Source organism: Collimonas sp. (genome assembly GCF_035566375.1).
Classification (GTDB): Bacteria; Pseudomonadota; Gammaproteobacteria; order Burkholderiales; family Burkholderiaceae_D; genus Collimonas.
This window is the reverse complement of record NZ_DATMRK010000062.1, coordinates 1-115,343: the sequence shown is the minus strand read 5'-3', so window position 1 is coordinate 115,343 and position 115,343 is coordinate 1. Positions and strand designations below refer to the sequence as shown.

The 115,343-nt window shown below is 58.1% G+C and carries 97 protein-coding genes (1 of these 97 running past the window's edge); 58 read left to right on the top strand and 39 right to left on the bottom strand.

Going from position 1 to position 115,343, the window contains the following annotated elements; all coding sequences use genetic code 11:
• The 3 genes in view from VNZ60_RS20020 to VNZ60_RS20010 are tightly spaced (at most 53 nt apart) and all read right to left on the bottom strand, a layout consistent with a single transcriptional unit that may run on beyond the window.
• On the bottom strand, positions 1–163 hold the start of the coding sequence (locus tag VNZ60_RS20020; RefSeq protein WP_325662279.1) for a helix-turn-helix transcriptional regulator. 575 nt of this gene lie to the left of the window's left edge; only the first 163 of its 738 coding nucleotides appear in the window; its start codon is at positions 161–163; its stop codon lies beyond the left edge, outside the window.
• Positions 164–182: 19 nt separating this feature from the next.
• The gene (locus tag VNZ60_RS20015) at positions 183–1,193 is read right to left on the bottom strand and encodes a response regulator (protein WP_325662277.1); all 1,011 of its coding nucleotides are present in this window, start codon (positions 1,191–1,193) and stop codon (positions 183–185) included.
• Between the two features lie 53 nt (positions 1,194–1,246).
• Positions 1,247–2,572, bottom strand: coding sequence for a sensor histidine kinase (locus VNZ60_RS20010; RefSeq protein ID WP_325662275.1), 1,326 nt, complete (start codon positions 2,570–2,572; stop codon positions 1,247–1,249).
• Positions 2,573–2,744: 172 nt separating this feature from the next.
• Between VNZ60_RS20010 and cqsA the strand changes: the two genes are divergently transcribed.
• Complete coding sequence (cqsA, locus tag VNZ60_RS20005) at positions 2,745–3,992, top strand: alpha-hydroxyketone-type quorum-sensing autoinducer synthase (protein WP_325662273.1); 1,248 nt, start codon at positions 2,745–2,747, stop codon at positions 3,990–3,992.
• A gap of 102 nt (positions 3,993–4,094) precedes the next feature.
• Here the strand turns inward: cqsA and VNZ60_RS20000 are convergent, their stop codons facing one another.
• The gene (locus VNZ60_RS20000; RefSeq protein WP_325394467.1) at positions 4,095–4,520 is read right to left on the bottom strand and encodes a winged helix-turn-helix transcriptional regulator; all 426 of its coding nucleotides are present in this window, start codon (positions 4,518–4,520) and stop codon (positions 4,095–4,097) included.
• Between the two features lie 122 nt (positions 4,521–4,642).
• Between VNZ60_RS20000 and VNZ60_RS19995 the strand changes: the two genes are divergently transcribed.
• Complete coding sequence (locus VNZ60_RS19995; RefSeq protein WP_325662271.1) at positions 4,643–5,251, top strand: NAD(P)-dependent oxidoreductase; 609 nt, start codon at positions 4,643–4,645, stop codon at positions 5,249–5,251.
• A gap of 46 nt (positions 5,252–5,297) precedes the next feature.
• Here the strand turns inward: VNZ60_RS19995 and VNZ60_RS19990 are convergent, their stop codons facing one another.
• Entirely contained in the window at positions 5,298–6,092 is a 795-nt protein-coding gene (locus VNZ60_RS19990) for an IclR family transcriptional regulator domain-containing protein (protein WP_325662269.1), read from the bottom strand.
• Positions 6,093–6,260: 168 nt separating this feature from the next.
• Here VNZ60_RS19990 and VNZ60_RS19985 point away from each other — a divergent pair, with 168 nt between their 5' ends.
• The 5 genes from VNZ60_RS19985 (at position 6,261) to VNZ60_RS19965 (ending at position 10,186) form a co-directional block, all read left to right on the top strand.
• The gene (locus VNZ60_RS19985) at positions 6,261–6,959 is read left to right on the top strand and encodes a 3-oxoacid CoA-transferase subunit A (RefSeq protein ID WP_325662268.1); all 699 of its coding nucleotides are present in this window, start codon (positions 6,261–6,263) and stop codon (positions 6,957–6,959) included.
• 45 nt (positions 6,960–7,004) lie between these two features.
• Positions 7,005–7,646, top strand: a complete 642-nt coding sequence (locus tag VNZ60_RS19980) for a 3-oxoacid CoA-transferase subunit B (RefSeq protein ID WP_325662266.1) — start codon at positions 7,005–7,007, stop codon at positions 7,644–7,646.
• A gap of 37 nt (positions 7,647–7,683) precedes the next feature.
• A complete protein-coding gene (gene pcaF, locus VNZ60_RS19975) occupies positions 7,684–8,916 on the top strand; it encodes a 3-oxoadipyl-CoA thiolase (RefSeq protein ID WP_325662265.1) in 1,233 nt (410 codons plus the stop codon).
• Between the two features lie 91 nt (positions 8,917–9,007).
• On the top strand, positions 9,008–9,547 hold the full coding sequence (locus tag VNZ60_RS19970; protein ID WP_325662264.1) for an isochorismatase family protein: 540 nt from the start codon (positions 9,008–9,010) through the stop codon (positions 9,545–9,547).
• Between the two features lie 183 nt (positions 9,548–9,730).
• A complete protein-coding gene (locus VNZ60_RS19965; RefSeq protein WP_325662262.1) occupies positions 9,731–10,186 on the top strand; it encodes a transposase in 456 nt (151 codons plus the stop codon).
• A 70-nt stretch (positions 10,187–10,256) separates the two neighbouring features.
• On the opposite strand, the gene VNZ60_RS19960 is transcribed toward VNZ60_RS19965, so the two are convergent.
• Positions 10,257–10,706: a ProQ/FinO family protein gene (locus VNZ60_RS19960; protein ID WP_325662260.1), complete on the bottom strand. Its 450-nt coding sequence runs from the start codon at positions 10,704–10,706 to the stop codon at positions 10,257–10,259.
• Between the two features lie 205 nt (positions 10,707–10,911).
• Positions 10,912–11,862, bottom strand: a complete 951-nt coding sequence (locus VNZ60_RS19955; RefSeq protein ID WP_325662258.1) for a helix-turn-helix transcriptional regulator — start codon at positions 11,860–11,862, stop codon at positions 10,912–10,914.
• A gap of 104 nt (positions 11,863–11,966) precedes the next feature.
• Here VNZ60_RS19955 and VNZ60_RS19950 point away from each other — a divergent pair, with 104 nt between their 5' ends.
• From VNZ60_RS19950 to VNZ60_RS19910, 9 genes are all read left to right on the top strand, one after another.
• Complete coding sequence (locus VNZ60_RS19950; RefSeq protein ID WP_325662257.1) at positions 11,967–12,815, top strand: NIPSNAP family protein; 849 nt, start codon at positions 11,967–11,969, stop codon at positions 12,813–12,815.
• A gap of 79 nt (positions 12,816–12,894) precedes the next feature.
• On the top strand, positions 12,895–13,539 hold the full coding sequence (locus VNZ60_RS19945) for a LysE family translocator (protein ID WP_325662255.1): 645 nt from the start codon (positions 12,895–12,897) through the stop codon (positions 13,537–13,539).
• 299 nt (positions 13,540–13,838) lie between these two features.
• The gene (locus VNZ60_RS19940; protein WP_325662253.1) at positions 13,839–15,158 is read left to right on the top strand and encodes an MFS transporter; all 1,320 of its coding nucleotides are present in this window, start codon (positions 13,839–13,841) and stop codon (positions 15,156–15,158) included.
• Positions 15,159–15,169: 11 nt separating this feature from the next.
• Complete coding sequence (nirB, locus tag VNZ60_RS19935) at positions 15,170–17,743, top strand: nitrite reductase large subunit NirB (protein WP_325662251.1); 2,574 nt, start codon at positions 15,170–15,172, stop codon at positions 17,741–17,743.
• A 10-nt stretch (positions 17,744–17,753) separates the two neighbouring features.
• Positions 17,754–18,101 (top strand): nitrite reductase small subunit NirD, encoded by a 348-nt coding sequence (gene nirD / locus VNZ60_RS19930; protein WP_325662249.1) that lies wholly within the window; start codon positions 17,754–17,756, stop codon positions 18,099–18,101.
• On the top strand, positions 18,098–19,351 hold the full coding sequence (locus tag VNZ60_RS19925; RefSeq protein WP_325662247.1) for an NAD(P)/FAD-dependent oxidoreductase: 1,254 nt from the start codon (positions 18,098–18,100) through the stop codon (positions 19,349–19,351). Before nirD ends, VNZ60_RS19925 begins: the two co-directional genes overlap by 4 nt.
• A gap of 12 nt (positions 19,352–19,363) precedes the next feature.
• Entirely contained in the window at positions 19,364–22,150 is a 2,787-nt protein-coding gene (locus tag VNZ60_RS19920; protein ID WP_325662245.1) for a nitrate reductase, read from the top strand.
• Between the two features lie 305 nt (positions 22,151–22,455).
• Positions 22,456–24,171 carry a ShlB/FhaC/HecB family hemolysin secretion/activation protein gene (locus tag VNZ60_RS19915; RefSeq protein ID WP_414648921.1) on the top strand — a complete coding sequence of 572 codons (1,716 nt, stop codon included), beginning with the start codon at positions 22,456–22,458 and terminating at the stop codon, positions 24,169–24,171.
• A 92-nt stretch (positions 24,172–24,263) separates the two neighbouring features.
• A complete protein-coding gene (locus tag VNZ60_RS19910) occupies positions 24,264–28,298 on the top strand; it encodes a two-partner secretion domain-containing protein (RefSeq protein ID WP_325662241.1) in 4,035 nt (1,344 codons plus the stop codon).
• A gap of 52 nt (positions 28,299–28,350) precedes the next feature.
• Here the strand turns inward: VNZ60_RS19910 and VNZ60_RS19905 are convergent, their stop codons facing one another.
• Complete coding sequence (locus tag VNZ60_RS19905; protein WP_325662239.1) at positions 28,351–29,265, bottom strand: LysR family transcriptional regulator; 915 nt, start codon at positions 29,263–29,265, stop codon at positions 28,351–28,353.
• A 133-nt stretch (positions 29,266–29,398) separates the two neighbouring features.
• On the opposite strand from VNZ60_RS19905, the gene VNZ60_RS19900 reads away from it, so the two are divergent.
• The gene (locus VNZ60_RS19900; RefSeq protein ID WP_325662237.1) at positions 29,399–29,878 is read left to right on the top strand and encodes a nuclear transport factor 2 family protein; all 480 of its coding nucleotides are present in this window, start codon (positions 29,399–29,401) and stop codon (positions 29,876–29,878) included.
• A gap of 241 nt (positions 29,879–30,119) precedes the next feature.
• Complete coding sequence (locus tag VNZ60_RS19895; RefSeq protein ID WP_325662235.1) at positions 30,120–32,168, top strand: M3 family metallopeptidase; 2,049 nt, start codon at positions 30,120–30,122, stop codon at positions 32,166–32,168.
• A 199-nt stretch (positions 32,169–32,367) separates the two neighbouring features.
• On the opposite strand, the gene VNZ60_RS19890 is transcribed toward VNZ60_RS19895, so the two are convergent.
• The gene (locus tag VNZ60_RS19890; RefSeq protein WP_325662233.1) at positions 32,368–33,312 is read right to left on the bottom strand and encodes a S1/P1 nuclease; all 945 of its coding nucleotides are present in this window, start codon (positions 33,310–33,312) and stop codon (positions 32,368–32,370) included.
• Positions 33,313–33,562: 250 nt separating this feature from the next.
• Here VNZ60_RS19890 and VNZ60_RS19885 point away from each other — a divergent pair, with 250 nt between their 5' ends.
• Together VNZ60_RS19885 and VNZ60_RS19880 are read left to right on the top strand one after the other, a co-directional pair.
• Positions 33,563–34,213 (top strand): epoxyqueuosine reductase QueH, encoded by a 651-nt coding sequence (locus tag VNZ60_RS19885; RefSeq protein ID WP_325662231.1) that lies wholly within the window; start codon positions 33,563–33,565, stop codon positions 34,211–34,213.
• Positions 34,213–34,431 carry a hypothetical protein gene (locus VNZ60_RS19880; RefSeq protein ID WP_325662230.1) on the top strand — a complete coding sequence of 73 codons (219 nt, stop codon included), beginning with the start codon at positions 34,213–34,215 and terminating at the stop codon, positions 34,429–34,431. The genes VNZ60_RS19885 and VNZ60_RS19880 overlap by 1 nt, the downstream gene beginning before the upstream one ends.
• A gap of 16 nt (positions 34,432–34,447) precedes the next feature.
• Here the strand turns inward: VNZ60_RS19880 and VNZ60_RS19875 are convergent, their stop codons facing one another.
• From VNZ60_RS19875 to VNZ60_RS19865, 3 genes are all read right to left on the bottom strand, one after another.
• Entirely contained in the window at positions 34,448–35,206 is a 759-nt protein-coding gene (locus VNZ60_RS19875) for a molybdopterin-dependent oxidoreductase (RefSeq protein ID WP_325662228.1), read from the bottom strand.
• Positions 35,203–35,874, bottom strand: coding sequence for a cytochrome b/b6 domain-containing protein (locus VNZ60_RS19870; RefSeq protein WP_325662226.1), 672 nt, complete (start codon positions 35,872–35,874; stop codon positions 35,203–35,205). The genes VNZ60_RS19875 and VNZ60_RS19870 overlap by 4 nt, the downstream gene beginning before the upstream one ends.
• Positions 35,875–35,960: 86 nt before the next feature.
• Positions 35,961–36,584: a hypothetical protein gene (locus tag VNZ60_RS19865; RefSeq protein ID WP_325662224.1), complete on the bottom strand. Its 624-nt coding sequence runs from the start codon at positions 36,582–36,584 to the stop codon at positions 35,961–35,963.
• Positions 36,585–36,724: 140 nt separating this feature from the next.
• On the opposite strand from VNZ60_RS19865, the gene VNZ60_RS19860 reads away from it, so the two are divergent.
• Entirely contained in the window at positions 36,725–37,405 is a 681-nt protein-coding gene (locus tag VNZ60_RS19860; protein WP_325662222.1) for a heavy metal response regulator transcription factor, read from the top strand.
• Entirely contained in the window at positions 37,402–38,835 is a 1,434-nt protein-coding gene (locus VNZ60_RS19855; RefSeq protein ID WP_325662221.1) for a heavy metal sensor histidine kinase, read from the top strand. The genes VNZ60_RS19860 and VNZ60_RS19855 overlap by 4 nt, the downstream gene beginning before the upstream one ends.
• On the opposite strand, the gene phnD is transcribed toward VNZ60_RS19855, so the two are convergent.
• A complete protein-coding gene (gene phnD / locus VNZ60_RS19850) occupies positions 38,832–39,830 on the bottom strand; it encodes a phosphate/phosphite/phosphonate ABC transporter substrate-binding protein (RefSeq protein WP_325662219.1) in 999 nt (332 codons plus the stop codon). The genes VNZ60_RS19855 and phnD overlap by 4 nt on opposite strands.
• 307 nt (positions 39,831–40,137) lie before the next feature.
• Entirely contained in the window at positions 40,138–41,451 is a 1,314-nt protein-coding gene (locus tag VNZ60_RS19845) for an HAD family hydrolase (RefSeq protein WP_325662217.1), read from the bottom strand.
• Between the two features lie 333 nt (positions 41,452–41,784).
• On the opposite strand from VNZ60_RS19845, the gene VNZ60_RS19840 reads away from it, so the two are divergent.
• Positions 41,785–42,996 (top strand): geranylgeranyl reductase family protein, encoded by a 1,212-nt coding sequence (locus tag VNZ60_RS19840; protein WP_325662215.1) that lies wholly within the window; start codon positions 41,785–41,787, stop codon positions 42,994–42,996.
• 95 nt (positions 42,997–43,091) lie between these two features.
• On the top strand, positions 43,092–43,682 hold the full coding sequence (locus tag VNZ60_RS19835; RefSeq protein ID WP_325662213.1) for a DUF4399 domain-containing protein: 591 nt from the start codon (positions 43,092–43,094) through the stop codon (positions 43,680–43,682).
• Positions 43,683–43,694: 12 nt separating this feature from the next.
• Here VNZ60_RS19835 and VNZ60_RS19830 read toward each other — a convergent pair whose 3' ends face one another.
• Entirely contained in the window at positions 43,695–44,234 is a 540-nt protein-coding gene (locus tag VNZ60_RS19830; protein ID WP_325662211.1) for a methylated-DNA--[protein]-cysteine S-methyltransferase, read from the bottom strand.
• A gap of 456 nt (positions 44,235–44,690) precedes the next feature.
• Between VNZ60_RS19830 and VNZ60_RS19825 the strand changes: the two genes are divergently transcribed.
• Complete coding sequence (locus VNZ60_RS19825; protein ID WP_325662209.1) at positions 44,691–45,149, top strand: (2Fe-2S)-binding protein; 459 nt, start codon at positions 44,691–44,693, stop codon at positions 45,147–45,149.
• A 9-nt stretch (positions 45,150–45,158) separates the two neighbouring features.
• Positions 45,159–47,357 (top strand): xanthine dehydrogenase family protein molybdopterin-binding subunit, encoded by a 2,199-nt coding sequence (locus tag VNZ60_RS19820; RefSeq protein WP_325662207.1) that lies wholly within the window; start codon positions 45,159–45,161, stop codon positions 47,355–47,357.
• A 47-nt stretch (positions 47,358–47,404) separates the two neighbouring features.
• Here the strand turns inward: VNZ60_RS19820 and VNZ60_RS19815 are convergent, their stop codons facing one another.
• The gene (locus VNZ60_RS19815) at positions 47,405–48,181 is read right to left on the bottom strand and encodes an SDR family NAD(P)-dependent oxidoreductase (protein WP_325662205.1); all 777 of its coding nucleotides are present in this window, start codon (positions 48,179–48,181) and stop codon (positions 47,405–47,407) included.
• A gap of 169 nt (positions 48,182–48,350) precedes the next feature.
• Between VNZ60_RS19815 and VNZ60_RS19810 the strand changes: the two genes are divergently transcribed.
• The 6 genes from VNZ60_RS19810 to VNZ60_RS19785 all read left to right on the top strand — a co-directional run bounded on the left by VNZ60_RS19810 (position 48,351) and on the right by VNZ60_RS19785 (position 51,772).
• A complete protein-coding gene (locus tag VNZ60_RS19810; RefSeq protein WP_325662203.1) occupies positions 48,351–48,728 on the top strand; it encodes a hypothetical protein in 378 nt (125 codons plus the stop codon).
• Between the two features lie 201 nt (positions 48,729–48,929).
• On the top strand, positions 48,930–49,169 hold the full coding sequence (locus tag VNZ60_RS19805; protein WP_325662201.1) for a hypothetical protein: 240 nt from the start codon (positions 48,930–48,932) through the stop codon (positions 49,167–49,169).
• 216 nt (positions 49,170–49,385) lie between these two features.
• Positions 49,386–49,790, top strand: coding sequence for a lysozyme inhibitor LprI family protein (locus VNZ60_RS19800; RefSeq protein ID WP_325662199.1), 405 nt, complete (start codon positions 49,386–49,388; stop codon positions 49,788–49,790).
• 75 nt (positions 49,791–49,865) lie between these two features.
• Positions 49,866–50,555: a tetratricopeptide repeat protein gene (locus VNZ60_RS19795; protein ID WP_325662197.1), complete on the top strand. Its 690-nt coding sequence runs from the start codon at positions 49,866–49,868 to the stop codon at positions 50,553–50,555.
• 221 nt (positions 50,556–50,776) lie between these two features.
• A complete protein-coding gene (locus VNZ60_RS19790; RefSeq protein ID WP_325662195.1) occupies positions 50,777–51,136 on the top strand; it encodes a hypothetical protein in 360 nt (119 codons plus the stop codon).
• A 57-nt stretch (positions 51,137–51,193) separates the two neighbouring features.
• Positions 51,194–51,772, top strand: coding sequence for a hypothetical protein (locus VNZ60_RS19785; protein ID WP_325662193.1), 579 nt, complete (start codon positions 51,194–51,196; stop codon positions 51,770–51,772).
• 197 nt (positions 51,773–51,969) lie between these two features.
• Here the strand turns inward: VNZ60_RS19785 and VNZ60_RS19780 are convergent, their stop codons facing one another.
• The 4 genes from VNZ60_RS19780 to VNZ60_RS19765 all read right to left on the bottom strand — a co-directional run bounded on the left by VNZ60_RS19780 (position 51,970) and on the right by VNZ60_RS19765 (position 60,500).
• A complete protein-coding gene (locus VNZ60_RS19780) occupies positions 51,970–52,503 on the bottom strand; it encodes a hypothetical protein (protein WP_325662191.1) in 534 nt (177 codons plus the stop codon).
• 794 nt (positions 52,504–53,297) lie between these two features.
• A complete protein-coding gene (locus VNZ60_RS19775; protein WP_325662189.1) occupies positions 53,298–56,786 on the bottom strand; it encodes an autotransporter family protein in 3,489 nt (1,162 codons plus the stop codon).
• Positions 56,787–57,378: 592 nt separating this feature from the next.
• Entirely contained in the window at positions 57,379–59,583 is a 2,205-nt protein-coding gene (locus VNZ60_RS19770) for an OsmC domain/YcaO domain-containing protein (protein ID WP_325662187.1), read from the bottom strand.
• A 140-nt stretch (positions 59,584–59,723) separates the two neighbouring features.
• Positions 59,724–60,500 (bottom strand): SDR family NAD(P)-dependent oxidoreductase, encoded by a 777-nt coding sequence (locus VNZ60_RS19765; protein ID WP_325662185.1) that lies wholly within the window; start codon positions 60,498–60,500, stop codon positions 59,724–59,726.
• 136 nt (positions 60,501–60,636) lie between these two features.
• Between VNZ60_RS19765 and VNZ60_RS19760 the strand changes: the two genes are divergently transcribed.
• The 3 genes from VNZ60_RS19760 to VNZ60_RS25300 all read left to right on the top strand — a co-directional run bounded on the left by VNZ60_RS19760 (position 60,637) and on the right by VNZ60_RS25300 (position 62,386).
• Entirely contained in the window at positions 60,637–60,990 is a 354-nt protein-coding gene (locus tag VNZ60_RS19760; RefSeq protein ID WP_325662184.1) for a helix-turn-helix transcriptional regulator, read from the top strand.
• Between the two features lie 260 nt (positions 60,991–61,250).
• The gene (locus VNZ60_RS19755) at positions 61,251–61,994 is read left to right on the top strand and encodes an energy transducer TonB (RefSeq protein ID WP_325662182.1); all 744 of its coding nucleotides are present in this window, start codon (positions 61,251–61,253) and stop codon (positions 61,992–61,994) included.
• A 68-nt stretch (positions 61,995–62,062) separates the two neighbouring features.
• Positions 62,063–62,386: a contact-dependent growth inhibition system immunity protein gene (locus VNZ60_RS25300; protein WP_414648915.1), complete on the top strand. Its 324-nt coding sequence runs from the start codon at positions 62,063–62,065 to the stop codon at positions 62,384–62,386.
• 203 nt (positions 62,387–62,589) lie between these two features.
• Here the strand turns inward: VNZ60_RS25300 and VNZ60_RS19750 are convergent, their stop codons facing one another.
• From VNZ60_RS19750 to VNZ60_RS19740, 3 genes are all read right to left on the bottom strand, one after another.
• Positions 62,590–63,525, bottom strand: coding sequence for an alpha/beta fold hydrolase (locus VNZ60_RS19750; RefSeq protein ID WP_325662180.1), 936 nt, complete (start codon positions 63,523–63,525; stop codon positions 62,590–62,592).
• A gap of 128 nt (positions 63,526–63,653) precedes the next feature.
• Complete coding sequence (locus VNZ60_RS19745) at positions 63,654–64,082, bottom strand: MarR family winged helix-turn-helix transcriptional regulator (protein ID WP_325662178.1); 429 nt, start codon at positions 64,080–64,082, stop codon at positions 63,654–63,656.
• Complete coding sequence (locus tag VNZ60_RS19740; protein ID WP_325662176.1) at positions 64,079–64,465, bottom strand: GIY-YIG nuclease family protein; 387 nt, start codon at positions 64,463–64,465, stop codon at positions 64,079–64,081. The genes VNZ60_RS19745 and VNZ60_RS19740 overlap by 4 nt, the downstream gene beginning before the upstream one ends.
• An 832-nt stretch (positions 64,466–65,297) precedes the next feature.
• Between VNZ60_RS19740 and VNZ60_RS19735 the strand changes: the two genes are divergently transcribed.
• Entirely contained in the window at positions 65,298–67,448 is a 2,151-nt protein-coding gene (locus VNZ60_RS19735) for a TonB-dependent receptor (RefSeq protein ID WP_325662174.1), read from the top strand.
• A 66-nt stretch (positions 67,449–67,514) separates the two neighbouring features.
• Here VNZ60_RS19735 and VNZ60_RS19730 read toward each other — a convergent pair whose 3' ends face one another.
• Positions 67,515–68,546: a Glu/Leu/Phe/Val family dehydrogenase gene (locus tag VNZ60_RS19730; RefSeq protein WP_325662172.1), complete on the bottom strand. Its 1,032-nt coding sequence runs from the start codon at positions 68,544–68,546 to the stop codon at positions 67,515–67,517.
• A gap of 288 nt (positions 68,547–68,834) precedes the next feature.
• Between VNZ60_RS19730 and VNZ60_RS19725 the strand changes: the two genes are divergently transcribed.
• The gene (locus VNZ60_RS19725; RefSeq protein WP_325662169.1) at positions 68,835–69,131 is read left to right on the top strand and encodes a HigA family addiction module antitoxin; all 297 of its coding nucleotides are present in this window, start codon (positions 68,835–68,837) and stop codon (positions 69,129–69,131) included.
• Positions 69,132–69,185: 54 nt separating this feature from the next.
• Here the strand turns inward: VNZ60_RS19725 and VNZ60_RS19720 are convergent, their stop codons facing one another.
• The 3 genes from VNZ60_RS19720 to VNZ60_RS19710 form a co-directional block, all read right to left on the bottom strand.
• Positions 69,186–70,454: a DEAD/DEAH box helicase gene (locus VNZ60_RS19720; protein ID WP_325662168.1), complete on the bottom strand. Its 1,269-nt coding sequence runs from the start codon at positions 70,452–70,454 to the stop codon at positions 69,186–69,188.
• Positions 70,455–71,055: 601 nt separating this feature from the next.
• The gene (locus tag VNZ60_RS19715) at positions 71,056–73,539 is read right to left on the bottom strand and encodes a DEAD/DEAH box helicase (protein WP_325662167.1); all 2,484 of its coding nucleotides are present in this window, start codon (positions 73,537–73,539) and stop codon (positions 71,056–71,058) included.
• Positions 73,536–74,327, bottom strand: a complete 792-nt coding sequence (locus VNZ60_RS19710) for a 2-keto-4-pentenoate hydratase (protein ID WP_325662166.1) — start codon at positions 74,325–74,327, stop codon at positions 73,536–73,538. The genes VNZ60_RS19715 and VNZ60_RS19710 overlap by 4 nt, the downstream gene beginning before the upstream one ends.
• A gap of 408 nt (positions 74,328–74,735) precedes the next feature.
• On the opposite strand from VNZ60_RS19710, the gene VNZ60_RS19705 reads away from it, so the two are divergent.
• Both VNZ60_RS19705 and VNZ60_RS19700 read left to right on the top strand, forming a co-directional pair.
• Positions 74,736–76,886: a S9 family peptidase gene (locus tag VNZ60_RS19705; RefSeq protein ID WP_325662165.1), complete on the top strand. Its 2,151-nt coding sequence runs from the start codon at positions 74,736–74,738 to the stop codon at positions 76,884–76,886.
• A gap of 43 nt (positions 76,887–76,929) precedes the next feature.
• Positions 76,930–79,119 carry a prolyl oligopeptidase family serine peptidase gene (locus tag VNZ60_RS19700; protein ID WP_325662164.1) on the top strand — a complete coding sequence of 730 codons (2,190 nt, stop codon included), beginning with the start codon at positions 76,930–76,932 and terminating at the stop codon, positions 79,117–79,119.
• Between the two features lie 250 nt (positions 79,120–79,369).
• Here VNZ60_RS19700 and VNZ60_RS19695 read toward each other — a convergent pair whose 3' ends face one another.
• Positions 79,370–80,401 (bottom strand): alpha/beta fold hydrolase, encoded by a 1,032-nt coding sequence (locus VNZ60_RS19695; protein WP_325662163.1) that lies wholly within the window; start codon positions 80,399–80,401, stop codon positions 79,370–79,372.
• Positions 80,402–80,593: 192 nt separating this feature from the next.
• On the opposite strand from VNZ60_RS19695, the gene VNZ60_RS19690 reads away from it, so the two are divergent.
• From VNZ60_RS19690 to VNZ60_RS19675, 4 genes are all read left to right on the top strand, one after another.
• A complete protein-coding gene (locus tag VNZ60_RS19690; RefSeq protein WP_325662162.1) occupies positions 80,594–81,004 on the top strand; it encodes a nuclear transport factor 2 family protein in 411 nt (136 codons plus the stop codon).
• 75 nt (positions 81,005–81,079) lie between these two features.
• A complete protein-coding gene (locus VNZ60_RS19685) occupies positions 81,080–81,952 on the top strand; it encodes a helix-turn-helix domain-containing protein (RefSeq protein WP_325662150.1) in 873 nt (290 codons plus the stop codon).
• A 296-nt stretch (positions 81,953–82,248) separates the two neighbouring features.
• Positions 82,249–82,794: a DUF3455 domain-containing protein gene (locus tag VNZ60_RS19680; RefSeq protein ID WP_325662148.1), complete on the top strand. Its 546-nt coding sequence runs from the start codon at positions 82,249–82,251 to the stop codon at positions 82,792–82,794.
• Positions 82,795–82,986: 192 nt separating this feature from the next.
• A complete protein-coding gene (locus VNZ60_RS19675; RefSeq protein WP_325662147.1) occupies positions 82,987–83,871 on the top strand; it encodes an amino acid ABC transporter substrate-binding protein in 885 nt (294 codons plus the stop codon).
• A gap of 108 nt (positions 83,872–83,979) precedes the next feature.
• On the opposite strand, the gene VNZ60_RS19670 is transcribed toward VNZ60_RS19675, so the two are convergent.
• The 3 genes from VNZ60_RS19670 to VNZ60_RS19660 form a co-directional block, all read right to left on the bottom strand.
• A complete protein-coding gene (locus VNZ60_RS19670) occupies positions 83,980–85,137 on the bottom strand; it encodes a nucleoside hydrolase (RefSeq protein ID WP_325662145.1) in 1,158 nt (385 codons plus the stop codon).
• Positions 85,138–85,189: 52 nt separating this feature from the next.
• Entirely contained in the window at positions 85,190–87,424 is a 2,235-nt protein-coding gene (locus VNZ60_RS19665) for a TonB-dependent receptor (RefSeq protein WP_325662283.1), read from the bottom strand.
• Positions 87,425–88,004: 580 nt separating this feature from the next.
• Positions 88,005–88,763, bottom strand: coding sequence for a GntR family transcriptional regulator (locus VNZ60_RS19660; protein WP_325662143.1), 759 nt, complete (start codon positions 88,761–88,763; stop codon positions 88,005–88,007).
• A 318-nt stretch (positions 88,764–89,081) separates the two neighbouring features.
• On the opposite strand from VNZ60_RS19660, the gene VNZ60_RS19655 reads away from it, so the two are divergent.
• From VNZ60_RS19655 to VNZ60_RS19640, 4 genes are read left to right on the top strand one after another with little or no spacing between them, the layout of a single operon-like run.
• A complete protein-coding gene (locus VNZ60_RS19655) occupies positions 89,082–90,623 on the top strand; it encodes an ABC transporter ATP-binding protein (protein WP_325662142.1) in 1,542 nt (513 codons plus the stop codon).
• On the top strand, positions 90,616–91,704 hold the full coding sequence (locus tag VNZ60_RS19650) for an ABC transporter permease (protein ID WP_325662140.1): 1,089 nt from the start codon (positions 90,616–90,618) through the stop codon (positions 91,702–91,704). Before VNZ60_RS19655 ends, VNZ60_RS19650 begins: the two co-directional genes overlap by 8 nt.
• Before the next feature lie 10 nt (positions 91,705–91,714).
• Entirely contained in the window at positions 91,715–92,635 is a 921-nt protein-coding gene (locus VNZ60_RS19645; RefSeq protein ID WP_325662138.1) for an ABC transporter permease, read from the top strand.
• 57 nt (positions 92,636–92,692) lie between these two features.
• A complete protein-coding gene (locus VNZ60_RS19640) occupies positions 92,693–93,835 on the top strand; it encodes a BMP family ABC transporter substrate-binding protein (protein ID WP_325662136.1) in 1,143 nt (380 codons plus the stop codon).
• 101 nt (positions 93,836–93,936) lie between these two features.
• Here the strand turns inward: VNZ60_RS19640 and VNZ60_RS19635 are convergent, their stop codons facing one another.
• The 4 genes from VNZ60_RS19635 to VNZ60_RS19620 all read right to left on the bottom strand — a co-directional run bounded on the left by VNZ60_RS19635 (position 93,937) and on the right by VNZ60_RS19620 (position 98,584).
• Positions 93,937–94,401 carry a nuclear transport factor 2 family protein gene (locus VNZ60_RS19635; protein WP_325662134.1) on the bottom strand — a complete coding sequence of 155 codons (465 nt, stop codon included), beginning with the start codon at positions 94,399–94,401 and terminating at the stop codon, positions 93,937–93,939.
• 133 nt (positions 94,402–94,534) lie between these two features.
• A complete protein-coding gene (locus tag VNZ60_RS19630; RefSeq protein ID WP_325662132.1) occupies positions 94,535–96,112 on the bottom strand; it encodes an aldehyde dehydrogenase (NADP(+)) in 1,578 nt (525 codons plus the stop codon).
• 499 nt (positions 96,113–96,611) lie between these two features.
• Positions 96,612–97,523 carry a 5-dehydro-4-deoxyglucarate dehydratase gene (gene kdgD / locus VNZ60_RS19625; protein ID WP_325662130.1) on the bottom strand — a complete coding sequence of 304 codons (912 nt, stop codon included), beginning with the start codon at positions 97,521–97,523 and terminating at the stop codon, positions 96,612–96,614.
• A 299-nt stretch (positions 97,524–97,822) separates the two neighbouring features.
• Positions 97,823–98,584, bottom strand: a complete 762-nt coding sequence (locus VNZ60_RS19620; protein WP_325662128.1) for a FadR/GntR family transcriptional regulator — start codon at positions 98,582–98,584, stop codon at positions 97,823–97,825.
• 260 nt (positions 98,585–98,844) lie between these two features.
• Here VNZ60_RS19620 and VNZ60_RS19615 point away from each other — a divergent pair, with 260 nt between their 5' ends.
• The 3 genes from VNZ60_RS19615 to VNZ60_RS19605 are packed head-to-tail and all read left to right on the top strand — an operon-like array spanning position 98,845 to position 102,938.
• Positions 98,845–100,209 (top strand): MFS transporter, encoded by a 1,365-nt coding sequence (locus VNZ60_RS19615; protein ID WP_325662281.1) that lies wholly within the window; start codon positions 98,845–98,847, stop codon positions 100,207–100,209.
• Positions 100,206–101,780: a galactarate dehydratase gene (gene garD, locus VNZ60_RS19610; protein WP_325662127.1), complete on the top strand. Its 1,575-nt coding sequence runs from the start codon at positions 100,206–100,208 to the stop codon at positions 101,778–101,780. Before VNZ60_RS19615 ends, garD begins: the two co-directional genes overlap by 4 nt.
• 51 nt (positions 101,781–101,831) lie before the next feature.
• Positions 101,832–102,938, top strand: coding sequence for a lactonase family protein (locus VNZ60_RS19605; RefSeq protein WP_325662125.1), 1,107 nt, complete (start codon positions 101,832–101,834; stop codon positions 102,936–102,938).
• A gap of 44 nt (positions 102,939–102,982) precedes the next feature.
• On the opposite strand, the gene VNZ60_RS19600 is transcribed toward VNZ60_RS19605, so the two are convergent.
• Positions 102,983–103,885, bottom strand: a complete 903-nt coding sequence (locus tag VNZ60_RS19600; RefSeq protein ID WP_325662123.1) for a LysR family transcriptional regulator — start codon at positions 103,883–103,885, stop codon at positions 102,983–102,985.
• Between the two features lie 198 nt (positions 103,886–104,083).
• Here VNZ60_RS19600 and VNZ60_RS19595 point away from each other — a divergent pair, with 198 nt between their 5' ends.
• Entirely contained in the window at positions 104,084–104,833 is a 750-nt protein-coding gene (locus VNZ60_RS19595) for a glucose 1-dehydrogenase (RefSeq protein ID WP_325662122.1), read from the top strand.
• A gap of 23 nt (positions 104,834–104,856) precedes the next feature.
• Here the strand turns inward: VNZ60_RS19595 and VNZ60_RS19590 are convergent, their stop codons facing one another.
• The 3 genes from VNZ60_RS19590 to VNZ60_RS19580 all read right to left on the bottom strand — a co-directional run bounded on the left by VNZ60_RS19590 (position 104,857) and on the right by VNZ60_RS19580 (position 107,984).
• The gene (locus tag VNZ60_RS19590) at positions 104,857–105,900 is read right to left on the bottom strand and encodes a questin oxidase family protein (RefSeq protein WP_325662120.1); all 1,044 of its coding nucleotides are present in this window, start codon (positions 105,898–105,900) and stop codon (positions 104,857–104,859) included.
• A 109-nt stretch (positions 105,901–106,009) separates the two neighbouring features.
• On the bottom strand, positions 106,010–107,320 hold the full coding sequence (locus VNZ60_RS19585; RefSeq protein ID WP_325662118.1) for an ATP-binding protein: 1,311 nt from the start codon (positions 107,318–107,320) through the stop codon (positions 106,010–106,012).
• Entirely contained in the window at positions 107,310–107,984 is a 675-nt protein-coding gene (locus tag VNZ60_RS19580; RefSeq protein WP_325662116.1) for a response regulator transcription factor, read from the bottom strand. Before VNZ60_RS19580 ends, VNZ60_RS19585 begins: the two co-directional genes overlap by 11 nt.
• 249 nt (positions 107,985–108,233) lie before the next feature.
• On the opposite strand from VNZ60_RS19580, the gene VNZ60_RS19575 reads away from it, so the two are divergent.
• From VNZ60_RS19575 to VNZ60_RS19545, 7 genes are all read left to right on the top strand, one after another.
• Positions 108,234–110,420: a TonB-dependent receptor domain-containing protein gene (locus VNZ60_RS19575; protein ID WP_325662114.1), complete on the top strand. Its 2,187-nt coding sequence runs from the start codon at positions 108,234–108,236 to the stop codon at positions 110,418–110,420.
• Positions 110,421–110,469: 49 nt separating this feature from the next.
• Positions 110,470–111,147 (top strand): MotA/TolQ/ExbB proton channel family protein, encoded by a 678-nt coding sequence (locus VNZ60_RS19570; RefSeq protein WP_325662112.1) that lies wholly within the window; start codon positions 110,470–110,472, stop codon positions 111,145–111,147.
• 1 nt (position 111,148) lies between these two features.
• Positions 111,149–111,547 (top strand): ExbD/TolR family protein, encoded by a 399-nt coding sequence (locus VNZ60_RS19565; protein WP_325662110.1) that lies wholly within the window; start codon positions 111,149–111,151, stop codon positions 111,545–111,547.
• A gap of 11 nt (positions 111,548–111,558) precedes the next feature.
• Entirely contained in the window at positions 111,559–112,245 is a 687-nt protein-coding gene (locus VNZ60_RS19560) for a TonB family protein (RefSeq protein ID WP_325662108.1), read from the top strand.
• 104 nt (positions 112,246–112,349) lie between these two features.
• Positions 112,350–113,069 carry an acid phosphatase gene (locus tag VNZ60_RS19555; protein WP_325662106.1) on the top strand — a complete coding sequence of 240 codons (720 nt, stop codon included), beginning with the start codon at positions 112,350–112,352 and terminating at the stop codon, positions 113,067–113,069.
• 150 nt (positions 113,070–113,219) lie between these two features.
• On the top strand, positions 113,220–114,005 hold the full coding sequence (locus VNZ60_RS19550) for a hypothetical protein (protein ID WP_325662104.1): 786 nt from the start codon (positions 113,220–113,222) through the stop codon (positions 114,003–114,005).
• A 716-nt stretch (positions 114,006–114,721) separates the two neighbouring features.
• Positions 114,722–115,060, top strand: coding sequence for a hypothetical protein (locus VNZ60_RS19545; RefSeq protein ID WP_325662102.1), 339 nt, complete (start codon positions 114,722–114,724; stop codon positions 115,058–115,060).
• The last annotated feature ends 283 nt before the right edge of the window (positions 115,061–115,343 follow it).

Below are 115,343 nucleotides of genomic sequence, written 5' to 3'. Positions count from 1 at the left end.
CACCGTTGACACTGGTGATCTCCATCTGCAACATGAAATCGCAAATGCCCAGCGGCGTCAGCAGACGCTGCATGCAGGCGCGTAATTGTTCCCAATCGGGCACCTGCACTACCTGGAGCAGATCGGGAGTGGACAATCGAGGAGCGGTTTCGCTTCGCAGCATGGGATTTTTCCGGGTTCGATTATTTTATATCGGCAGATTGATCGCGCAAAAAATCCGCCAATGAATAAAAGGGTTCACGCAAATAATGCGTAGGGAAATCAAATAAGGCCCAGTAGTAATCTTGTGTTCCGAAACAGATCTGAGCCGGCAGACAGTATGATAGCCAATCGTGGCGCAACGCGTCGGTATACATGCCGCCGCTGTCGGAAAAGAAAGGAACCAGTCGCATTTCGCGCAAACCGGTCAGCAATTCCAGCGGCGCACCGTAATCCTGCGCCACTTCCAGCTGCGACATCAGACTGGCCTCGGTTTCCACCACCATCAGCGTCGGCTTGCCTTGCATGTCAAAGAACAGGATGCCGGTCGGGTTAGGAAACAGATAGTACTCGACGAAGCCGTGCCGTTTGCACAACTGATCGACCAGCGCTTCCATTGCCGGGTCAGACAGGAAAGTAAAGGAATGGCGCGAAAGTAAATCCTTGAGCGTCAGCGACTGGGCGTGGAAGAATTCTTTTTGCAGGCTGCCAATTTCAAGCTCCAGATGATCGAGCGCGTCGTGATCGCCTTTCTTGATGAAGCGATCGATCAGGCCGCGATTGAAGGCGTCGATCGCGATCTTTTCGTCGGCCTGGCCGGTAAACAGAATTTTCTTGCAAGGCAGATCCTGCACCGCCTGGCAAAATGCCAGGCCGTTCATTTGCGGCATGGCGTAGTCGATCACCAGCACCGACGGCAGCAGGAAACGCCGGCGATTCATGGATTGCCGGTAAATCTGATCGATATCGACCGCCACCGTGCGCCGCTCGAACGAGAACGTCTGCTCGTCATAGTTGACCCGGATCGACTGGCTTTTGCTGGGCGAATGCCGATAGGCGTCACGCAGCCACTCCAGCGCGGCGTGGGTATCGTGGAACACTTTGCGCGCCATGTGCGGCGGCAACTGGAAAGCCAGGCTGTCCAGGAAACTCTGGCTATCGTCGATCAGGATAGTCAAGGTCGGATGTTGATAAACCGGTAATGAAATATTCATAGTGAGGCGTTGCCGGCGCAAGGATGATGTTTGCGCTTGATAGGGAAAGACTGTTAATTTAACAGAGAGCGCACCTCTGCTGCTTTTTGTTGCACTACAGGTGGAAACTCCAGCACAAAAATGGTGTAGCCAAGCGGTCGTGAAACCACGCGTATGTGGGCGCCCCAGGCTTCCAGCACCTCGGTGCAAAAAGCCAGTCCGATGCCGGTGCCGTTATGTTCGGGATAGGCATAAAAGCGCTCGAAAATGTGCGTTGCGCGGCTCGCTTCAATGCCGCAGCCGGTATCGATAAACAACAACCTGGGCCGGGCTCGGGCGCCGTCCACCAGGATCCGGATGCGGCCCTTGCCGACGCGCTGGATCGAGGTCAGCGCGTTGCGCAAGAGATTGATCAAAACCATCGAACACAATTCGACTTGCCCCAGAAAACGAAAATCGGAGCGGATCGTGACCGCAACCAGCGCGCGCTGTTCCTGGTTGACGAACGGATAGCGGTGCATCATCAGTTCCACCGCTGCCGTCATCGACACGATGTCCTTCGGTATCAGATTTTCCCTGCTGGTGGAGGCGCTCAGCAGGAACAGGTCGATCACGTTGTTCATGTGCCGGACTTCAAATTCGATCCGGGCCAATGCTTTTTCCATCGGCACCTGGTTTGGCGCTGCCGGAGTGGAGCCTTCCTGTAGCAGACGGCTCAAGCCGCGCGCATTGGCGTTAATGCTGCGCAAGGGCGTGCGCAGTTCGTGCGACACCGTCGCTAGCGCGGTAGCCATGCCAGCCAGTTTTTCTTGCGCCAGGACTTTCCTGCTGACCTTGGCGATCGATACCGTGACAATCGCAAAAATCTGGATCGGCCATTGTTCCAGCGCTTGAAAGCTGGGCGCGATGATGCCGCCGTGGAGTATTACGTACGCCAGATAGGCCAGCGCTGTCCCCATGAGGTAGGAGAGGAAAGCCAGCGTGGTGTCAAAGTGAAACAGGATGATGACTGCTATCAGCAATGATTGGCCCCAGACCGGGGAACCATCGTTCATCAAAAACATGAACGTGAAGAAAAATGGCGCAACATAGGTCAGACCGATAAAAAAATAAACGGTCAGCCATTTTTTGGGAATCAGGTGCCGGATGAAGATGGCGGGCAGACAAATCAGCACACCAAAAATGCGCAAGGGGAGATTTTCGTATGGTTGCGGAAACCAGTACGCCCACACGACGTAGTACAGCGGCATGCCTACGATGGCGACCCACGCCAGCACCATCAAACGCTCGACGGAGTTGTTGTACTGCCTATAAAAGCGAGTCCACCACGTGCCTATGGCGTTGCGCCAGGCTGGCCAGCGCTGGCTCAGTCGGCTCCAATTGCTAGTGTGCTCAGTCATGGGAGGTCAAATATTAGCCTATTATTAATATTGCTGCGCTGCGTTTAGTTGAGGGGCCGGCCGATTGCCGCGCTTTCTCAACGATTCGCTCAGCCCGGCTCCAGATTCCAGACAGGTGAGCCCTGGCTACTCTGTCTGGCATGTCAACAGAGTAGTGTCTTGGGAGAAAATTATGCCACTAACTACAAGCTACCATGCTGAATTAACTTCAGCAGCGGAGCAACGGATGCCCGCCTTCGTATCGACACGGATGGACGAGCATTATATTGATCGCATCGAAAGATTGCTGGGCGGCGAACACCTGCATAAATGGTGTCCCCCCGGTCCGGATGCGGTTTACCTGTCCAGCAACGATTATCTATGCATTGCGGCAGAACCGGCCCTGATTGAGGCCCAGGTAGCGCGCCTGAAGCAGGGTGACGTGGATTTGTTGATGTCGCAGGTGTTTTTGCAGGAAGGCAGTCCTCAGCACCGGCTCGAACAAAGGTTGGCGCGCTTCATGGAATCGGAAGACGGCCTGATCACGCAATCCGGCTGGGCCGGCAATGTCGGTTTGATGCAAAGCATTGCCGGTCCTGGCGTGCCGGTGTATCTGGACATGCAAGCCCATGCATCGCTGTGGGAAGGCGTGAATTCCGGGCAGGCGCGCCCGGTGCCGTTTCTGCACAACGAGATCGAGCATCTGCGGCGGCAGGTGCTCAAGCATGGCGCCGGAGTCATTGTGGTAGATGCGGTCTACAGTACCAATGGCAGCGTTTGCCCGTTGCCTGAAGTGCTGGCGATAGCCGAGCAGAGCGGCTGTATTCTGGTGGTGGATGAATCGCACTCGCTTGGCACGCACGGACCGGGAGGAGCCGGCCTGGTAGCACAAATGGGCTTGTCCGGACGCGTGCATTTTCGTACCGCATCGTTGGCCAAGGCGTTTGGCGGGCGGGCTGGATTCATTACCTGCTCCAGCAAGTTCAAAGGCTATTTCCTGTCGGCCTCGCGTCCCGCCATCTTCAGTTCCTGCTTGCTGGGACATGAGCTAGCCTGGTTCGATGCAGCGCTCGATTTCATTCGCAACGCCGACGAGCGACGGCTTGCCTTGCATCGCAATGCACGCCGCATACGCGATGGCTTGAGCGATCTAGGCTACAACGTCAGCGATGGCACCGAACAAATCATCGCGCTGGAAGCCGGAACCGAGCCGATGACGCTGGTCTTGCGCAAGGCGCTACAGGCGCAGGGTATTTTCGGTGCGGTTTTCTGCGCCCCGGCGACGCCCAAAAACCGTTCGCTGGTGCGGCTGACGCTTAATTCCGGCTTGACCGAAGTAGAGATTCAGCGGGTCTTGCAGGCATGCGCGGCGATTCGTGAAGAAGTGCATCTGGCCAGCTGGTCTTCCAGCCGCCGTAGGGCTGCGGCGACTATTAGCTGATTTTTGCTGCATATTTGCGGCTTATTCGCCGCGTTACCGATCTTGCCCGAAGGCTTGCAAGCTTCGGGCAAGATTCAGTTGCCAGCACTCATTTTCTAGCATTCATTTTCCAGCAACATCGTATTGCCGCCGCGCGCCGCGGATCACGGTCTGATGGCTGCCGGCCCAGTCGGCTAGCACCTTGAGCGGCAAACACAGCGAGCGCCCCGTCTCGGTCAATGCGTACTCGACCTGCGGCGGCGTGCTCGGAATCACGGTGCGCGACACCAGTCCGTCGCGCTCCAGGTGGCGCAGGGTTACGGTCAGCATGCGTTGCGAAATGCCGTCAACCTGACGCCGCAATTGATTGAAGCGGCCGGGGCCTGGTTCCAGCGTGGTGATGACCAGCACGCTCCAGGCGTCGCCGATACGGTCCAGCACATCGCGGATCGGGCAGGGCAGGTCTTCGCGGGCGCTCGGCCGCCCTCTGCTGCGTGTCAGCACTGCGGCGGGCTGGATCGCGGTTACCTGGGTGTTCCTATCATTCATCAAAGTGCCTTCTTGCGCATAAGTTTCAAATAATTATACTGGCTGTCTGAATGTAAGTTACTTTAAATAACTACCACGGCTGCCGCGTCCCAGGCGCGAGCCATCACTGAAAGGAAATCATCATGAAGCTTGCCATCATTGGCGTGACCGGCCGCGCCGGTTCCCGGATTGCCGCCGAAGCATTGCGTCGCGGCCATAGCGTTACCGGGATCGCCCGTTCGACAGCGCAGGCGGCGCCCGCCGGCGTCGACCTGCAGCAGGGCGACGCCACCCAGCCCGAGCAACTGGCTGCCTTGATTCGCGGCCACGATGCGGTGGTCAGTTCGGCGCGCTTTAGCGTACTGAAAGCGGCGCCTCTGTTGCAAGCGCTCAAGAGCGCCGGGGTCAAGCGTTTGCTGGTGGTCGGCGGCGCAGCCAGCCTGGAACTGGCGCCTGGAGTGATTCTGCTGGACAGCCCGGATTTCCCGGCCGAATACAAGGTTGAAGCGGTGCCGGGCAAACAATTCCTCGACGATTTGCGCGCAGAAACGTCGGTGGACTGGACTTTCCTGTCACCGCCGGCCATGTTCGCACCGGGCGAGCGCACCGGCAAATTCCGTGTCGGCCAGAATCAACTGCTGTCGGATGACAAAGGGCAGAGCCAGATTTCGATGGAAGATTATGCGATCGCCTTGCTGGACGAGATCGAACAGCCGAAGCATCTGCGCCAGCGCTTTACCGTAGCGTACTAACCCAGCATATTATTGGCGGCGCTTGGGCCAGTTGCTCAAGTCCGCATCATTTTTGCGCCCGCACCAGCAGATTGATTTTAGCGGCAGCGGCCAGCAGCATCGGCAGGCAATGCTCCAGCATGTGCGCGGGAGTCGGATTATTTACCTGGCCGCTGATGTTGATGGCGGCAACCACCCGACCGTTGCGGTCGAACACAGGCGCAGCCAGCGACACCAGCCCCGGTTCCAGTTCTTCGCTGACCAGGCACCAGCCCTGTATTCTCACCTGCTGGATGATTTCGTACAGACGCTGCCGATCGACCACCGTATGCGCCGTATGCGCCGGTAATGCGGCCGCAGCCAGGCGTTGCTTGACGGTTTCATCCGGCAAACCGGCCAGCAGCACCCGTCCCAAGGAAGTGGCGTAGGCCGGCAAGCGGCTGCCTACGCCAAGATTGATCGACATGATTTTGTGCGCCGGCACCCGCAGCACATACACAATCTCATCGCCGTCCAGCACCGCGGCGGAGCAAGACTGCCGCAGACTTTGCACCAGATCTTCCATCACCGGCTGCGCCTGGGTCCAGATCGGTAGCGACGACAAATAAGCAAAACCCAGTTCCAGCACCTTAGGCGTCAGGCGGAACAAACGCCCGTCCATCGCGACATAGCCCAGATGCAGCAAGGTCAGCAGGATGCGTCGCGCCCCGGCGCGAGTTAGTCCGGCGGCGGCGGCGACTTCGGTCAGCGTTTGCGCCGGCGCGTCGGCGCCGAAGCTGCGCAGCACTGCAAGCCCGCGCGCGAACGACTGCACGTAACTGTCGCCCGGCTTGGGATCGAAGCTGTCGGATGGATTAGGCATGGCCACACTTTCATTCAATACAGGTGCACAGCTGCAAGGATGCGCAAAAAAACAGCAGTTGACATTGTCCTGTCAGCTGACTATTCTTTTCGAATAAGTTCTTTATGCGAATATTTGTTCATTATAAGAACTTTATTTTATTTTTCAACTTAAATGTTCGTAAAACCTATGATTAACAAAATTATTCCATCGATCGAGCAAGCCCTCGCGAATATTCATGACGGCGCCACCATCATGATCGGCGGCTTCGGCGGCGCTGGCCAGCCGGCAGAATTGATCGACGCCCTGATCGAGCAAGGTGCACGCGATCTGGTCATCGTCAACAACAATGCCGGCAACGGCGAAACCGGGCTGGCCGCACTGCTCAAGACCAAACGGGTGCGCAAGATCATCTGCTCCTTCCCGCGCCAGGCCGATTCGCAAGTCTTCGACGGCTTATATCGCGCCGGCGAGCTAGAGCTGGAACTGGTTCCGCAGGGCAATCTGGCAGAACGCATCCGTGCTGCGGGCGCCGGCATCGGCGCTTTCTTTACGCCCACCGGTTATGGCACGGCACTCGCCAAAGGCAAGGAAACCCGCGAAATCAACGGCAAGATGTATGTGCTGGAACATCCGATCCATGCAGATGTCGCTTTGATCAAGGCTGAGCGCGGCGACCGTTGGGGCAACCTGACCTACCGCAAGACCGCACGCAATTTCGGCCCCATCATGGCCAGCGCCGCCAAGCTCACGATTGCCTCGGTGCATGAGATTGTCGAGCTGGGCAGTCTCGATCCCGAGAGCGTGATCACGCCCGGGCTGTTCGTCCATAGAGTGGTGCAAGTGCCGCGTAGCGCCACCGGCCCGGCGGGTTTCAAAGCAGCGTAAAAGCAGTGTAAAAGCAGCGTAAAAGTAAATACAAGCGAGAACATCATGAATAAATGGAGCAGAGAGCAAATGGCGGCGCGCGTGGCGCAAGACATACCCGACGGCGCCGTGGTCAATCTTGGGATAGGTTTGCCGACGCTGGTGGCAAACCAGTTGCCGAGCGACCGCGAAGTCATCCTGCACAGCGAAAACGGCGTGATCGGCATGGGGCCGGCGCCCGCCAAAGGCGAGGAAGACTACGATCTGATCAATGCTGGCAAGCAAGCGGTGACGCTGCTGCCAGGCGGCTGCTATTTCCACCACGCCGACAGTTTCGGCATGATGCGCGGCGGCCATCTGGATGTGTGCGTGCTGGGTGCGTTCCAGGTCTCGGCCGGCGGCGACCTGGCCAACTGGCATACCGGCGCGGCGGATGCGATTCCCGCCGTCGGCGGCGCCATGGATCTCGCCATCGGCGCTAAAAAAACCTATGTGATGATGGAGCATCTCACCAAAACCGGAGAGAGCAAATTGGTGTCGGCTTGTACCTATCCGCTCACGGGGATCGGCTGCGTGAGCCGGATCTATACCGATCTGGCGGTGATTGACCTGACCGCGGACGGCGCCAAAGTGAGCGCCATCGTCGATGGCCTATCGTTCGAGGAGCTGCAGAAGCTGACCTCGGTGCCGCTCATCATGGCTTGCTGATACGGCTCAGCGCCGATCAATTGATTTAGGAGATCTCATGTCCCATTCGTCCCCGACCTACTCTTCCATTTCCCAAGCTTTTATTTGTGACGCCCAACGCACACCCTTCGGCCGCTACGGCGGCGCGCTGTCCGCCGTGCGCGCCGACGATCTCGGCGCGGTCCCCATCCGCGCCCTGATTGCGCGCAATCCGCAGGTCGACTGGCAAGCCGTGGCCGACGTCATCTACGGCTGCGCCAACCAGGCCGGCGAAGACAATCGCAACGTGGCGCGCATGTCGGCGCTGCTGGCCGGTTTGCCGCTGGAAGTGCCGGGCGCAACCCTGAACCGCCTGTGCGGCTCCGGTCTGGATGCGCTGGGTACGGCGGCCCGCGCCATTAAAAGCGGCGAGGCTGGCTTGATGATCGCCGGCGGCGTCGAGAGCATGAGCCGGGCGCCGTTCGTGATGGCGAAGGCGGAGAGCGCGTTTTCGCGCGCCGCCAAAATCGAAGACACGACCATCGGCTGGCGCTTCATCAACGCTTTGATGAAGCAGCAATACGGCGTCGATTCGATGCCGGAGACGGCTGAAAACGTAGCGCTCGAATTCGGCATCAGCCGCGCCGACCAGGACCGGATGGCGCTCGCCAGCCAGATGAAAACGGTGGCAGCGCAAAACGCCGGCTACTTCGACAGCGAAATCACGCCGGTCACGATCGCGCAGAAAAAAGGCGAGGCAATCGTCGTCAGCAAAGACGAACACCCGCGCGCCACCAGCCTGGAAGCACTGGCCAAGCTGAAAGCCGTGGTCAGGCCGGACGGCAGCGTGACAGCCGGCAACGCATCGGGCGTAAATGACGGCGCCTGCGCACTGTTGCTGGCCGACGAAGCCAGCGCCGCCAGATATGGCCTCACGCCCAAGGCCAGGATCGTCGCCATGGCGACCGCCGGCGTGGCGCCGCGCATCATGGGCATAGGCCCGGCGCCGGCGAGCTTGAAAGTGCTGGCGATGACCGGCTTGCGCCTGGACCAGTTCGATGTGATCGAATTGAATGAAGCATTCGCCGCACAGGGATTGGCGGTTCTGCGCCAACTCGGCTTGCAGGACGACGACCCGCGCGTCAATCCGAACGGCGGCGCGATCGCGCTTGGCCATCCACTGGGCGCATCCGGCGCCCGTCTGGCTACCACTGCGGTGAATCAGTTGCAGCGGATCCAGGGGCGTTATGCCTTGTGCACGATGTGCATCGGCGTCGGCCAGGGGATTGCGGTGGTGCTGGAACGGGTGTAAATCCGGGCGGATGAGAAAGCATGAGAAAGCATGAGAAAGCATATGCAGCGCATGGTATAAAACGAGTTATCTCCATTTGGCCGGGCCAACCATGAGCTACCTATGTGACGCATCCCGCACCACGCTGATCGTCATCGATCTGCAGGAAAAATTGATGCCGGTGATCGGCGATGGCGCACAAGTCTTGCAACGTGCCGTGATACTGGCGCAGGCTGCGAAACTGCTGGCGATTCCTGTCATCGGCACGGCCCAGCAGCCGTTACGGCTGGGGCCGATTGTGGCCCCGCTCCACCCGTTGCTCAACCGGACCATAGAAAAATCCAGCTTCGACGCTTGCGCCAAGGCGGAATTCATGGCGGCATTGACCAACGGCAGAGACGAATTGGTGGTGCTTGGCTGCGAAGCACACATCTGCGTTTTACAAACGGTGCTGGGTTTGCTGCACCGGCAACGACGGGTAAAACTGGTCAGCGATGCATGTGGCTCGCGCAAGGCCGCCGACAAGATCGCCGCTATCGATCGCGCCCGCGCGGCCGGCGCCGAAATCGTCAGCAGCGAAATGTTGATGTTCGAATGGATGCGCGATAGCGATCATCCGAATTTCCGCGAAATACTGAAGCTGATCAAGTAGTCCGGCGCAATTCGTCTCTAGCCATATTTGCGCCATATTCTCGCCATCCACTCGCCGATTACGCCAAGCAAGACAAAAGTACAGGCATTTGCCGGCTCACGATTCAGCCATCCCTTATGTATTTTTTGCTCGAAATGATCAAGAATAGTTCGATCAATTTGATCATCATCAAGGCGGCGAGCTATGGATCTTCGAGAAGAGTATTGGCAAAAACTGAAGCCGTTGTTACCCGGCGGAGACGCTGATCCAGGCGCCTCCGGTCGTGACAATCGTCTATTCCTGCAGGCCATTCTGTGGATTGTGAAGCGTCAATCCAAATGGTCGAACCTGCCGCCGGAATTCGGCCGTTGGCAGACTTCCTATGTGCGCTTCATGCGTTGGAACCAAGCCGACATCTGGCGGCAACTGGCGCATCATCTGAGCGATGACAGCGAGTTGCAAAAACTGCTGAACCCGATTGTGGCGTTCGGCGACGAGTACACCCGGCGCGCAGCGCAAAGGTCGATCAATAAAGATAACCGGATTGCTTACAGCGCGATGCTGGGCCGGATAGTTCCACCGAAAGCCTATCCTTTGGCCGAGGAAAATACGATAGCGAACGCCAGCTCAAACTGGATCTGGCTGCTGACGCGTAAATAAGCCGGCCGCCGACGCTTGAACGCGTCAGACAGCCGGTCAACTTATTTAGGTCACGCTGATTATTCCGTCTTTAGCCGCGATTGCGCGAAAACTTTGCAGTCAGCTGGCTCAATTTTTCAGCATGCTGACGCGCCGCTTTTTCGGCCGCCTCTTGTGCTGCTTCGGCGGCGCGCTGGACCTTGCGCTGCTCAGCGTTTTTCTTGAAACGTTCACGCAGCGTTTCAGTGGCATGGGTGCGGTGGACTTCGGTCACTTCATCCGTACTGTTGCCGTCGAGATCGAATCTGTGCGTCGCTTTTTCCATCCCTTTCAGATAACGCAAGGAATTAGTATGCATGCCCAACGCGATGCGCAAGGTCTTGCGATTGAGTTCGGGCGACAGCGCGATGAGTTGCTTGTCGATACCGATGGCAAGCGGTTGGTAATCGCGAAATACTGCGAATTTTTCCTGGAGCTCTTTGAGCAGAACGCGGGCAGTTTGAACCGGGGAGGGATTGGATGCAACGGAAGGTGTGTTCATTGACAACAAAAGCAGTGTGTTTTAGAACGCTCAGGATATCACGGAGATGCCCTCAAGCTCTTGCCTCAGCTATGTTTTCCGGCCTGAAGCGACGTTTTTCTGCGGCTTGTTGTTCTATAGAGAACCACGAAGTTGCGAATTAACATCGCACGCAGTCTACCGCGCATTGGCGCGCCGACCTACTGTCAATCTTGGCAGGCGCGCACTAATTTTCTGATAGCGCTAACAATCTTTGCGCGCAGACCCGGACCGCGTCGCGCAGTTCGGGCGGATGACGTATCTCAAATGCGAAGGGTAGCCGCGCCAGTTGCCGGGCAAACCAGTCGAGGTCGTCGGACTGATTGTGGACCAGTACACCGTCTTCTGTTTGCTCAAAGATGCCGATAGCGTCGAACAGGTGATCGCGGGCTGACTTGAGATCGGTTTTGAGCAGTACTTCGATGGTGAACGCGCGTGGCATGGTGGCCACTGAAAAAGCCAGATGCGCCAAAGCGTCGAAATCGGCCGGACGGGTAAAACTTTGTTCCAACATTTGCACCTGGCGGATGCGATCGAGCCGGAATGAGCGCAAGTCCTTGCGCAGATGGCACATGCCGGCCACATACCAGCGGCCGCCGCGGTAGACCAAACCATAGGCGTCGAAGTCGCGTTCGCTATCTTCACCGCTGGCGCTGCGGTAATGAAGATGTACCCGTTGCCGGTTTTGCGCCGCCGCGCTTAGCGCTACCAAGGCCGCGTTGTCCGCCGGCGAGACGGCTTGCGACAGATCCAGCTTGACCGTCTCGTCGACGGCGCTGACGCGGCGTTTCAGATTGGCCGGCATGATCCGCTCCAGCTTGGCCTGCGCGCTCGCCACGGCTGGCGCCGCCTCGGCCAGGCCCAGGCTGCGCGCCGCCAGCAAGCCGATCGACAAGGCCAGCGCCTCGTCATCGGTAAACATCATCGGCGGCAACTTGAAGCCGGCGATCAATGCATAACCGCCGTGGCGTCCGCGATCGGCGGTGATCGGAATCCCCATTTCTTCCAAGGTCACGATGTAGCGGCGCAGCGTACGGGCGCCGACCTGCAGGCGCGCGGCCATCTCGGCCCCGCTCATACGGCCATGGGTTTGCAGCAGTTCCAGCACTGCCAGCACGCGTGTGGTTGGGTGGTACATGCTCCGCAGGATAATTTATATATAGGGCGGATTATGTCCTAAATCCACTTTATCTTTGGTTTCAGCAACAAAAAATGCAAGCTGACCATAAGCAGGAGGCACAGATGAACCGATTCAGCGCCGGGATTTTCCTGCTGTTGGCAACGTATGCAGCGACATTTGCACAAACTCCCGCAATTTGTCCTGCTCCCTCAACCAATCAGCGAAACGCCATGCAAAACATCAGCCATCTCAACGATTTCCAGGTCATCGAATTCCGCCGCTACCAGATCAAGGAAGGCGGCCGGGCCAGATTCGCCACTTATTTCGAAAGCTTTTTCCCGGAAGCCTTTCAGCAACTTGGCGCGCTGGCTCTTGGCCAGTTCTACGAGCGCGGCAATCCAGATGCCTTTACCTGGCTGCGCGGCTTCAAGGACATGGACGCCCGCGCCATCGTCAATAGCGCCTTCTACTACGGGCCGGTATGGAAAGAACACCGGACCACCTTGAACGACTTGATTGTCGACAGCGATAACGTGCTGCTGTTGCGGCCCTTGCATCAGGACAGCGGAGTGAGCCTGTTGCCGACAGTAGATCCGGTGTGCGAAACACGCGGTGCGCAAGGTGTGGTGGTGGCGCAGATCTTTGCGCTCAAGGCCGGCGATGTCGACCAGTTTGCGCGCCAGGCAGCGTCGATCTTCGCTGCCTACCAGGCTGCCGGCATCCGCCAGGCGGGGCTGCTGGTAACGCTCGATGCAAAAAATAATTTCCCGCAGCTACCGGTCAGGACCGACGGCCTGTATCTGGTGTGGCTGGGGATTGCCAGGGACGACCAGCAATTGGAAAGCAAGTTTTACCCGCTGGCCGACCGCGCCGCCACAGAGCTCGCTGCCGAGGGTTTGCTAAGGTCGGCGCCGGAGCTGGTGATTCTGGATCCAAGCAAACGCTCGCGCCTGCGCTGGCTGGCGGAATGACCGAGACCGAAGCAAATCCGAAGTAAATCCGAAGTAAGTCACTTACCGAAATTTTCTGCAGATCATCAGGAGACACAAAATGCATCAATCGATCAATCTCTGGCTTTACTTCTTGATTGTGTTTGGCGTCATCGTCTTGCCCGGCCTGGACATGGCCTTCGTGCTGGCCAGTGCGCTGGTCGGCGGCCGCCGCTCCGGCCTGGCAGCAGTGGCCGGGATTGTCGCCGGCGGCGTCTGCCACATAACCATGGGTGCACTGGGCCTGGCGGTGGTGCTCAAGCTATGGCCGAGCTTATTCAATCTGGTGCTGCTGGCCGGCGCTGCTTACATCGCCTGGATCGGCTGGTCGTTATTGCGCAGCGAGAGTGGTTTCAGCTTCACCTCGACGCCCACCCAGGCTGCAGCCAAGCCGCCTGCCACTACTTTTTATCAGGGCATGCTGACCAGTTTGCTCAATCCGAAGGCCTACGTTTTCATGCTGGCGATCTTCCCGCAATTCCTGAAAATCGACGCCGGCCCGATCTGGAGCCAGGCGCTGGTGCTGTGGATAATCACTGCGCTTACCCAGTTTGGCGTGTACGGTTTCATTGCCATCCTCTCCAGTCGGACTCGCGGCTGGTTCGACGCCAATCCGCACGGCAGTCTGATCACTGCTCGTGTGGTCGGCGGACTATTGATTGCCGCCGGGATATTTACCGGGATCGAAGGCTGGCAGGCAATTTAGCCGGCCACCGCACCGAAATAGATTGCAGTGCACCATTTTCACGCAAAAATCCCGTGCGGCGCTCTGCAACGGCGCGGCGGATCATTGTTTTTTTTATCTGAAAAATAAATAAATCGTTTTAAATCAATGACTTAATTTGATGGCACGGCGTTTGCATTGGATCAGGTCACAGGATCAACGGCGATCCGACCTTTTCTAACGCAGGTCCAACGATGGATCTGTTGGACAACGGCGTCCTCTTGGCTTGACCACTTTGTGGTTGGGCCGGGAGGACGCCTTTTTGTTTTTAAAGACAAAAAATGGCAAACAAAGCGACCAGCATCCAACTCTTCAGCCTGCGTACACCGCAGATGCGTGCCTTCCATCTGACCTGGATGGCGTTCTTCGTCTGTTTCTTTGCGTGGTTCGCCTGCGCGCCGTTGATGCCGTTGATCAAGGGCCAGCTCGGGCTGAGCATGGCGCAGATCGCCAACATCAATATCGCCGCGGTGGCGGTGACGATACTGGTGCGGCTGCTGGTCGGTCCGTTGTGCGACCGTTACGGCCCGCGCAAGACCTATACCGGCTTGCTGCTGATCGGCGCCTTGCCGGTGTTCGGCGTGGCGCTGGTGCAGAGTTATGAGAGTTTCCTGTTCTTCCGCCTGTGCATCGGTGCGGTCGGCGCCAGTTTTGTCATCACCCAGTATCACACCTCGGTCATGTTCGCCTCCAACGTAGTCGGCACCGCCAACGCCGCTTCGGCTGGATGGGGCAATGCTGGCGGCGGCGCCGCGCAAGCCTTGATGCCGCTACTGGTGGCTGCCTTGCTGATGCTGGGTGTCAGCGAAACCATGGGCTGGCGCCTGGCCTTGCTGGTGCCGGGCGTGCTGATGCTGATCATGGCGGCGCTGTACTGGCGTTATACGCAAGACTGCCCGCAAGGAAACTATGCAGACTTGCGCGCGCAAGGCGTCGCCATAGAAGGCGGAAAAAAGGGCGGCTGGGCCAGTTTCCGCGCCGCCAGCGCCAATTACCGGGTGTGGCTATTGTTCGTTACCTACGGCGCTTGTTTCGGTGTCGAGATCTTTATTCATAACATCGCCGCCATCTATTACGTCGATCATTTCGGCTTGTCGCTGAAAGGCGCCGGCATGGCGGCCGCCAGTTTCGGTTTGCTGGCCTTGTTTGCACGGGCGCTGGGCGGCTGGCTGTCCGATAAAACGGCAACCCGCGGCAACCTGGATAGCCGTGCCACCCTGCTGTTTGTGCTGATGCTGGGCGAGGGACTGGGCTTGCTGTGGTTCGCCCACGCCGGCAGCGTGGCGCTGGCAGTGGTGGCGATGTTGACCTTCGGTTTGTTCACCCACATGGCTTGCGGCGCCACCTATGCGCTGGTGCCGTTCATCGATCGCAAGGCGCTCGGCGGCGTGGCCGGCATTATCGGCGCCGGCGGCAATGTCGGTGCGGTGGCTGCCGGTTTCCTGATGAAAGGCCTGGGCGATACGCAACAGACCTTGACCGTACTCGGTGTGCTGGTCGCGGTCTCGGCGCTGTGCGCCATCGCGGTGCGCTTCAGCCCGGAGCACAAGGCGCAAGAGCAGGAATTGCACAACAGTGCATTAGCCACCAGAAACGCATAAGGGAAAACGCCATGAAAATCATCGTCATCGGTCACGGCATGGTCGGCCACAAATTCCTGGAATGCCTGGCCGAGGCCAGCACCGCCACACCAGGCATAGCAGTTACAGTGCTGTGCGAAGAACCGCGCCCGGCTTACGATCGTGTCCATCTGTCGGAATTCTTTGCCGGCAAATCGGCGCAAGATCTGTCGCTGGTGGCGCCCGGTTTTTTCGAAGGCAACCAGCATATGGAACTCAAGCTGAACGCCAAGGCGCAACTGATCGACAGCGCCGCCAAGACTGTCACTGTCAACGTCAGCGGCGCGCTTGAAACCCTGTCCTACGACAAACTGGTGATCGCTACCGGTTCCTATCCTTTTGTGCCGACCCTGGCCGGCAACCAGCGCAAGGATTGTTTCGTCTATCGCACCATTGAAGATCTGGAGGCGATGCTGGAATGCGGCAAACGCTCGCGCAGCGGCGTCGTGATCGGCGGCGGCCTGCTGGGGCTGGAGTGCGCCAAGGCATTGCGCGACATGCAACTGGAAACCCATGTGGTCGAATTCGCGCCGCGCCTGATGGCGGTGCAGGTGGATGAAAGCGGCGGCCGCATCCTGCGCCAGAAAATAGAAGAACTGGGCGTCACCGCGCACACCCAAAAGAACACCTTGGAAATCGTCGATGGCAAAAGCGGCACGCATCGCATGAATTTCGACGACGGCAGCCATCTCGATACCGACATGATCGTGTTCTCGGCCGGCATCCGCCCGCGTGACGAATTGGCGCGCGATAGCGGGCTCAAGGTCGGCGATCGCGGCGGCATCGTGATCGACAACAGCTGCCGCAGCTCCGATCCGGACATCTATGCGATCGGCGAATGCGCTTTGTGGAACGGCAGGATATTCGGCCTGGTAGCACCCGGTTACGACATGGCGCGCATTGCAGCCAAACACATGTTGGCAGAGCCGGCCAGCGCCGGCATTGCGATACCGGAATTCACCGGCGCCGACATGAGCACCAAACTCAAGCTGATGGGCGTCGATGTCGCCAGCATCGGCGATCCGCACGGCAAGGAAGCCGGCAGCCGCTCCTATCAGTTCACCGATGAGCGCAAACAGATCTACAAGAAAATCGTGGTCTCGGAATGCGGTAAATACCTGTTGGGCGGCGTGATGGTGGGCGACGCCAGCGAATACGGCACGCTGCTGCAGATGATGCTGAACCGCATCGAGCTGCCGGCTTCGCCGGAATTCCTGATCCTGCCGCAAGCCGACGGCCAGGCCAAAGTCGGGCTGGGAGTCGACGCCTTGCCGGAGACGGCGCAGATCTGTTCTTGCAATAATGTCTCGAAGGGCGATCTGTGCGCCGCAGTCAGCGCCGGCGCCACCGACATCGGCGCCTTGAAAAGCTGCACCAAGGCCGGCACTTCCTGCGGCGGCTGCGTGGCGCTGGTGACGCAGATCATGAAGGCTGAGATGAAGAAACAGGGCATGGCGGTCAACAACCATGTCTGCGAACATTTTCCTTATTCGCGCCAGGAGCTGTTCCATCTGGTGAAGGTCGGCCAGATCAAAACTTTCGGCGCCTTGCTGGAACAGCATGGCAAGGGCCTCGGCTGCGATATCTGTAAACCGGTGGCGGCCAGCATCCTGGCGTCCTGCTGGAACGATTTCGTGCTGAAAAAGGAGCACGCCAGCCTGCAGGACTCCAATGACTATTTCCTTGGCAATATCCAGAAAGACGGCACTTACTCGGTAGTGCCTCGCATGGCCGGTGGCGAAGTCACGCCGGATGGTTTGATCGCGGTGGGACAGGTGGCCAAGAAATATGGCTTGTACACCAAGATCACCGGCGGCCAGCGGGTCGATTTGTTCGGCGCCCGCGTCGAGCAGTTGCCGCTGATCTGGGAAGAGCTGATCGCTGCCGGCTTTGAATCTGGCCACGCTTACGGCAAATCCCTGCGCACCGTCAAATCCTGCGTCGGCTCGACCTGGTGCCGCTACGGTGTCGACGACAGCGTCGGCCTGGCGATCGAACTGGAAAACCGCTACAAGGGTTTGCGGGCGCCGCACAAGATCAAGTTCGGCGTCTCCGGCTGCACCCGCGAATGCGCCGAAGCGCAGGGCAAGGACGTCGGCATCATCGCTACCGAAAAAGGCTGGAACCTGTACGTCTGCGGCAACGGCGGCATGAAGCCGCGCCACGCCGAACTGCTGGTAGCCGATCTCGACAAGGCAACCTTGATCAAGACCATCGACCGCTTCCTGATGTTCTACATCCGCACCGCCGACCGCCTGCAACGCACCAGCGTCTGGCGCGACAACCTGGAGGGCGGTCTCGACTACCTGAAGCAGGTAGTGGTGGACGACAAACTCAACATCGCAGCCGAACTGGAAGCCGACATGCAGCACGTGGTCGACACTTACGAATGCGAATGGAAGCACGCCGTGACCGATGCTGAAACGCGCAAGCGCTTCCAGCATTTCGTCAATAGCGACCAGGCCGACGATAACGTGGTGTTCATGGAAGAGCGCGGACAGATCCGTCCCGCCACCATACAAGAACGCAAGCGCATCACTATCCCGATTGCTGTCGAAACCGCTTAAAGGAACTGCCATGCATCATGACCGTCAAAGCAGCAACTGGATCGCCGTCTGTCCGCTGGAAGACATCGTGCCGAATACCGGCGTCTGCGCGCTGGTCAACGGCGAGCAGATCGCCGTATTCCATGTCATCGACGGTGAGCATCGTGTGTTCGCCATCGGCAATTACGATCCGAACGCTGAGGCGGCGGTGCTGTCGCGCGGCCTGGTCGGCAGCCTGGGAGAACGCATCGTGGTCGCTTCGCCTATTTATAAGCAACACTTCGATCTGCAGACTGGTGAATGTCTGGAAGCGCCGGAGCATTCCGTGAGCGCCTATCCGGCCCGCATCAGCGAGGGCAAGGTTTGGGTAGGCGTATGAGCAAGAAAGCGCCAACCGCCGCGCCATCGAAAGCCGACAAACCATCGCTGGTGGTGATCGGCAATGGCATGGCCGGCATGCGCACGGTGGAAGAGTTGCTCAAGCTGGCGCCGGACCTGTACGACATCACCGTATTCGGCGCCGAGCCGCACGGCAATTACAACCGCATCCTGCTGTCGCCGCTGCTGGCGGGCGACAAGAGCATGGACGACATCATGCTGAATACGCCTGAGTGGTACCGGCAGCACGGCATCACGCTGCATGCCGGCGATCCGGTGCTGGGCATAGACCGCCATCGGCGTATCGTCCGTTCGCGCGCCGGGGTCGAACTGCGCTATGACCGCCTGCTGCTGGCAACCGGCTCCAAGCCTTTCATCATCCCGGTGCCGGGCCACCAACTGCCGGGTGTGATCGCTTTCCGTGATGTCCAGGATGTGGAAACCATGTTGACGGCGGCACGCAATCATCGCCATGCGGTAGTCATCGGCGGCGGCTTGCTCGGCCTGGAAGCCGCCAATGGCCTGATGCGGCAAGGCATGGATGTGACCGTGGTGCATGTCATGGACAGCCTGATGGAGAGGCAGCTCGACAAATCGGCGGCGATCCTGTTGAAGAAGGCGCTGGAACAAAAAGGCCTGCGCTTTTTACTGAACGCTCAGACTGCTGAAATCGTCGGTAGCGAGCAAGTCACCGCAGTGCGCTTCAAGGATGGCACTGAAATCCCCGCCGATCTGGTGGTCATGACCGCTGGCGTTCGCCCGAATATCGAACTGGCGCAGCAAGCCGGCCTGCATTGCGAACGTGCGATCGTGGTTGACGACACCTTGCAAACCTATGATCCGCGCATCTATGCGGTGGGTGAATGCGTGCAGCACCGCATGGCAACCTTCGGCCTGGTGGCGCCGATCTGGGACCAGGCGCGGGTCTGCGGCGCTCATCTGGCCGGCGCCGGCCATCGGCGTTATGTGCAGCAAGCCACCGCCACCAAACTCAAGGTCACCGGTGTCGACCTGTATTCCGCCGGCGATTTCATCGGCGGCGAGGGTAGCGAAGACCTGGTGTTGCGCGATCCACGCCGCGGCATCTACAAACGGCTGGTGATCAACGGCCCGCATATCGTCGGCGCGGTACTGTATGGCGACGTCAAGGACGGTCCCTGGTATTTCGAGATGATCCAGAGCCGCACCGATATTTCGGCGCTGCGCAGCCAGTTGCTGTTCGGCCAGGCGCTGTGCGCCCAGGCTGCCTGAGTGAGGGCGCGCATGAGCATAGATCCGGTTCCTGTTTTTCCCCTGGTTGCGGCCGGCCAGCTGGCCGAAAAACTGGCTGAAAAGCAGAGCGGTACGCAGACTACCTGCCCCTATTGCGGCGTTGGTTGCGGTGTGCGCGCCACCGTCCGCGGCGACGGCCAGGTTGAGATTGCCGGCGACGAAACCCACGCCTCGAATTTTGGCCGCCTGTGCGTCAAGGGTTCGGCGCTGGGCGAGACCGTCGATCTGGATGGGCGTCTGTTATATCCGCAGATGCGCGATGTGCAAGCCGGTGATCCGCAACCGATGCAGCGCGTGTCCTGGGATGCGGCGCTGGATAAAGTCGCCCATGGCTTCCGCGCGATCATCGACCAGCACGGGCCGGACGCCGTCGCACTATATGTCTCGGGCCAGCTGCTGACGGAAGACTATTACATCGCCAACAAGCTGATGAAGGGCTACATCGGCAGCGCCAACATCGACACCAATTCGCGCCTGTGCATGTCGTCCGCGGTGGCCGGCCACAAGCGCGCTTTCGGCGCGGATCTGGTGCCGGTTTGCTACGAAGACCTGGAGCTGGCCGATCTGGTGGTGCTGGTCGGCTCCAACACCGCCTGGTGCCACCCGATCCTGTTCCAGCGCATCGCCAAAATCAAGGAAACCCGGCCGCAGATGAAGCTGGTGGTGATCGATCCGCGCCGCACCGCCACTTGCGAACTGGCCGATCTGCATCTGCCGCTGAAGGCTGGCAGCGATGTCTGGCTGTTCAACGGCTTGCTCAGTTATCTGGCGCGGCAGGACGCAGCCGATGCCGGTTTTATCGCCGCCCATACCAATGGCCTGGACGCAGCGCTGGAAGCGGCCGAGGCCGACTGCGCCGATCCCGCCGCCGTGGCTAAAGCTTGCAAGGTAGACCTGCAAGACTTGCTGACCTTTTACGCATGGTTTGCGGCCAATCAAAAAGTCGTCACTGCTTTCTCGCAAGGCGTCAACCAATCCTCATCCGGCACCGATAAGGTCAACAGCATCATCAACTGCCACCTGCTGACCGGCCGCATCGGCAAAGCCGGCATGGGCCCGTTCTCGATCACCGGTCAGCCGAATGCGATGGGCGGCCGCGAAGTCGGCGGCCTGGCGAATATGCTGGCGGCGCATATGGATCTCGACAATCCACGACATCGCCAGACCGTGCAGGATTTCTGGCAATCGCCGCGTATGGCGCAGCGGCCTGGTTTGAAAGCGGTCGACCTGTTCCAGGCCATCGAAGCCGGCCGCGTCAAGGCGGTATGGATCATCGCCACCAATCCGGTAGTAAGCCTGCCGGACGCCGATCAGGTGCAGCGCGCGCTCGCCAAATGCGAGCTGGTAGTGGTCTCCGACATCGTCGAAAAAACCGACACCAACGCCTTTGCCCACGTCTTGCTGCCGGCCATGGGCTGGGGTGAAAAAGACGGCACGGTGACCAGTTCCGAGCGCCGCATCTCGCGCCAGCGCGCTTTCCTGGCGCCGCCGGGCGAGGCCCGCGCCGATTGGCAGATCATGTGCCAGGTGGCGCAGCGCATGGGATATGACGGTTTCGCATTCAGCGCAGTGCATCAGATATTCGACGAACACACCCGCTTGAGCGCCTTCCGCAATGGCGACATCTTTGGCCAGCGCCGGCTGTTCAATCTGGCTGGCCTGAGCGGTCTGGATCAAGCCAGCTTCGATGCCTTGCAACCGCTGCAATGGCCGATCGTCACCACCGCCTCAGGTAAAAAACAGGGCACCGCGCGCCTGTTCGCTGACGGCCGCTTTTCCCACGCCGACGGCAAGGCGCGTTTCATCGCCACGCCGCCGCGCGCGCCGCAGCACGCGCCCGACAGCGAGTATCCGATGAGCCTCAACACCGGCCGCGTGCGCGACCAGTGGCACACCATGACGCGCACCGGCAAATCGCCCAAGTTGGCCGATCATGTGCCCGAATCTTTTGTCGATATGCATCCGCAGGACGCTCTTTTGTACGGCGTGCGCGAAGGCATGCTGGCGCGCGTGTCGACCCGCTGGGGCGCGATGGTGGCGCGGGTGCAGCATGGCGGCGGGATCGCCCGCGGCAGTATTTTTGTGCCGATTCATTGGAATGGCCAATCGGCTTCCGATGCGCGGGTGGGAGCGCTGGTCAATCCGGTAGTCGATCCGATTTCCGGCGAACCGGAATTCAAGCACACCCCGGTGCGGGTCGAAGAATTCCGCGTGGCCTGGTACGGTTTCGTGTTGAGCCGCAGCCAGCCGGTGCTGGACGATGTCACGCATTGGACGCGGATCCAGGGACGGCGCTTTAATCGCTACGAACTGGCCGGCCGCAGCCCGATCGCCGATCATGGCGCCTGGGCCGCCAAGCTGCTGGGAGTCGACTCTGCCGACGCCGACTGGCTGGAATATGAAGACGCTAGCGCCGGCGTTTATCGTGCCGTGCATGTGGTCGATGATTGCATCGACGCTTGCGTGTTCCTGTCGCCGCGACCGGATCTGCCGTCGCGCGCCTGGCTGGCCAGCCTGTTCATCAAGGAAAAACTGGAAGACGCCGACCGCGTCGGCCTGTTGATCGGCCAGCCGATCGAGAAGGGCGCCGATACCGGGCCCACCGTGTGTTCGTGTTTTTCGGTTGGCCGCAATACGATTTGCGATGCGGTGCGCAAGCAGGGTTTGCGCAGCGTGGCGCAAGTCACTACTTGTCTGAAGGCTGGCGGCAACTGTGGTTCTTGTGTGCCTGAGATCAAAAAATTGCTGTCGGAAATATTGGTCGAAGAAACCTCGTAACCAACTGTCGTCGCCTATGCCGGACGCAATTTGCCTGGATATGCAGGGAAATCCAGAAAGAAATTAATTGTAAAGCAACAATCCAAAATGTCATTTTCAGAAATTTCTTAGATTATTGCTAGTGCCAGCCTTAGATAATTCTCGTATCGATTAATACGAGCAATTACCTAAAAATGCACAAACCTCTCTCCAAATACGCATCCAGGTCGACGTCGACAACGGCGCGCCGTATTGCTGCTCCCGCTCCCGCTTCCGCTCCCGCTGCGCGACAATCCCAGGCCGGTGGTGTGCTGCGGCCGATCGTGATGGCGGTATTGTTAATGACTGGCGGCATCGCGCAGGCCAGCGCGGCTCCTGTGCGGGAGCCGGCTTCGGCGGTCAGCGAGGAGCAGCGCCAGCTGGAACGGGAGCGTGTACTGCGCGAGCAGCAAGAAAGCCAGCCTGACGTCTCGCTTGAAGCCCCGGCGCCGGCGGCGGACGGGGCCGAGTCAGCCAGGCTGCCAGTCGACGAAAGCCCTTGCTTTGCCATCAAACGCATCGAACTGGTAGGCGATAGCGCCGAGCGCTTCCAATGGGCCTTGCGCGCCGCCGATCCGCAAGACGATCCGGCCAGCGGCCGTTGCCTGGGAAGCAGCGCGATCAACCTGACCATGAAGCGCGTGCAAAACGCCATCATCGCCAGGGGCTACGTCACCACCCGGGTGTTGGCGGCGCCGCAGGATCTGAACAGCGGCACCTTGCAGCTGAGCCTGGTGCCGGGCCGGATCCATGCCATCCGTTTTGCCGACGGCGCCAGCCCGCGCGCCACCTTGTGGAACGCTTTGCCGGCGCAGCCCGGCGACTTGCTGAATCTGCGCGATCTTGAGCAAGGTTTGGAAAACTACAAGCGGATGCCGACCGTCGACGCCGAGATCAAGATCGTGCCGGCGCAAGGCGCGGCCGCCAAACCTGGCGAAAGCGATGTCGTCATCGGCTGGCAAGAAGCCGCAATGCCATTCCGCGTCACCCTGACGGCCGATGACTCCGGCAGCAAGGCCACCGGCAAATATCAGGCTGGCGTGACCGTTTCCTCAAATAACCTGTTGACCTTGAACGATATGTTCTACGCCAATTTCAGCCATGACCTGGGCGGCGGCAATGCAGGTGGCAAGGGCAGCCAGAGCTACACCTTGCACTACGACATCCCATACGGCTACTGGCTGCTCGGGGTGACCACCAGCAACTTCCGCTATCACCAGACGCTGGCAACGGTGTATCAGCCGATTTCGTTCAGCGGTGACAGCAGCAGCACTGAGATCAAACTATCGCGTTTGCTGTGGCGCGACGCCAGCAGCAAGACCAGCGCCTATTTCAGCGGCTGGACTCGCTCCTCCAACAACTTTATCGAAGGCATTGAAATTGAAAGCCAGCATCGCGCTATGGCTGGCTGGGAAGCCGGCGTCAGCCATCGCCATTTCATCGGCGCTGCAACAGTCGACGCCAGCCTGGGCTACCGGCGCGGTACCGGTGCGTTCGGCGCCGAACCGTCGCCAGAAGAAAAACTCGGGATTGGTCAGTTGGGTTCTTCGCGGCCCGAGATCGTCAGCGCCAGCGCGCAATTCAATCTGCCGTTCAAGCTCAGCAGCCAGAATTTACGTTACAACCTGACCTGGCGCGGCCAATGGAACGATACGCCGCTAGTGCCGCAAGACCGCTTCGCCATCGGCGGCCGCTATACCGTGCGCGGTTTCGACGGCGAAGTGTATCTGTCCGGCGAGCGCGGCTGGCTGGTTCGCAACGATCTCAGCCTGGCGCTGGGCGGCAGCGGCCAGGAAGTGTTTACCGGCCTCGATTACGGCCAGGTTGGCGGTTACTCCACGCAATATCTGTTAGGCACCGAGCTGGCCGGTTATGTGGTCGGCTTGCGTGGCCGCTACCTGGGCATGGGTTATGAATTGTTTGCCGGTCAGCCGCTGAAAAAGCCGCAGGGTTTCGAGACCGCTCATATCAACACAGGTTTCAACCTGAACTGGACTTTCTAACCAACAGCTTAGCCGACGAGCGCCCGCATAAGGCGCCTAACTCTGGCGCCTGACTCCGGCGTTTGACTCTGACCCAATACAGGAACAACACCATGAACCAACAACGTTATCGTCTCGTTTTCAACCGCTGCCGCAACTTGCTGATGGCAGTTGCCGAAACCGCCAGCAGCCAGGGCAAAGCGCCCGGCAGCACTACCGGGCGCGCCGGCAGCGCCAGCGCGGCCGCCAGCCCGGCGCCTATGCTGCGCTTGCGCGCTTTGCCGTTTGCCGCCATGTTGTCGATGGGTCTGAGTTTCCTCCTGGCGGTGCCGTTCGCCGCCGCCCAGCAGACACCCGACCGCAGCGCGCCCGCCGATCAGCAGGCGACGGTCATCAACGCCGCCAACGGCGTGCCGCTGGTTAACATCACCGCCCCCAAAGACGGCCTCTCTCACAACAAGTTCTGGCAGTTCGACGTCGGCCCGCAAGGCGTCATCCTCAACAACGGCAATCGGCCATCGAACACGCAACTGGGCGGTTGGGTCCAGGCCAATCCGAATCTGGTCAAAGGCACGGCGCGGATAATTCTGAACGAAGTCAATGCGATTACGGCCAGTCAGTTGCGCGGTTATATGGAAGTCGCCGGCGACAACGCCCAAGTGATCGTGGCCAACCCGGCCGGCATCACTTGCGACGGCTGCGGCTTCATCAACGCCAATCGCATCACGCTAACTACCGGCGCGCCGGTGCTCGGCGCTGACGGCAGCCTGGAAGGATTTCGGGTGCAGGGCGGTGTCATCAATATCGGCGGCAAGGGCATGGATAGCAGCCAGGCGGATTTCACCGATCTGATTACGCGTTCGCTGCAAGTCAATGCCGGGATCTGGGCCAATTCGCTGAAAATCACCACCGGCCTCAACCAGGTCAGCGCCGACCATAGCCAGATCTCGCCGATCACCGACGCTAACGGCAACGTACCGGAATACGCGGTGGACGTCGGCCAATTGGGCGGCATGTATGCCGGCAAGATCATGTTGATCGGCACTGAAGCCGGGGTCGGCATGCGCAACGCCGGCCAGATCGGCGCCAGCGCCGGCGATATCGTCATCACCGCCAGCGGCCAGCTGCAAAATCGCGGCTCCATCAACAGCAGCGGCAATCTGATGCTGAACGCCGGCGCCGGCATCGACAACAGCGGCGTCGTCATGGCGCGCGGCAACGCGCAACTCAGCAGCGGCGGTGACATCGACAATAGCGGCAGTATCGTCGCCATGGGCAACACCGTGCTGAACGCCGGCGGCCAGATCAACAGCGGCGCCGGCTCGGTGCTGGCAGCTGGCATGAAAGACGACGGCAGCATCGGCAATAGCGGCAATCTGCAACTCACCGGCAAAGGCAAGATCACCGCGCTGGGCCGCAATCTGGCCGGCGGCGATCTCAGCATGAACGGCAGCGCGCTCGATCTCGCAGGCAGCCAGACCAGCGGCAATAACATCAGCCTGAATGCCGCCGAGGGCGACATCGACGCTAGCGACGCTACCGTAATCGCCAGGAAACAACTCAGCGCCAGCACCAGCGGTACTTTGCGTACCGACCGCGCCGCCATCGCCGGCGGCCGGCTCGACCTGCGCGCAAAGGATTTATCCAATCTGAACGGCTACGTGCTGCAGAGCGACAGCAGCGGCGACAGCAACATCACTCTCAGCGGCAAGCTCAGCAATGGTAAAGGCCGCATCGGCAGCAACGGCGGCTTGAAGATCAGCGCGCGCAGCATAGACAATCAGGCAGGCAGCATCGTCGCCGCGCAAGCGATGGCCTTGGACAGCAGCAGCCTGGACAACCGCGGCGGCCAGATCCAGGCGCAAGGCGATTTGACCATCCGCAGCGGCAGCATCGACAACACTTCCAGCTTGATCCGTTCCGGCGCCACGCTGGACATACAGGCCGACAGTGTCGTCAACCGGGATACCCAGGGCCGCGACCAGGGCCTGGAGGGGAAATCGGTCCGCATCGACGCCGACCAGATCGACAACAGCGGCGGCGCCATTCGCGCCAACGACGCGCTGACCATCATCAGCGCCGGTAAGTTGAACAACGATAACGGCGTGATTTCCTCGCAAAACAGCGTGACGATTCAGGACCGCGATGCGACAGCCAGGAAACTGGAGATCAGCAACAGCAAGGGCGTTATTATCGCCGCCAACAATCTGCGCATGGACAGCGTCAAGCTCGGCGGCGACGGCAAGCTGCTGTCGAAAGGCGATATGGCGATCAGCGTTGACGGCGATTTCAACAACACCGGCACGCTGCAGGCCGACGGCGACCTCGCCTTCAGCAGCGGCGGCAAACTTAGCAATCAAAGCCTGATCCGCGCCGGTAAGACATTGAATCTGGAGGCCGCCAATATCGACAATAGCAAGGGCGCTGAAATCAGTGCGCAAACCACGCGCATCAAAACCGCCGGCACGCTCAACAACCGCGGCCAGATCAATGGCGGCAAGACCCGGGTGCAGGCCGATACGCTTAACAACCTGGGCAGCGGCCGGATTTACGGCGACCAGGTGGCGCTCGCCGCCAACATCCTCAATAATGACAAGGAAGACAACGTCGCCGCGGTGGTTGGCGCGCGCGAGCGCCTGGATATCGGCGCCGTCACCATCAACAACAGGGACCATTCGACCCTGTACAGCAAAGGCGACATGGCAATCGGCGGCGCGTTGGATGGCGACGACCATGCCATTGGTTCGGCCACCACGCTCAACAACGAGAGCGCGACCATCGACGCTGCCGGCAATCTGGATATCGCCGCCAAGACCATCAACAACCGGGATATCTATTTCACGACCATCGAGGAAGTGCAGGGCGGCGATTTTACCGGCGCCGCTTATTCGTTTGACGGCCAGAACTGGATTGAGGCGGCAAAAAATCCCCGCATCTTCGTTGTCGGCGGCATTTCTTACCTGCTCACGGATGACAATCCGACACCGACAGCTGGCGTCAACGATAATTTTTACAGCCTCGCTGGCGGGCTGACCACTACCCGCACCGAAGTCGGCACTTCCGATCCGGGTAAGATCCAGTCTGGCGGCAATATGCGCTTGAAGGCCGACACCATTCTCAATGACAAGAGCCAGATCACCGCCGGCGGCAGTCTGGACAGCGGCTCTACCGCGATCAACAACACCACGGTTACCGGTCACGACAAAGTCGTTCTCGGCGGCGCCAGTACGCATTACTACGCCACCAGCGAAACCAAGACCGGGGAGGATAACGAAGAATACGTCGTGTATACCCAGCACAAGGATGATAACGGCCAGGCCGGTATTGTCTTTAGCGATAAAACCTTCACGCTCTCTCCATCCAGCAGCAAGGACAAGACTGCGCCGACGCCGAGCGGCACCTTTATTGCCGAGCGCAAGACCGATGGCGTGAACGCGGCCATCGACGCCGCCGCTGCGGCAGTGACGCCGATCGGTACGATCGACAAGCAGGTCGATCAGCAGCTGGATAGAAAGAAAATGTTCCTTGGCAATCCCGATTCCGAGCTCAGCTACCCGATTGAAACAGATCCGAAGTACACCGAATATGGCCGCTGGCTGGCGTCGAACTACATGTTGCAGCAGCTGGGATTCGATCCCAGCTATATGCAGAAATATCTGGGCGATGAATATTTCGCGCAACGCCTGGTGCGCGAACAAATCATCCAGCTACGCGGCCAGCAAGGCCTCGGCGACTATGCCAGCGACCAGGCGCGTTACCGCGCTCTGCTGAATAACGGTGTCACCTTTGCCAAGACCTGGAACCTGCGGCCCGGCGTCGCTCTGTCGCCAGCGCAAATGGCGCAGCTCACCAGCGATATCGTCTGGCTGGTGCAGGAAGACGTTACCCAGGCCGATGGCAAGCCCGGCCAGATGCTGCTGCCGCAAGTTTACCTGCGGGTCAGGGACGGCGATCTTCACGCCGACGGCAAACTGATCGCGCCGCAGCCGCTCAGCTTCAAGCCATCCGGCAACGGCGCCGACCAGGGCAGCATTGCCGGCCGCACCGTGGTCACCCTTGATCACGCCGACATGCAGGGTTTAATCCGGCAATTGGGCAGCAAGCCGGTGGCGGGTTTGTATGGACGGCCAGAGCACGCAGTTGAGTAAGGTTAGGACGGACGCCAGGCATTGAATCGGGACCAAGGCTGCGCGGCCGCCTTTAACGCAGCGCCTGGTTGCCTCGCAGACTGTCGACCAGCAAATCGACAAAACTCCTGACCTTGGCCGACGCCAGCCGACCTTCGCGATGCAGTACATGGACCGGCACGCTGGCAGGCTGGTAATCGGCCAGCACGATCTGCAACTGGCCCGAATCCAGATAGGGCGCGATCTGGTACGACAGCAGCCGGGTCACGCCGAAGCCGTGCAATGCGGCTTCGATCGCTGCGTCGTTGCTGCTAACGGTGATGCGTGGCCGGATTTTCGCATTGCTGATCTGCTTGCCGCCGGGCTTACTACTGTTGATGAAGCGCCACTCGCTGTCCGCGGCCACCGCAGTCGAGGCAATCACTGTATGCCCTGCCAGTTGCTCTGGAGTCGCCGGCGCGCCATGGGTGGCGAGATAAGCCGGGGCGGCGCACACCACACGGCTGACCTGGCCGACCTGGATCGCCTTCATGCTCGAATCGGCCAGTTCGCCGATGCGGATACCGACATCGATACCTTCTTCCAGAAAATTCACCACACGGTCGGCGAACAGCGCGGATATCGCCATCGCCGGAAAGCGTTGCAAATAATCGACCATGCTCGGCATCACAAACATCCGCCCGAACAATACCGGCGCCGTCACCGTCAGCTGGCCACGGGGTTCAGCGTTGACGCCGGCGGCAGCCTCGTCGGCTTCATCGGCCTCGGCCATGATGCGGCGCGCGTCTTCCAGATAACGCAAGCCGGCGTCGGTAGCGCGCACGTAACGGGTGGTGCGATTCAGCAGTTTCACGCCGAGCCGGTTTTCCAGCGCCAGGATGGCGCGCGTAACGGCTGGCGGCGACATTTGCAGGCGCCGCGCCGCAGCGGCAAAACTCTGTTCTTCGGCGACCGCCACGAACACGCTCATCAGGTGAAACCGGTCCATTTTTAAATTCCAGTCAGAGGAAGAATAAATTGCATTTTATGATTATTCTTTATTCCAGTGGAATTTTGTAAAGTATGGTCTTGCCTGGCGCAACCAGCCGGCAACAGCCAATCACCGACCAAGGAGTTTTACCATGAGTCAAACCAGCGAAGCCCGTCCACCGTTCCCACCCTTCACCAGGGACACCGCGATACAGAAAGTCAGGATGGCGGAAGACGGCTGGAACAGCCGCGATCCGCAACGCGTATCGCTGGCCTACACCGTCGACAGCATCTGGCGCAATCGCCACGAATTCCCACAGGGGCGCGAGCAGATCGTGCAATTCCTGACGCGCAAATGGGAGCGCGAGCTGGATTACCGGCTGATCAAGGAATTGTGGGCCTTCGACGGCAACCGCATCGCCGTGCGCTTCGCCTACGAATGCCACGACGCCGCCGGCAACTGGTACCGCTCCTACGGCAACGAGAATTGGGAGTTCGATGAAAACGGCCTGATGCACCGTCGTTACGCCAGCATCAACGACTTGCCGATCAAGGAAACGGAACGCAAGTTTCACTGGCCGCTGGGGCGTCGTCCGGACGATCATCCAGGGTTGAGCGATCTAGGGCTATAAACTCGGTCGTTAATGCTGAAGATAAGCCATCGCTTGCGCGTGCATGCAATGACATCCATTCAATTCCCTTGCCCGGTTTGCGCTTAACCAACGCAGCTAACTGGGGTCAGAGTGAACTTTCTGCGCGCTTTTTGCAGAAACTTCACTCTGACCCCACTTAGCGGGCTACGGAGAAGCTGCCCCTAAAAAATTGACGTACGGCTATACAATAGCGTTCTCTTCTTTAGCCCGGATGCTAGCCATGACAGATACTCAAGCCATCAACCCGCTGTTGCAAGACTGGAATACCCCATACGGATTACCGCCTTTCGACCTGGTCAGGGCTGAACATTTTGTCCCGGCTTTTGAAGTGGCGTTGCCGGCGCACCTGGCTGAAATCGATGCGATTGCCAACCAGTCCGCAGCGCCCGACTTTAGCAACACACTAGCCGCCTTCGATGTCTCTGGGCGCTTGAACAGCCGCATCAGCCTGCTGTTCGAAAACCTGACCGCGAGCGAAACTTCTCCCGCCCTGCAAGCCGTCGAAGTCGAACTGGCGCCGCGGCTGGCGGCGCACAAGAATGCGATTTACCTGCATGCCGGCCTGTTTGCGCGGATCGCTGCGCTGTACGCACAGCGCGCCGAGCTAGACCTGGATCCGGAACAACTGCGCTTGCTGGAACGCGTGCATCTGGATTTCGTGCGCGCCGGCGCTAACCTGCCGCCGCAATCGCGGGCCAGATACAGTGCTTTGACCGAAAGACTCGCTGCATTGAGCACCGAGTTCACGCAAAACGTCCTGGCCGACGAATCCAGCTTCGCCCTGCTGCTGGAAGACGAAGCAGCGCTGGCCGGCTTGCCGGATTTTCTGCGTGCTTCAGCCAAATCGGCGGCGCAGCAGCGCGGCCTGCCGGAAAACAGCCATGTGATTACGCTGTCACCGTCGCTGGCCGAACCGTTCCTGACGTTTTCCGACCGGCGCGATCTGCGGCAAACGGTGTGGCAGGGCAGGGTAGCGCGCGGCGCTCACGCCGGCGCGCATGACAATCGCCCGGTAGCCGCCGAAATCATGGCGCTGCGCCAGGAACAGGCGCAGCTGCACGGTTATCCGACTTACGCCGACTACCAGCTGATCGATCGCATGGCCGGCAAGCCGGAAGCGGTCTCGGCGCTGCTCGGCAAGGTGTGGGAACCGGCCAAGGCCAAAGCCGCCGATGACCGCATCGCACTGACCGAGATGGCGCGCAGCCTGGGCCAGCCGACCCCGATCGCCGCCTGGGACTGGCGCTATCTGGCCGAGAAAGTAAGGCAAGCGCGTTACGATCTCGACGACGCCGAGTTGAAGCCCTACTTTGCGCTGGAGAACATGATCAAGGCCATGTTCGACTGCGCCCAGCGCTTGTTCGGCCTCAGCTTTGTCGAGCAGCACGGCGTCGCCCTACATCACGCTGATGCCCGCCTGTGGGAAGTGCGTAATCGCGACAATGCACTGATCGGTCTCTTCATCGGCGATAACTACGCCCGCGCCAGCAAGCGCAGCGGCGCCTGGATGCATATCTTCCGCAGCCAGTCTGGTCACAATGGCGGCACACTGCCGGTGGTCATCAACAACAATAATTTCGCCAAGGCCGACGCCACCTTGCTGAGTTTCGACGATGTGCGCACCTTGTTCCATGAGTTCGGCCACGGCTTGCATGGCCTGCTGTCACAAGTAAAATACGAGCGCCTGGCCGGCACGCAAGTGTTGCAGGATTACGTGGAACTGCCTTCGCAGATTTTCGAGAACTGGGCCGAGGAAGAAGTCGTGCTGCAGCGCCATGCCCGTCACTACCAAAGCGGCGCGGCGATGCCCTCGGCTTTGCTGGAAAAATTGAAACGGGCGCGCCAGTTCGACCAAGCCTGGGCCACCATCATGTATGCCGGCCCGGCCCTGATCGATATGGCTTTGCACTCGCTGCCGAACGGCAGTGCGGTCGATATTGCTGCTTTTGAAGCGCAGCAGTGCGAACTGCTGGGCGTGCCGCAAGACATCGGCCAGCGCCATCATCTGTCGCATTTCCAGCATTTGTTCAGCGGCGCCGATTATGCCGCGGGTTATTACGTGTACATGTGGGCCGAAGTGCTGGACGCCGACGCCTACAACGCCTTCACCGAAACCGGCGATCCGTTCGAGCCAAAGATTGCCGAGCGTTTGCAGCGTTACATCTACAGCTCAGGCAACAAGCAGGATCCGGCCCTGGCGTTCCGCGCATTCCGTGGCCGCGATCCAAAGGTGGAGCCGATGCTGGCGAAACGCGGCTTGGTCGGATAAGCGGCGATTGATAATTTCATAAAGCATGACAATGCCCCCGTGCCCGGTTGCGCTTAACAAACGCAGCTAACTGGGGTCCGTAGCTAACTGGGGTCAGAGTCAAGTTGGCGATGAAACACTGCAAAATTGACTCTAACCCCGTTGACTCCGACCCCAGATGACTCTTGCCGTGGCGATCAGGAGTCAGCGTCAGCGCGTGTTATTTTTTCCCGCCAAACGGCGATGTCAGCACGGCAGCGCCCGATGTCGCCGCGGCGCCATTGCCCAAGGCGTCATTGAGGATTTTGGCGAGACGCACGCCGGCCCGGCTCAATTGCATGGCCACTACGCTGCTGGCGTTGCGGACATAACTGGCGGGCAGCCTGTATTTGCCGCTAGCGTCCGGCGTCGGCAGCTTACCGTAGACGTCGGTGCGGGCGAGATCGAAAGCTTCCAGCGACCAGTCGCGCGGCGTCTGCTGCTGCCATTGTGCGATCTGGGTGCTGCTGATCTTGGCGATCAATGCCGACGCCACCTGGTTCTGATCGGTCCCCAGTTTATTCACGAAGGCGGTATCCCAGTAAGCATGCAGCTTGCCCGCCGCGATGCCGCTGGCCGATGCCATCTCGTCGTTGCCGCCGCGATCATGCGAATCGCTGGAGTGCAGCGGTTGGTGCATGTCGCCGACGAAGTGCAGCAGGAACTGCAGCGCCAGCAGGCGTTCCTCCGGTGTGGTGTTTGGATCGCGCAATTCCAGGCTGAACTGATCGACTTTATCGACTACGCAATCCTGCGCCACGCCGCCAGATGCCGGAGTGTTTGCGGGTAGAGTCGGGTGGCCGAAACAGGCGGCGTCGATATCGCCGTCGCTGATTTCGGTATCGACAAAATGCCAGGCCGCGGTTTCGCGGTGCGCATTGCGGTACTTGTCGGCCCAGGTAGCTTCGGCGGCGATGTCGGTGGCGGTCAAGCCGCTGTTGTCGGTTGCCAGTATGCTGTCGACCTGGGCGCGGACGTCGGCAGTGAGGTAATGATCGGCGATCAGGCCGACCACCTTGTGGCCTTCATCACCCCAGGCCTGGGCGTTCGAGCTTGCCAATATTAAAGGTGCGGCGCAAGCAGCGCCACTGAGAAGGGTGATGAACAGCTGGCGATTCAGTTTCATGGAGACTCCATTCAGGAAGGAAAAGTTTTCGGCAGCATTTGCTGCCCGACGATTTGCTGCCCGAATATATGGCGCATTTATGACCGCAGCATGTCAAAACCACCTGCCAATATTGACAGGTGGCGGCTGTATGAATTTCGCTCATGCAAACTTGAGAGTTTGTCGCTTGACGCAGCGCAGCCGAATCGAGACACTCGATAGTAAGCGCTGCCTCGTCCCGTCTGGCAGCGGCACTTTTCTTATTCCGACCATGACCCAACGCCAGAAACTCGTCCTGCCGGGCGGCCACCACAAACTGCTATTGCATTCCTGCTGCGCGCCCTGCTCGGGTGAAGTGATGGAAGCTTTGCTCGCCAGCGAAATCGATTTTTCGATTTATTTCTACAACCCGAACATCCATCCGCAGCGTGAATATGAATTGCGCAAGAATGAAAACATCCGCTTCGCCGAGCAGCACGGCGTGCCGTTTGTCGACGCCGATTACGATCTGGACAACTGGTTTGCCCGCGCCCAAGGCATGGAAGACGAACCGGAGCGCGGCAAGCGCTGCACCATGTGTTTCGATATGCGCTTTGAACGCGCTGCGTTGTATGCCTACGAACACGGTTTCCCGGTGATCAGCAGTTCGCTCGGGATTTCACGCTGGAAGAACATGGAGCAGATCAACGACTGCGGCGCACGCGCGGCGGCGCATTATCCCGGTATTACTTACTGGGATCACAACTGGCGCAAGCAAGGCGGATCGGCACGCATGATTGAGATTTCGAAGCGCGAGAATTTTTACCAGCAGGAATACTGCGGCTGTGTCTACTCCCTGCGCGACAGCAATCGCTGGCGCAAGGAACAAGGGCGGGAGCGGATCAAGATTTGCGAGAAATTTTACGGTCAGGTGGAAGAGTAATGAGCACTCATGCACGCAAAGCCGGGCTTTGGCTGGCAGGCACAAGCGACCCGCAAAACAACGCCAGCCAGCTGGCGCCCGCCGACCGCCTGGCCAGCATGGAACAATCGCTGGCCGCATTCATGCAAACGCTGGCGCACGACGATGAAGACGCCGGCACACCGCATCTGATGAGCCAACATCGCGGCTGCCCATGCTGCAGCGAACGCGGCGAATGAGGCACGGCGGGGTTTCTTAAGAACCGCTAAACCAGTTATAACCCTGGTCTTCCCAATAGCCGCCGGGATTTTCATTGGTGACGAAAATGGCGGCGATGTGTTTCGGATTCTTGAAACCCAGCTTGGTCGGCACTCGCAGTTTTAACGGATAGCCGTATTCGGTCGGCAACGGTGACTGGCCAAAGTCCAGCGCCAGCATGGTCTGCGGATGCAAGGCGGTCGCCATGTCGATGCTGGAGTAATAGCGGTCGGCGCATTTGAAGCCGACATAGCGCGCCGTGGTATCGGCGCCGATATGGGCGAGGAAAGTGCGGAACGGTACGCCGCCCCACTGGCCGATGGCGCTCCAGCCCTCGATGCAGATATGCCGCGTGATCTGCGACACTTGCGGCAAGGCGCGCAGTTGCGCCAGGTTCCAGCTGCGCTTGTCGCGCACCAGGCCAGAGACTTCCAGCTGATAGCTGTCGCCATCGATTTCCGGCGCTGAGTCGGCGTCGTAAAAAGCGTTAAACGGGAACGGCTTGGTGATCATGCTGGCTGGATATGTCGGCGCCAGATGGCTGGGCCGGAACAACATGGCCTGCACCCGATCGTTCCAGCGCGACATGGCCCACAACACCTTGTCGACCGTATCGCCATCCTGCATATTGCAACCGGACAGCATGGACAAGGCGCCCAGCGACAGGCCGGAACGCAGGAACAGGCGGCGTTGCAGCTGTACCAGTTCCGGTTGCAATTCAGCGTTGCGCGGCAAATTCTGTTTTTTATCATTCATGCTTGCTGCTCCTGGTTCGATCCGTGCTGTTTCAATCCATGCTTAGGTTCACGCCCAGTTACCATCGGCAGCAAGGTGCTGGGTACGATCAGCACCAGCGCCAGATGGATCGCCACGAAACCAACGATGCCGGCCATCGCAATGAAATGCACACGGCGCGCGACGTCATAGCCGCCGAACAGATCGACCAGGCTATCCAGCTGCACCGGTTTCCAGATCGACAAACCGGACGCCACCACCAGTACGCCCAGCAGCAGCACGGCCATATACATCAGGCGCTGTACCGCGTTGTAGATACCGGCCTGGTGCGTCAGCTTGAATCTCAGCGCATCTTTTAAATCGCGCAGCAGATCGGCTACCCGCAACGGCAGGAAATGGCGGCGGAAATGGCCGCCCAGAAAACCATAGGCAAGATAGATCAAGCCGTTGACCAGCAGCAGCCACATCGCCGCCAGATGCCAGGCAATCGCGCCGCCCAGCCAGCCGCCAAGAGTGGCCCATTTCGGGAAAGTGAAAGCGAACAACGGCGAAGCGTTGTAAATCTCCCAGCCGCTCATGACCATGCAGACGATGGCGAAGGCATTGAGCCAGTGTGTTGCGCGCACCAGCAGTGGATGAATGATGCGGCGGGATTGCTTTTGCGGCGGCGAAGTGTTGGCTGTTGTCATGGACCGGCCTTGTAAAGAAGGTACGCGGGCGGCGCTGCCGCCCGTCTTTTTTGCCAGACTGCGTCGGCTGTACTACATCGGACGCACTACATCGGCGGCACTACGCCATTTACGCCGATCGTGGCGCGGCCCACAACGTCGCTGCCGTCGGCGGCCTTGGCGACAAAAAACACGCCATGCGCGCCAGGCGCCAGCAAGCTGCGGTCACCCTTGTTGAGGCTGACGATAGGGACATCGGCGGGCACCACAATTTTCTTTTCGCCGTCCGGATATTTGACTGTGATGGTGCGCCCGCTGGTCACCACGACATCGCCCACGGTGCCGTTGGTCATGCTGCTTTTCTTGCCCAGATCCCAGGCGTAATGACCTTCGCCGACCTTCATCCCGGCCGGGAATACATGCACTTCCAGCGCCTTCAGGCTGCCGTCAGGTAACGGCACGGCAGCGCTGCCGATGAAGCTGTCGGATTTGATATCGGTGATCGCCGCATGGCTGACCGAGAACAGCATCAGGTCCGGCGCCAGTTTCAAGGTCAGTTTCTTGCCGGCCTTGGTGCTGACTTCGAGATTGTCGGGATTAACTTTGTCGATGGTGGCGCGCACTCGCACCACAGGTGCGGCAGTCTGGGCGACGGCGACGCTGCCATAGGCCAGCAAAGCGGTTGCTGCCAATGCGGGCGCAAGCCGGCGCAAAAGTTGTGTGGTTTTCATGAAAACGGTCTCGGTGGTTGCTGGGAAATCCAGTCTAGGCGCGCTGCAGTGTCTTATCGGTGACATATGAATGACAATATTGTCATTCTTCGCGGCAGTCGAATTGATAGAATGGGCTGTATCTAAATCATGGGATCAGCATGGCTATCCTCGTTATCGAAGACGATCTCAAGACCGGCGACTACCTGAAAAAGGGTTTGCGTGAATCCGGCTACGCAGTCGATCTGGTGCGCAACGGCAGCGACGGCTTGCACATGGCTCTGCACAATCCCTACGATCTGGTGGTGCTGGACGTCATGCTGCCCGGTACCGACGGCTGGAAAATCATGGGCGCCTTGCGCGCCAAGCGTGATTTGCCGGTGATCTTCCTGACCGCGCGCGATCATGTCAACGACCGCATACGCGGCCTCGAACTGGGCGCCGACGATTACCTGGTCAAGCCGTTTTCCTTTACTGAATTGCTGCTGCGCATCCGCACGCTGTTGCGGCGCGGCGTGGTGCGCGAGGCGCATGAGCTGGATTTTTTCCAGGTGGCCGATCTGCAGCTCGATCTGTTGCGCCGCAGGGTTACCCGCCAAGGCATCGACATCGTCCTCACCAACAAGGAATTCCTGCTGCTGCATCTGCTGGTCAAGCGCAAGGGCGAAGCCTTGTCGCGCACTGTCATCGCATCGGAAGTATGGGACATGAATTTCGATAGCGACACCAATGTGGTCGATGTCGCCATCAAGCGCCTGCGCGCCAAGATCGACAATCCCTTCGAACACAAACTGATACACACGGTACGCAGCATCGGCTACATGTTTGCGGAGGATCCATGAGTATCGGGAACATCTGGAATATCGGGCGCAGCCAGTCGCTGACCGCGCGCGTGACTTTCCTGTTCGCGCTGATCGCCTGCGCGGTCGTCACCAGTCTCGGCATGTACCTGTATTCGTCGACCCGGCAGGCGCTGGAAACCCGCGCCGACTATTCCCTGATCGGCCGGGTCGAACACTTTCGCCGCCTGTTGCACGATCTCTACAACGTCAAGCAGATGGAAGACCGGCCGGCCTTGTTCGAGACCATGCTGGGCAGCGAACAGGATGTGCTGATGTTCGCTTATCCGGGGCAAGCGCCTTTCGTGCGCGTCAATCCCGATAACATGACGCCGCCGCCGATGACGCCGCAATCCCTGAACCAGCCGTTAAAACTAGGGGCGCTGACTGTCGGCGCACGCGCCGACGGTGTGCGGGTGCGCTGGGTTTCGGCGCTGGCCGAGGTCGGCAGCGACGGCAGCACGGTGGTGATTACCGGCGCCCATGTGATGACGCAAGAGTCGCACATCCTGGCACGCTATTACTGGCAAGTGATCGCGGCGGCGGCGGCGGCCGTGCTGCTGACGGCGCTGCTCGGCTTCCTGGTGCTCAAGCGCGGTTTCCAGCCCTTGACGGCGATGGCCGAGCGCGCCGCTGAAGTCAGCCCGACCAATATCGCGATACGTTTGCGGGAAGAGGATGCACCGCAAGAGCTGCGGCGGCTGGCGGCTTCGTTCAATGCCATGCTGGACCGGTTGGCCGACGGTTACGAACATCTGTCGCAGTTTTCTGCCGATCTGGCGCACGAGATACGGACCCCGATCGGCGCCCTGATGGGGCAGACCCAGGTTGCCTTGGGCCAGGTGCGCAACGCCGCCGAATACCAGCAGCTGCTGGAATCGAATCTGGAAGAGTTGCAGCGCTTGAGCCGGATTGTCGAAAACATCCTGTTCCTGGCGCATGCCGATCACGCCGGGCTGACGGTGGAAAAAATTTCCTTGCTGCTGGCCGACGAATTGCACAAGATTGCCGAATATTTTGAAGGCGTCGCCGAGGAGCGCGGCATCCGCCTGGAAGTAGAGGCCGCCGGCGAGCTGCAAGCCAGCCCTATCATGTGGCGCCGCGCTGTGAGTAATCTGGTGGTCAATGCGGTGCGCTATGCGACGCCCGGCAGCACGGTGCGCTTGCGTGCGCGGCAGCAAGCGCAGGGGATGCAGATTGAAGTGGAGAATCAGGGCGATCCGCTACCGCAAGAGCAGCTGGACCGCCTGTTCGACCGTTTCTACCGCGGTGACAAATCGCGCAGCGAATACACTGAATCGAATGGCCTCGGCCTGGCCATCGTGCGCGCCATCATGCTGGTGCATGGCGGCAGCGCAGATGTGGCCTGTTCACGCGAGGGGCTGATCCGCTTCAGCCTGGTTTTCCCAAACACTGCATCGGCAAACGCTTAGCGTATGCGCGCCATTTCCAGCGCCATGCTCAACTTGCCGAAACGCGCCGTAATATCTTCGAAAGCCTTTTGCTTTTGCGCCGTGCTCAATTTGCTGTCGTACATATTGTTGCGCAACAGGCCGAACATGGTGAGATCGGCGATCGGCTTCAACTGCGCATCGGTGGAATGCTGGAAGCCGGACAGATCGAGAATATTTTGCAGCACGTCGGGCTGGCTGGCAGGATTTTTCGGCTTGCCGTAGGTGACGAAGAAATCTTCGATACGCGCCTTGGTCGCGGCCGGCAGATCCTTGCGATACAGCAGCGGGTCGTTCGGGATCAAGGGCGATGACCAGATCACCCGCAGCTTGCTGAATTGCTCCGGCGATTCTTTTTTCAGGCGGTCCAGTTCTTCGGTATTGTTGGTCGCCACATCAACCTGGCCGTCGATCACCGCTTGCAGATTCTTCTTGTGATTGCCGATCGTGATTTTCTTGAACAGCCGTTCCGGCTCCACCTTGTTCTTGGCGAAGGCATAGTAGGCTGGCACCAGGTAGCCCGAGGTCGAACTCTTGTCGCCATCGTAGAAACTGTAGACGCCCTTGTTGACCAAGATATCCTCGAACGATTTGATCGGGCTCTTGGCCGGCGTGATCAGCACAGAGTTGTAGCCGTGCGAACCGTCCTTTTTCACCATCTGCGCAAAAATCGTCGACTGCTGGTCCTCCACTGCTTCCAGCGCGATCTTGCTGCTCAGCCAGGCGACCTGGATGGTATTGGTTTTCAAGCCGGCCAGGATCTCGTTGTAGTCGGTGGAAACCACCGTGCGTACTTCCATTTTCGTGTATTTCGCAAAATCGTCGATCACCGGCTGCCAGCGCTTCTGCGTATCTTCCGCAGTCGTGGTGGCGATCAGGCCGATGGTGATTTTTCTTGGGGCTTCATCGTCCTTGGCGAACGCACAAGACGCGAGTATGGAACACAACACAAGAACGGTTTTCAGTAATCTCTTCATAAATGCCTATCTGACTATTGCTAATGGTGACGGTGATGTAATACAGAGTCATCTGGGGTCAGAGTCGACTTTCGCAGCGCTTCATCGCGAAACTCGACTCTGACCCCACATGACGGATTCGGAGAAAGACAGAGCGCACTAGGTGGTTCTGTTCTTTTTTTTTTGAGGCAGCTACTCCGTGGCCCGCTAAGTGGGGTCAGAGTGAAGTTTCTGCAAAAAGCGCGCAGAAAGTTCACTCTGACCCCAGTTAGCTACGGACCCCAGTTAGCTGCATTTGTTAAGCGGTTAAGCGCAACCGCGCAAGGCGTCAGCCGAGCAGGGTTTCACCGGTTTTGCCGTACTTGATGCTGGCTTCCGACGGCATCCAGTTACCGGTCAACTCGTTGCGGCCTTGCAGCAGGAAGCGCGGTGACTTGGCAGGGATCTGGTCGGCGGCCAGCTTGGACAGGTCGCCGATCTTGCCCTTCTTCATGCGATTGACGATCATACCCAGCTGGGTATCGGCAAAATCGCGCAGCATGTCGTAGTCGCCATCGCTATCGCCGGCGACGAAGATCGGGCCGTAACCCTTGGCCGCTACCAGCTCTTTCTTGATGACTTCGGTTTTTCCCGGTCCCCAGTTGAGCGGCCAGCCCGCCTTGTACTTGTTGACGAACACACCGTTAGCGCTTTCCAGGCGCAGGCCGAGCACATGTTCGCGCTTGACGTTGTAACCGTATTTTGGGGTTGTCGCAAATACCGCCACCACGTCTTCCAGCGAGGCCGAGCTGACATAGACGTCGATCCCGCTTTGCTGGAAGGCGTCCATCAAGGTGGCAATCTCGGTGCACAGGCGAATCCCGTGGAAATGCGTGACGTTGACGATGCCAGCTTTACCCGGCAGCGCCGCCGGACTGGTGTACTTGGTCTTGACCAGCCCCAGGCCCAGGTTGTGATCGTTGGAGGCCTCGGCCAGTTGCTGCACTTCCGCCACCGACATATTGGTGAAGAAATAAATCACCCACGGATAACCGACATTCACGCCGTAGGTTTCGTTGACGGCTTCGTACAGGTAATACAACTTGGCGCGGAAATCCTGGAACTGGGTGGTTTCGCGGATCTCTTCCAGTTTTTTGCCGCCCTTCAGTTTTTCGTAGTTGTCATACAGGTATTGATAGTCGTCATCGATGTCGGCGCAGATGTCTTCCAGTTCGACCGCCTTGCCGGCAGCGTTCTTATAGGCGGCGGCAAACGGCCCGGCCGGGACATTCTGGCGGATGATGGCGCCCATTTTCTGCGGGCTCAGCTTGAACGACAGGGTATTTATCTGGTACATCAGCAACGCCTCTTCGGTGTCGTTCATGATGCTGGTGTTATCCCAGTCGAATACGGCATAAGGGCGGCGCTTAGGGTTGTAGCCGGCGCTGCTGTTGCCGTTGCGCGCCAGCAGGGATTGCAGTTGCTGATGGTTGCGTTCGCCCCATTTGGCGCGGTCCAGCGTCAGGCCGGCGCTTTTGCTGTCCTTGGCCAGCAGCTCCGACGGCAGCGCCGTCGCCGCCAATCCTGCCACCAGTCCGCCGGTCAGCAGCGTGCGTCGTTTTTGCAGCATGGTGTTATCTTCCGGTTTTTTTACGCTTTTCATGGATACGGCCTCCCTGTGCCTGTTGAAATGTTTTGTTGGGCCCCTGTTGCATGCGTTTTGGGTGCTGTACGGGCAACCGAATACACTAGCATATTTCCAATTTGAAACATATACGAAAGAGAAAAGAAAGACTCTATCCAACACCCCAAGGCGCATGCTTGCCGCTACCGGGAGCGCTGTTTTTTGCTATGCTGACGATTCTGCCTGGCAAGATGGGTGGGCCAGTGATTGAATCAATGAGTGATCCAGACATTTGCGAGGCGCTGCTGATGAAATTATCCGGTTATCGAGGTGCGCCAAGTGTGAATCATTGTCCTGAATTCAGGAAACCATATGGTTGTGGCCGGCGCCGTCATGTCTTTTGACGCCGACGCCACGTCCGATGTGCTGATCGTCGGCGCCGGGCCGGCCGGTTCGCACCTGGCTTACCTGCTGGCGGAGCAGGGTTTGCAGGTGACCATCATCGACAAGCAGGTTTTCCCGCGCGCCAAAGTCTGCGGCGGCGGCTTGTCGCGCAAGGCGATGGACTTGCTCGGTTTCGATCTGGGGCCGGCCATGCACCAGGCGATCGGCGCCGCCATTCTCAACTACCGCAACCGCGACGCCATCATCAAGGAAATGCAACCGATGGCGGCCTGTACCGTGGTGCGCAGCGAATTCGACAAACTGCTGCTCGATCGCGCCTGCGCCAAAGGCGCGCGCTTCCTGGCTGAAACCGCGTTTGTCGACGCCACCGAAACGGCCGATGCGGTCAGCGTCGCCACCAGCCGCGGTCTCTTGCGCTGCCGGCTGTTGCTGGCTGCCGACGGCGCCGCCAGCACCGTGCGCAACAAGCTGTTCGGCAAGGATCTGGTGGCTTACGTGCCGGCCTTGGAAGCCATGCTATGGCCGGCGGAAGGAGCGCTGGAACGCTTCGGTGCGCGCGCCCTGTTCGATTTCGACGGCATGCCGGGCGGCTACGGCTGGATCTTTCCCAAGCGCGATCATTTCAATGTCGGTGTGTACTCACCTTTCGGCGGCGCCGCGCTGCGCCAGCATCTGGATCGTTTTACCGCAGCCTACGCCAGCTTGCAGCAACCGCTGCGGGTCGAATACCAGGGTTACATCATCCCGCTGGAAAACCGCCGCCAGCTGTTTCAGCGCGGCCGGGTCTGGCTGCTGGGCGACGCCGCCGGCCTGGCCGAAGCCTTGTTTGGTGAAGGGATTTATTTTGCGCTGAAGAGCGCCAGCATCGCCGCCCGGGCGATTGCGGCGGATGGCGCTGCTTGCCTGACGCGCGCCGATTCCGCGTTATACAGCCAGCTGCTGCGCCGCGAATTGCTGCCCGAATTGCGCGCCGCCGCCTGGATGGCGCGCCTGATCTACCGTTTTCCGAAGCTGGCTTTTTCTCATCTGGTGCTGAACCAGCGCATCAACCATGATTTTGCCGGCTTGATCAGCGGCCAGATGGGTTACCGCCATTGCCTGTTCAAAACCGCCGTCGGCTTTCCGCGCTGGCTGTTGCCGAGCAAAGCGCCGGAGAGGGGAGTCGAGCATTCATATTGAGCGCGCTGAAACGGCGGCGTCGATGCCTTAAGTACTGTTTTGAATTTAAGCACTTTTCTAAAACTGGTTTTGTGGATAACTCAATGGGAAAACTTATGGCCATAATTTTCAAGCAATCCATTTCGAAAAAAACGCAGGCGCCTGGCGTCAACCGGTTGCCGGCATTCCTGGCCCTGTCGTTGCTGCTGAGCGCCGCCTTGATCTGCGGCCATGCCTTGGCTGCGACTAAAGAGAAGGATGCCGACAAACGGGTCGACACCGATTCGATCATCAGCACCATCAGCGCCTCGGAACGCACCCGGCCGTTTCCGGTAGGCGAAAAGGTGGCGTATTTTGTCAACATCAAGGATGGCGATCAGGTCCGCTCGCCGTTCCGGGTGGCTTTTGCCGTCACCGGCATGGGGGTGGCCCCGGTCGCCGCCGGCGCCATCCACGACACCGGCCATCATCACATCCTGATCGACATGCCGATGCCGGCCGACATCAAGGCGCCGATACCATTCGATAAATCAAACGAATATCAGCATCAGCACTACAAGCATTTCGGCAACGGCGAAACGGAAACCTTGCTCGATCTGCCAGCCGGCAAACATACGCTGCGCTTACTGTTCGCCGATCACAATCACGTGCCTTACTATATTTCGAGCAAGGAGATTAACGTCGTGGTGCTGGACAAGCCGCATTAGAAACCGGGCGCATTAAAAGCCAGGCAAACGCAAACTTTCCAGATCGCCGGCTTCGGCCCGTTCGTGGCCGAGCAGCCAGGCTTTGCGTTCCAGGCCGCCGGCAAAACCGGTCAGCTTGCCGTTGGCGCCCACCACGCGATGGCAGGGCACGATGATGGCGATCGGATTGGTGGCGTTGGCGCTGCCCACCGCGCGCGCCGCGCCGTGGTGTTCGCCCAGTTGCGTGGCGAGCTTGCCGTAGGTGGTCATCCGCGCCGGAGGAATCTGGCGCAATGCGGCCCATACGCGGTGCTGGAAATCGGTGCCGTTGGTGGCGACCTGGATATCTTTCAGCGCATCCAGTTCGCCTGCAAAATAACGTTGCAGGGCCGGCTCGGCGCTGGATGGCGTGCTGGCGTCGCTCAGGTTGTAATGGCCGTAGTGGGTCGTCAGCAGGCTGCGCATGCGTGCTTCATAATCGTCGAAATCCAGTGCGCGTACGCGATCCTGGGAATCGGTAACCAGCAGGATGACGCCGATCGGCGATGCGATCCGGTGCAAGAATAAATTCATGGTGGTAATCTCGTCAGACAGTAGAGCGTAGTTTATCTGTAGCCGCAGTTGCATGCACTCCGCTGCTTGCTCTCAAATTCGGAAAAGCAGCAGTGTAAAGGCGAACCCGCCTTTGTTTTTCATATTTCGCTGGCTATAGTAATTAAAGCAGCGATATAGCATTACGGCAGCTACAAAGAGTACCGCAAGAGTCATCTGGGGTCAGAGTCAACTTTCGCAGTGTTTCATCGCGAAACTTGACTCTGACCCCACATGACGGATTCGGAGAAAGACAGAGCGCGTTACGCGGTTTTGTTCTTTTTAACGATGAGTCAGTACTCCGTGGCCCGCTAAGTGGGGTCAGAGTGAAGTTTCTGCAAAAAGCGCGCAGAAAGTTCACTCTGACCCCAGTTAACTGCGTTTGTTAAGCGCAAACTGGTGCAGGAATTTAGCCGCAACCCTTTTGGAGAAGTCGCAATGATTAATCTTCAGGTGAATGGCCTTAACGTAGAAGTCGACGTCGCGGAAGATACGCCCTTGTTGTGGGTGCTGCGCGAAAATCTCAAATTGACGGGCAGCAAATTCGGCTGCGGCATCGCCGCCTGCGGTGCTTGCACCGTGCATGTCGGCGGCAACGCGGTGCGCTCTTGTTCCTATCCCGTATCGGCAGTCGGTCAGCAACCGGTGACGACGATCGAAGCGGTCGCCGCCGATCCGGTCGGCAAGGCGGTGCAGGTTGCCTGGATCAAACATGATGTGCCGCAATGCGGCTATTGCCAAAGCGGGCAAGTGATGACCGCAGTGGATTTCCTCAAAAAGAAACATCATCCGAACGAGGCCGAAGTGGTCGCCGCCATGGGCGGCAATCTGTGCCGCTGCGGCGCCTACCAGCGCATCAAGGCTGCGGTGCTGGATGCTTCCAAATCTCTCGCATAAGGTGCCAACATGTCCTCCGAATCCCTGGTGGCCAATCCAACGCCGCTGAAAAAATCGCGCCGCAAATTCCTGCAAGCCTCCGCCGTTACCGGCGCCGGGCTGGTCCTCGGTTTCTTTATTCCGGGTTTGGGCCGGGTCGCCGGGGCCCAGGCTGGGGCCCCTAAAATCTATCAGCCGAACGCCTTTTTGCGAGTCGGGCCGGACAATAGCGTGGTGGTACAGGTGTCCAAAGTGGATATCGGCCAGGGCACCTTTACCGCGCTGCCGATGCTGCTGGCAGAGGAACTCGATTGCGACTGGGCCAACGTGCGGGCCGAACTGGCGAAGGGCGAAGATGTATTCCGCGATCCCGCCTTCGGCATGCAGATGGTCGGCGGCTCCACCAGCATCGCCAACAGTTTCCAGCAATACCGGGAGATTGGCGCGCGCGCCCGCAGCATGCTGGTGGCCGCCGCTGCCAGCGAATGGAAGGTCGATCCGGCTAAATGCAAAACCGCAGCGGGCGTCGTCATCGGCCCACGCGGCCAGCGCCTGAGTTACGGTTCGGTCGCCAATGCGGCGATGTTGCTGCCGGTGCCAGACAAGGTGCAACTGAAAGATCCCAAGCTGTTCACCATCATCGGCAAGGCCACGCCGCGGCTGGACACGGTCGCCAAATCCAGCGGCCGGCAGAAATTCGGCATCGATGTCGATCTGCCGGGCATGAAAGTAGCGATGCTGGCCAGGGCCGTGCCGTGGGGCGCCAAGATCGCCAAGCTGGACGACGGTGCGGCCAAGGCGATACCCGGCGTACGCAAGATCTTCACCATTCCCGGGATTCGCGGCGGCCAGAGCGTGGTGGTGGTGGCGGATGGTTACTGGATCGCCAAGAAAGCCCGCGATGCGCTCAAGATAGAGTGGGATACCAGCGGTGTCGAGCAAGTCAGCTCGGAGCAATTGTTTGCCATTTACCGGGAAGCGGTGATGAAACCCGGCACGCCGGCGGCCAAAGCCGATGTCTCCAGCCTGGCCGGTGCGCCCAAGATCATCGACGCCATTTTCGAGTTTCCCTATCTGGCGCATACGCCGATGGAGCCGCTCAACATGACCGTGCATTTTACCGGCGAGGCCTGCACCGTCTGGGCCGGTTCGCAGTTCCAGTCGATGGACCGGCAGGCGATTGCCAAGGTGCTCGGTATCCCGTTCAGCAAGGTCGAATTCAACACCATGATGGCGGGTGGCGGGTTTGGCCGGCGCGCCATGCCGGAATCCGAGAATGCGGTGGAGGCGGCGTATGTGGCCAAGGTCATGCGCGGCACGCCGGTCAAGATCATGTATTCACGCGAGGACGATATCCACAGCGGCTACTTCCGGCCGATGCATGTGCACCGGGTCCGCATCGGCTACGACGGCCACGGCAAGATCGCCGCCTGGGAGCATGTGATAGCGGGCCAGTCGATCTTGAGCGGCAGCCCGTTCGAATCGTTCATGGTCAAGGATGGCGTCGACGGCACCATGACCGAAGGCGTGCTGGAGTCGCACTATGCGATTCCGAACCTGGCGCTGTCGGTGCACAACATGAAAGTCAACGTGCCGGTGCTGTGGTATCGCTCGGTGGGCCACAGCCACAATGCTTTTGTCATGGAAACCCTGGTCGACGAGATCGCCAGGTCGGTCGGGCGCGATCCGGTCGAATACAGAAGCAGCCTGTTCGACAAGTCGGCCGGCCGTAGCCGGCTGGCGCTGCAGCTGGCGGTGGCCCGCTCCGGCTACGGCAAACGCAAGCTGCCTGCCGGCCAGGCCTGGGGCGTCGCCGTGCATCACGGCTTCAATACCTCGGTGGCCTATGTGGTGGAAGTGTCCATGCATGAAGGCCGGCCTCAGGTGCACCGGGTGACGGCGGGAGTCCATTGCAATATGGCGATCAACCCGCGCACCATCGAAGCGCAAATCCAGGGCGGTGCGGTGTTCGGCATCTCCACCACCTTGCCCGGCAATCAGATCACGCTGAAAAACGGCGTGGTGCAGCAATCGAATTTTTCCGATTACACACCGGCGTATATGGCGAGTTGCCCGGTGGTCGATGTGCATCTGGTGCCCAGCGCCGATACCCCGACCGGGGTTGGCGAGCCGCCGGTGCCGCCGATTGCGCCGGCGATCGCGAATGCGGTTGCGGCATTGACGGGCAAGCGTTTGCGCAAGTTGCCGTTCGATGCCATATCGACGTGATCTGAGGGGGCTGCTGGTCTGTATTTTTCGTGGCCGTTCCTGGGCCGCTACTCGTATCCGGCGTCGATCACCAATTCGCTGCCGCTGACAAAGCGGCTGGCGTCCGAGGCCAGATACAAGATCGCCGCAGCCACATCGGTGGCGCAACCTTTTCCCGCCAGCATGCGCAACTGCGCCGTGTCGCTCAAGGCTTGCGTCAGATCACCCTGTTCACGCTTGGCTGCGGCCAGCGCGGGCGGGCGCAGCAAACCAGGGTGGATAGAGTTGACGCGGATGTTGAGCGCGGCATAGCGCATCGCGTTCAGGTTGGCCATGCGCAGCGCCGCCTTCAAGGCATGATCGGCCGCATCCTGACGCTCGTCGCTCATGCAAAATAGCGACAACACATTGACGATGGAGCCGCCGCCGGCCCTTTCCATAGCGCCCAGCACATGCTTGCTGCAAAGGATGCTGCCGTAGACATTGAGCTGCATCGCTCTCTCCCATTGCCGTAGCGGCAGCCCATGCACGAATGGCAGATCGGCGTCGACGCCGGCGCTATTGACCAGGATATCGATACGGCCGAAGTGCGCTTCGACTGCCGCGATGGTTGCTTGCACCGCAGTGCCATCGCTGACATCAAGCCGCCAGAATTTTGCCTCGCTCTGCTCGCTGCCGAGCAAGCCAGCAACGGCGCATCCCTCGCGCTCGCGCACATCCAGAATCGCCAGACGCGCTCCCGCAGCTGACAGCGCGCAAGCGATATGCAACGCCATGCCACGTGCTGCGCCGGTGATCAGGGCGACTTTGTTTTTGAGAGGGAAGTAAACGGTGAATGGGTTCATTGTGCCTGTGCTCCTTAGTTGTAATAAGTGCGAACGTTCTGCCTTTTTGACAGATGGGCGACAAGCCGCATTTGGATGAGATGCATGCCTTAAACCCATGGTGAAAGTTTAGTGTTTGCTAAATATTTGGTCAAGTGATTGCTAATTTAGAAAAGACTAAACTTTCGGCATGGATAAAGTGCAACTACGCCGGGACAATTTAAGAAAGTGGGTCGCAACACATGGCGCGCCAAGTGGAGAGAAAAGTTATTTTTCTCAGCTGATCAATGGCTCCGCGTCATTCGGAGAGAAGTCTGCGCGGCGGTTGGAGCGCGAATATAAGATGGGAGATATGTATCTTGATTCCCACGACAAGAAAAAGATAGATGATCCAAGTCAGACTTTATCCGTAAAACAAAAAAGCGATAAAGAAAACGATGAATTGGATGACTTGATTGAGCTAGCTGTTTTGTATAGAAAGGCAGGCAATGCGGCGAGGGTCAGGTTAATGAAATATGCCCGTGCCCTTGAAGGTAGCGCAAAACGCAAGAGTGACGACGCAGAATGACACGGTGAGGCACTCAAATTTGAGCGAAACTCTCGTGCGGTCCCCTCTCAGTCTGAAGGCCAGTTTGATTTTCTTTATTTTGGCTTTTTAATCCCAGTCGGTGCATTGAATTCTGTCTTTGTATTTTCCAAAGCAGGTGTCTCAGTTCGAACGGTTATGTATCTCCTGAAGCGTATATCGTCTGCCAGTAGGAGTTGAGATATGTGGCTATTGCCATGGGAAAGATGGTTGCCGCCGTTTATTGTCGGACCATTTATGTGTGCTGCTTCGTTCTTTGGGTTGTTCAACTATTCTCAGCTTCATTGGTGGGAATTGTTGCTCGTGCCAATCGCTTTCTTATATGGAGCTTACGGAACTTGGGTGTGGTTTAAGAGGGGAGAAAATGTGTTTGATTTCTCAGGCGACGAAAAAGCGAAAAATGAGAATCAGAAAGAGCAATGAGTGCCCCCGGCCATGAAGAGACACTCGACCAGGAGATCTAAATCGTCGACAATCGGCAGCGTTATCACCGACCGGAACAAATTAGAAAAATGAAATTCCATCGAGTTGCCGTGACATTCACTGACGTATCTGGTGTGATCACTTCACGGACAAAATACGGAGCGCTCATTCAGTCAAAATAAAAAAGGAATTCGCCGGTCTATTGGGGGGAAGTTTATGATCAAAATTTGTATCGCTGTAGTTAGTGCAACCTTATTTTTTCACGCGAATTCTTTCGCAGATGATGGCAAATCTTTTACAAAGCAATTCTATATTTGCGAAAAGAAGGCTGATGCTGTCACTTCAGAAATTCTAGATTGTGTGAGCCAAGAGTTTACTAAGCAAGACATACGCTTGAACAAGGTATATCGCGACCTTCTTTCCAAACTACCGCAGGAAAAAGCAGAAGAACTACGTAAAGTGCAGCGGGCATGGCTTGGATATGTTCAAGCAAAATGCGGTTTCTTGTATGACGGCCATGAATTTAACGGCCAAGAAGACAGAGTGGCCGCAAACTATTGCTCAATACAGGAACGCGCAGAGCGTGCGACTGATTTGGAGCAGCTTTCCAATCGCTTGTGACGAGTGCAGAACGTGCGCTAATGGCCAGTAGCGAGTGTTAAATTACAAAAACAATTGTCATTGATAGGATTCGTCATGGCTCGCATATTTGTTCTGTGGATATTCATCTTCGTTTCTTGCATTGCATCGGCGCAATCAATTGAAGTGACTCCAGACGCATCACCATTGGGGAAAGGATCGTCTGAATTCAACGCAGGCCTTGCATATGCTCTTGGTTCAAACGGAAGGATAGATTACGTCAAAGCATACGAGTTATATAAAGCCGCCGCAGATCTCGAACACATAAAGGCGCAGAACAATTTGGCAGCGCTGTACGCCACCGGACTCGGGGTGGAGAAAAATCCAAAGTTGGCTATTTATTGGTTTGAAAAAGCGGCTAGTCAAGGTAGCTCATATGCAGAATATAACTTGGCGCGGGCTTACAACGCTGGGTTCGGTGTCCAGAGAGATACATCATTGGCTTTGCAGTTGCTTGAAAAAGCTGCAAATAACGGATATTTTGAAGCTCAATTTACACTTGGTCAGATGTATTTAACCGGGCGGGGCGTACCAACTAACTTTAAAGCCGGCCTCTATTGGCTTTTGAAAGGTGCTGAACAAGGTGACCCGCGCTCGATGTTTGGGGTTGGTGTTATTTATGAAGAAGGGCTCGCGGTTCCGATTGATTTTAAAACGGCCCGCGAATGGTATGTAAGGGCTGCAGCCTCAAATTTCGGAGAGGCAAATAAGGCTATAGAGCACCTAAATATAATAGACAGAAAATGATCAAAGCAAAAGCTGGTCCGTCAATCTTATGTTGAACGACTGCTTTGACGAATATTCACCGTCCGTTGAAGGCGGAATCAGCTTGTCGCGACCGGCTCAAAGCGGCCAAAACCGGTCTTAGAAATTTCCTCTCCAAAGCAGTCAGTTCATGCCATTGGCAACCATCCAGGTTAATTGACATTTCATGATTTAAAACAAGTTAGGCATTGGAGCATGGGTACATGAAGGCATTCTGGAATGACTGTGGAGAAGGGCCAATTTATGATTCATCTGTAGATCTTAGCCAAGCGCAGGTCAATCTGATCTGGTCCGATGAGATCCGAGGCGTTGAAGGCAATTTTCTCGGGCTCACGGATGATCGTGGCAATACGATCCAGTTTTATTTCAGCGCTGGGATTCCAGATGAAGTCGAGGATGCAAGTCATCTTAAAATTGTTCTTGTCGATTTTCCTGTCAAAGAGAAGCGCGGCTCATATTCAAAGCAAGTAACGATTGGAGAGGTTTTGGGCCTAATTGCCATTGTCTTTGACGTTGGCGCAAGTCATCAATCATTCAATGACCTGAGCTTTGGTGCGTGGTAAAGCGAGGTGCGCCGACGCAAAAACGATTCTTTAACACTAACGTAAACGGAGCGAAGTATGTCCACCGATATAGATTTGAAGTCTTTCTCCGATCACCGGCTCGGGGGACACCCGGTTCCCAAAGACCTCCAATTGCTTCTCGTCCACGTCAAGGAAGTTCAGAAACTTACTGGGATCAAAGTCAGCGACTCGGCCGAATGGGCGCCATGGCTTGATGTAAGCTACCTATCAGAAGCGGATTTGAACAACCCGGAAATAAGTGCGAATATTGAGGCGATTTCGGCTGTGTGCAAGTACGTTTCCTTTGTCGCTGCGACGGAAGATTCCGAGTATATCGGATACTGGCGAGGGCCAAAAATTCAAAACCTTTCGCAGTCACCCATTGTCCGCCTCGACAACGAAGGGCAATTCAATGTCTGCGCGGGCATGAACATCGTGGAAGCGCTACTTGCCGATATTTACAATGGCAGCACATTCCTAAAATTCAAGCGGCTGTTTGAATCAGTTGGGATGGAATTGCCCTATGCGTCGTATGCTGAGATTCCCTACAAAGATGATCCGGTGGATGAAACCTACGTGCGTCCGGCGGAACTTCACAATGAGTTGTATGGCACTTTTCGTAACCTCAAGAAATGAATTTCATGTAGACACGTTGGTCCGATTGGCGAATGACGGCTTTGGAGTGGGCCGTATGCCGGGAGTGGGTCGAAATCAGGCTACCGCAACCGGCTCAAAACGGCCAGAAGCAGTCAGTGAACGCTTGCCCATAAATTGTTACTCGTTCGTGATTCGCTGTTGCGCTATCTAATAAACAGTGATTGAGAGCTTGCGTTTTACTTATTTGGCGAACTTTGACGCATGCGCTTTTCTTCGACGTTACCTAAGACCGCCCCAAGCCCAATGCCAATGGCCGTAACGAGAACCAAATAGAAGAGGTCCTCTCGAAAAGGGTATGCAAATTTAATTGCGGTAGATCGAAGTGGGTCGTCTAAATCAGAAATGAATAAGTGGCGAGTAATGCAGATAAATGATATTGCGGATACCACTCCACCAATCGCACATGACATGGCAATTCTAGAAATTTTTTTGTCAAATTGAAGCCACGACTGACTTGACAAGATTCTTGAGACAAGCCAAAACAAAATTGCTGCTGCGAATGTTGGCGCCACCGTATAAAGCCAGCTTCCGAAAATGATACTGAACCACCATATGCCAGCCATCATCATGCTGCCGTATAGGAGGTTCACGATGTCTGTTTTAACTTCACCCCCTGTTCCGGCATAGAGGATAGCCATTAGCGGTCCCATTAGCACCGGCCCAAGACCGAAAAAGACAGAGAGGACAAGTCGTAGGCTGGGAGGTTTCATAGCTTTTATCATTGAATTGATTTGTGCGTGGCAATGCAATTAACACAAATTCTAATCGAATGGCCGCTCAAGCTGATTGCTGACTTTCCGCTGCGTCGGGCATTGAAATTTATAACCCATCACTAACTCAAAGGAGAAGCAACGCATGCGCACTCTTTCCACTGAAATTTAAAATGGGATAGCCAGAAATTTACCATATTTTCCCCATGGAAATTAACATAACTTCTCATTTCCCTCTTGGTCTATGATGCATGGAAAAGCTACATCAGCACATCTGAACTCCGGTTGGCAATGACTAGTTGTCTGCCGCGCCAACTTGCTCGTGCGGATTGCCGAAACTATCATTGTTGTCCAACCCCATCGTCGTAAAACCTCCGTATGTCAGGCAGATAACTGCGAATTTTCAATGGCCGCTTTGGAGAAATCTGATAGACCGCTTTGGGTCGGGTGCTGCCAGTCGCACGCGAAACTGAGTGACCGCTGAGAGTTGCGGATTCAACCGGTGAATCATCACTGAGCGACCGTCCAGTTTGTGCCGACTGCGGCCCTAACTGCAATTTCGAATAAGCCCCGCGTAAAGCAGATGAAAATCCCCTCGAAGTCAGCAGACTTCGAGGGGATTGAATTGACCGAAACCCATGCTGGATATCGGTTACCGAAACGCTAAAAAAAATGGTGAAAGTGAATGCATCACTCTCACCATCAAATCTCATAGTAGCGGCACATTAAAACGGAGGGTCAACCCCTCCACACTTACATGAAGAGCACGCAAGACCATGCCATCACCGCCATGCTTACCAGCTCCACCGAATGCCAGCATCCGCCATCACCGTGTGCTGTTGCGCTCCACCGAGGTTGGTGGTGTACGTTGCGGTGACAAACGCGCTGGTCGATTTGCTGAATGTGGCGACCAGACCAGCGTTTAGCTGGCCCGCTGTCTGATGCGTACCGTTCGAGATCACTGTGGTGCCGTCAAAAGTGGTGGTGTCATGAGAACCGGAACTGTGCAGCAGGTTCAGGCGCAGATACGGCTGCCAGGTCGCCGTCACTGCTTCAAAACGACTTTGCAAGCGCACTCCGAGGCGAGCGAGGAAGGTGTTGCCGTTATTAAAGCCTACAGTCGAAACACCGTCATTCAAGTCGTTGAACGACAGGTTTTGCCAGATCACTTGCGCCTGAGGTTCGATGGTCACATCCGCAGTGAGTGGAATTGGCAGGCCGCCCTCGATCGATCCGATGAGTGAGCTGCCGTGCGTGTGCGCGCCGACGCCATCGTGTGAGCGCGGATCCGCCGACAGTGAACTTCCCATCAGGACTGTATCCGTGTACCAGCCGTTCGGGCCGACGTGAGTCCAGTAGCCGCCCAGACTATAGGCGTCGATAGAAAGATTGCCGACATCCAGATTCTGCACGGCCATCGCAAAACCGTTGACCTTGCCGGTGGCATGCGCAAAGCCGGCAAACAGACCGTAATGATTACGTTGTCCTTCAGCGCTAGTGTCGGCATAGATGTCGTGACCGACTTGCATTCCCGTCATTGATCCATCGAACTGGGGCGAGACAGTGCCATCCTGGCGTTGCTTGGTATGGCTGCCCCAGAAACGGCCCCAAGCTGCCGGCAGTTCGCCGGTCTCGGTCAACAGCGATTGCTCCCCTTGCCTGTCATGGAAATTATCGAGTTGCTGGATATTGACCTGCCGGGCAACGCTGGCAATTTCCGAATAGATAGGTACTTCGGGGCGATACAGCGGGATTGCATCAGCCCCAGTCGACGGCGTTGGGACTGCAGGAGTCACCGATGGCGTGCCGGGGGAGTTAGTTAGCGGTGTGCCTATGGTTGTGGTTGGAGGTACGACTACGGGTGGCGTTGGTGTTTGCGCCACGGTGTTGCGCAGATACCAGTTTTCAGATGTGCCGCTGCTCACGCCGCCTTTGGCAAGATAGTAAGAATAGGCGCCAGCCTTGACCGGTGCCGCAAGTGCAAATGCGCTTGCGGTGGTCGTCGCGCCATTCACGCTCTGCACCACCTCAATGCCATCGGCGACGATGGCCGCGCCAGGGCCGCCAACATTCGTGATACGCAAGCTAGACGATCCGCTGGCGGCGCCACCGTTGATCACTAGCCGGTCCGACGCTGCACCATCGCCTGCAAGGAAAGTGTTCAGGGCGATGCTGCCATTTTGGCCGACATAGTTGCCGACAACGTTGAGCCGGTTGCCAACCCCCTGGCCGCCGATTTGCAACAGGCCGGCGTTGGTCAATGGCCCGTTGATCGTAAAGCTGCCGTTGCCCGAGCTTGCAAACTGAGGCAAGGCATTGGCCACCGCAATTGTGCCGTTGTTGGTCACGGATCCCGTGACGCTGCCGTAGCCGCCGAGCGTGGCGCCTGAGGCGACGGTTGTATTGCCGCCGCCGGACAATGCTGCCGTAGCGTGCGAGGCGTCGCCTACCGCAAGTATTCCGGCCGCGACGATCGTTCCTCCGGTATATGGATTGTCCGCATTTAGCAGTGTCATGCCGGCGCCGGCCTGCGTAACAGAGCCGGTGCCGGAAATCGTGCCAGGGAAAGTCACGTCGTCGGACCGGTTGAAGACCAGCGCACCGTTGTTTGTTACATCGCCCACGATGCTGCCTGTTGTACCGCCATTGCCGAGTTGCAGCGTACCGGCCGAGATACTGGTTCCTCCGCTATAGGTGTTATTCCCAGTTAACACCGTGGCGCCGCTGCCGGCCTGGTTAACCGAGCCTGTGCCTGAAATCGTTCCAGGAAAAAGCAGCGTGTCGGAACGGTTAAAGACAAGAGAACCATTATTGACGACGTCGCCAACGATGCTGCCAGTCGTGCCGCCGTTACCCAGCTGCAGCGTACCGGCCGAAATCGTCGTGCCGCCGGTATAGGTATTGCTTCCAGCAAGCGTCAGACTTCCTGTTCCTGCCTTGTTGAAGCTGCCCGGACCAGTCATGCCTTGCGTCAGCGTGGATGCAAACCCTTGCGTATCGATTGTGCCGCCCGGTGCATTGATTGTTACCGCACGCGAATTGGCGAGATCAAAGCTCTGCAGAAGCTGAAGCGTACCGCCGTTGAATGTCAGTCCACCGGTATTTGCGCCCAGTGCGTTGTCGGCGCCGACAGCAACGGTGCCGCCGGTGAGCGTGGTGCCGCCGGAATACGTGTTACCTCCCGCGGCTGTAGGCGCCAGCACCAACGTGCCGCCCTGGGTCTTTTCGACCGCGCCGGTGCCTGAAATGAGACCGGCATAAGTGCCATTGTCAGGCTGTGCAAAGCGCACCAGGCCATTGTCAATGACACTAGGCGTCAAACTCTGCGCCCGCGCTTCAAGCGTGCCTGCCGCGTCGACGGTCATGGTGCCGGTATATGCGCTGTTGTTGCCGGTGAGCACCAGCGTGCCTTGTTGAACCTCCGTGACAGTGGGCCCGCTGATGGCGCTGGTCAGCGTCCAGGTTCCAGAATCGGTTTTGATAAGTGACGAGAAATTCTTCATGGTTCCGGATAGGGACGAGGTTCCGGCACCGTTCAAGAAGATGGTGTTATTGCCGCCGCCGCCATCGAAATTGCCTGAAATGGACGATCCCGTATAAAGCCGCAACGTGTCATCGCCACCGGCAAAAACGAGGTTGCCGATGACCTGCCCTTTATTGGTAAAGTCGACTGCGCCATTCCCCGACGCGCCGATCACATTGCCTGGCGCCTGGATGATTCCCGTTGCATTATTGACGATCGTGTTCAGGCCGCTCGTATTCTGAAACCAGATAGCGGCGGCATGATCTGCCTTGATCGTGCCATTGTTGACGATCAGATTGCCGCTGCCTTCCGGATTGATTGCTTCCGCACTACCTTCGGTGCCGGTCGCCAGGATCTGACCTCCTTGAGCGACCGTCAATGTGCTGTTGTTGCGGAACTCGACCGTGTTGGCGCCGGTGTTGTACAGCCCGTTACTGCTGACCGCCTTGGCGCTCACCGTACCGCCGTTCTGGACCGTTATATTTGCATTGTCGCGCAGGCTGATGGCGTTCGCATCGCCGACCGCGAGCTGGCTGCCCGTGCCGACGGTGACGGTTCGGCCATCCTCGGCTGCCACATCGCCGGTCCCCACTGTCGTAACCCAGGGATTGGTCGCGCTGGCATCGCAGCTTGTGATTTGTCCAGATGTGTTGCAGGCCGCGTAGGCTGTCCCGGGCACCACACTCAACGCCGGTATTAGCACAAGGGAAGAGGCCGCGGAAAGAACCAGGCGGTAATGAATAGGTTGGGGTATTTTCATTTTCATTTTCATTCTCGTTTGAAGTTTTAACATTTCGTGTTTGTGGGTAACATTGAAAATTAACAATGCGAAATAATATTTAACATTCCGAATTCTAGAAGTCGCTATACAAGCCGTTAAGTCTGATTTTGATTTAACAATTCATTTTCTCAGGAATACATTGCCCAATAACAACGCATGACAATATTTGACATTTGCATATTACAAATAAACAACACATGCCGATTTCGTCAAAAAAGGCCACTGAAAATGACGATCGGCGTCAGTACTGACTGACGCCGATTCATGAGTGCGATTAGCGGTGCGTGCGAGATTGGTAGGGAAAAGCGGGCAATGCGGCGAGGGTCAGGCTAAGGAGATATGCCCGTGCGCTTGAAGGTAAGGCAAAACGCCGGAGTGACGATGCAGAATGACAAGGTGAGGCACTCAAATCACGGACATTGACTATCGGCGACTTGCAGCAGCTCTCGAGATAGAAACATTAAAGCGAAAGGCGGCGTCAGGACTGGCGCACGCCGGCACAGATGGTCGCTCTGGTATCGAGCGCTGGCGGGATGAGCGGCATCAGCGCATCCCGCCATGACGCGTAACCTTAACGGGCTGTAGCCGCCACATTGGCCCGAGCCTTATGCAATTTCTTGTAGCTGTCGATCAGGCGCTGGTGCCTGTCGAGACCCTCCAGTTGCATACTCGTTGGCGTTAACCCGAAGAAGCGCACGCTGCCGTCCACTGAGCCCATTACCGCGTCCATCCGAGCGTTGCCAAACATCCGGCGGAAATTGACCGCGTAATCGTCCAGTTCCAAGTCGTCATCCAGCAGCACCTCCAGCACCACATTCAAGGCCTGATAAAACAAGCCGCGCTCGACCGTGTTGTCGTTGTACTGCAGGAAGGCTCCCACCAGTTCGTGCGCCTCATCCAATTGCTGTAAGGCGAGATGAATCAGCAGCTTCAACTCGAGAACTGTCAGTTGCCCCCATTCCGTATTCTCGTCAAATTCGATACCGATCAATGTGGCGATGTCGGAATGTTCATCGAGCTCATTGTTATCCAAACGCTCAAGCAGTGCTTCCAGGCTGGCATCGTCCAGGCGATGCAGATTCAAAATATCGGCGCGGAACAGCAGCGCCTTGTTGGTGTTATCCCAGACCAAATCTTCTATCGGGTAAATTTCCGAATAACCGGGCACCAAAATCCGGCAGGCTATGGCGCCTAAATTGTCATACGTCGCCATGTACGCCTGTTTGCCCATGTCTTCGAGAATACCGAACAAGGTTGCGGCTTCCTCAGCATTGGAGTTTTCACCCTGGCCGGAAAAATCCCATTCAACAAAATCGAAATCCGCTTTAGCACTGAAAAAGCGCCATGACACAATACCGCTGGAATCAATGAAGTGTTCGACAAAGTTATTTGGCTCAGTCACGGCTTCACTTGTAAAGGTGGGCCGAGGTAATTCGTTCAGGCCTTCAAAACTGCGGCCCTGCAGCAGTTCCGTCAGACTACGCTCCAGCGCCACCTCCAAGCTTGGGTGCGCGCCGAACGAGGCAAACACACCGCCTGTGCGCGGGTTCATCAAGGTGACGCACATCACTGGGTACACCCCGCCCAGCGACGCATCCTTCACCAGCACCGGAAAGCCCTGTTCTTCCAAGCCCTGGATGCCGGCCAGAATGCCAGGATATTTCGCCAGCACTTCCTGCGGCACATCAGGCAATGCGATTTCACCTTCCAGAATTTCGCGTTTTACCGCCCGTTCGAAAATTTCAGACAGGCATTGCACCTGCGCTTCGGCCAGCGTGTTACCGGCACTCATGCCATTGCTGACGTACAGGTTTTCGACCAGGTTGGATGGAAAATACACTACCTCGCCGTCCGACTGTCGCACATACGGCAGCGAACAGATACCGCGGTGCACGTTGCCGGAGTTGGTGTCAATCAGATGCGAGCCAAATAAATCGCCATCGGGATTGTAAATTGGCAGACAGTACTCATCCAGAATTTCAGCCGGCAGCTTATCTTTAGGGCCAGGCTTAAACCAGCGCTCGTTCGGGTAATGTACAAACGCCGCGTTGGCGATGTCTTCGCCCCAAAACGTGCCGGCGTAGAAATGGTTGTTATTCAGTCGCTCGATATACTCTCCCAACGCCGACGCCAACGCGCTTTCCTTGCTCGCTCCCTTGCCATTGGTAAAACACATCGGCGAGTGCGCATCGCGGATATGCAGCGACCACACATTGGGAACAAGATTGCGCCACGAAGCGATTTCAATCTTGATGCCCAAGGCCGCCAAAACGCCCGACATATTGGCAATGGTTTGCTCCAACGGCAGATCCTTGCCCGCAATATAGGTGCTGACATCAGAAGCCGGCTTCAACGTCAGCAGCGACTGCGCATCGGCATCTAAGTTCTCCACCTCTTCAATGACAAACTCGGGTCCGGCTTGCACCACTTTCTTCACCGTACAACGCTCGATGGAGCGCAAAATACCCTGGCGGTCTTTGGCAGAGATATCCGACGGCAACTCGACCTGAATCTTGAAAATCTGCTGGTAGCGGTTTTCCGGATCAACAATATTATTCTGCGACAGACGGATATTTTCGGTAGGAATATTGCGCGTTACGCAATACAACTTCACAAAATAAGCTGCACACAAGGCCGATGAGGCCAGAAAATAATCGAAGGGACCAGGCGCCGAGCCGTCGCCCTTATAACGGATAGGCTGGTCCGCCACTACCGTGAAGTCATCGAACTTGGCCTCAAGACGTAGCTTATCGAGAAAGTTGACTTTAATTTCCATGGGGGAATTCTATAAATGAGGTAGCCGCTATTATCCGCCGCCACGCCGGTACCGTGCAATGTATCGATGGTTTCCTCAAAGGCTGCCGCGTACGGATGATTTGAGAGGCGAACGCCAGCAAGTCATGCTGACTTGCGCAGCTACTCATACCCGGCGTCGATCACCAGTTCGCTGCCGCTGACAAAGCGGCTCGCATCTGACGCCAGATACAAGATCGCCGCCGCCACATTGGCGGCGCAACCTTTTCCCGCCAGCATGCGCAACTGCGCCGTGTCGCTCAAGGCTTGCGTCAGATCGCCCTGTTCACGCCTGGCCGCGGCCAGCGCGGGCGGGCGCAGCAAGCCGGGATGGATAGAATTGACGCGGATGTTGAGCGCGGCATAGCGCATCGCGTTCAGGTTCGCCATGCGCAGCGCCGCCTTCAAGGCATGATCGGCCGCGTCCTGGCGCTCGTCGCTCATGCAGAACAGCGACAGCACATTGACGATGGAGCCGCCACCGGCCCTTTCCATAGCGCCCAGCACATGCTTGCTGCAAAGGATGCTGCCGTAGACATTGAGCTGCATCGCTCTTTCCCATTGCCGCAGCGGCAGCCCCTGCACGAATGGCAGATCGGCGTCGACACCGGCGCTATTGACCAGGATATCGATGCGGCCGAAGTGCGCTTCGACTGCCGCGATGGTTGCTTGCACTGCACTGCCATCGCTGACATCAAGCCGCCAGAATTTTGCCTCGCTCTGCTCGCTGCCGAGCAATCCCGCAACGGCGCATCCCTCGCGCTCGCGTACATCCAGAATCGCCAGACGCGCTCCTGCAGCGGACAGAGCGCAAGCGATATGCAGCGCCATGCCACGCGCTGCGCCGGTGATCAGGGCGACTTTGTTTTTGAGGGGGAAGTAATTTGAAAGGTGATTCATTGTGCTTTCCTTGTAGTCCTCGGTTGCAATCAGAATTTCAATTGAGAGTGACACTCAGGCGAAAGATAGTTTATCTATCTATTTAATGCAAGAACAACTATCTCTACGTCCGGCAGATTATCTTTACGATAGCCACATGGAAATTGCAGAATGGATTAAAACGTCACGAAAGCAGGCCCGCATTACGCAGGATCAGCTCGCGGATGCATTGGGTGTGACGCGGGGGAATGTTTCGGGCTGGGAGAATGGCCGGCATGAGCCCAATATTTCACAGATAAAGCGTATTGCTTTGCTGTGTTCAAGCGACGCGGCTGTGCTGTTTGGGGGCGACACGCTGCAGAAAAAAACTGCGAACTGGCCGTTTTCTGTCGACTACGCGATGTTTGCAGCAATGCCGATGGATGAGCGTCAGCGGATCAATGACCTGGTCGATTTTAGTGTCCACAAATGGCATTCGTCGTTACGCCACAAAAGCAGAAAGACCTCGTAAGCCTGGTCAGGCAGCGGTAATAACCGTCAAACAATGACGCTGCGCCGATTTCACTTTCGCATGCATAAAAGTCCCATCTCGCAACTCTCATTTTTTTAAAGTCAGTTAGCGAGGAAACTTGAGCGAAATTCTTGTACTGTCACAATGCTGGCTGGAACCGGCCATCTGCGGACGGTCAAACACGACACCAAATTAGTGCCTTAACTGCAACGCTCTTGTGTTGGAATGTCGTTTGAAAATCAACTAAAAAAACTTTAAAAATGTACTCCAAATTTCTGAATTTTGTCGGCATAGGACTAATAGCATTTACGATGTCGTTCTCCGCGATCGCAGAGGAAGGCGAATCCGCGATTGCCCAACCTGCCCTCGGATTGGCGCCGGCACCATTGGTTGTCATGGATCCTGTGGACCAAGTCGTCCCGGACACTTGTCGTTTCAATTATCCGCAGGCCGGATTGGATTATCAACTCGAAGGTGAGGTTGGTGCCCAGCTTGAGGTTGGCGCGGACGGGAAACTTGTGAGCGCTTCGATTATAAAAAGCAGCGGATGGAGAGATCTGGATAGGGCCTCGTTAAACCAGTTGTGGCGCTGCAAATTTCGACCTCCAGTTCAGGATGGTAAGCAGGTGTATTCAGGGATTATTGCAAAGTGGATATGGGCACTAGATCCCACTACACCGCGCGTACCGCCTGCTTTGATTCCGGATAGCTGTCCACAGTCGACCGAATTTGCATTTTATTCGATGAAGGCGTCGGCCGAAAAAGTACCAGCCCAGCCCTCGGTCGACCCGAATGCTGCGCGAATAATTCGTTTGCTATTCCAGGTCGATCCAAATGGCACGCCGTTTCATATCGTGGTCGATAGATGGATCAAGAACAAAAAAATCAATGCGCCTGCGATCGATTTCCTAGGCCACTGCCGTTTCCCACCGACCATTATTGAGGGAAAGCCGGTGCAAAGCGCCGGCAACTTATGGTTGATATGGAACGGGGAAGAGAACTAACTGCGATCAGGCTCGGATGGAAAATCTGACGCAAACCGGCCAGAAGCGGCCGCTCCCAATTAGAAGTAATGCGAACGATTACGATGGCCAACTATATGAATGAGCAGGATAACGACCTCTTCCAGTTTTTTGGAGGTTACTTTCACCAAGACTGGGAGCTAGATAACCTAACGTGGCAAGATGTTATTAGGCATTTTGTACAAGATGTTGAACGGGAAGAGCCAATAACAATTTCCACCAAAATAAATAGACTGCTCGCAAGTTCAGTCTCGGATGAAGACCTATGCAAAGTGGTTCAAGATTTGGGATGTTATTACTGGCCCGGTTCGGCTAGCGACATGCGCCCGTGGCTCAACCAACTAGCGCAGGCATTACGTCAAGAAGTCGGCTAACGGCCAATATCGGACAGTCGCTCAGCGATGATTCATCGGCTGCTTCAGACTGAAAGCGGGTCTACAGAAATTCAAATTGCCTTCCCGATACCCGACATTAGCAACAGCGAACCGACCGTCTGCAATGATGCATTGCTTTCGACCAAAGCGGCACCGGCAACCAGTTGTTATTCTCCCCGACGGTACTAGCCCTTTTAACCAAATTAGGAAGCAAAAGGGCTGGTACCGTCGGGGCGATTCACAGGGTTGAACATGCGGTGTGCGTTATCTGCGATGACTCCGGCCACAAACCCAAACAGCGAGGGTGGAAGATCGTGGCCCATTCCCTCGACTATCAGTAGTTTGGCTCCTTTAATATTGGCCGCCGTGTCCTTCCCAGCCTCCGCGGGGACTAGCGGGTCGTCTGACCCATGTAACACGAGCGTCGGAGCAGTTATGTTAGCTAGTCGTGATCTTAAGTCACCGGCTAGCGCGATGGCGGCGATTTGCCGCCAAAACCCGGTTGGGTTGTATGCTCGCTTGACTTCGGCCAAGGCTTGGTCACGTTGAGCGGATTCGTCAAACGGATAGCCTCGCCCGGCAATCACTTGAGAAAATGCAACGCAATGTGCGAGATAGCCCTGTTCGTCTTTCAACGGATGTGGCGCTGGCGATGTCATCGCTGCCATCACTGCAGGGCTGGCCTGCGGCAGCTCACGATTGCCAGTGCTCGACATAATGGAAACCAGAGATAGAACGCGTTCAGCATGCTCGCTGGCCACCAGTTGTGCGATCATGCCGCCCATTGATCTCCCAACTAAGTGCGCTCGTTCGATCATCAAGGAATCGAGAAGTCCTACAGCGTCGTTCGCCATATCGAACAGCGTATAAGGCACGTTGGGCGTTTCGCCGCGAGAGACTGCGTCGACAATTGCAGCGAGATCTGGCATCGACGCGCTATCGAAGTGCGTTGAAAGGCCAGCGTCGCGATTGTCAAAGCGAATCACGCGGTAGCCTTGATTTGCCAATATCTTGCAAAACGTTTCGCTCCAGCGAATCATCTGCGTACCCATACCGGAAATCAGCAGAACAGCTTCCGCGTTCGTATTGCCAAAACAATCGTATTCAATTTCAATTCCGTTCGCTTTAGTCTTGGGCATGGCGTGTGGTCCTTAAATGTTCTTGTGTCGCGCGCAATTTTGGACCGCTCCGATATTTCGTTTGGTCGGCCTCACTACAGCACAACGGATGTACCGCCAGGCTGTGCAAGTGGCCATGCAGCGGCTCATTAGAGTGCTAAAGTTGGCGTGCGTGCAAGCGTTACCAGTGCTGCGGAAACCATCTCAACCGCTGCGGGGGCGATTGATTCGACGGCTTCGGTGCAAATGCTATCGGCAGTCTCGCGTGCGGCGTTTACCAGCGCACGCCCGGCTGGGCGAAGCACGGCCTGACGAAATCCATTCGCACCTTCGCGCACCACGAGGCCAATCTTTTCGAGCACGATCAACTGACGCAGCACCGACGATTGGGGCTGACCAAGCGGACGCACGAGTTCAGGAATGCTTACCCGACCACCGTCCGCTTCCGCGAGCAAATTCAGTAGCGCAAAGTCATTGAAACTGATGCCATGGTGTATGCCCAACTCGTCGTCAAGCTTGAGTTGCAGGCTGGCGTGGGCACGGTGTAGCGCCAAACAGAAGCCGAGATTCGTGTTCATCGAGGTTCGCTCCTGGGTTCGTCGTAGCCCAGTTCGCCGACACAAGGGATTTCCTGGCGCCACAGGCTAACTAGCATTTCCAATTCTCGTGCGGCATTGAACGCTGGATCGTCGCTGGGTTTGACCATGTCGAGTACGTCGAAGAGAAAGTTGGTCTCGCCGTGCTCGCCCCAGTCCTGTGCAAGCCTCGCATTGCGATGCTGTCCATGCTGTAGTTCAAAACGATGCCGGTTGAGTGTGCCCTGAACGTTCGTACTTCCTGCAACCAACGCCCGGCCCGTGATCTGGTTACGGATCGCATATACGCCTGCTCGGGTTTTCGTCTCCAGATACTGTCGTTTCAGCGTCTTTTTGTTTGTCATCATCAATCCTTTTTGTTCCAAATGAGTCACGGTGCAAGCGATGGCACTTCTGTCAGCGGCAGTGGATAAGCTAGATTTAGGAAGGAGTGGCGAAATCAATCACGGTGAGAGCTGGCTTGAATTGGATGAGCTAATAATACCCTGGTAAAATTGCTGTGTCAATAATACCCGGGTAAAAATTGGCCGTCATGCTTCTGTGACTGGTGCGTCGGTACAGCCAAGACCCCCCCTTTCTTTCTCGACAACACCGAAGTGGACGCCTAGCGCCCACAGGAGGATTCCGCGTCACCCGTTAGCCAGTGTGTTAGGGCGGTCTTGCCGACTCCGTTGTGTCCGACCAAACCAACGTGTCGTAGATAGAGAACCTCGTTGAGATAGGAGAACAGCGCTTTGCCACCGCACCGAATGTCACGAACGACTTCAGTTCTGAAAGAAAATTGGCAACCCGAAAGCTGTCACCGACGAAAGGCCGCAGTCGCTGCACTGCTGTCATTGGGGCGAAAAACCTGAACGGCTCTTGTGGGTCGAGACCTGCCCGTCAGGCGTTGGAAAACTAGCCGCTCGTTGAGAAATTTCCGTCTATGGCCGGTCTAACCACCTTAGCCGTGGTTCGATCCAATGCAGACGAAGAACGTATTTTGCATAGAAGTGGCTGGCGTTCCATGGAGAGTGCAACTGTAATTTCGGATAGCGCCGCTGTTGTAAAAACCTAACGCAAGCAAATCACAATTAGTATTTTTCTCAAAAAATGTGCCAGTTGGTAGATAATAACGATTCTCATTAACTACTGCATTTAGCCAGCCAGCGCCATCCCAAGCCAGCCAGTGAAGCAGATCCACCACTGACTATCCCCATGAAAACCTCAACGCGCTTGCGCGCCATTGCTTCCGCTTGCGCAGTCGTCGCCGGCGTCAAATCCCAACTTGTTTTCGCTCAGCAGCAACTGCCCGATGTCAACGTCACCGCCGAGCGCGCTCACGGCGATGGTTATGCGCCGGCCAATACCACCACCGGCCTGAAAATCGATGCGCCGCTGCGCGATGTGCCGCAGACCGTAAACGTGATCCCGCAAGAACTGATCCGCGACCAGGGTGCGCGCAGCTTGCAAGATGTGATGAAAAACATTCCCGGCGTCGGCCTGGCCACCGGCGACGGCCAGCGCGATGCTTTTGTGATCCGCGGGTTTACCGCGCTGTACGATATCTTCCTCGATGGCGTGCGCGACGACGCTCAGTATTATCGCGACCTGTATAACATCGACCGCATCGAAGTCATCAAGGGACCGGCTGCGGTGCTGTACGGCCGTGGTTCTTCGGGCGGTCTGGTTAACCGGATCACCAAGAAGCCGACGTTCACCCGGTCCGGAGAGATTGGCGTGACGATGGGCAGCCATTACCTGCGCCGTACCGATTTCAATATCAATCAGCCAGTTTCAGACACCGTGGCGATCCGTCTCGACGGCGCGCTGGAAGATTCCGGCAGTTATCGCGATCAGGGTTATCTGAAGAATCGCGACTTGTCGCCTAGCCTGTTGTGGAAGGACGGTAATCAAAGCCTGCTGCTGCAATTCGACTATCAGCATCAGGATCGCAGCATCGATTTCGGCGTGCCGGGTTATCGCGGTGCGCCGGCGAACGTCGCGCCATCCTTGTATTACGGCGCGCGCAACGCTGCCTCCAATGACTACACCGTGTCCGACATGCGCGCTTCGACCGCGCAATACAAGCTGCGCATAGATCAGGATACGGCGCTGACCAACACCTTGCGTTATTACCAGTACACGCTGGACCGCAATCACACCCGCATCATCGCGGTCAACGATTTGCTGGCGACGCCTACGGTCACGCTCGGGCGCGGCAATATCCAGCGCAACGAACACGGCTGGTTCAACCAGACCGAACTGACGCATGATGTGCATCTCGGCGATGTCACGCACAAAGTGCTGGTGGGCCTTGAGGTCGGCGAGCAAAACAAATACCAGCTGATCAACAACTCCACTGCCGCGCCGTATGTGTACACCACTTCGCTGTTTGCGCCGGTCTTGAAGAATCTGCCGTTCACGGTGCAGACCGCGCTGCAAACCAAAGGCGTGGCAACCCAGGACACCGCTGCCGTTTACGCTCAGAGCTTGTCCAGCTGGACTCCGAGCATCAAGACGCTGGTCGGCTTGCGCTTCGATCGCTTCGGCCAGAAATACGACGACCAGCTGCCTAGCAATCGCGATCTGCAACGCACCGACAACGCGGTCTCGCCGCGCATCGGCCTGGTGTGGCAACCGAATAACTGGCAAAGCTACTACGCCTCGTTCAGCAAATCGTTCCAGCCATCCAGCGAGAGTGCGCCGCTGGCGGTCAACAACGCTCAGCTGGCGCCGGAGAAAACCCGCAATCTGGAAATCGGCAGCAAGACGGATTTGTTTGACGGCCGCGCCTCTTTCACTGCCGCGATTTATCAATTGACGCGCACCGACATCAAAGTCACCGATCCGACCAATACCAGCAACCTGATCCCGGTCGGCGAACAGCAATCGAAAGGTGTGGAATTGAGCTTTAGCGGCGAAGTCACGCCGGGCTGGCAAATCATCGCCGGCTATTCCTATATGGATGCGAAAGTCACCAAGGCGGTCGGCAGCGTGACTTCGCCATTGGCGTCGGCGGCTGCGCCGACGGCGTTGCAGGGCAAGACTCTGGCTCAGGCGCCGCGCCACACCGCCAGCTTGTGGACTTTGAAAGCGCTGGATCAATGGTTGCCAGGCGTGCAGGTGGGAGGCGGCCTGACTTATCGCGGGTCCAATTACGCCAGCATCGATAACGCCGTAAAAATCCCGGGGTTTGTAACTACCGATCTGGCGACGTATTACCAGCCGTCGCAGAAGGGCTGGCGCCTGGCGCTGAATCTGAAAAACCTGTTCGACAAGCGCTATTACATTTCGTCGAATAACGATATCGGCATTTTGCCGGGCGCGCCGCGTAGTGTTGAATTGAGTGCGCGTTACGCGTTTTGATGATGCAAAAAAACAGGGCGGAAGCGTATAACGCTTTCCGCCCTGCAGGCGTGAAGCACTACGCCATTATTTCTTGAAGCGTGCTTCCGCCAGCTTGTCTGCCACCACGCTAGTAGGCAAACCTTCAGCGTCGGCGCGTTTGAATATCTCCGCCAGGGTGACGCCGATTTCGCGAACATGGGCTTCGACATCGGCTTCCGGCTTGTCGTAGTACTCGTAGCAAACCTTGATGATGCCGCCGGCGTTGATCACGAAATCCGGTACGTACAACACTTCCTTGCGCCGCAACAGTTCGCCCACTTCAGCGGTGGCCAGCTGGTTATTGGCGGCGCCGGCGACGATCTTGGCTTTCAGGCGCGCCAGGGTGGCCGGGTTGAGCGTGGCGCCCAGTGCGCATGGCGCGTAGATGTCGGCTTGCACATCATAGATGGCGTCAGGCGCCACCACTTCAGCGCCCAATTCCGTGCGTGCGTGTTCCAGTGCGGCCTGGTCGATATCGGTAACGATCAGCTTGGCGCCGGCGGCATGCAGGCGGCGTGCATAGTCGTAACCGACATTGCCCAAGCCTTGCACCGCAACCGTCAAACCTTCCAGCGAATCGCGCCCCAGATAATGTTTGACCGCAGCTTGCGCGCCAACAAAACAGCCCAATGCAGTGAACGGCGACGGATCGCCGCTGGCGCCGAGGCCGGCGACGTATTTGGTTTTGGTGGCGATATGCGCCATATCGGCCGGGCTGGTGCCGACGTCTTCCGCCGTGATGTAACGGCCGCCCAGGCGTTCCAAGGCTTCGCCCATGGCTTCGAACAGGGCCGGTGTCTTGGCGGTTTTAGGATTGCCGATGATAACGCTCTTGCCGCCGCCGATGGGCAGGCCGGCAACCGCATTCTTGTAGGTCATGCCGCGCGACAAACGCAGCACATCGTTGACGGCGACGGCTTCGCTGGCGTAATCCCACATGCGGCAACCGCCCATGGCCGGGCCGAGATTGGTGTTGTGGACAGCGATGATGCCTCTAAGGCCGGATTTTTCTTCGGAAACGAAGACTACTTGTTCGTGGTTATCGAAATTCGATTCATTAAAAATGAAGGTACTCATGCTTTTGGCTCCGTGCGGATAGCATTCACTCGTCCGGGTAGGGCGGCTTATGGTTTTCCGTTGTTCTCTAGGGTTAAGGTCGGTGCTACGGGTGTTTGTGGCAGGTTGGCGCCGGCAAACGGGTAAGGCCGTGATTGTGTCACGCAGGCGAGAGTGTAATTTATCGCTATGTGAAACTCAATTGAGTTGAATACTTTGTTCCGATATACCTTAGAGAAAATTGCTTTAATTGAAACTAAAGATCATTTAAGCTACTAGTCAAAGCCAATATTCTGGATAAGGTTCGCCATGACTAGAAAAATTACCCTTGCAACACCCGGTGAAATTCTCAATCAAGAGTTTCTCTTGCCGATGAATATCGGTCAGTGTGCCTTGGCAAAAGCCGTGTATGTGCCGTCATGGCGTATCAACGAAATCATCGAGCATGGCCGGGCCATCACGCCAGACATGGCGTTGCGTCTTGGTCAATATTTCGGCATGTCAGCAGATTTCTGGTCCAGCCTGCAATCGCGCTACGATCTGGAAACGCGCCGCGCACAAATGGTCGAGGAGCTGGCAGTCATCAGGCAATTACAGGCGGATTAGGCGGGTTGATATGGCCCGGATGTCGAGCTGGCGGCGCATTTTTTGCGGGATCGCTTAGTCTGGCAAATCACGCGCTGCCGCTTCACGCAACTTGTCTTTCTTACTCTTGCGCTTGCCTTTGATACCGCCATTGGATACGTCGGTGGCTGATCCAGCACTCGGGGCGTTAGCTGCAGCCTCGGTTACGACAGGTTCAAAACCGGCAATCTGCTCGCGCTCGCATTTCAGGTGATGACGTTTTTCTATGAGGCGGAAATGGGCTTCGGTATCGGCGCTGATGAAGCTGATGGCGATGCCGCTTTTGCCGGCGCGGCCGGTGCGGCCGATGCGGTGCGTGTAATCCACCGCTGAGCGCGGTAAGTCGTAGTTCAAGACTACCGGCAATTGTGCAATGTCTATTCCGCGGGCGGCAACGTCGGTGGCGACCAGCACTTGCAGTTTGCTGGCCTTGAATGCTGCCAATACCTCATCGCGCGCGCCTTGGCTGAATTCACCATGAAAGGCGGCAGCCTTGACGCCTGCCCGCTGCAGTTTTTCTGCAATATGCTCCGCCGCATATTTGGTGGCGACAAAAACCAGCACCCGGCCCCAATCGTTTTCTTTCAGCAGATGGCGCAGCAATTGCGTGCGGCGGCCGGCGTCGACTTGTATCGCGCGTTGCTGGATGGACGGTTGGTTTTGCTCCAGCGACGGGATGGCGATCCGGGTCGGTTGCTGCAGCATCCTGGTGGCGAGCGCATGCACTGCGGGTGGAAACGTCGCCGAGAAAAACAGGTTCTGGCGTTGTTTGGGCAACAGCGCCAGGATGCGCCCGATCTCATCCGTAAATCCCATGTCCAGCAAGCGGTCGGCTTCGTCCAGCACCAGTGCTGCTACGGCGCCGATGCTGAGGGCGTTGTGTTCGATCAGATCGAGTAAGCGACCTGGTGTTGCCACTACGATATCGGCGCCGCCGCGCAGATCCATCATTTGCGGATTGATTGATACGCCGCCGAACAGGGCTGCGATTTTTAGCGTTTGCGGATTGGCCTGGGCTAGGGCTTGGATGGCTGCGGCGGTCTGCTGCGCCAGTTCGCGGGTGGGGACCAGGATCAGGGTGTGTAGCCGGCGCGGCTTCTGGCTGGGGCTGTCTTGCAATAGTTGCAGCAGCGGCAAGGCGAATGCCGCAGTCTTGCCGGAACCGGTTTGCGCTGCCGCCAGGACATCGCCGCCGCGCAGGATTGCCGGGATGGCTGCGATCTGGATCGGGGTTGGCGTGGTGTAACCGCGTTCGCTGATGGCGTGGAGGATGGCGGGGGACAGACCCAGTGAGGAAAATGACATGACGGCGGGCCTTGACAACTTGTGAGGGAAGCCGGGTTCTGGCTTGTAGGGCTGTCATCTTACCACTGGCGCCGGATGGGCGATCCGAGGAAAGTAGTTAAATGGGGTCGGAGTTTTTTTTCGCGGCTTTTTGCGAAAATTACTCCGACCCCTTTTAACGGGCCACGGAGCAGATATCGTTGCATCCGATGAACGGTCGTCGTTACTTAAAACGTTTGCTACTCCGTGGATGCACGCCGGGGGTAGCCCGGCAGCTACGTACTTTCTTTTGCTTCGCCAAAAGAAAGTACGCAAAGAAAAGGCGACCGCAAAGCCGTTGCCTTCCCTTCGGTCAGGTCCCCAAATGTAGCGGGTGCCAGTCGGGTGTGAGGACCAACTCGCTACGCTCAGACATGTCCTCCCACAATTCCCGACTGACACCCGCTACATTTGGCAACGTCCCAATGCGGGGTACGTCAAACGCAACGTCAAAAACAACCCCGCGCAGCTAACTGGGGTCAGAGTGAACTTTCTGCGCGCCTTTTGCAGAAACTTCACTCTGACCCCACTTAGCGGGCCACGGAGTAAATATCGTTGCATCCGCTTAGCCAAGCGTTTGCAATCAAACCAAAGGCGCCAGCAGCAACTGCAAATCCTCACTGCTGAACTTGGTCGCCAGCGCCGCATCGCTGCCCAGCACGCCTTCCGCCAGCGCCGCCTTTCGCGCCTGCAGTTCGATGATGCGTTCTTCGATACTGCCTTCGACTACTATCTTGTAGACAAACACGGTTTGCTGCTGGCCGATGCGGTGGGCGCGGGCGGTGGCTTGTTCTTGTACCGCGGGGTTCCACCAGGGGTCGATGTGGATCACGGTGTCGGCTGCGGTCAGGTTGAGGCCGACGCCGCCGGCTTTGAGGCTGACCAGCAGCAGCGGCACGGTTTTGCTTTGGAATTGCGCTACCAGCTCGCCGCGTTTTGCCGGCGGTGTCTTGCCGGTCAGGGCCAGCCAGGGTAGTTGCAAGATGTCGAGTTCGCTGGCGATCAGGTCCAGCATTTCGGTGAATTGGGAAAACACCAGGATGCGCCGGCCTTCGTCTACCAGGGCCGGTAGCATGTCGCGCAGCAGTTCCAGTTTGGCGCGTTCCATGTTGTCTGGGTGCGCCATGCCTTTCAGCAGGAAGGGGTCGCAGCAGACTTGCCGCAGTTTTAGCAAGGCGTCCAGAATCGTGATTTGGCCGCCGGCGAAGCCTTTGCGTTTGAGGACACCGCGCACCTGTTCGTCGGCGGCCAGACGCACACTTTCGTAGAGATCGCGTTGCTGCCCTTGCAGTTGCACGCGCTTGATGGCTTCGCTGCGCGGCGGCAGTTCGCTCGCCACCTCGTCCTTGCGGCGTCTCAGGATGAACGGCCTGACCCGTTGCGCCAGCAGCTGTGCGCGCAAAGTTTCACCGCCGATTTCGATCGGCTGGCGCCACAAACGCGCGAAGCTGCGTATATCGCCGAGGAAACCTGGCATCAGGAAATCGAACTGGGTCCACAGTTCACCCAGATGATTTTCCAGCGGCGTGCCGGTGATGCACAAGCGATGCCGCGCGCGCAAGCGCCGCACCGCGCCGGCGCTGCGGGCGGTGGCGTTCTTGACGGTTTGCGCTTCATCCAGGATCAGCATGTGGAAAGGCTGGGCCTCCAGTGCGGAACGGTCGCGCCACAGCAGCGGGTAGGTGGTGAGTATCAGGTCGTACTCCGCCATGCGCGGAAAATCGCGTTGCCGTTCAGGCCCTTGCAGGGCCAGTACGCGCAGGTTGGGCGCCATGCGTCTGGCTTCGGCTTGCCAGTTGAATATCAGCGAGGTCGGCAGCACCGCCAGCGCCGGCAGGTCGAGACGGCCGGCCTGTTTTTCGATCAGCAGATGCGCCAGCGCTTGCGCGGTTTTGCCCAAGCCCATGTCGTCCGCCAGGATGCCGGCCAGGTGATGTTCGCGCAGATACTGCAGCCACGCTACCCCGTGCAATTGATAGGGGCGCAAGGTGACGCCGAGGCCGGCCGGCGCAGCAACGGCTTGCGGCGCGCCGGCGCCTTGCAGCCGTTGCGCCAGCGCGCGCAGGCCGCTGTCGCCCTGCAATTGCCAGCCGCCGTGGACGCCGGCGCGTTCGCGCTGGGTATCCAGCAAGCTCTGGCGCATGGCTTCGAAACGATAGGCGTCCCAGGAGGACAGCGTTAGCGGCCCTTCTTTGCGCAGCGGATCGGTCAGCAATTCCAGCATGCTGCCGACTATCGCCTTGAGCGGCGCCGCCAGCGCTTCAATCCGCTTACCGCCTGGCGCTCGCAACATGATCAAGGCGTGATCGTCGATCAAGGCGATCTGTCTGGCGTCCAGCCAGCGCGCGTCGCGTTGCAGCAGGTGTGCCAGCAGCGGCACCAGGTCCAGCATTTCGCCATCGATTTCGATACCCAGGGTCAGCAGCCACGAGCCTTCGCCAACCGGCAGGCCGAGGGCCGTCACCGTCTGCTCGCGGCCACGCATGCGCGCCGCCACTTGTTTGCCCAGCACTTCGCCGGTGGCGGCGCTGACGATCAGATGCCAGGCATCTACCGCCACACTCTCGTGCGCAAAACCGGGGCGGACTACGATGGCCCAGCCCTTGGCCTGTAAAGCGGGCAACTGCTCGGCCCAGAAATCGCCGAAGAAATCTTCTTGCACCAAGGTCCAGAGCGAGGCCAGGGTCTGCTCTGCCGCTTGCGCCGCGCTATCCGTGCGCCACTGCAGGGTATCGCCGGGCAGCGGATGCAGGCCCAGTTCCCATACCAGATCGAGGGCGTCGGCTTCGGCGCCGAGGTCGCGCAGCAACAGCCGCCGGCCTTGGCTGTCTTCAACCGTTTGCGATGAAGCCGGGCGCCGGTTCAACAGCGTGGTTGGCGCGGCGGTTTCCCACTGCAAGCCGTCATCGGTGACATAGGTCCAGGTGATTTGCGCCACCGTGACGTTGGGGCCACGCGGCCCGAACGGGCCGGAAGGCCGCATTCCCAGCAGGCCGTCGCCGCGGCCCAGGGTTTGCAGTGTCAGGCGCGGGCGGAAATGGCCGACCGAATTTGCAGCAGAATTCATCTCGCTGAAAAGCGAACGCTCAGTTCGCCCAGGTCGCCATATTGGATAGCGATATCTTGCGCCACAGGCAGCTCGAAACTGCCGGCATAGGAACCGGTGATGATGGCTTGCCCGGCTTGCAGTCCCTGGCCTCTGCTGCGCAGGAATTCCGACAGCCAATACAACGGGGCGCGCGGATTGCCGGCGGGATGGCGGCCTTGCAGCTGGGTGGTTTCCTTGGTTTCGGTGCTGACACGGATCGCCAGTTCGGTGGCTGTGGCGATATTAAGCGCACGCTCCGCATCCACTTGAGGGCCGAGGTACAGTCCCTGGTTGAGTAGCCCATCCGCCAGGTTTTCAATAAATCCCGCTTGCTCCGGATCGCTGTAGCGGCTGTCGATCAGTTCGAGCGCAAGATGGGTGCTGCCGATGGCGGCGTCGATTTCCGCCACTGAGTAGGGTAACGCGCGCGGCGGTAAATCCCGCGCAAGGACAAAAGCCAGTTCTGGCTCGACTCGGACCTGGCCCTCATGTGCCCATGCGACACATGGCTTGCTGCGACAGACGGTGTTGGCGTAAATTGGCGCCAACACCGGCTGTCCATCGGCCGGCAAGCCGCACTTCCAGGCGCTTATCTTATCGCCAAGTTGCTCGCTTACCAGCGCCTGTATCGCCAGCGCCGCCTCGGCATCCAGCGGCCGCAAATGCAACGGCAGGCGAGCGCCCTGGATACCGGCTTTGCGGCGTGTGGCCAGGATGGTAGCAGCGTCAGACGCGGTGCCGGACAAAGCTTGTTGGATTGGAGACATGACAGCCTTTGAATCAGAGATGGGTTGGCGAGGCAGCAGAGGATATCGATGAAATGAGTTCTATTGAGAGTTTCATGAAACATGACAATGCGCTTAACAAACGCAGCTAACTGGGGTCAGAGTGAACTTTCTGCGGGCCTTTTGCAGAAACTTCACTCTGACCCCACTTAGCGGGCCACGGAGTACCTGCCTCATTGTTAAAAAAGAACAAAACCGCCGAATGCGCTCTATCTCTCTCCGAACCCGTCATGTGGGGTCAGAGTCAAGTTTCGCGATGAAGCGCTGCGAAAGTTGACTCTGACCCCAGATGACTCTTGCCGCGGCGATGTCATGATGTGCGATCCTGCATAAAGCGTTTGCCCGATATTTTAGCTGCGAACAACAATTCAAAAGAAGGATCTGTACTATATGTCTTTTCTTCAACAACTCGCCGCTCGCTTCGGCGCATTTTTCCTGGCCCTGATGACATCCACTACCGCCCTTGCCGCCTCCGCTCCAACGCCGCCGATCGCCGCCAAACAGCCCTGGCAGGAAACCCGCCACGGCGAAGTCGTCACTGACGACTATCACTGGCTGCGTGAAAAAACCAACCCCAAGGTGATCGCTTACCTGAAGGCGGAAAATTCCTATACCCAGGCCATGACCAAGGAGCTGGCGCCGCTGTCGAAAAAACTCTACGGCGAAATCAAGGGCCGCATGAAAGAAACCGATCTGTCGGTGCCGACCCGGCGTGGCAATTTCTACTATTACAGCCGCACCGAAGCCGGCCAGCAGTACCCGATCATCTGCCGCCGCCGCGCCAATGAAGCAGCAGATTTTGCCTACGACGCCAGCGCCAGCGAAGAAATCCTGCTGGATGAAAACCAGCTGGCAAAGGGCAAGGAATTCTTTGAAGTCGACAGTTTCGAGGTCAGCCCTGACGACCGTTACCTGGCCTACTCCACCGACACCGTCGGTTACCGTCAATACCAGTTGCACATCAAGGATCTCAGTAACGGCAAATTGCTGGCCGATACGGTCGAGCGCGTGACCAGCCTGGCATGGGCCGCGGATAGCCAGACCTTATTCCTGGTACAGGAAGACGCCACCACCAAGCGTTCCGATCTATTGTCGCGCCTCAAGCTGGGCAGCAAGCCGGTCGAGGTGTATCGCGAAGCGGTAGAGCAATTCAATCTCGACGTCGACCACAGCAGCGATCGCAAATTCATTGAGCTCGGCGCCCACAGCACCGACACTAGCGAAGTCAGCCTGCTGCCGGCCGATCAGCCGGAAGGCAGTTTCCATTCGGTGTTGGGACGTGAAACCGGCCATCGCTACAGCGTCGATCATCGCGACGGCGAACTGTTCATCCTGACCAACCAGAACGCCAAGAATTTCCGCTTGGTGACGGCGCCGCTGGCAACCCCAGACTCGGCCCACTGGCAAGAATTGATCGGCCACGACCCCAAGGTCTTGCTGGAAGCCTTCGAACTGTTCCGCGATTTCCTGGTCGTCAGCGAAAAGGCCGACGCCCAGGAGCGTACGCGCATCTACAATTTCGCCGACCGTAGCTGGCGCACGCTGCAGTTCGACGAAGCTGTGTACAGCTCGCATGCGGGCGGCACACCGGAATTCACCTCGCACCGTTACCGCCTGATGTACGAGTCGCCGGTGACGCCGCCGACGGTGTTCGATATCGACATGGCGAGCGGCCAGCGCGAGCTGTTGAAACAACAGGAAGTGCCCGGCTACGATCCGACTCTGTATGAAACCAAACGCCTCTGGGCAAGCGCACGCGACGGCGTCCAGGTACCGCTCTGGACGGTTGCCAAAAAGGGCCTCAAGCTGGACGGCTCGGCGCCATTGCTGTTGTACGCCTACGGCTCGTATGGCATACCGGCCGACGCGGGGTTCTCCAACAGCCGCATCAGCCTGCTCGATCGTGGCGTGGTGTATGCCGAAGCGCACATCCGCGGCGGCAACGACATGGGCGAGCACTGGCATGACGACGGCATGCTGATGCACAAGAAAAACACCTTCTACGATTTCATCGACAGCGCCGAATATCTGATCCAGCAAGGCTGGACCAGCCCGCAACATCTGATCATCGAAGGCGGCAGCGCCGGCGGCCTGTTGATGGGCGCGGTCGTCAATCTGCGCCCGGACCTGTTCCACGCCGTGCACGCCGCGGTGCCTTTCGTCGACGTAATAAGCACCATGCTCGACGCCAGCCTGCCGTTGACCGCCGGCGAATACCTGGAATGGGGCGATCCCAACCAGAAGCCGGCCTACGATTACATGCGCAGCTACTCGCCCTACGACAATATCGAGCGCAAGGCTTATCCGGCGATGCTGGTCACCACTGGCTTGAACGATAGCCAGGTCATGTATTGGGAGCCGGCCAAATACGTCGCCAAACTGCGCGCCATGAAAACCGACCACCATCCGCTGCTGCTCAAAGTGAATATGGGCGCCGGCCACGGCGGCGCTTCCGGCCGCTATGACGCCATCAAGGAAAGAGCATTTGAAATGGCGTGGATGTTGTCGCAATGGGGCATAGGCGCATCTAAAAAACGCTAATCGTTTTTTTATTTTCTTATCAATTTACATAGGGCAGCTATTCATGAATCGATTGTTCCCGAGTTCTTATCTTGCCATTCCCTGTCTGATGCTGGCCACCGCATCGATGATTGCGCCGTTCGCCGCGCACGCGGTTACGCTTGCCCCGGTGGAGGAAGTCACCGAAGTCTTGCATGGCGTGACAGTGCAAGATCCCTATCGCTATTTCGAAAATGTGAAAGATCCCAAGGTGCAAGCCTGGCTAAAAGAACAGGGCGCCGACGCCCGCGCGCAACTGGACCGGATAGAACTGCGCGGCAAGCTGGAGCAGCGCATCGCCGAAATCTCCGCCGCCACCGGCGATGACATCCGCTCGGTGACACGCATGCCGGGCAACCAGGTGTACTACCTCAAGCGCGCCAAGGATGAAAAACAATTCAAGCTGGTGATGCGTGACGGCCTGCAAGCTCCCGAGCGGGTGCTGGTCGATCCGGAGCTGGACGCCAAGCGCACCGGCGTGCCGCACGCCATCAATTATTTCGTGCCGGCCTGGGACGGCAAGCACGTGGCCTATGGCGTATCGGCCGGCGGCTCGGAAGATGCTTCGCTGTATATCCTCGATGTGCAAAGCGGCAAAACCGTCGGCGAGCCGATTCCGCGTGTGCACGAAGCCCTGCTGGGCTGGCTGCCTGACAGCAAGTCGCTTACCTTCAACCAGCTCAAGGTTCTCAAGCCGGGTGATGCCGAGTCCGAGACCTATCTCGATAGCAAAGTCATGTGGCTCAAGCTTGGCGCTGCTGCCGCTGAGGCCAAGCCGGTGTTCGGCCCGACCGTCACCACCGGCCTCGGCCTGGCGCGGCTGGATGTCGGCGCCATCATCTTCAATCCCGGCAGCCGCTGGATGATTGCACGGACTACAGACACCACCTTGCCTGAGGGTTTCCTGTTTGTCGCCGAGGTCGCGGATCTGGACAAACCGACGGTGGCGTGGAAAAAGATCTCCAGCTTTGACGACAAGATCACCGAGGTTGAACTGAAAGGCAATGACTTGTATCTGCTGACGCACGCCGGCGCGCCGCGCAACCGTGTCCTGAAACTCGATCTGCGCCATCCTGACCTGAAGCTGGCGCGTGAGGTTGCCACAGCGCCGAAGGATGCCGTGCTGGAGAAATTCTCCTTGACCCATAATGCGCTGATCGGCGAAGTCCGGGAAGGCACGTCGATTGTGCTGCGGCGCTATGCGGCGGGAGACACTCAAGGAAAAAACATCAGCCTGCCGTTCAAGGGCGCCGCCAGCGTGCACCACGATCCGGCCCATGTTTATAGCGATGTGTTGTACACCCTGAGCGGCTGGACCCAGTTGCCGCGCACCTTGCTTCTCAAAGGTAATGTATCGGCCGACGCCGGCCTGCGCGTCAACCCGACTATGCCCAATCTGCCAGAGGTGGAAGTGGCCGACGTCAAGTTGCCGAGCTACGACGGCGCGCTAGTGCCGATGACCTTGCTCTACAAGAAAGGCCTCAAGCGCGACGGCAGCAATCCGACCTTGCTCAACGCTTACGCCGCCTACGGCCATTCGCAAACCGCAGGCTTCTCGCCGGCCGCCATGGCCTGGATCGAGCAGGGTGGGGTGCTGGCCTACGCGAATGTGCGCGGCAGCGGCGTCTACGGCGACGATTGGTATCGGGCCGGTTTCAAAGCCACCAAATCGAATACCTGGAAAGACGGCGTGGCTTGCGCCGAATATCTGATCGCTGAAGGCTACGCCACACCCAAGACCCTGGGGATAATGGGCACCAGCGCCGGCGGCATTTTTGTCGGCCGTACGGTGACTACCGCGCCGCAGTTGTTTGCCGCCGCCATTTTCAATGTCGGCATCATGGATGCGGTGCGGGCGGAAGATAGCGCCAACGGCATTACCAACATCTCCGAGTACGGCAGCGCCAAGAACCCGGCCGAATTTCCGGCACTGCTGGAAATGAGCACCTACCACAACATCAAGGACAACACGGCTTATCCGGCGGTGATGCTGGTGCACGGCATGAACGATCCGCGGGTCGACGTCTGGCACAGCGCGAAGACGGCGGCGCGCCTGCAGGCAGCGACCAATAGCGGCAAGCCGATCCTGTTGCGGCTCGACATGCAAGCCGGCCACGGCATAGGCAGCACCGCCACCCAGCGTTATGCGTTGTCTGCCGATATCTATAGTTTCCTGCTGTGGCAAATGGGGAAGGTGAAGCAAGCCGATAATTGAATGCGAAACTCTTGCCCGGTTTGCGCTAAACAGACGCAGCTAACTGGGGTCAGAGTGAACTTTCTGCGTGCTTTTTGCAGAAACTTCACTCTGACCCCACTTAGCGGGCCACGGAGTACCTGCCTCATCATTAAAAAGAACAAGACCACGTAGTGCGCCCTGTCTTTCTCCGAATCCGTCATGTGGGGTCAGAGTCAAGTTTCGCGATGAAGCACTGCGAAAGTTGACTCTGACCCCAGATGACTCTTTCTCAATAATGCTTGGCCAGCCACTCCAGCAAGGCTTTATGAAACTCAGCCGGCTGTTCCATCTGCGGCGCATGGCCCAGCCCGCTAAACTCGATCAGGGTGGCTTGCGGAATTAGTCTGGCTACCTGTTTGCCCAGCAGCTTGTACTGGCCGATTTTCGCCCTTACCGCCGCTGACGCCGCATCGCTGCCGATGGCGGTGGTGTCTGCATCGCCGATCAGCAGCAGCGCCGGCATGCTGAGATCCTTGAATTCATAGACCACCGGCTGAGTGAAAATCATGTCGTAGATCAGTGCCGAATTCCACGCCACCAGCGCATGGCCCGGCCCCTGGTTAAGCCCCGCCAGCATAGTCACCCAGCGTTCATATTCCGGCTTCCAGCGGCCGACGTAATAAGTAGTCTGTTCATATTTCCGCAGGCTGTCGGCACTCAGCTTCAATTCCCGTTGATACCACTGATCGACCGTGCGATAAGGCACGCCCAGCGCTTTCCAGTCTTCCAGGCCGATCGGATTGACCATCACCAATTGCGTCACCTGCTGCGGATACAGCAGGGCGTAACGAGTGGCTAGCATGCCGCCGGTGGAATGGCCGACGATGATAGCCTGGCGGATGCCTAGCTGTTCCAGCAAAGCGTGGGTGTTGCTGGCGAGTTGCTGGAACGAATATTGATAATGCTCAGGTTTGCTCGATGTGCAAAAACCGATCTGGTCCGGCGCAACCACTCGGTAGCCGGCGCTGCTCAAGGCCGCGATCGTTTGTTCCCAGGTCGCGCCGCAGAAATTCTTGCCATGCATCAGAACCACGGTGCGGCCGTTGCCGGTGCCGGCGCCGCTGGCGGCAACATCCATATAACCCATCTGCAACTGCCGCCCTTGCGATTCGAAGGCGTAATGTTTCAGTTCATAGGGATAGGCGAAGCCCTGCAATTCAGGGCCGTAAGCCGGTGCGGCAGGAGCGGTTTGCGCCGTGGCGGCGGAAAATGCGGTGCTCAGCAGCAAAGCGAAGATCCAGGAAGACAATGAATTGGACATGCGGACGTTTTCCTCTGGGGGTGAGGCGGCCATCTTACTCCCGGATTTCGCTAGCTGCTGCGCCGCTCTATCTGTGATCCATTTGATTACCTGAGACGTAATCGACCGTGCTCTGGGTAGCGTGGAGAATGCAACTGTCGACAACGACAAAACAAACTCTCCGAACCCATCTATCCTTGAAGGAGCACGATCATGACCAGCACCACTAGCGCAAAAAATACTGAACAAGATGTTGCCAATGAGGCCGCCGCCATCGCCAGCCGCTATATCGCAGCCTGGGACGAAGCAGATGCAGTACGCCGCCGCGCGCTGATAGCGGCGGTCTTCACCCCGCAAGCCACCTATGTCGATCCGATGATGCGTAACGCCGGCCATGACGGGCTGGACGCCATGATAGGCGCGGTGCAACAGCAATTCGCGGGGCTGCGTTTCAGATTGCATGGCAAGCCAGACGGCCATAACGACGTGGTCCGTTTTTCCTGGGCGCTGGCGGCCGATGGCGCCGAGCCGGTGGCTTACGGCACCGACATCGTGGTGGTGGCGGAAGACGGACGCATCAGCAGCGTCACCGGCTTCCTGGATGCGATGAATTTGCCAGCTTGAAGCTGTCTGGATTGAACTGCCGACAGCTCCTGCGATACCGGGATACACTGCCCGGTAATTCTTCGGAGACAACTTATGGGTGCACCGCAACTCGTGGCAAAACAGGCCGTAGCGAAACCACAGGCAGAGCAGGCTGCGCGGAATCGCTACTTCAACGACTTCGCCGCAGCATTGCGCTATTGGCGCGGCAAACGCGGCTATAGTCAGTTGCGGCTGTCGACCGAAAGCCATATCTCGCAGCGCCACATCAGTTTCCTGGAAAGCGGGCGTTCGCAACCGAGCCGGGAACTGATCCTTAAATTAGGCACGACGCTCGATATTCCGCTGCGCCAGCGCAATGTGATGTTGTTGGCGGCGGGTTTCGCGCCCGCCTATCAGGAGCGAAAATTGTCTGATCCGGAATTGGCGTCGGTCAAGCAGGCGCTGGATTTCATGCTGGCCCAGCAAGTGCCTTATCCGGCGCTGGTGGTGGATCGCTTATGGAACCTGGTGATGAGCAACGGCCCGGCCGCCATGCTGATCAGGTGGCTGCTGGATATGCCGGAAAACCAGCCGATTCCGCGTGAAGGCGTCAACGTCTTGAAGCTGATGCTGGATCCGCAAGCCATCCGCAAATACCTGGTCAACTGGCAAGACGTCAGCGCCGATCTGTTGCACTGGATACAGCGCGAAGCCATGAGCGACGGCCCGGGTAGCGAGGCGACCAATCTGCTTGAGCAATTGCTGGCGCTGCCCGGCGTCAAGGCCGCCACCCAAACGCCGAATCTCGACACGCGCGTCTTACCGTTCCTGGCGATGACGATCAAGAAGGATGAGGTCGAATTGAATCTGTTCACCTCGATCGCCACCATGGGCACGCCGCACGATGTCACCGTGCACGAGTTGCGGATTGAGTCATTCTTCCCCGCCGACGCCGCTACCGCAGCATGGTTCAAGAGCCGCGCCTGAGCCAGGTTTTCCAGTGCGCCTGACAAACGCAGCTAACTGGGGTCAGAGTGAACTTTCTGCGCGCTTTTTGCAGAAACTTCACTCTGACCCCACTTAGCGGGCCACGGAGTACTGGCTCATCGTTAAAAAGAACAAAACCACGTAGTGTGTTCTGTCTTTCTCCGAATCCGTCATGTGGGGTCGGAGTCAAGTTTCGCGATGAAACACTGCGAAAGTTGACTCCGACCCCAGATGACTCTTGCGTAGCGTTTTACAATAGGCCCGCGACATACACCAAACTTTCTGGAGGAAGCAAAATGGCAAGGAAAATGCTAGGCCTGGCAGTCGCAACATGGTGCGCACCCTTGCTGGTTGCATGCGCCGGCGCGCCAGGCGCGACGCCGATCATGGTTCCCGACAATCTCAATGTGGCGCCGCCCCAGACCCTGTCGCTGGAAGTGCAGGCCAGCGGCGTGCAAATTTATCAATGCGCCGTTGCAAAAACCGACGCCTCTCAATTCGAATGGCGCTTCGTGGCGCCGCAGGCCGATCTGTTCGACCGCGACGGCAAAAAGATCGGCCATCACTACGCCGGCCCGACCTGGGAATCGACCGACGGCAGCAAGGTGGTTGGCGCGCTGCAGGCGCAGAACCCCGGCCCTGACGCCAGCGCCATTCCGTGGTTGCTGCTCAGCGCAAAATCAACTTCCGGGGCGGGTGTCTTCGGCCTGACGCAAAGCATCCAGCGCTTGCAGACCGTAGGCGGCAAAGCGCCGGCGGATGGCTGCGATCAAGCGCAACTTGGCAAAGAAGCACGCATACCTTATCAAGCGATATACCGGTTTTACTCCGCCCGGTCATAAGCTGTCCTGCGCGGCGTTTGCGCTGGGATCAGTTGCCGGAAAGGCTACGATAAATTGATCCAGGCAATTTGTAACATGCACCGCAAGCGTCAAAAGTACTGATATATTGTCGCGGGGAAATTTGCTCCTTAACTTATTTTCCGGCCGCCCGGCATTGCCGGCGGCCGGCAGCGACTCATTGGAGCTTTTGTTATGCGTGATGTGATCAAGCACGGTTTGACTTTGTTTTGTATTTTGGCGCCGCTGGCTGCAAATGCGGGCGACACCCTCGGCAAGATTCGCGATAGCCAGACCATGACGTTTGCCTATCGGGAAACCGCGCCCTTTTCTTACACTAATGAGAATAAGCAGATCGTCGGTTATTCAATCGACATGTGTCAAAAGATCGCAGAGGCGGTAAAACGCGAGCTGAAGTTGCCGAATCTGAAAGTGCAGTATCTGGCGGTCGATTCGGCTACCCGCTTTTCCAGCATTATCGAAGGCAAAGCCGACATGGAATGCGGCTCGACCACCAATAACGCCGAACGCCGCACGCGCGTCGCCTTCACCGTCCCGCATTTCTTTTCCAGCGTGCGCATGATCGTCAAGACCGGCAGCGGCATCAAGAACTGGGCCGACCTGCGCGGCAAAACCATCGCGACTACCAAGAGCACCACCACTATCGATCTGGTCAACGAACGCAGCAACGTGCGCTCGCTGAATATCAAGGTGCTGGAAGCCAAGGACGACGCCGAAGCGTTTGCCTTCGTCGAGCAGGGCAAGGCCGACGCTTATGCGATGGACGACGTGCTGCTGTATAGCTTGCGCTCGACCGCAAAGAATCCTGCGGCGTATGCGGTCCTGGGCGATCCGTTGTCGATCGAACCGTATTCGCTGATGTTGCGCAAGGATGATCCAGCCTTCAAGAAACTGGTGGATCGCGAGATGGTGCGCCTGGTCAACGACGGTGAATTGCAAAAGACCTATAGCTACTGGTTCACCCAGCCGAACGGTCCCAAGGGCAGCAATCTGAATATGCCGATGGGATATCTGTTGCGCGATTCTTTGCAATATCCATCGGACAAGACCGCGCAGTAAGAACAGCTGCTGAAGTTGTCAACCTGATGCCGAACGGAGCTGCCGTCAGCATCAGAGCCTGGCCCGCAACTAGAACGCATCTCACGGATATTGATGAAATGAGTTCTATTACTTTGACACCGGCGCCGGCGGCGTCGGCTGGTTCATCAGTTTGATCATCAGCTTTTCGAAAGCCGGCACGTTCACTTCGCGCACCACCGTCGTCACGCTGCCGATCAGGCCTGGCGGTGCGTACGCGGCCGGCCAGGACAAGGTATTGCCGTAGCCGGCGCCGAAGTCGGTATCGATGCTGACATACAGCTGATCGGCTTTGCTGATCAGCGTCGGGTCCAGCCAGACCGCCGTAGCCAGCTCATCCCACAGCGGGAATCCGGTTTCGGTAACCTTCTTCACCATTTGCGTCAAAGGCGTGCCGGCCTTGGTCATGTCGTTCAATAGCCGGGCGCTGAGTTCGGTCGCAGTCGACGGATCGGCCGGCACCATGACGATCCGTTTCCACGGTGCGCGCAAGGCGATCTTCGCGGCTTCCGGATCCCAGCGGAAGTTGAATTCCAGGCGCGGCGTGTTGATATATTCGCGCGCAAACTGTTGCGCCGATTTGGACGGCAACACTTGATGCGGATTCAGGCTGCCGCCCATGTAGACGATTTCCTTGGCGGTCTCGGCAAAACTCGGGTCGAGGCTGATCGCCAGCGCCACATTCGTCATCGGCCCGGTAGCCAGGATGGTCACCTGGCCCGGGAACTCGTGTACTTTCCTGATCATGAAATTGGCGGCGATTTCAGTCGATGGCTTGGTATGCGGCATGCCTTCCGGCAGTTGCGGCACCACATTGTAGGCGTGGTAATTCGGCTGGCTTTGGATGGTGCCGTCCGGCCATTTCTCATCCATCCAGGCGCCCTTGTAGACCAGCTTGCCGTACAAGGCCTCCCAGCGCCGTGTCGCTTCCTGCGTATTCAGCAAGGGAAAGGTGGAGCCGGGCACCACCGGAATATCGCTGCGTCCGATCACTTCCAGTGTGCGCAGGGCGTGCGCGATATTTTCGTCGCGCCAGGTCGAGCCGCTGACGATCGTGATCCCCAGCACTTCCACATCCGGCGACTGGATCGCCATCAGCTGCGCCGCGCGCGGGCCGCAGATGTCGTCGTCGATAATCACTTTGCGTTTGCCTTCAGCCTGCGCCTGCGACGGCAATGTCGCAGAGACTGCAACTCCCAGCATGAATACCGTCGATAACAAGCGGCGCCGGATTGAATTCGATTTCATTTGACACTTTCAGATGGAAAACCCAGGCAGCTTGCGCTGCCTGATTGCGGATTTAGAAGTTCGAGCGGAACTGCACTCCGAACATGCGCGGTTCGTTGATGAACGCCGTCCGGTTATTGAAATCGATGCCGCCCACCGCAACGATCTTGTTGGTGATATTGCGGGCGAACGCTGCGATTTCATATTTGTCGCCGTCCCACTTGTAGCCGGCGCGCAAGCCGCCTTCCAGCAAAGGTTTGCCGGTGAACTCGGTCGAGTTGTACAGGAAGAAGTTGATCTTGCTGCGATAGGCCCAGTCGGTATAGAAGTAGAGTTCGTCGTTGTTGCCCATCGGGATGCCGTAGCGCGCAGTGACGTTGGCGATCCACTTCGGTGCTTGCGGCAGCGAGTTGCCATCGATCGAATACAAGCCTGGCCGTACTTGCGTGTTGAGCACGGTGCAAGTGGCGCAACCGGCCACCAGCAGGTTCGGATCGCGAATCTGCGTGTAGTTGTAGCTGCCGCCTAATGTAACGCGCAGACGCTCGGTCAGGTTGGCTTCCAGATCCAGCTCGGCGCCACGGCCGACTGTTTTCGCCGCATTCACCAGCATGATCGAGTTGGAGTTGCCGCCAACCGCTGTCAACTGCTGATTCTTGACGTCGAAACTGTAGACGCTGAAGTTGGCGCGCGCCCGGCGGTTGAACAGATCTGCCTTGATCCCGGCTTCATAGGACGTAATGGTTTCCGCGTTGGCGACAGTGATCGGCACCGAGGACGACGGCGCCGCAATACTCGGCGCACGGAAGCCGGTTGCGACTCGCGCATAGGTATTGATGTCATTGGTCAAGGCATAGTTGGCGCTGGCGTCCCAGCTGACGTTCGATTTGCTTTCGCTGATCGAGCTTGGCCCGGTAAATGACACATTGTTAGCGATCTCGTTGGCGAAATCTTTCTTGTCTTGCGTATACCGCAAGCCGCCGCGCAATTTGAAGCGGTCGTTGACGTCATAGGTCAGCGAGCCGAATGCAGCGTAAGCCGTGTTCTTCTGACGATTTTGCAGATAGCTGGTTTGCAGTTGCGTGGTGCTGTCGAAGTTGGAACTGTTGCCGGCGACGTCTTCGTAGAAATAATACAAGCCGGTCTGCCAGTTGAGCGGCCCTTCATTCTTCGACTCGACCCGGAACTCCTGCGAGAACTGCTTGTGATCGGCGACGCCGCCGCCGGTCTGCACCTGGAATGGAATGAAGCCGGGGCCGGTCGGCGTGCCGCCGTCGATATCGCCGCGGCTGAAATAACTGGAGATGGTTTCATAACCGGTGATCGAATACAGTTTTACCTGATCCAGGTTCCAGCTCAGGCGGGCACTGCCGCCGGCGGTGTGCAAGGACTGGTTGTTCAAACCGTTGAAGGTGACCTGGGAGGGACTGAAACCGGCGACGAAGCCGTCGCTGCCTTTCTCCAGGATATTGGCGCGGAACAAGCGTGCGCTGCCCTCGGTGGCGCGCGAGTGCAGATTGAACAAGGCGTTGAAAGTACCGTCCGGCTTGTACAGGAATTGCAGGCGGCCGGCGCGTTCGTTGTAGCCTTCCAGGTTGGCAGTGCCGCCACCGTTATTCTTGACCCAGTCGTCGCGATGCTCGATCAGCGTCGAAAAGCGCATCGCCCATTGATCGCTCAAGGGCACGTTGACCGCTGCCTCGACATTGGCGGTATTGTGGGTGCCGTCAGAGATGCTGTAGTAGCCGCCGACCTTGTCCAGGCTGGGTTTGGCCGAATCGAATTTCACCACGCCGGCCGGCGTATTGCGGCCGAACAGCGTGCCTTGCGGGCCGCGCAACACCTCGACGCCGGCCAGGTCGAACATCGGGAAGCCCTTGAGGGCGGCGTTTTCCTGCACTACATCGTCGAATATCAGCGATACCGGCTGCGAGGCGAAGGCGGAAAAATCCGTATTGCCGTAGCCGCGGATATAGAAGCGGGGGAAGGTGCGGCCGTTCGACGATTCGATATTCAGGCTCGGCACCTTGGCCGCCAGTACGCGGATATCCTGGCCGCCGGAGTTCAGCACATCCAGCGTTTCACCTTTTAGCAGGGTCACTGAAATCGGCACGTCCTTGATTTTTTCCACGCGCCGTTGCGCTGTTACGGTCATGGTTTCCAGCTGCAGGCCGCCGCCCTGCGCGGTTTCCGCCGCAGCCGCTGCTGGCGCGCTCTGCGCCATGGCAGCTCCGAACGGCAATGCAGCTCCCAGTGTCAGCACTTGTGCACAACGCATGTGGGCGCGCGCCCTCGCTTTTTTTCCCATTTTCCATCCCTCTGTTGTCGACATTGATAATCTGCATTTGCTCGTGAATTTGCTCGCGGACTTGCTTGCTTTTTTTGGGGCAGCATTGCGCAAGTGACGATCAGGTCATCGAAAAACACTCTCGACGATTGACCAGAACGGATTCATGCAACGCAAAGACCGTGCCAGAATTTTTCCCGGCAGGAAGAAATGGAGAAACGGTATTACGATTTGTATTGAAAATATATTGTATACATACGAAAAATAGCTTTTGATGACGAGCCATGCTGCATGGACTGCAAATCCGAATGGTTGCGGTGGGGTCGATTTGAAGCGGGGATAACGCCATTTATTGGTGAATTTCGGCAAGCCACGCGCCAAATGAGGGACGTCTGCTTCAGGAAGGAACCGGATTAGTGCGCAGCCCATGTCTCAAAATAACGACATTTTTCAGGAATTTGTATACACTTTAAACCAGCTCGGGCAATGTCCGTTGTGGGGCGAAACATGGTGACGCAGGATGGCAGGATGGTGCTGGCAGTGAGAGGATTCAGGGCGGGATTTAAGGCGAGATTCAGGGTGGGATTTTAAGCGGATCTTACTATGCGATATCGAGGATTTCAGCCAGGTCCACTTCGTGCAGGTCGTCGCTCAGGCGCAAGGCGCGCTCGATATCGAGCAGATGCTGATCCATCAGCTTGACGGCTAGTGCAGTGTTGCCGGCGGCGATCGCGTCTATCAGTTGTTCGTGTTCGTCGCTCTGGCAGGCGGTCCGGCCCGGGGCCTGATACAGCGCGATGATCAATGAGCAACGCGACACCAGTTCGCGCAGGAAGCGGGTCAGCACCGGGTTGCCGGCGCTGTCGGATAACAGGATATGGAATTCGCCGCCCAGGCGTATCCATTTGGCGTGATCGCCGCTATGAAAGGACGCATGTTCTTCTTTCACGATCTGACGCAAGCGAGTCAGTTGCGCGCGGCTGGCGTTGGCGATCGCCAGCGGCACGATCGCGGCTTCGATGGCGCGTCGTGCGGCGAAAATCTCACGCGTTTCTTGCGGCGTCGGCTGGGCGATGATGGCGCCGCGGTTGGGGCGCAATTCGAGAATATGGTCATGCGCCAGGCGCTGGATCGCTTTGCGCACGATGGTGCGGCTGACAGCAAACAGCTCGCACAGGCTGGCCTCGGTCAGCTTGGTGCCCGGCGGCAGGCGCTGGCTCATCACCGCCTTCAGCACCGAATCGTAAATCTTTTGATCGACGATGCCGCTGCCGCGTTTGGACGCCGGCCTGGCTGCTGGCTTGGCCACGGCCGTAACAGCGGCGGTAACGGCAGCCGTGTCTCCAGACTTTTTTTTCATGGATCCCATTTCTATTTTGGATAACAAGCCTGCGCTCATGCTACCGCAAATTCCTGCCGGCAGTCAGGTGCAAAAGGCACAGCACAAACCGCGCCAGATGGCTTCAGGTTTGCGCTATTTGTCTCTGGCATGCAGTTTGCTTTTGTTGGGACTTTATGTCGACAAACATTACGTTGCAAGTCGGCGACGAACATAGAAATTGATGTAGCATGTTGCTTGCTTTGGTATGCGCTGATACGTGATACGCGCACGCAGCACGGTAGACAACAACGCTGGAATCATTTTGCAACAGTCTTTCATTGGCATAGGCAAAAGAAAGTGACTTCAACCATACCGCGTCTGGAAATCGCCCATATCCGCAAAGCCTATCCTGGCGTGCTGGCCAACGACGATATCAATCTGCGGGTTGCACCCGGTGAGATCCATGCTGTCCTCGGCGAGAACGGCGCCGGCAAATCGACCCTGATGAAAATCATTTTCGGCACCGTGAAACCGGACGCCGGCGAAATTTTCTGGAACGGCGAGCAGGTCCACATCGCCAATCCGCATGTGGCGCGCAAGCTTGGTATTGCCATGGTGTTCCAGCATTTCTCCTTATTCGATACGCTCACCGTCGCAGAAAACATCGCGCTCGGCCTGGCCTCGGATGTCAGCATGCCGGAGCTGGTGACGCAAATCCGCCAGACCGGCGAAAAATACGGACTGGAGCTGGAACCGCATCGCCATGTGCATACTTTGTCGGTGGGTGAACGGCAGCGCGTCGAGATCGTGCGCGCCTTGCTGACCAACCCGCAATTGCTGATCCTCGACGAACCGACTTCGGTGCTGACACCGCAGGCGGTGGATAAGCTGTTCGTCACCCTGCGCAAACTGGCCGCCGAAGGTTGCAGCATTCTGTACATCAGCCACAAGCTCGATGAAATCCGCGCCTTGTGCCACAGCGCCACCGTCATGCGCAACGGCAAGGTCACCGGCAATTGCGATCCGCGCAACGAAACCAGCGCCGGCCTGTCGCGGATGATGATCGGCGACGAGCTGGTGCGCCTGCAGCGCGAACGCAATCCCGACTCGCAACGCAGCGAGCGCAAGTTGCACATCAACCGCTTGAATTTGTTGAAAGCGCACTTGTTCGCCACCGAATTGCACAATATCGAATGTGAAGTGCGAGCCGGAGAGATTGTCGGCATCGCTGGTGTTTCCGGCAACGGCCAGCAGGAATTGCTGGCGGCGCTGTCAGGCGAAGATCAGCGCGCTGCGCCGAATATGCTGATGCTGGCGGGCCGCGCCGCCGGCCACCTTGCGCCTAATCCGCGCCGCGCACTCGGCCTCGGGCTGGTGCCTGAGGAAAGACTGGGACGCGGCGCGGTGCCGGCCATGACCTTGGCGGCCAACATGCTGCTGTCGCATCAGAAACCTCCTTTTGTGAAACGCGGCATGATCGATTTTGCCTACGCCCGCAGCGCCGCCGCCGCCATCATCGAGCGCTTCAAGGTCAAGGCCAGCGGCCCCGATGCTTTGGCGAAAAGCCTGTCCGGCGGCAATCTGCAGAAATTCATCGTCGGCCGCGAACTGGAGCGCAAGCCAAGCGTGTTCATTGTGGCGCAGCCGACCTGGGGCGTGGACGTGGGCGCGGCTGCGCAAATCCATGCTGAAATCCTGGCGTTAAAAAAGGAAGGTTGTGCGGTGCTGATTATTTCCGAAGAACTCGATGAATTGTTTGCCTTGTGCGATCGCTTGCATGTGATTGCCAAGGGCCGCTTGTCGCCCTCGATTGCGATTGAACAAGCCACACGTGAACAGGTCGGCTTGTGGATGAGCGGCTTATGGCAGCAAGACGGGCAGGAGGCTACGCATGCGTGATCTCTGGCCATGGAAACTGGAACTGCGCGGCACGCCGTCGCGAGCAATGACGTATCTGTCGCCAGTGCTGGCCATCGTCATGACCATGTTGCTGGGCGCATTGCTGTTCATCGCGCTGGGCAAGGATCCGCTGGCCGGCCTCAAGGTATTTTTGATCGACCCGTTCAACGGCAAGCGCGCCATCAGCGAGCTGCTGTTGAAATCGGTGCCCTTGATACTTTGCGCATTGGGCCTGGCGGTGTGCTTTCGCGCCAATGTCTGGAATATCGGCGCTGAAGGTCAGTTCACGGTCGGCGCCTTGTTTGCCGGCGCTACGCTGGTGCTGATCGATGTGCCGGGCCATGCGACCCCCGGCAGCCTCGGCTTAGTGCTGATGATCATCGCCGGCATCCTCGGCGGCGCCTTCTGGGCCAGCATCACGGCGCTGCTGCGCGATCGCTTCAACGCCAACGAAATCCTGGTGTCGCTGATGCTGACCTATGTCGCACAATTGCTGTTGATGTATGCAGTAAACGGACCGTTGAAAGATCCGAACGGCATGAACTTCCCGCAATCGAAAGTGTTCTCCAGCGAATTCATGCTGCCGATGCTGATGAGCGGCACGCGCTTGCACATCGGCTTTGCCGTCACCTTGGTGCTGGCAGCGGTGATGACCGTGTTCATGACGCGCAGCTTGCGCGGCTTTTCTTTGTTCGTCGGCGGCACCGCACCGCACGCGGCGCGTTATGCCGGCTTTTCCAGCCGCAGCGCCTTGTGGGTGTCGCTGCTGATTTCCGGCAGCTTCGCCGGTCTGGCGGGCGCCTTTGAAATCGCCGGTCCGATCGGCCAGTTGCTGCCGTCGGTCTCGCCCGGCTACGGCTTTGCCGCCATCATCGTCGCCTTCATCGGCCGCTTGCATCCGGTCGGCGCGGTGCTGGGCGGACTGGTGATGTCGCTGCTCTACCTGGGCGGCGAGCTGGCGCAATCGCGGCTCGGTTTGCCATCGGCGATTACCGGCGTGTTCCAGGGCATGCTGCTGTTTTTACTGCTGGCGAGCGATACCCTGATCGACTATCGCCTGCGCCGCAAGGCCAAGGTTTAAGGAAGGGCACATGGAACAATTCGCTTCTCTCATCGCCGCCTCGATCAACGCCGGAACGCCGTTGCTGCTGGCCGCGCTCGGCTTGCTGATCAACGAACGCGCAGGTGTCCTCAATCTTGGCGCGGAAGGCATGATGCTGGTGGCCGCCATCGCCGGCTTTGCGGTTGGCTACACCACCCATAGCCCGATGCTAGGCTTCCTGGCTGGCGCCCTCAGCGGGGTCTTGATGGCGGCGCTGTTTTCCTGGCTGGCGCTGGTGCTGGCGACCAATCAGGTGGCTACCGGGCTGGCTTTGTCGATTTTCGGCGCGGGGCTGTCGGCCTTCATCGGCCAGCGCTTTGTCGGCCTGGCTTTGCCTTCGCAAACGCTGTCGATTCCCGTGCTCAAGGATATCCCGTTCCTCGGCCAGGCTCTGTTCCAGCAGCATTGGATGAGTTACCTGGCGTTGCTGTTGTGCGCCGCCATCGGCTGGTTCATCTATCGCACCCGTGCCGGCCTGATCCTGCGCGCCGTCGGTGAATCGCCGGAATCGGCGCATGCGCTGGGTTATCCGGTGCGCTTGATCCGCTTTGCCGCGCTGCTCTTCGGCGGCGCCTGCTGCGGCTTGGCCGGGGCTTATCTGTCTTTGGTATATACGCCGATGTGGGTCGAAGGCCTAGTCTCGGGGCGCGGCTGGATCGCGCTGGCATTGACTGCATTTGCTACCTGGCGGCCGGCCCGCGTGCTGCTGGGCGCACTGCTGTTCGGCGGCGTCACCATCCTCCAGTTTTACCTGCAGGGCATAGGCGTGACGCTGCCGTCGCAAATTTTGTCGATGCTGCCGTATGTCGCCACGATCGTAGTGCTGGCGCTGATTTCGCGCAATCCCGACTGGATTCGCCTGAACATGCCGGCTTCGCTGGGCAAGCCTTTTAAACCGGGTGCAAGCTAAGCAACCGGTGAGATAGCAAGTTGATAGTAAGTTGACCAACCACCAAGGGAGAACCACATGAGAATTTCACGCAGGGCATCACTCGCAATGCTCACCGCACTGGCAGCCGCCACGCTGATCGGTTGCGGCAAGAAGGAGGAGGCGGCGGCGCCGGCAGCTTCCGCTTCGGCGCCGGCAGCAGCGCCGGCCAAGGCCGAGCCGCTGAAAGTGGCTTTCGTCTATATCGGGCCGGTGGGTGACGCCGGCTGGACCTTCGCTCATGACAAGGGACGCAAGGCGGTCGAGGAAAAATTCGGCGATAAGGTGAAAACCACTTTTGTCGAAAACGTGCCTGAATCCGCTGCCGACGCCGAGCGCGTGATCCGCCAGTTGGCGGTCGATGGCAACAAGCTGATCTTCGGCACCACCTTCGGCTATATGGAAGCGATGCTGAAAGTAGCCAAGGAATTCCCCGACGTCAAATTCGAACACGCGACCGGTTTCAAGACTGCCGACAACCTGGCGCAGTACGACGTCCGCACTTATGAAGGCGCATACCTGGCCGGCGTGGTGGCGGGCAAGATGAGCAAGTCGGGCAAGCTTGGCGTGGTCGCTTCGGTGCCGATTCCTGAAGTGATCCGCAATATCGATTCCTTCACTCTGGGTGCGCGCTCGGTCAATCCGAAGGCCACCACGCGTGTGGTCTGGGTCAACAAATGGTTCGATCCGGGCAAGGAACGCGAAGCCGCTACCACGCTGATCGGCCAGGGCGTCGATGTGCTGATGCAAAATACCGATTCCGCCGCTGTGGTGCAAACCGCGCAGGAAAAGGGCGTGTACGCCTTCGGCTGGGATAGCGACATGACCAGCTTCGGCCCGAAAGCCCATCAGGCGGCGTCGATCATCAATTGGGGCGTGTACTACAACAAACGCGTCGGCGAGGTACTGGACGGCAGCTGGAAAACCGGCAGCAGCTGGATCGGCCTGAAAGAAGACGGCATCGATCTCGGCGCCTTCAATCCGGACTTGCCGGCTGACGTAAAAGCCCTGGTGGCGGAGCGCAAGAAAGCCATCATCGACGGCAGCGCGCCGATCTGGAAAGGCCCGATCATCGACAACACTGGCAAGGAAGCTGTCGCCAAGGATGTTGTTGCCGATGATGCTTTCCTGCATGGCATCAAGTTTTATGTACAGGGCGTAGAAGGTAAAGTGCCGGGCTGATCGCACAAAGAGTTGTGCAAATTCCGGATTGGCCTGGTTGCAAGGCCGATCCGGAATGATCGTAATCAAATCCTTGATCGTTGCACCAAATTACCCCTGCCTCAAGCGCTGAAGCGCACCGCCTGCCGTGCCAGCAAGCGCCAATGGCCATCTTGTTTTTTCCAGACCATCAGAATTTTCAAAGAGACGTTGCCGGCATTGCTGGAATCGTTGGTGACGGCTACGAAAGTATGGCGCACCGTCGCAGCATCCCCAACGACTTTGATGCTCTGATCCGACAGGGCGATGCTGGTGAAATCCGATGTGCCGCTGACTAGCGCGCCTATGAATTCGGCCTTGTTTTGCACCTTGCCGTTCGAGTGGCCGTAACTCAACTCATCCATCACCAATTGTTCGAGCACCGTGCGATCGCCGGGATGGACCATCGCCGCGCGCAATTTCTCGACCTGTTCCGCTACCGTTTGCTCGTCGCCGGCCGGCGCCGCTGCCGTTGCTGCTACCGCTCCTTGGGCGATGAGCATGGAGCAAACCAGCGCGCAGCAAAAATACATCCATTTTTTAAACATGAGGTCTCCTAGGTGTTAATTCAGCGATGAGGCAGCTACTCCGTGGCCCGCTAAGTGGGGTCAGAGTGAAGTTTCTGCAAAAAGCGCGCAGAAAGTTCACTCTGACCCCAGTTAGCTCAGTTAGCTGCGTTTGTTAAGCGCTGATGAATTCCCCGTCCACCAGGCGCGTTAGTCCCAAGGGATTGCCGTCTTGCAGAGCCGCCGGCAATAAAGCTGCAGGCAAATCCTGATAACACACCGGCCGCAGGAAGCGCTCGATGGCGCTGGCGCCGACCGAGGTGCTGCGGCTATCCGAGGTTGCGGGGAACGGGCCGCCATGCACCATCGCATAAGACACTTCAACGCCAGTCGGATAGCCGTTCACCAGTATGCGGCCGGCCTTGCGTTCGAGCGTCGGCAGCAGTTTCCTGGCCAGTGCGTGATCGGCGTTATCCAGTTGCAGCGTGGCAGTCAGTTGACCAGCCAGGTGTTCAGCGACAGCAGACATTTCCTCTTCATTCCGGCAGGCGACAATCAGCGAGCTGGGGCCGAAGACTTCATCTTCCAGTTGTTCGGTGGCGAGGAAGGTCGCGGCGTCGGTGCTGAACAATCTGGCCTGGGCGGCGCATGGAGCGCCTGCCGCCAAACCTTGGCCGAGGCTGCTGACGCCGGCAATCGCGCTCATGCGTTCGACGCCGGCGACATAGGCGTGGTGGATGCCGGGTGTCAGCATGGTACCGGCGGCCTTGGTTTTTAATGCCTGCAATGCGGTTTCCTGGAACTGTGCCAGATGCTCGCCTGCGAGACCGATCACCAGGCCGGGATTGGTACAGAACTGGCCGACACCCATGGTCAGCGAATCGACGAAAGCGCTGCCGATCTGGCTGGCGCGCGCAGCTAATGCATGCGGCAGCAAGAACATGGGATTGATGCTGCTCATTTCGGCATACACCGGAATCGGTTCACGCCTTTGCGCTGCCGCGCGCATCAGCGCCAGGCCGCCTTGGCGCGAGCCGGTGAAGCCGACTGCCTTGATGGCGGGATGGCTGACCAAAGCCTGGCCGACTTCGTTGCCATTGCCGATGATCAGGGAAAACACGCCTTCAGGCAGTTGGCAGGCGGCGACTGCTTGTTGAATCACGCGTCCAACCAGTTCCGAGGTGCCGGGATGGGCGTTGTGGGTTTTGACCACCACCGGGCAGCCGGCGGCCAGTGCCGCGGCGGTGTCGCCGCCGGCTACTGAAAAGGCTAGTGGAAAATTGCTGGCGCCGAATACCGCTACCGGGCCGATGGCGATCTTGCGTAGGCGCAGGTCGGGGCGAGGCGGGGTGCGTTCTGGCGTGGCGGAATCGAGGGTGGTGTTGAGGTAGTGGCCGGCGCGGATTACTTTGGCGAACAGGCGTAGCTGGCCGACTGTGCGGGCGCGTTCGCCTTCCAGGCGGGCTGGCGGCAGGCCGGTTTCTTGGGTTGCACGTTCGATCAGTGTCGGTCCTAGCGCCAGGATGCCGGTGGCGATTTCTTCTAAGAACTGGGCGCGTTGTTGGGCTGTGGTTTCGCGGTAGGTGTCGAAGGCTTGTTGCGCCAGGGTGCAGGCGCGTTCGACTTCGGGTTTGCCGCCGGCGCTGAAATCGGGGGCGATTTTTTCGTTGGTGGCGGGGTTGATTGCGCGGAATGTGCCTTCGGTGCCGCGTGCGGTGGATTGGCCTATGAGCATTTCGCCGGTGATGTTCATTTGATTTCCTTGGTGTTTTTCTGGGAAGAGTTAAATGGGGTCAGAGTTTTTTTTCGCGGCCCTTTGCGAAAATTACTCTGACCCCTTTTAACGGGCCACGGAGTACGTACCGTGGCATGCGATGAGAGGTCGTCGTTACTTAAAACGTTTGCTACTCCGTGGATACACGCCGGGGGTAGCCCGGCAGCTACGTACTTTCTTTTGCTTCGCCAAAAGAAAGTACGCAAAGAAAAGGCGACCGCAAAGCCGTTGCCTTCCCTTCGGTCAGGTCCCCAAATGAGGCGCGTGTCAGTCGGGTGGAAAGACCAACTCGCTGCGCTCAGACATGTCTTCCCACAATTCCCGACTGACACGCGCCACATTTGGCAACGTCCCAATGCGGGGTACGTCAAGAGCAACGGCAACTTCAAAAACAACTTCAAATTCAACAGCAACAGCCCTGCATTTTTCGCAGCAAATATATTGATCGCGCCTGCGTTGCCGTTGCGTACTTACATAATCACTGCGGCCCTTGCGCCACGATCAGTGCTTTCAACTGTTCGCATTCTTCCTGATTGAGATCAATCAACGGCGTCCGTACCGGGCCACCATCATGGCCGACGATGGTGGCGCCGGCTTTGACGATGCTGACTGCATAGCCGGCTTTCTTGTTGCGGATTGCGAGGTAGGGCAGGAAAAAATTGTCGATTAGTCGGCCGCTGGTGGCGTGGTCGTCGTTTTTGACGGCGTTGTAGAAATCGATCGCCATCTTCGGCAGGAAGTTGAATACCGCTGACGAATAAACCGGTACGCCTAGCGCTTTGTACGGTGCGGCGAACAGTTCTGCGGTGGGCAAGCCGCCGAGGTAGCTCAGGCGGTCGCCGAGGCGGCGGCGGATCGATACCATTAATTCGATATCGCCGATGCCGTCCTTGAAGCCGATCAGGTTGGGGCAGCGTGCTGCCAGTAGTTCCATCGAGTCTGCATTCAGGCGGCAGATGCCGCGGTTGTATACCACTACGCCGAATTTGACTGAGTTGCAGATGGCTTCGACATGTGCGACTAAACCGTCTTGCGAAGCTTCGGTGAGGTAATGCGGCATCAGCAGGATGCCTTGTGCGCCCAGGCGTTCTGCTTCTTGCGCAAAAGCGATGGCGCTGCGGGTGGGGCCGCCGGCGCCGGCCAGGATCGGCACTTTGCCGCGGCAGGTTTCAACCGCCAGCCGCACCACGTCGGAATATTCAGAGCTGGTGAGCGAAAAGAATTCGCCGGTGCCGCCTGCCACAAACAAGGCGCTGGCGCCGTAGGGAGCCAGCCATTCGAGCCGTTCTGCATAAGTGCTCGGGCGGAAATTGCCTTGCGCATCAAAATCGGTGATCGGGAAGGACAGCAGGCCGGAGGAAAGCGTTTGTTTGAGTTCTTGAGGATTCATGGTCTCGGTATTGTGGTGTGCTGCGGTTGATGATCGAGCGCCTGCGCTGGATAGGGGCGTATCGGCGTCCGGACGATTAAGTTATCAGTCATCGTACAACAAAGATTTGCAGTATGCAAGCCGGGAACAGCTGTTTGTTTAGCGCGGAAGAGGGGATGTCGGGCGCAAAAACCCGGGAGAACGACAAGCGGCGACCAGGATGCAGCGCGTCGCTAAGAGGAGTTTTGTGTTTGTTTTTGCAACGCTGCCGGATGCAACGGCAGCGCAATCGTGCGGCGCCGGCCGCCGGCTTGCGAGATTTACGAGCTCAGCGCCATGCTGTCCTGCACCTTGCGCAAACGCTCGCGGCTATTGCTCAGGTGGGTCCGCATCGCGGCCCGCGCCGTCTCCGGATCCTGGCGCACGATCGCATTGTAGATATCTTCGTGTTCGCGATGGACGCGGTCCAGGTAGGCCGCCGGATCGTCATGCGCCAGCTTGGCCGAGTTGATCCGGGTGCGCGGAATGATGGTGGTGCCGAGCTGGGTCAGGATGTCGACAAAGTAGCGGTTGCCGGTAGCCTGCGCGATGTGCAAATGGAATTGCACATCGGCTGCCACCGAGTCGCCGTGCTCGTTGGCGCTCTTTTGAAAGGCGTCCAGCGCCAGCCGCATTTGCGCCAGTTGTTCATCGTTGCGGCGCGCCGCCGCCAGTCCGGCGGCCTCCGCTTCGAGGCTGATGCGCAATTCCAGGATGGCCAGGATATCGCGCATGGTGACCACGGTTTCCGGATCGATGTCGAAATTGCCGGAGCTGCTTGCAGCCAGGACGAATGTGCCGATGCCGTGCCGGGTCTCTACCAGGCCCGAGGCTTGCAGATGTGAAATCGCTTCGCGGATCACGGTGCGGCTGACGCCTTGGGTACGCATCAATTCGGATTCGGTAGGCAGCTTATCCCCTGGTTTGCTGCTGCCGTTGCGAATGCTGTCGGCAATATTGGCGACGACGCTTTGCGCCAGGTTGCGATGTTTTTTGCGCGGAGCGCTGGCGGCGGGCTGAAGATCGGTGAGCGGTGTATTCATGGGAGGGCCGCAAGAAAGGTAAATCCAGTTGCTAAATTATTTTTCGCTGATTATACTACGATTCAAGTTGTAGGATGACTGATAACATAAGCGTAGTTTAGCGCAGGTTAAACTTCAAGAACAATAAGAGCAGCGCCTTGTTGCAAGTTGGCCAAGCAAGTTGGTCAATACAGGCGCTGACTCCGGCAAAACAGGAGACGTAGGTGAATATCGAAAAAACGGCGGGGCCGGTAGCGGCCCAACCCGGCAGGCTGCGTTACATGATTTTGTTCATGCTGTTCATGGTGACAACTTTCAATTACGCCGATCGCGCCATTTTATCCATTGCAGGAACTGCAATGAAGAGCGAACTCGGGTTCGACGCGGTCACCATGGGTTTTATCTTTTCGGCTTTCAGCTGGGCTTACGTGCTGGGGCAGTTGCCGGGTGGCTGGCTGCTTGACCGCTATGGTTCGAAACGGGTCTACGCCGCCAGCATCTTCATCTGGTCGCTATTCACGCTGCTGCAGGGAGGCGTGCATTTTCTCGGCGTCTTGTGGGCGGTGCCTGCATTGTTCATGCTGCGTTTCATGGTCGGCCTGGCGGAAGCGCCGTCCTTCCCCGCCAACGGCCGTATCGTCGCCGCCTGGTTTCCGACTGCCGAGCGCGGCACCGCCTCGGCGATTTTCAATTCCGCGCAATATTTCGCCACCGTGTTGTTTGCGCCCTTGATGGCCTGGATCACGCACGCTTACGGCTGGTCGGCCACTTTTGTCGTCATGGGTGTGGCCGGGCTGGTGTTGAGCATGATTTGGCTGCGGGTGATGCATAGCCCGAAACAGCATCCGCGCATGCGCCCGGCGGAACTGGCGCATATCCGCGACGGCGGCGGCCTGGTCGATATGGATCAAGGCCTGGCGACAGCGCAAGGCGACGGCAAGAGCAACAGCAGCAGCGCTCAGGTAAACCGCGGCGTCAAGCTAGGCTATCTCAAGCAGCTGCTCAGCAACCGCATGCTGGCCGGTGTCTATCTCGGCCAATACTGCATCAATACGATTACCTATTTTTTCCTGACCTGGTTCCCGATCTACCTGGTGCAGGAACGCGGCATGTCGATCTTGAAGGCGGGCCTGGTGGCTTCCTTGCCGGCGATTTGCGGCTTTCTTGGCGGCGTACTGGGCGGCATGATTTCCGATCGCCTGATCAAGCGCGGCCTGTCGCTGACCTGGGCCAGAAAGATTCCGATCGTCGCCGGCCTGCTGCTGTCGACCAGCATGATCTTGTGCAATTACGTCGATACCCAATGGCTGGTGGTTGGCATCATGGCCTTGGCGTTTTTCGGCAAGGGCGTAGGCGCCTTGGGCTGGGCGGTGGTGGCGGATACCTCGCCGAAAGAGATCATCGGCCTCACCGGCAGCCTGTTCAATATGTTCGGCAACATCGCCGGCATCACTGCACCGATCGTGATCGGTTACATCATCAAGCAAACCGGTTCCTTCGAATGGGCGCTGGTGTATGTCGGCGCCAATGCCTTGCTGGCGGTGATCAGCTATCTGGTGATTGTGAAAGACATCAAGCGGGTCGAGCTCAAGCCGCTGGACAACGGCGGGCAGCCATACAAGAAATTATCTGGAGTGGAGTCATGATCAAGCAAGCAGCAGACAACAACACGCCCCTGTATATCCGCATGCAGGAGCAAGACAACGTCGCCATCGTCGCCAACGACGGCGGCCTGCCGGCCGGTTCGGTGTTTCCTTGCGGGCTGGTGCTGCGCGACAAAGTGCCGCAAGGGCACAAGGTCGCCCTGCGCGATCTGGCAGAAGGCGAAGCTATCGTGCGCTATGGCGTGGCGATCGGTTACGCGCAACGGCCGATTGCGCAAGGCAGCTGGATTGAAGAATCGCTGGTAAGGATGCCGCCGGCGCGGGAACTAAGCAACTTGCCGATAGCTACGCGCATTCCTGCCGCCGCCGCGCCGCTGGAAGGCTACACCTTCGACGGCTATCGCAATGCCGACGGCAGCGTCGGCACCCGCAACATCCTGGCGATCAGCACCACAGTGCAATGCGTTTCCGGCGTGGTGGAGCATGCGGTCAAGCGCATCAAGGCTGAATTGCTGTCCAAATACCCGAACGTAGACGATGTCATCGGCCTGGAACACACGTATGGCTGCGGTGTGGCGATCGATGCCCCGGGCGCAGAGATTCCGATCCGCACCTTGCGCAACATCAGCATGAATCCCAACTTCGGCGGCCAGGCGATGGTGGTCAGCCTGGGTTGCGAAAAGCTGCAGCCGGGCCGGCTGTTCCCGCAAGGATCGATCCCGATTCAAAACACCGGCGGCAAGCAAGACGGTTTGCGCGTGGTGTGTTTGCAAGATGTCGAACACGTCGGTTTCGAGTCCATGATTGCAGCAATCATGGCCACCGCAGACGAGCAACTGGGCGAACTCGATCAGCGCCGTCGGGTTTCCTGTCCCGCGTCGGAGCTGGTGGTTGGCGTCCAATGCGGCGGCAGCGACGCCTTCTCCGGCGTGACGGCAAATCCTGCGGTCGGTTTCTGTACCGATCTGCTGGTGCGCGCCGGCGCCGCCGTGATGTTTTCTGAAACCACCGAAGTACGCGATGGCGTCGACCAGTTGACCGCGCGCGCCGTCAACGCCGATGTAGCGCAAGCCATGATCCGCGAGATGGCCTGGTATGACGACTATCTCACCCGCGGCGGCGTCGACCGCAGCGCCAACACCACGCCCGGCAATAAAAAAGGCGGCCTTGCCAACATCGTCGAAAAGGCCATGGGCTCGATCGTCAAATCCGGCAGCAGCGCGATTTCCGGCGTGCTCGCACCGGGCGATAAGCTGAAGCAAAAAGGCTTGATCTATGCCGCCACGCCGGCCAGCGATTTTGTCTGCGGCACTTTGCAACTGGCGGCCGGCATGAATTTGCACGTATTCACCACCGGCCGCGGCACACCCTATGGCCTGGCCGCGGTGCCGGTCATCAAGGTGGCCACGCGCAACGACCTGGCGCGGCGCTGGCACGACCTGATGGATATCAACGCCGGCCGCATCGCCAGCGGCGAGGCCAGCATCGAAGAGGTCGGCTGGGAGTTGTTTCATCTGATGCTGGAGGTTGCCAGCGGCCGCAAGAAAACCTGGGCGGAGCATCACAAATTGCATAACGCACTGACGTTGTTCAATCCAGCGCCTATCACCTGACGGGAAAAAATGCATCCTCACTTGACTCGACTGTGTACTTCTCTGGCGTGCATGATGATCAGCGCATCTACTTCGACCTTGGCCTCGACCTCGGCCTCGGCCTCGGCCTCGGCCTCGGCCTCGGCCTCGGCCTCGGCCTCCGCAAGAACCATGGTGTATGTGTCGAACGCCGACAGCCGCGACATCTATGTCATGCAGCTCAACCAGGCAGACGGCAGCGCCGCCATGGTCGAGAAAGTGGCAACCGGCGGCAGCGTCATGCCGTTGGCGGTCAGCCCGGACCGCCGCTTCCTGTACGCCTCATTGCGTTCGCTGCCGTATTCGGTCAGCAGCTACGCCATCGATAGCCGAAGCGGCAGGCTGAATCTGCTGTCGAGCGTGCCTCTGGCCGACAATATGGCCAATCTGGCGACTGACAAGAGTGGCCGGTTTTTGCTGGCGGCGTCCTACACCGGCAACAAGATTTCCATCAATCCCATCGCCGCCAAGGGCGATGTCGAAGCAGCGCCGGTAGCCGTGATTCCGACTCGCGAAAAAGCCCATGCGATAGCGACCGATCCCGCCAATACGCATCTGTTCGCCAGTAACCTGGGCGGCGACATCATTTTGCAATACCGCTTCGATGCTGCCAGCGGCCAGGTTACGCCCAATCTACCGCCGTATGTGGAAACAAAGCATGGCGCCGGTCCGCGTCATTTCCTGTTCGATCGCCGCGCCCGCTTCGTCTACGGCACCAACGAGCTGGACGGCAGCCTGAGCACCTATCGCTACGACGCCAGCAGCGGCGCCCTGACGCTGCAGGCCAGCGTTTCCCTGCGGCCCAAGGATTTCCAGGGCGCGGTATTGGCCCCGGCCGATCTGCATCTGACGCCGGACGGCCGTTTCCTGTATGCCTCGGAACGCACTTCAAGCACGCTCGCCGGGTTTGCGGTCGATCCTGACAGCGGTGCGCTGACCTTGATCGGCAATTTCCCGACCGAGACCCAGCCGCGCGGCTTCAACATCGATCCCAGCGGACGCTTCCTGCTAGCCGTCGGCCAGCAATCGAATCGCATGAGCAGCTACGCAATCGACCAAAAGACCGGTGCGCTGCACTTGCTGCATCAATATGAGATGGGGAAAAACCCGAACTGGGTCGAGATCATCGATCTTCCATAATTGATTTCCCTTCAGGGAGGCGTACCTGATCCGCCGCAGCTGATTCAATACGTCAGGGCGGAAAACCGTTCAGCAAGCCAGTCGATGAATACCCGCAAGCGATTGCTCAAGTGCCGGTTGGGTGCATACACCACGTGAAACGGATAGGGTGCAGGCTGCCAGTCTTGCAGCAAAGGCAGTAGAGCGCCGCTGTCTATGTGGGGTTGCGCGGTGTAGGCAAACGTATGGATGACGCCCAGCCCGGCAAGTCCGGCGGCAAGATGCGCATTGCTTTCATTGACGCCAACCGTGCGTTTTCCAGTAATCTCCAGCTTCTCTTTGCCACGCGCAAACTGCATCGGTATGACGCGGCCGCTGCGTGCCGACAGATAGCTGACGACCACATGATCCTTTTCCAGTTCAGCCGGATGCCGCGCCACACCGTGCTGCTGCAGATAGGCCGGGCTGGCGCACGTCACCCATGATGCATTGCCGATATGCCGTGCAACCAGCGACAGGTCGGTCAGCACGCCGCCGCGGATCACGCAATCGATATGCTCGCCGATGAGATCGGCGTGGCGGTCGCTGACACCAAGATCGATACGGATTTCGGGATACAGCGCCAGGAATTCCGGCAACGCCGGAATAATCACCAGAGCGGCGAGCGAGGCTCCGCATTCGATGCGCAGCAGGCCGCGCGGCTTGCTTTGGGCGGCGTCGAAGCTGGTGTCGAGGTCATCCAGCTGTTTCAATAACAGCATGGTCTTTTCATAGTAGGCGGCGCCGTCGGCGGTGACCGCGACGCGGCGCGTGGTCCGCTGCAACAGCTTCACGCCCAGGTGCAGCTCAAGCGACTGGATCAGCTTGCTCATCGTCGCATTCGGCATCTGCAAGGAATCGGCCGCCTTGGTAAAGCTGCCGGCTTCCACCACGCGGGCAAAAGCGCGGATAGCCAGTAATTGGTCCATTACGTCCTCTCAAAAGCTCGCCTTCGCTATCCCCAAGCCAAATAACCTGGCGTATGGATTATCCACGTGCGGGAATAAAGTATTCGTATTTTGCCACTTTATTCAACAATCCGATGGCAGTAGAGTGAAGCTGTCGTCATCAACGGCCGCACCAATACTTGGAAAACGGCGGCCCCAACACTTCACAAGGAAAATATCATGAGCAAGAAACTGGAAGGCAAAATAGCATTGATTACCGGCGGCAGCAGCGGCATAGGCCTGTCCTCGGCCCAGGAGTTTGCAGCACAGGGCGCTACCGTATTCATCACCGGCCGGCGCCAGGCAGAACTGGATGCTGCGGTAGCAGCGATAGGCAAAAATGCGATTGGCATACGCGGCGACGTGGCGCAACTGGCCGACCTCGACCGCATCTACGCCGAGATCCGGCAGAAAGCGGGCCATCTCGACATTGTTTTTGCCAACGCCGGCGGCGGCGACATGCTGCCCTTGGACGCCATCACTGAAGAGCATTTCGATCGCATCTTCAATACCAACGTCAAGGGAGTCTTATTTACTGTGCAAAAGGCGTTGCCTCTGCTGAAGGATGGCGCTTCAGTGATTCTGGCGGCGTCCACCACCGCTACCAAAGGCACGGAAAATTTCAGCGTCTACAGCGCCAGCAAAGCAGCGGTCCGCAACTTCGCTCGTTCCTGGTTGCTGGATTTGAAACCGCGCCGGATTCGGGTCAACGCCATCAGTCCCGGCCCGGTCCGCACTCCGGGCTTGGGCGATTTGGTGCCGGCCGAACATACCGAGGGATTGTTCGCTCACCTGTCGACGCTGGTGCCGATGGGCCGCCTGGGCGAGCCGGCGGAAATCGCCAAGGCGGTTTTATTCCTGGCGTCCGACGACAGCAGCTTCGTCAACGGTATCGAGTTGTTCGTCGATGGCGGCACTGCGCAAATCTGATCAACTTGCTTGTCAATGCGCCTTCAATGCATCTGGAACATGCGACCTGCCCGTCTTGCCGCCGCCGCCAGATAAAGCGGCGACGGCGCGCGCAGGTTTTCGCAATAACAGGTGTACACCATCTTGATCACATGGTCGTCGTCGGAGGCGATGGCGGTGGTGAACAGATCCTGCCAGGTGTCCGCGCTGTTGGCCAAGGGCTCATCGTCATCCAGCATTGCATTTGATGCGGTAAGTGGCGGGGCGCCTATCGATACATAGGTGGCGCAAACCGCTATCCATACGTCGGGCAGCAAACGCTGCGCCAGCGTTTCCGGCAAATGCGCAAGGACGCGGCGCGCCGCATGCAGGCCGGTGACGATATGCAAGGCCGTGAAATTATTGGTTTGCCAATACAGGGAAATTGCCGCCTGCGCCATGTCGTCGAGCAATCCTGGTTGGGTTGGCGCTGCCGGCAGCGTTGCATGAAACCGCGGATCGGCAACTACCGCTCGCAAGCGCGTTGTAATCCAATCGCCTGTGAATTTCGCGCCACCGAAGGTGCGCGATAAACCATCCCACGCTTGATTCACTGAAGCGGCCGGTGCGCGCTGCTCCGCCCCCATATCGATGTGCAGATTGGCGCTGACCAGCGCTGCCAGTCCGGCGGCGATTTCGCCGACATGCTGCGCTTCCAGGCCGTAGCCGAGCCGGATCAAGGCGTGGAACGCGGTGCTCGCGGGGGCGAACGGTATCCGGCTCAGCACTTGCTCAAGGACGGTATCGGCGCCGGCGCTCCAGATCCATTCCTCAAAGTATTCACGCAAGGCGGAGAAAGCATTGGTGTCACCTATGCATGCCAGCCATGTATCGCGGCTGACCGGATTGACCACGGGCCGGGCCGCAGCGGCGAAGCGGCGCTCCCACATATCGAAAAATTCCTGCAGGCGCGCCGCTTGCGCCCCCATTCCCGCCAGCGCGCACAGAGCCATCGGACAGTGATTGGCGAAGCCCTGGTTATCGTCGGCAAAGCGGACATTAGCGTCGAGCAGGCGGTGCAGGGTTGGCTCGCGTAGTCGTTGATTCATGTGAAAGCCCCAAGATCAGTGGTTGACCGGCGCAGTATGCAAGTTCAAGTGAACTTGAAGTCAACAAGAATTTGCAGAGCGCTGCACAGCTCTCACTACACAACTCCCGCTACACAGCTCTCTTAAAGATCACGCTGGCTCTCAATCCGGATAGCCGTTGCGCCTGTCCAAGCTGTACTTCGGCTTGATGCAGTTCAGCCACCTGCTTGACGATCGCCAGGCCGAGCCCGCTGCCGGTCGCTTGCGGCACCAGGCAACGATAGAAACGGTCAAACACGCGTTCCTGTTCGGCCGCTGGGATACCCGGCCCGCTGTCCTCGATTTCCAACAGGATGTCATCCTGCCTGGCATGGATCGTGACGTCGACCTGGCCGCCGCTGGGCGTGTAGCGCACCGCATTGTCGATCAGATTGCGCAGCAGGATGTGCAAATGATGTTCCGATCCCATGATGACGCCGGCGTCGAGCTGCTCTACGCCGAGATTTATTTCGCGTGTGTTGGCAAACGGGATGAGATCGATGATCACCTCGCGCGCTATCTCATGCAGTTGCAAGCGCGTGTGCGGATCGTGGATGCCGGCCGACTCCAGGCGCGACACCATCAATAATTGTTCAACCAGATGGCTGCTGCGTTTGACGCCCGCCTTGAGGTCGGCCAAGGCATGGATTTCGCGTCCGCTGCCTAGCGATTGTTCCACCAGCTGGGTCTGGATTTGCAAGGTGGCCAAGGGCGTGCGCAATTCGTGCGAGGCGTCGGCAATGAATTTTTTCTGCCCCTCCAGGGCGACGCTCAGACGCTGGAGCAAGGTGTCGAGCGCATGTGTCAGCGGTTTGATTTCGGCCGGCTGGTCTTGCGCAGTCAGCCGGCCCAGCGTGTCGGGAGTGCGCTTGGCCAGTTCTTGTGACAGCCGCGTCAGCGATTGCAGGCCGGTGCCCACGCTCCAATGGATCAGCAAGCCCATGATCAGTAAAAACATCAGCAGCGGGATCAGGGTGCGCAGTGCATGGTCGAGCGCGATATTGCGCCTGCCGCTCAAGGACTGCGCCACCTGGATCAGGTTGTGGTCGGTCTTGCGGATGAACAGCGTCCATTCGCTATCGCGCCATCGCACCTCGCTGAATCCCGGCGTTGTGAATTGCGGCAGAGAGATGCCGGCGTGCGAACGATAGCTGAGTTTACCGTTCTGGTCCCAGATCTGCAGGATGCTGTCATCGCCGTCGTATTTCAGCGCCGGTGGATTTCTTTCCAGATCGCCGCCGCTGAAATCGGCTGGAATGGCAAAGGCAATCTGGCTCATCTGGTCGTTATAGATATCGGCCAGCAGGGCACGGTCGATCAGGTAATCGGCCAGCACAAAGCAGGCGCCCAGGATGGTTAATCCGGACAGCAGCCAGAACAGCAGGCGGTTCCTAATCGACACACAGACTCTCGGCGGTCAGCATATAACCCAAGCCGCGGATGTTGCGAATCACGCTGGACGATAATTTTTTCCGCAGGGCGTGAATGTGCACTTCGATGGTGTTGCTCTCGACCTCATCGTTCCAGCCATAAACCTTGTCGACCAGTTGCGCGCGCGACAGCACCGCGCCCGGTTTCTCGATCAGCGCCGCCAGCACCATCATTTCACGGCTGCTCAAGGCGACATTTTTTCCCTTGTAGGCGACGGTATTGCTGGCCGGGTCGAAATGGATCTCACCGTGTATCAGCAGCGAGCTGGTGCGGCCGCCGCTACGCCGCAGCAGGGCGCGCACGCGCGCCGCCAGCTCGTCCAGGTCAAACGGTTTGCTCAGGTAGTCGTCGGCGCCGGCGTCCAGTCCTTCGATCCGGTTCAGGACGCGGTCGCTGGCCGAGAGAATGATCACCGGCGTGCTGTTACTGTCGGAGCGCATTTTCTTCAGCACTTCCAATCCCGATTTGCGCGGCAAATTCAGATCCAGCAACACCGCTGAATAAGACTCTGCCGCCAGCGCTGCTTCGGCGGCAATCCCGTCCTGGGTCCAGTCGACGACGAAGCCGTAGCGATAGAAGCCTTTGCGGATGCTGTTACCCAGCATGTAGTCGTCTTCAATCAGAAGTAAGCGCATCGGGATGTTCGCCTTAGTCGACCTTTGACGATAGCAGCCGAATATGACGAGCGCGTGAAATTTGCAGGGGATTGACATAAATAATACAAATTCCGCGCAGCTCATTTTCGCTTAATTTTCAAAGCTTATGCTTCGCCCCGAACTACGGCCGGCACGCCCGACCTCGCCGGCCGCAAATCAATCGCTGCAAATTCACTGCACATTCACTTTCGATTTTTACGACACGATTCTAAAAAAGGAAACCTCGCAATGAAGCGCCCCAGTTTGAAGCCGAATTTAAAGCCGAACACCCAGCAAGTCTTGCAAGCGTTAGCCATCATGTGCATGGCCGCACCAGTCATCGCCGCTGCGCAGCAAGCAACGGATCTTGGCGCGGTCAGCGCCAGCGGCGGTCCCGGCGCCGTTGAAATTACCGGAAAAATAAATACCGCTACCAAGACCGCGCCAGTGCAGGGTTCGCTGGAGGCGCGTTCGGCGCAATCGATAGTGAGCGATGAATTCATCCGTAACCTGACCTCGCCGGTAGCCGATTTCAGCCAGGTGCTGCAGATGACGCCGGGCATGTACAGCTACAGTCCGAACGGCGTTGGCCTGGGCGATACCAAGACTTTCTTCCGCGGTTTCTCCGACGGCGACTACAGCATCACCTTTGACGGCATTCCTTTTCAGGACACGAATAGCGCGACGCATCACAGCTGGGCTTTTTTCCCGAGCCAGTTCCTGGGCGGCGCGGTAATCGACCGCAGCCCCGGTTCGGCCGCCACCATCGGCCCGGCCAACTTCGGCGGTTCGGTCAACCTGCTGTCGCGCAATCTGGAGCCGGAGCGGCGCATCAGCGCCTTCGATTCCTATGGCTCGTTCAACACCAAGATCTACGGCGCCGAATTTGAAAGCGGCCAGTTCGGCGGCGACGGCGCTTCCAACCTGCTGCTCAACGCGCATCAGATGACGTCGAACGGCTATCAAAGCTACAACAAGCAGACACGCGATGCGGTGTCGCTCAAATATCAGTACGCGATTACCGACAATACGGCTCTGACCCTGTTCGGTTCCTATATCGACCTGAAATCCAATACGCCGAATACCAAGGGCGCGACCCGGGCCCAGATAGCGCAATTCGGCGATGCTTATTTACTCAGCAACGATCCCAAGCAAGCTAACTACTGGGGCTACAATTTTTACCACGTGACCTCGGATTTCGAATACGCCGGCCTCAGCTCGAACCTGGGCGGCGGCTGGAAGCTGGACGACAAGCTCTACACCTACGCCTATCACAACCAGCAGAACTACAACGGCAGCACCATCACCGCCACCAGCGCCACCGACAAGCTCAACAGCTACCGCACCTACGGCAATCTGCTGCGCCTGAGTCAGGAATCCAGCTTCGGCATTCTGCGCACCGGCCTATGGACGGAAAACGCTGACACCAACCGTTATCAGATCCCGTCCGATCCGCGCACCTGGGTAGACGCCGTGCTGCCGAATTTTCACGAGCGCTTCAAGACCACTACCGTGCAGCCGTTTGTCGAATATGAGTTCCAGGTCGCCAAAGATTTGAAAATCACGCCGGGTATCAAGTATTCCTCATATCGCCAGGACCTGACCCAGTACGCCGATAACGGCAAGACCGTCGGCAATCTCGGCGGCAAGCCTAGCGTCGCCCATGCAGCGACCTACAGCACGGTGCTGCCGTCTATCGATGTGCATTACATGTTGCAGCCGAACTGGTCGGTCTACGGCCAATACGCCACCGGCGATGAAATTCCGCCGAGCAGTGTGTTCGATGTCAAGAACGCTAACGTCACCGCCTTGCCGTCGTCGATCAAGAGCAAGACTTTCCAGATCGGCTCGGTCTGGAAATCCGATCGCTTCACCTTCGATATCGACGCCTACCATATCAAGTTCGACAACGCCTATTCATCCTTCACCGACAATGCCGGCAATACCACCTTCTTCGCCAACGGCAGCTCTACTACCCAAGGCGTCGAAGCAGAAGGCAATCTGGTGCTGGGCGCCGGCTTCAGCCTGTACGCCAACGCCACCTACGGCACCGCCAAATTCGCCAACGGCCAATGGGTAGCCAATGCACCTAGCGATACCGAGACGCTGGGCTTGAATTACAACCAGGGCGGCTGGGATATCGGCTGGCTCAACAAGCGCGTCGGCACCCTGTACAACGACAACGGCAACGTCCATCAGGCAGTCAAGATCAGTCCGTTCACCATTTCCAATCTATTCGTCAACTACACCATCAAGCACCCGACCCAGTTCATCAAGCAGGCCAAGATCCAGTTCGGCGTCAACAATCTGTTCGACAAGCACAGCATCGTTGGCGTCAATCCGGCGACGACAACTACCTCGGCGCCGGCGCCGGGCGATGTGTTGACGCTGTTGCCGGCGCGTAGCTTGTCGCTGGCGCTGAACCTGGATTTCTAAGTATTGGACGAACGGGGAGCTTGCTCCCCATTTTTATGGAAATCGCATCATGAACATTTCACATTTATTCGAACTGGCCAACGATTCAGGCGGCACGCTTTACCTGATGCTGGTGCTGCTGCTGGTGGCTCTGACCGTGATCATCGAACGCGCGCGCTACCTGTCCAATATGCAGCACGGCGGCGAGCAGATCATTGCCATGCTCAAGCGCGCAGAGGGTGGCCTGGAGCAAGCTGCGACTTTGCCGCCGACATTGGCGCGGCTGCCGCACGGCCGTCTGTTCGAGGTGCTGCAGCAAGAACCGGCCAACGGCGACCGCGCTGCCTTCGACGGCCATCTGGAAGAAGCCATCATGCATGAAGTGCCGACCCTCGACCGCTCGTTGTGGTTGCTCGATACCGTGGTCACGCTGGCGCCGTTGCTGGGTTTGTTCGGCACCATCATCGGCATGTTCAACGCTTTTCATGTACTCGGCGACGCGCAAAACGGCGCAGCCCAGGTGACCGGCGGCATTGCCGAAGCGTTGATTGCCACTGCCTCCGGTTTGTTTATCGCCATGATCGGGCTGGCCTTCTTCAACGCCTTGCATACCCGCGTGCGGATCGTGCTGCATCAATTGGAAACCATCAAGATCATGCTGCTCAATCGCCACGAACGGATGCAAACGCGGGCGGCGTCGGCTGCATCCAATGTGAAGTCGATTTCACATCCGGCGGCGAGGGCTTGAGATGCGTTATCTGGAAACCAAGAAGGCCAGGATAGAAATCATTCCGATGATCGATATCATGCTGTTCCTGCTAGTCTTTTTTGCCATGCTGACGCTACGCATGATCCCGGCTTCCGGCCATCTGACCAAGCTGCCGACCAGCTCCACAGCGGTCAGCATTCCCGCGCCCAAACTGTTGGTGGAAATCCAGCAAGACGGCACATTGCTGGTGGAGGGCCAGCAGCTGACGCCGGCGCAATTGACCGACAAATTGCGCCAGCAAGACAGTAGCAAAACCGCCGTCACCATCGCCGGCAATCAGAGCGCCTCGCTGCAGCAAGTGATGGCGGCCATCGATGCGATCAAAAAGGGCGGCGTCACCGAGCTTGGCCTGGCTACGCGCAACGGCGATAGTAAATAAGGGCGGCAATCTTGACTATTTTTCGCCATTTTCCGAGTCGTGCCTTTGCGTTGGCGATCCTGGCCGAACTGGCCATCGTCGGCGGCCTGGCGCTGATTCTGACCGGCGTTGTATCGTCCAGACCGGCCCTGTCGGAACCGGTGCCGATCACGCTGGTCGCTGAAGAACCGGCGCCGCTGGAGCCGAAGCCGCCAGCAGCGCCGACCCCGCCAACTCCGCCGCCGCCGGTCGCCATGCCCAAGCCACAGATTCAGCCGAAGACAAAAACGGCGCCGCCGAAACCCGCAGCGCCGGCAGCAGCCGTCCCGACTCCAGAGCCGGCGCCCAGCGAACCGGCGCCAGCCGCCGCAGCGCCGACTGCGTTTTCCGAACCGGTACGGACGCCGCCAGCAGCGCCGCCCGCCGGCGACAAGGACGCGCCAAACGCTGAGTACGCGGCCAAGGTCAAGGCTGCGGTGCAAGCTGCCGTGGTGTATCCGCCGGCAGCGGCGGCCTTGCATTTTTCCGGCCGCGTACGGCTTGAATTCCATCTGCGCGACAGCGTCGCTGGCCAGGCCCGGATCGTCACCGCCAGCGGCGTCGGCATGATCGACCGCGCCGCTCTGCAATCGGTGCAGAACGCCAGTTATCCGGCGCCCCCGGCCGAGATGCAGGGCAAGGATCATGTGTATCAGGTCTGGGTCGAATTCAAATCTTGATGCTGATTTTCTCTTGCGATTTAAGCTTGTGAATCAGGCTTGTGAATCAATCTTGTGAATCGATCCCATTTTTATCAACGCGTTTTTATTTGAAAGTACCGTTCATGCGTAAATTCATTGCCTCCGTACTGCTCATGTCCTTCGTCGCCTGTAGCGCTCCGGTGCTGGCGCGCGAGGAAAATCCGTTTATCACATCCAAGGAAATCGACCTGATCAAGTTGTTGCCGCCGCCACCCGCCAACGATTCCCCGCAGACCAAGGCCGAGCTTGGCGAAATCCTGGCTCTGCAAGTCGCGCGCACACCGGAAATGGTGGCGCGTTCGCAAGCCGACGCCACGGAAGACATCTGGCGTTTTGCCGATGTAATGGGAGTCAGATTCAAACCCGATCAATTGCCGCTGTTCACCAAGTTTTTCCTGCGCGTGGTCGCATCGGAAGGCGCCGTGGTCGACACTTACAAAGATATCTGGAAGCGCCCGCGTCCGTACCTGTATAGCGACCTGGTCAAGCCGGTAGTCAAATTGTCGCACTCCGGCGCCTATCCATCGGGCCACGCCACCGCCGGTACGCTGATGGGCATCGTGTTGTCCAACATGGTGCCGGAAAAGCGCGCCGAGATCATGGCGCGTGCCGCTGAATACGCCAACAACCGCATCGTCGGCGGCGTCCACTACCGTTCCGACATCGAGACCGGCCGCATTACCGGCACTGTGATCGCCGCCAGATTGCAAGCCCGGGACGATTTCAAAACCGCGTTCGACGCCGCCAAGAAGGAATTGCGCGGGGTGCTGGAACTGGGGCCGGAGCCGGCCGCGAGCATGTAAGCCCATGCATGGTTTCATGCTGGAGGAAAGCCAACCCAGCGGTTGGCTTTTTTTTTAGCCTCCGTTTATACAATCCGCTCGCATTTTTACGACATCTTTATACGCGCTTATCTAGACTGGTTTCATCAGAGTTGCTATGCGAGACCTATCATGATCATCACAATTTTCAGCGCAGACGAATTTGCCAAACGTTCAATAATTGCGCTCAATCTGGCGGCAGATTGCTTGCTTGACCACCGCAAGGTATTGCTGGTGGACGCCACTGCTGCGCAGTATGCGCTGAGCTGGAACGCAAGGCGCAGCCGCAGCGGCGCTGGCGGCAAATCGAAGATAGTCATGCGCAGCAGCGAAGATCTGCAATCGGAACTGGAAGATCCGGCCTCCTACTATCGCAGCCGCTATCAGGAAATAATTATCGACGCCGATGGCAGCAATGTCCGCATTACCGACGCGCTGCTGGTCGCTACCGATGTGCTGGTAATTCCAGTCCATGCTCGTCAAAACATCAACCGGGAAGCCCTGATCCAACGCATCGAAACCTTGCGCCTGTTCAACCCGGCGTTACGTGTACTGATAGTAGAAATCCAAGCCATGAGTGCCTTTGCTAGCGACGTTATAACCGAGACCAATCCCGCCCGGCTCGTAGCAAAAGAAATCCTGACATCGACACTAGCCGACACAGCAATCCATGAATGGATAGACGACCGCAGCATCTTCGATCAAGGCCTGTCGATATTCGAATGCAACCCACGCAACCAGCGCGCCATCGCCGAGATCAAGGATCTCCATCAAGAGATCACAAAAACCAGAACCCAACCGGTGGAACCTGCCGCCAACAGCCTGGCCATATTGCACGCCTTGCAAAGAAGAACTCAGGAAAAACAGCTATGCCACATCGGTGTCGATGTTCTTCAAAGAGAACCAGTGCGCGGCTGATGCGGGGGTAGTCCGGCAGCCACTCACTTCCTTAGTCAATTGGGGTCAGAGTTTTTTTACGACGGCTTCATCGTCGTAAATTACTCTGACCCCAATTGACGGGCCACGGAGTACCTGCCGTTGCGTTCGGTGAACGGTCGTAGTTACCTAAAACGTTAGCTACTCCGTGGATGCACGCCGGGGGTAGCCCGGCAGCTACTCACTTTCTTTTGCTTCGCCAAAAGAAAGTAAGCAAAGAAAAGGCGACCGCAAAGCCGTTGCCTTCCCTTCGGTCAGGTCCCCAAATGTGGCGCGTGCCAGTCGGGTGGAAAGACCAACTCGCTGCGCTCAAACATGTCTTCCCACAATTCCCGACTGACACGCGCCACATTTGGCAACGTCCCAATGCGGGGCAAGTCAAAAGCAACCGCAACCGCAACCGCAACATCAGCGAGCGCCTGCTCAGGTTTTAATTGTCGAAGCAACAAATAGCGTTTATAGTTGTTCGTCCCTGAAAAAAACAGGGATCAGGTTTGGAAGCCTGGATTGCAAAAAGCGCACAAACCGCGCCATGCGGTTTTTTCTTGTGCGTTACCTTTGTACGTCCCTATGGGCGGCAATGGTAGGGAGCCTTCGGGCTGCCGGTTTTCCTTTTTGCACCGGTCTTCCAACCTTGCCATCTGCCGCCCTCCCGTTTGGAAGCGAGAGCCGGCTTAAACGCAATCATGGAGCTCGTTATGACTAGCATTAACTCGTCAACACAATTCCCCCATCAATCGATTAAAGCCGACCACCAGCCCTTGTCCTGGCTAATCGAAGAACTGCGCTTCGATGCAAACATGCAATTCCTGGCCCACACGCTGGATATGACTCAAGGTATTCAAACGTGTCTGGGTTTGATCCACGCCAGCAATCAGGCGCGGGAGGAAGGCGATCCGGCTTGTCCGCCGACGTTGAATGTTTCCGATACCGAGTGCTTGACGCGGCTGGCAATGGCGGTAGCCGGTTCGTTGTCGGAACAGGCGGAGCGGCGTATTGACGTGTTCAACCAGCGGTACCTGGATAGCGCTGAGTAGCGCTATTCAGAAAAATCGATCAGCACGCAATTAGTCCGCAAATTCGCTTCAAACTCCTGCTCAAATACCGTTGCTTGAGTATGCCAATACAAAAAGCTTGCCACCTGTCGCCGTTGCCGTTGCTGTTGACGTTGCTGCTGTTGTTGACGTGAATTCCGCATTGGGACGTTGCCAAATGAGGTAGTGGTCAGTCGGGAATTGTGGGAAGACATGTTTGAGCGCAGCGAGTTGGTCTTTCCACCCGACTGACCACTACCTCATTTGGGGACCTGACCGAAGGGAA

Coding starts and splice junctions, on each gene's coding strand:
- VNZ60_RS20015 (WP_325662277.1), bottom strand. CDS start 1,193: ATGAATATTTCATTACCGGTTTATCAACATCCGACCTTGACTATCCTG.
- VNZ60_RS20010 (WP_325662275.1), bottom strand. CDS start 2,572: ATGACTGAGCACACTAGCAATTGGAGCCGACTGAGCCAGCGCTGGCCA.
- cqsA (WP_325662273.1), top strand. CDS start 2,745: ATGCCACTAACTACAAGCTACCATGCTGAATTAACTTCAGCAGCGGAG.
- VNZ60_RS20000 (WP_325394467.1), bottom strand. CDS start 4,520: ATGAATGATAGGAACACCCAGGTAACCGCGATCCAGCCCGCCGCAGTG.
- VNZ60_RS19995 (WP_325662271.1), top strand. CDS start 4,643: ATGAAGCTTGCCATCATTGGCGTGACCGGCCGCGCCGGTTCCCGGATT.
- VNZ60_RS19990 (WP_325662269.1), bottom strand. CDS start 6,092: ATGCCTAATCCATCCGACAGCTTCGATCCCAAGCCGGGCGACAGTTAC.
- VNZ60_RS19985 (WP_325662268.1), top strand. CDS start 6,261: ATGATTAACAAAATTATTCCATCGATCGAGCAAGCCCTCGCGAATATT.
- VNZ60_RS19980 (WP_325662266.1), top strand. CDS start 7,005: ATGAATAAATGGAGCAGAGAGCAAATGGCGGCGCGCGTGGCGCAAGAC.
- pcaF (WP_325662265.1), top strand. CDS start 7,684: ATGTCCCATTCGTCCCCGACCTACTCTTCCATTTCCCAAGCTTTTATT.
- VNZ60_RS19970 (WP_325662264.1), top strand. CDS start 9,008: ATGAGCTACCTATGTGACGCATCCCGCACCACGCTGATCGTCATCGAT.
- VNZ60_RS19965 (WP_325662262.1), top strand. CDS start 9,731: ATGGATCTTCGAGAAGAGTATTGGCAAAAACTGAAGCCGTTGTTACCC.
- VNZ60_RS19960 (WP_325662260.1), bottom strand. CDS start 10,706: ATGAACACACCTTCCGTTGCATCCAATCCCTCCCCGGTTCAAACTGCC.
- VNZ60_RS19955 (WP_325662258.1), bottom strand. CDS start 11,862: ATGTACCACCCAACCACACGCGTGCTGGCAGTGCTGGAACTGCTGCAA.
- VNZ60_RS19950 (WP_325662257.1), top strand. CDS start 11,967: ATGAACCGATTCAGCGCCGGGATTTTCCTGCTGTTGGCAACGTATGCA.
- VNZ60_RS19945 (WP_325662255.1), top strand. CDS start 12,895: ATGCATCAATCGATCAATCTCTGGCTTTACTTCTTGATTGTGTTTGGC.
- VNZ60_RS19940 (WP_325662253.1), top strand. CDS start 13,839: ATGGCAAACAAAGCGACCAGCATCCAACTCTTCAGCCTGCGTACACCG.
- nirB (WP_325662251.1), top strand. CDS start 15,170: ATGAAAATCATCGTCATCGGTCACGGCATGGTCGGCCACAAATTCCTG.
- nirD (WP_325662249.1), top strand. CDS start 17,754: ATGCATCATGACCGTCAAAGCAGCAACTGGATCGCCGTCTGTCCGCTG.
- VNZ60_RS19925 (WP_325662247.1), top strand. CDS start 18,098: ATGAGCAAGAAAGCGCCAACCGCCGCGCCATCGAAAGCCGACAAACCA.
- VNZ60_RS19920 (WP_325662245.1), top strand. CDS start 19,364: ATGAGCATAGATCCGGTTCCTGTTTTTCCCCTGGTTGCGGCCGGCCAG.
- VNZ60_RS19915 (WP_414648921.1), top strand. CDS start 22,456: ATGGCGGTATTGTTAATGACTGGCGGCATCGCGCAGGCCAGCGCGGCT.
- VNZ60_RS19910 (WP_325662241.1), top strand. CDS start 24,264: ATGAACCAACAACGTTATCGTCTCGTTTTCAACCGCTGCCGCAACTTG.
- VNZ60_RS19905 (WP_325662239.1), bottom strand. CDS start 29,265: ATGGACCGGTTTCACCTGATGAGCGTGTTCGTGGCGGTCGCCGAAGAA.
- VNZ60_RS19900 (WP_325662237.1), top strand. CDS start 29,399: ATGAGTCAAACCAGCGAAGCCCGTCCACCGTTCCCACCCTTCACCAGG.
- VNZ60_RS19895 (WP_325662235.1), top strand. CDS start 30,120: ATGACAGATACTCAAGCCATCAACCCGCTGTTGCAAGACTGGAATACC.
- VNZ60_RS19890 (WP_325662233.1), bottom strand. CDS start 33,312: ATGAAACTGAATCGCCAGCTGTTCATCACCCTTCTCAGTGGCGCTGCT.
- VNZ60_RS19885 (WP_325662231.1), top strand. CDS start 33,563: ATGACCCAACGCCAGAAACTCGTCCTGCCGGGCGGCCACCACAAACTG.
- VNZ60_RS19880 (WP_325662230.1), top strand. CDS start 34,213: ATGAGCACTCATGCACGCAAAGCCGGGCTTTGGCTGGCAGGCACAAGC.
- VNZ60_RS19875 (WP_325662228.1), bottom strand. CDS start 35,206: ATGAATGATAAAAAACAGAATTTGCCGCGCAACGCTGAATTGCAACCG.
- VNZ60_RS19870 (WP_325662226.1), bottom strand. CDS start 35,874: ATGACAACAGCCAACACTTCGCCGCCGCAAAAGCAATCCCGCCGCATC.
- VNZ60_RS19865 (WP_325662224.1), bottom strand. CDS start 36,584: ATGAAAACCACACAACTTTTGCGCCGGCTTGCGCCCGCATTGGCAGCA.
- VNZ60_RS19860 (WP_325662222.1), top strand. CDS start 36,725: ATGGCTATCCTCGTTATCGAAGACGATCTCAAGACCGGCGACTACCTG.
- VNZ60_RS19855 (WP_325662221.1), top strand. CDS start 37,402: ATGAGTATCGGGAACATCTGGAATATCGGGCGCAGCCAGTCGCTGACC.
- phnD (WP_325662219.1), bottom strand. CDS start 39,830: ATGAAGAGATTACTGAAAACCGTTCTTGTGTTGTGTTCCATACTCGCG.
- VNZ60_RS19845 (WP_325662217.1), bottom strand. CDS start 41,451: ATGAAAAGCGTAAAAAAACCGGAAGATAACACCATGCTGCAAAAACGA.
- VNZ60_RS19840 (WP_325662215.1), top strand. CDS start 41,785: ATGGTTGTGGCCGGCGCCGTCATGTCTTTTGACGCCGACGCCACGTCC.
- VNZ60_RS19835 (WP_325662213.1), top strand. CDS start 43,092: ATGGCCATAATTTTCAAGCAATCCATTTCGAAAAAAACGCAGGCGCCT.
- VNZ60_RS19830 (WP_325662211.1), bottom strand. CDS start 44,234: ATGAATTTATTCTTGCACCGGATCGCATCGCCGATCGGCGTCATCCTG.
- VNZ60_RS19825 (WP_325662209.1), top strand. CDS start 44,691: ATGATTAATCTTCAGGTGAATGGCCTTAACGTAGAAGTCGACGTCGCG.
- VNZ60_RS19820 (WP_325662207.1), top strand. CDS start 45,159: ATGTCCTCCGAATCCCTGGTGGCCAATCCAACGCCGCTGAAAAAATCG.
- VNZ60_RS19815 (WP_325662205.1), bottom strand. CDS start 48,181: ATGAACCCATTCACCGTTTACTTCCCTCTCAAAAACAAAGTCGCCCTG.
- VNZ60_RS19810 (WP_325662203.1), top strand. CDS start 48,351: ATGGATAAAGTGCAACTACGCCGGGACAATTTAAGAAAGTGGGTCGCA.
- VNZ60_RS19805 (WP_325662201.1), top strand. CDS start 48,930: ATGTGGCTATTGCCATGGGAAAGATGGTTGCCGCCGTTTATTGTCGGA.
- VNZ60_RS19800 (WP_325662199.1), top strand. CDS start 49,386: ATGATCAAAATTTGTATCGCTGTAGTTAGTGCAACCTTATTTTTTCAC.
- VNZ60_RS19795 (WP_325662197.1), top strand. CDS start 49,866: ATGGCTCGCATATTTGTTCTGTGGATATTCATCTTCGTTTCTTGCATT.
- VNZ60_RS19790 (WP_325662195.1), top strand. CDS start 50,777: ATGAAGGCATTCTGGAATGACTGTGGAGAAGGGCCAATTTATGATTCA.
- VNZ60_RS19785 (WP_325662193.1), top strand. CDS start 51,194: ATGTCCACCGATATAGATTTGAAGTCTTTCTCCGATCACCGGCTCGGG.
- VNZ60_RS19780 (WP_325662191.1), bottom strand. CDS start 52,503: ATGAAACCTCCCAGCCTACGACTTGTCCTCTCTGTCTTTTTCGGTCTT.
- VNZ60_RS19775 (WP_325662189.1), bottom strand. CDS start 56,786: ATGAAAATACCCCAACCTATTCATTACCGCCTGGTTCTTTCCGCGGCC.
- VNZ60_RS19770 (WP_325662187.1), bottom strand. CDS start 59,583: ATGGAAATTAAAGTCAACTTTCTCGATAAGCTACGTCTTGAGGCCAAG.
- VNZ60_RS19765 (WP_325662185.1), bottom strand. CDS start 60,500: ATGAATCACCTTTCAAATTACTTCCCCCTCAAAAACAAAGTCGCCCTG.
- VNZ60_RS19760 (WP_325662184.1), top strand. CDS start 60,637: ATGGAAATTGCAGAATGGATTAAAACGTCACGAAAGCAGGCCCGCATT.
- VNZ60_RS19755 (WP_325662182.1), top strand. CDS start 61,251: ATGTACTCCAAATTTCTGAATTTTGTCGGCATAGGACTAATAGCATTT.
- VNZ60_RS25300 (WP_414648915.1), top strand. CDS start 62,063: ATGCGAACGATTACGATGGCCAACTATATGAATGAGCAGGATAACGAC.
- VNZ60_RS19750 (WP_325662180.1), bottom strand. CDS start 63,525: ATGCCCAAGACTAAAGCGAACGGAATTGAAATTGAATACGATTGTTTT.
- VNZ60_RS19745 (WP_325662178.1), bottom strand. CDS start 64,082: ATGAACACGAATCTCGGCTTCTGTTTGGCGCTACACCGTGCCCACGCC.
- VNZ60_RS19735 (WP_325662174.1), top strand. CDS start 65,298: ATGAAAACCTCAACGCGCTTGCGCGCCATTGCTTCCGCTTGCGCAGTC.
- VNZ60_RS19730 (WP_325662172.1), bottom strand. CDS start 68,546: ATGAGTACCTTCATTTTTAATGAATCGAATTTCGATAACCACGAACAA.
- VNZ60_RS19725 (WP_325662169.1), top strand. CDS start 68,835: ATGACTAGAAAAATTACCCTTGCAACACCCGGTGAAATTCTCAATCAA.
- VNZ60_RS19720 (WP_325662168.1), bottom strand. CDS start 70,454: ATGTCATTTTCCTCACTGGGTCTGTCCCCCGCCATCCTCCACGCCATC.
- VNZ60_RS19715 (WP_325662167.1), bottom strand. CDS start 73,539: ATGAATTCTGCTGCAAATTCGGTCGGCCATTTCCGCCCGCGCCTGACA.
- VNZ60_RS19710 (WP_325662166.1), bottom strand. CDS start 74,327: ATGTCTCCAATCCAACAAGCTTTGTCCGGCACCGCGTCTGACGCTGCT.
- VNZ60_RS19705 (WP_325662165.1), top strand. CDS start 74,736: ATGTCTTTTCTTCAACAACTCGCCGCTCGCTTCGGCGCATTTTTCCTG.
- VNZ60_RS19700 (WP_325662164.1), top strand. CDS start 76,930: ATGAATCGATTGTTCCCGAGTTCTTATCTTGCCATTCCCTGTCTGATG.
- VNZ60_RS19695 (WP_325662163.1), bottom strand. CDS start 80,401: ATGTCCAATTCATTGTCTTCCTGGATCTTCGCTTTGCTGCTGAGCACC.
- VNZ60_RS19690 (WP_325662162.1), top strand. CDS start 80,594: ATGACCAGCACCACTAGCGCAAAAAATACTGAACAAGATGTTGCCAAT.
- VNZ60_RS19685 (WP_325662150.1), top strand. CDS start 81,080: ATGGGTGCACCGCAACTCGTGGCAAAACAGGCCGTAGCGAAACCACAG.
- VNZ60_RS19680 (WP_325662148.1), top strand. CDS start 82,249: ATGGCAAGGAAAATGCTAGGCCTGGCAGTCGCAACATGGTGCGCACCC.
- VNZ60_RS19675 (WP_325662147.1), top strand. CDS start 82,987: ATGCGTGATGTGATCAAGCACGGTTTGACTTTGTTTTGTATTTTGGCG.
- VNZ60_RS19670 (WP_325662145.1), bottom strand. CDS start 85,137: ATGAAATCGAATTCAATCCGGCGCCGCTTGTTATCGACGGTATTCATG.
- VNZ60_RS19665 (WP_325662283.1), bottom strand. CDS start 87,424: ATGGGAAAAAAAGCGAGGGCGCGCGCCCACATGCGTTGTGCACAAGTG.
- VNZ60_RS19660 (WP_325662143.1), bottom strand. CDS start 88,763: ATGAAAAAAAAGTCTGGAGACACGGCTGCCGTTACCGCCGCTGTTACG.
- VNZ60_RS19650 (WP_325662140.1), top strand. CDS start 90,616: ATGCGTGATCTCTGGCCATGGAAACTGGAACTGCGCGGCACGCCGTCG.
- VNZ60_RS19645 (WP_325662138.1), top strand. CDS start 91,715: ATGGAACAATTCGCTTCTCTCATCGCCGCCTCGATCAACGCCGGAACG.
- VNZ60_RS19640 (WP_325662136.1), top strand. CDS start 92,693: ATGAGAATTTCACGCAGGGCATCACTCGCAATGCTCACCGCACTGGCA.
- VNZ60_RS19635 (WP_325662134.1), bottom strand. CDS start 94,401: ATGTTTAAAAAATGGATGTATTTTTGCTGCGCGCTGGTTTGCTCCATG.
- VNZ60_RS19630 (WP_325662132.1), bottom strand. CDS start 96,112: ATGAACATCACCGGCGAAATGCTCATAGGCCAATCCACCGCACGCGGC.
- kdgD (WP_325662130.1), bottom strand. CDS start 97,523: ATGAATCCTCAAGAACTCAAACAAACGCTTTCCTCCGGCCTGCTGTCC.
- VNZ60_RS19620 (WP_325662128.1), bottom strand. CDS start 98,584: ATGAATACACCGCTCACCGATCTTCAGCCCGCCGCCAGCGCTCCGCGC.
- VNZ60_RS19615 (WP_325662281.1), top strand. CDS start 98,845: ATGATTTTGTTCATGCTGTTCATGGTGACAACTTTCAATTACGCCGAT.
- garD (WP_325662127.1), top strand. CDS start 100,206: ATGATCAAGCAAGCAGCAGACAACAACACGCCCCTGTATATCCGCATG.
- VNZ60_RS19605 (WP_325662125.1), top strand. CDS start 101,832: ATGATGATCAGCGCATCTACTTCGACCTTGGCCTCGACCTCGGCCTCG.
- VNZ60_RS19600 (WP_325662123.1), bottom strand. CDS start 103,885: ATGGACCAATTACTGGCTATCCGCGCTTTTGCCCGCGTGGTGGAAGCC.
- VNZ60_RS19595 (WP_325662122.1), top strand. CDS start 104,084: ATGAGCAAGAAACTGGAAGGCAAAATAGCATTGATTACCGGCGGCAGC.
- VNZ60_RS19590 (WP_325662120.1), bottom strand. CDS start 105,900: ATGAATCAACGACTACGCGAGCCAACCCTGCACCGCCTGCTCGACGCT.
- VNZ60_RS19580 (WP_325662116.1), bottom strand. CDS start 107,984: ATGCGCTTACTTCTGATTGAAGACGACTACATGCTGGGTAACAGCATC.
- VNZ60_RS19575 (WP_325662114.1), top strand. CDS start 108,234: ATGAAGCGCCCCAGTTTGAAGCCGAATTTAAAGCCGAACACCCAGCAA.
- VNZ60_RS19570 (WP_325662112.1), top strand. CDS start 110,470: ATGAACATTTCACATTTATTCGAACTGGCCAACGATTCAGGCGGCACG.
- VNZ60_RS19565 (WP_325662110.1), top strand. CDS start 111,149: ATGCGTTATCTGGAAACCAAGAAGGCCAGGATAGAAATCATTCCGATG.
- VNZ60_RS19555 (WP_325662106.1), top strand. CDS start 112,350: ATGCGTAAATTCATTGCCTCCGTACTGCTCATGTCCTTCGTCGCCTGT.
- VNZ60_RS19550 (WP_325662104.1), top strand. CDS start 113,220: ATGATCATCACAATTTTCAGCGCAGACGAATTTGCCAAACGTTCAATA.
- VNZ60_RS19545 (WP_325662102.1), top strand. CDS start 114,722: ATGACTAGCATTAACTCGTCAACACAATTCCCCCATCAATCGATTAAA.